Raw genomic sequence first — 106,253 nt, forward strand, 5'->3', positions numbered from 1 at the left:
CGGTCGCGAGGAACTTCGGCACGATCAGCGGCAGCGGGGTGTTGATCCAGTCCAGCTGGGAGAAGATCACGTACTGGGGCACGAGGACCACGTGGACCGGCAGCATGATCGTGCCCAGCATGACCGTGAAGTACAGCGTGCGGCCCGGGAACCGCAGCCGGGCGAACGCGTAGGCGGCCAGCGAGCACGAGATCAGGTTGCCCAGCACCGCGCCCAGCACCAGCACGCCCGAGTTGAGCAGGTACCGCGTGAACGGGTAGCGCTGGGCGTCCCACCCCTGGACGTAGTTCTCGGGCGTGAGGTTCGTGAACGCGAGCCCCAGGTTGTCGAAGATCATCTCGTTGGGCCGCAGCGACGCGACGACGAGCCAGATCAGCGGGTAGATCATCAGGCAGGACAGGGCCACCAGACCGATGTGCTTGAGCACGCTCACGGTGGTGCGGCGCCAGGCGTGCGGGCGGCGGGCCGGCGCGAGGCCCGCCGGGAGCGTCGCGGGGGCAGGGGAGACCGTCGTGGAAGTCATCATCAGTCCTCGTAGAAGACCCAGTACTTGGACAGCCAGAAGTTGACGGCCGTGACGAGGCCGATCACCACCAGCAGGAACCAGGCCATCGCGGAGGCGTAGCCCATCTGGAACTTGGTGAAGCCGGTCTGGTAGAGGTACAGCGAGTAGAAGAGGGTCGAGTCCACCGGCCCGCCCGTGCCGCCGGACACGATGAACGCCTGCGTGAACGACTGGAACGCGAAGATGGTCTGCAGCACGAGGTTGAAGAACAGGATCGGCGTCAGCAGGGGCACCGTGATGGAGCGGAACCGCCGTACGGGCGACGCGCCGTCCATCTGGGCGGCCTCGTAGAGGTCGCCGGGGATCTGGCGCAGTCCGGCCAGGAAGATCACCATCGGCGAGCCGAACGTCCACACGTGCAGGATCACGATGGTGCTCAGCGCGGTGTCCGGGTGGGAGATCCAGCCCGGGCCCTCGATCCCGAACAGCGCGAGGAGCTGGTTGACGAGGCCGGTCTGGCCGAAGACCTGCCGCCACAGGATCGCGACGGCGACGGAGCCGCCGAACAGCGACGGCAGGTAGAACACCGACCGGTACAGGGGCAGGCCGCGCATCCCCTTGTCGAGCAGCAGCGCGACCGCGAGCGCCAGCGCGAGCTGGAGCGGCACCGAGGTGACGACGTAGACGACCGTGACCTCGAGGGACTTGAGGAGGCGCGGGTCCTCGAACATCCGCGTGTAGTTCTCGAGGCCGATGAAAGCGGGGGCCGTGCGGGCGTTGCGCAGCAGGTGATAGTCGGTCAGCGAGAGGTAGAACGACACGATCATGGGCCCGACGGTGAAGGCCACGAGGCCGACCAGCCAGGGCGCCAGGAAGAGGTATCCCTGCACCGCGTCGGGAAAGCGCTTGCGGAAGGGAAGTCCCTTCTCGCGGCGGGCGGAGCCGCTCTGACGTGCGACGGCACGGAGCTCGCCGATGCTGCTCACACAGGTCCTCCTCGTCGAGGGTCGCCGCGACAGTGCGGCGGTGCGGTGCGGGCCGGCGTCGTGTTAAACGATACCGGTCCGTTATTGACACGATTCAACCACCCTGCCTACCTTACGAACAAGCGGCAATTTCCGGACCTGAGAACGAAAGTTTCGTTCGACGGTCCTGGATTTCCCCATGTCGCACACATGGTTTGTGAAGAGAGGCGCAACGATGCGTATCCACCGATCCATTCCCCTGCGCGCGGCGGCGGTCGTCACCGTCGCCGCCCTCCTGGCCGCCTGTGGCGGCGCCGCCGAGGAGCCCGCCGACGAGGGCTCGCCGGAGGCCGTGACCCTCAAGCTCACCTGGTGGGGCTCCGACGCCCGGACCGCGATCATGAACGACGTGATCGCGAGCTTCCAGGAGGAGTACCCGCACATCACCGTCCAGGGCGAGCCGAGCGACTTCGACTCGTACTTCGACAAGGTCGCCACCGCCACCGCGGCCGGCGACGCTCCCGACGTCCTGTGCCTCGGCGGCGCCTACCCCCAGGAGTACGGCGCGGCAGGCGCCCTGCTGGACCTGAACTCCGTGCCCGAGGTCCTCGACACCTCGGCCTTCGCCGAGTCCACGCTCGTCTCGTCCACCGTGGACGGCACCGTCTACGGCCTCCCCACCGGGGGCAACGCGATCGGCGTCATCGCCAACACGCGCATCTTCTCCGAGGCGGGCGTCGAGCTGCCCGACGACGAGTCCTGGACCTGGGAGGACTTCACCGACCTGGCCACCGAGATCTCCGAGAAGCACCCCGACGCCGAGACGTACGGCGTGGAGATGCGTATCCAGGACATCCTCGGCGTGTACGCGGGCCAGCGCGGCGACGGCCTCTACGACTGGGACGGCAACCTCGCCGTCGAGAAGGACACGCTCGTGGACTTCTGGACCATGGAGACCGGGCTCATCGCCTCCGGCGCGCAGCCGTCCGCCGAGAAGACCGTCGAGCTGCAGAACGTGGGCCCCGAGCTGACGCTCATCGGCACCGGCAAGGCCGGCATGAGCTTCGCCTACTCGAACCTGCTCGGCACCTACGCCACCAGCTCCGGCGACGAGCTCGTCATCCTCAAGGTCCCCGGCGAGAACCAGTACGACCACCCGGGCGCCACGGTTCTCCCCTCACAGTACTGGGGGATCTCCTCGCAGTCCGAGCACCCCGAGGAGTCGGCTCTCCTCGTCGACTACCTCGTCAACGACGTCGAGGCCGGCAAGCTGATCCTCGCCGACCGCGGCCTGCCCTTCAACGCCGAGGTCTACGAGGGCATCAAGGACCTCCTCGACCCGGCCTCCGCCGCGGCGGGCGAGTACGTAACCGAGGTCACCGAGACCACCGAGCCCGCCCCGCCGCAGCCCGCGGGCGGGTCCGGACTCAACGACACCACGCAGCGGTTCGAGCAGCAGGTGATCTTCGGGCAGCTGTCGCCCGAGGAGGCGGCCGACCAGTGGATCGCCGAGATGGAGGCGGCCCTGGCGGCAGGCTGACCAGCCTCGCTCTCCCCTCCGCCGAGACGCCCCCCGGTCTCGGCGGAGGGGTTCACCGACCGACCAGACCGACAGGATCCCGTGCTCGCCTCCCCCCGCCTGTCCCCCGCCGTCGACCTCCACGTCACCGGCGGGGACACCGCCGCCGCACTCGAGTCGGCCTGGCACCTGGCCTGGTCCGACGTCGGCGCGTGCGTCCGGCCGCTCGGCGACAGCCTCCCCGTGCTCACCGAGGGCGGCCCCTACCCCGGCGCGTGGCTGGAGAGCACGGCCTCGGTGAGCACCGAGGTCCTGGCGATGTTCGCGCCCGAGGTCGCCCGTGACACGCACCTCCTGCTCGCGCACGGTGCGCGCGACGACGGCCTCCTGCCCTACAAGGTCACCGCCGACGGCCCGGCGTTCTTCCAGGTGCAGCGCGTGACGCCCCTGGCCCGGGCGGTCCACGAGACGTACCAGCGGCTGGCGCGGGCGGAGGGCGCGGCCCGGGTGGAGGGCGCGGCGGGTACCGCCGGCGCAGCGCCGGGCGCGCCGGCGGTGGGTCCGCCGTCGGCCCGGGACTATCTCCGCACGATGTACGACGCGCTCGCCCGCGACGACGCCTGGATAGCCGCCCACCGCGACACCCGGGGCACGGGCGGCACCGAGGCCTTCTGCACCTACGACACGGGTCACGACGCCTCCCCGCGGTTCTGGCACGTGCCGGACACGACACCGGGCGGCGACCCCGCCCGCTGGGACACCGGCAACCCGCGCCTGCCGTTCGTCGCCCCGGACCTGACCGCCCACACCGCCGGGCAGCGTACGTACCTCGCCCTGCTCGCGGCCGAGCTCGGCGAGGACCCCGGGCCGTGGCGGGCCGCCGCGCACAGGAGCCTCGCGGCCCTGGCCACCCTCCGCTCCGACGACGGCGCCTGGTACGACCTCGACGCCACCGGCAGTCCCGTCCGGATCGTCTCGGACGTGCTCCTCCGCGTCCTGGCCTGCGAGGCGGCCACGCACGAGGAGGCCCACGAGGTGCTCGCCCGCTACCTGCTCAGCACCCGGAAGCTGCACCCGGCGGTCCCGTTCGCGTCGCTCGCCCTCGACGACCCCCGCTTCGACCACGACGCCGGCCAGAACTCCTGGGGCGGCCCGACCAATCTCCTGTCCCTGATCCGCGCGCCGCGGGCGTTCGAGGAGTACGGGCACGTCGCCGAGCTGGCCGGCGCGCTGCGGCCCGCCGTCGTCGCCCTCGCACGCGCCCAGCGGTTCCCGCAGACGCTCGACCCCTGGACCGGCGCGCCCGGCTACACCGAGCAGTACTCCCCCGCCGCGCTCTTCTACCTCGACGCCGTCGAGCGCCTGTGCGGCATCCACGAGGACCCGGACGGCACCCTCTGGTTCTCCGGCGTCTCGCCCGTGGCACCCGGCCGGGAACCCGGCGTGTCGAGCGTGACGTACGCGAGGGAGACCGCGCCGTCGGGCAGCCGGGTGCGGTACGAGCAGGTCCTGACCCTCGCGCCCGACGGCACAGGCGGCGTCCGTGTGCGCCGCGACGGCGAGCCGTGGCTTGCCTTCCCCGCGGGGTGGCGGGTGGCGGTCGCGCCGTCGGGCGCGGTCACGGTGACAGGGCTGCACCCCGCCCCGGTGACGGGAGAGCTCACGCTGCCCGACGACGGCGGTGCGCGCCTCTCCCTGACCGTCGCCGGCAACGAGGTGGTGACCCTGGGTCCCGGGCCCGTGATCGCCCACCGGGGCGGGCCGGCCGTGATCCCGCTGACGACGTAGCCCCCGACCACCGAGCCGACCCGCCGCCGACCCGACAAGGACCGCCATGCCCCAGCCCGCTCCGCTCCCCTGGCTCACCGTCCAGGGCCGTCACCTCGTCGACCCTGCGGGGTCCGCAGTACGCCTCCAGGGCGTCGGCCTCGGCGGGTGGATGAACCTGGAGAACTTCATCACCGGCTACCCGGGCAACGAGTCGAACCTCCGCCGGGTGCTGCTGGACCGGATGGGTCGCGAGGCGTACGACGCCTTCTTCGACGAGTTCTACACGGCGTTCTTCGACGAGGACGACGCCGCGTACCTGACCTCCCTGGGGATCAACTCCGTACGGATCCCGTTCGGCTACAAGCACTTCGAGGACGACGCACGCCCCTTCGAGCTGCTCGAGGAGGGCTTCGAGCGGCTCGACCGGGTGGTCACGCTGCTCGCCCGGCACGGGATCTGGTCGGTGCTGGACCTGCACGCCGTCCCGGGCCGCCAGAACCAGCACTGGCACAGCGACAACCCGACGCACGTCGCCGACTTCTGGCAGCACCCACACTTCCAGGACCGCGTGGTGCACCTGTGGGAGGCCCTCGCCGACCGCTACAAGGACCGTCCGGAGGTCGCGGGCTACAACCCGGTCAACGAGCCGTCGGACCCGACCGGCGAGGTGCTCCCCGCCTTCTACGACCGGCTCGAGAAGGCGATCCGGGCCGTGGACCCCCGGCACGTGCTGTTCCTGGACGGCAACAAGTACTCCACCGACTTCTCCGCGTTCGCCGAGCGCAGCGAGCCGCTGCCGAACACCGTGTACACCGCGCACGACTACGCCCTGCCCGGGATCACCCGGGCCACCGCCTACCCGGGAGTGGTCCGCGGGGAGTACGTGGACCGCGACGTCCTCGAGGCGACGTTCCTGCGGCGGACGGAGTTCATGCGGTCCACCGGGACGCCGGTCTGGATCGGCGAGTTCGGACCCGTCTACCCGGACCCCGCGCAGGACGGGTGGCGCCTGCAGATCCTGCAGGACCAGCTCGACATCTACGCCGAGCACGACGCGAGCTGGGCCCTGTGGACCTACAAGGACGTGGGGCTCCAGGGGCTCGTGCACGCCAGGCCGTCGAGCCCGTACCTGTCGCTGATCAGCGACGTGCTGGCGACGAAGCAGCGGCTGGGGATCGACTCGTGGGGCGGAACGGACGCCGGGGTGCGGGACGTCCTCGACCCGGTCGACGCCCTCTTCGACCGCGAGTTCCCCGAGTACGAGCCGTGGCCGTGGGGTCGCGGTCCGCACGTCGCCGTGCTGGTGCGGCACATCCTGCTCGCGGAACCGCTCGCGGAGCGGTTCGGCGACCTGTTCCGCGGCGTGTCGCCCGAGCAGGCGCGGGAGCTGGCGCGCTCGTTCCGGTTCGCGGGGTGCGACCGGCGGCAGGGTCTCGCGGAGGTGCTGCGGGCGCACCTGGGGCGGCCCGACGCGCTGACCGGGGAATGACGCCGAGGTGGTGCCCCCGACCGCGCGCGCTCGGAGCGCTCGGGGCGTGGGCACCACCTCGGCGGCGGTGCTACAGGACGAACCGCAGCGTCACGGGACGATGAGGCCCGCGGTCTGCGTCTTCGCGCGCTGGAGGCGTGCCTCAGCGTCCGACCAGTTGACGACGCTCCACCAGGCCGTGACGTAGTCGGCACGGACGTTCTGGTAGTCGAGGTAGTACGCGTGCTCCCAGCAGTCGAGCAGCACGATCGGCACCAGGCCGAGCGGGATGTTGCCCTGCTGGTCGTAGAGCTGCACGATGATCAGCTTCTGACCGATCGAGTCCCAGGCGAGGATGGCCCAGCCCGACCCCTGGACGCCCGCCGCGACGGCCGCGAAGTGCGCCTTGAACTTGTCGAACGAGCCGAAGTGCTCGTCGATGGCCGAGCCGATCTCACCGGTGGGCTCGCCGCCGCCCTCGGGCGACAGGTTGGTCCAGAACGCGGAGTGGTTGATGTGGCCGCCGAGGTTGAACGCAAGGTTCTTCTCGTGCAGGTTCACGGCCGCGAGGTCACCCTTGTCGCGGGCCTCCTCGAGCTTGTCCAGCGCCGTGTTGGCGCCGGCGACGTAAGCAGCGTGGTGCTTGGAGTGGTGCAGCTCCATGATCCTGCCCGAGATGTGCGGCTCGAGCGATCCGTAGTCGTAGGACAGGTCAGGGAGCGAGTAGACAGCCATGCTGAGTTACCTCCTGGATCGGGCCGCTCACCGTACGGCGGGCGGCAGGTCGCCCCGGACTCCTCCCGGGGACGAGAACGACCCGCCCCTCCGCCCGCCGCGCAGGCGAGGGGTAGAGGGACGGGTCGTCACGTGGTGGCGCAGGATGCTCAGTGCTCCTGCGCAGTCCCGGCTCCGACGCCGGCCTCGAGGGCCGGGTGCTCGGCAGCACCGAGCGCGTCGTGCTCGCCGTGGGAGTGCGCCGCGGCCAGCTCCGCCGGGGTCACCGGCTCGACACGGTCCTCGAAGAAGAACCGCGAGACCCGGTGCCAGCGGCGGTCGGCCGCGTAGCCCTTGCGCTTGACGCCACGGGCGTCCGTCTTGGGCTCGAGCCGCAGCGGGACCGGTGCGTCGTAGTTGACGCGCAGCCAGCGCTCCTGCTCGTCCAGCGGACGGTGGACCTCGATGTACTCGCCGTTGGCGAAGCGCACGATGCGTCCGGTCTCGTGACCGTGCAGCACCAGCTCGCGGTCCTTGCGCTGGAGCCCGAGGCAGACACGCTTGGTCACCCAGAACGCGAAGACCGGTCCCACGAACAGCAGGATGCGGAACACCCAGGTGATCGTGTTGATGGACAGGTCGAAGTGCGTGGCGATGAGGTCGTTCGAGCCGGCCAGGGCCAGGATGATGAACGCCGTCAGGAACGTCACGCCCAGCGCGGTACGGGTCGGCACGTTGCGCGGCCGGTCGAGCACGTGGTGCTCGCGCTGGTCGCCCGACACCTTGGCCTCGACGAACGGGTACACGAACAGGAACGTGAACAGGATGCCGGGGATCACCACGGCGGGGATCAGCACGTTCAGCGAGAGCGTGTAGCCGAGGATCACCCACTCGGTCCCTTGGCCCGGCATGAGGCGGAGCGCGCCCTCGAGGAACAGCATGTACCAGTCGGGCTGGGCACCCGCGGACACCGGCGACGGGTCGAACGGGCCGTAGTTCCAGACGTTGTTGATCGCCATCGTGGCACCCATGAGCGCGAGCACGCCGAAGACGATGAAGAAGTTGCCCGTCATCTTCGTGATGTACACCGGGAACAGCGGGTAGCCCACCACGTTCTGGTTGGTGCGGCCGCCACCCGGGTACTGCGTGTGCTTGTGCAGCACCATGAGGAACAGGTGCAGCGCGATCAGCGCGAGAAGCAGGCCCGGCACCACGAGGATGTGGATGGTGAAGAGGCGCGGCACGATGTGCTCGCCCGGGAACTCGCCGCCGAACACCATGTAGGACATGAACGAGCCGATCACCGGGATCGACTTGATGACACCGTCGGTGATCCGGAGACCGTTGCCCGAGAGCACGTCGTCCGGGAGGGAGTAGCCGGAGAAGCCGGCGGCCAGGCCCAGGATCATGAGCGTGCAGCCCACGAGCCAGTTCAGCTCGCGCGGCTTGCGGAACGCGCCGGTGAAGAACACGCGCATCATGTGGACCACGATCGCGGCCATGAAGATCAGGGCCGACCAGTGGTGGATCTGCCGCATCAGCAGGCCGCCGCGCACCTCGAACGACATCTCGAGCGTGGAGGCGAACGCCACCGACATGAGCTGCCCGTGCATGTTCGCCGGGTGCTCGCCGTGGTACTCCACCAGCGCCATCGAGGGCTGGAAGAACATCGTCAGGAAGATGCCGGAGATGAGCAGCACGACGAACGAGAAGAGCGCGATCTCGCCGAGCATGAACGACCAGTGGTCGGGGAAGACCTTGCGGGCGAACTCCTTGACCGCGACACCGATGCTGGTGCGCTGGTCGAGGTAGTCGGCAGCCTTTCCGGCACCCGTGGTGGGCTGTGCCGGGGCCTCTGTGTGCTTGGTGGAGGCGGTGGTGCTCACTTCAGACGCTCCCAGTAGCTCGGGCCGACGGGCTCGGCGAAGCCGTCCTGCGCGACCAGGTAGCCCTCGTCGTCGACCGTGATGGGCAGCTGCGGCAGCGGCCGGTTGGCCGGGCCGAAGACGACCTTCGCGCTGTCGGCCACGTCGAACGTCGACTGGTGGCACGGGCACAGCAGGTGGTGCGTCTGCTGCTCGTACAGGGCTACGGGACAACCCACGTGCGTGCAGATCTTCGAGAAGGCCACGATACCGTCGTAGGACCATCCTTCGCCCTGCTCGGACTTGATGTCCTGCGGGTCGAGGCGGACCAGGAGGACCACGGCCTTGGACTTCTCCGTGATCCACTCGTGCGACTCGCGGTACTCCTCGGTCACGTCGGGGATGACGTGGAAGACGGAGCCGACCGTGACGTCGGCCGCCCTGATGGGCCGGCCCGACGGGTCGATCGCCAGGCGCATGCCCTTCTCCCAGAGGGTGTGCTTGAACTTCGAGACCTTCCAGTCGCCACCGACGCTGCCGATGAGCGGCACCGCGATCGTCAGCGGGAAGAGCGCGAGAGCCGAGAGCACGGCGCCCTTGAGCACGCCACGGCGGCCGATGCCCGAGTCTGCGGCACCCTCCTTCAGGTCGGCGACGGCGCCTGTGCGAGCCTCGTCCGAGCTGCGCGTGACGTGGCGCTCCTGGATCATCTCGTGGTCGCCCATGAGGGTCTTGGCCCAGTGGATTCCGGCGATGCCGATACCGAGCAGCGAGACCGTGAGCCCGAGGCCCAGCAGGAGCGTGGACAGGCGGACGCCCGACGTGCCGCCCTCCGGCGGCACCATGACGTACGCGACCAGCGTGCCGACGGTGCCCAGGATCGACAGGACGAACAGCAGGGTCACCGTGCGCTCCGCGCGCTTGTTGGCCTGGGGGTCCGTGTCGGTCAGCCGGTGGCGGTGCTCCGGGACGCCCGGGTCGGTGAACCGCTCCGGGTGGACCAGCTCGCCGTGGTCCGTGCCGTGCGCCGTCACCTCGGTCGAGGCGTCGGCGGGGGTGTTCTGGTTCTCGCTCACGAGGACTTCGCTCCGATCCACACTGCCGCGCCGATCAGCAGGCCCAGGCCGACGACCCAGCCCCACAGACCCTCGCTGACGGGACCGAGGCCTCCGAGGGCGTTGCCGCCCGCCGAGCCCTCGCGCTGGTCCACGAGGAACGCGATGATGTCCTGCTTCTCTTCCGGCGTGATGTTGGCGTCGTTGAACACCGGCATCGACTGCGGGCCGGTGGACATCGCCTGATAGATGTTGCGCGGCGTGGTCTCCCACAGCGCCGGGGCGAACTTGCCCTCGGACAGGGCACCGCCCGCGCCCACGGCGTTGTGGCACATGGCGCAGTTGGTGCGGAAGAGCGCCATGCCGTTGGCGATGTCGCCCTCGGCCGGGTCGACCTGCGCGTCCGTGGGGATCGAGGGACCGGCGCCGAGCGACGAGATGTAGGCGGCCAGGGCGGCGGTCTGCTCCTCGTCCATCTGCGGCGGCTTGGCCTCGGCCTGCGGGCCGTTCATCTGCATGGGCATGCGACCGGTGGAGACCTGGAAGTCCACGGCGGCGGCGCCGACACCGATGAGGGACGGCACGCCGTCCCTGCCCTCCGCGCTGGGGCCGTGGCAGGTGGCGCAGTTGGCCTGGAAGAGCTTCTTCCCGGTCTCGATGTCCGCGGTGCTGGCGGTCTCGGCCGAAGCCGTGCTCGGAGCCAGGGCGGCATACACGCCACCCGTGACCAGCAGCGCCAGCAGCAGGAGCACGACCGGCGCCAGCCGGTGGTGCCTGCGGGCGGCGAGTGCCTTCACGAAATGATCCTCGTCTCGCTGTGGGGGGTTCTGAGTTCTATCAAACCGGTCTGCGCGCGGGTGCACACGCCGGGGCGGTCGCGTACGTCAGCGCAGCAGGTAGATGACTGCGAACAGCGCGATCCAGACGACGTCGACGAAGTGCCAGTAGTACGACACGACGATGCCGGTGGTCGCCTCGTGGTGGCCGAACTTCCGCGCGGCGAACGAGCGTCCGAGCAGGAAGAGGAAGGCGATGAGGCCGCCGACCACGTGCAGGCCGTGGAAGCCGGTCGTCAGGTAGAAGACCGAGCCGTACGGGCTCGAGGAGATCGAGAGGCCCTCGTGCACCAGCTCCGCGTACTCGAAGACCTGGCCGCCGATGAAGAAGGCGCCCATCACGAACGTCATCGTCATCCACTCGTTCATGCCCCAGCGCCAGAACTGGGCGATGCTGCCCGTCCGCGCGGCCTGGAAGCGCTCGGCGGCGAACACGCCCGCCTGGCAGGTGAACGAGGACAGCACCAGGACGATGGTGTTCAGGAGGGAGAAGCTGATGTTGAGCTTGTCCGACTGGGCCGCCCACTCCTCGGCCGGCATGACCTGCCGCACGGTGAAGTACATCGCGAAGAGCGCGGCGAAGAACATGAGCTCGCTCGCGAGCCAGACGATCGTCCCCACCTGGACCGGGTTGGGACGATTGACGCTCACGTGCTGGTGGGTGTGGGTGGCAGCAGCCGTTGCGGTCGACACGACAGCCATTATGGCCGACGTTCGACCTGTTCGGGCCACTCGGGCGCCGGCCGCGGGCGTCGAATCTCACAAAGCCTCCAGAACTCCCCACCACGGCCGTCACTTGATGACGGAGCGTGGAAGAGTGCCATGAAAAGGACGTGAGACATACCTGCCGCTGGCAGCGGCCGTGTGCCACGATTCGAGTCGGACGTATCGCCACGAGGAGACGAGCCATGACCACCGAAGTGACGGGCAAGGACACGACAGTGACGTCGGAAGCAGCGCAGACCGCGCCGCACATCCTGCTCTACAGCGACGACCACGCGGTGCGCGAACAGGTGCGCCTCGCCGTCGGACCGAGGATCGGCGCCGGGACGCCGGAGATCGTGTGGCACGAGGTCGCCACGCCGGCCGCTGTCATCGCCCAGGCGGACCGCGGTGGCTGGGACCTGCTGGTCCTCGACGGCGAGGCCGACAAGGCGGGCGGCATGGGGCTGTGCCGCCAGCTCAAGAACGAGGTCTACAACTGCCCGCCCGTGCTGGTGCTGACCGGGCGCCCGCAGGACGCGTGGCTCGCCTCCTGGTCCCTGGCCGACGGCGTCGTCGCGCGCCCGCTCGACCCGTTCGAGCTCCAGGGGACGGTCGCGCGCCTGCTCGCCCGCTGACGACGCACCCACCCGACCGACCGAGAGAACCGAGGGACACCGCGTGACCACCGCAACCGCCCCGACCTGGCCCGGCCTGCTCAGCGACCTGATCGCCGGCACCGACCTGACCACCGAGCAGGCGGCGTGGGCCATGGACGAGGTGATGTCCGGCGACGTCTCGCCCGTGCGCCTCGCGGGGTTCCTCACCGCCCTGCGCGCCAAGGGCGAGACCGTGGGCGAGCTCACCGGCCTCGTGGAGGCGATGCTCACGCACGCCACCCGGATCGAGGTGCCCGGCCGCATCGTCGACATCGTGGGCACCGGCGGCGACCGGGCGCACACCGTGAACATCTCGACCATGGGGGCGATCGTGATCGCCGGCACGGGCCTCCGGGTGGTCAAGCACGGCAACCGGGCCGCGTCGTCGTCGTCCGGCTCGGCCGACGTGCTCGAGCACCTCGGCATCCGGCTCGACCACTCCCCCGAGCGGGTGGCGGAGATCGCGCACGAGGCGGGCATCACCTTCTGCTTCGCCGCCGTGTTCCACCCCTCGATGCGGCACGCCGGCGTGGCCCGCAAGGAGCTGGGGGTCTCCACGGTGTTCAACTTCCTCGGCCCGCTGACCAACCCGGCCCAGCCTGGCGCCACGGCCGTGGGCTGCTCCGACGCGCGGATGGCCCCGCTCATGGCGGGCGTGCTCGCCGCCCGCGGCACCAGCGCGCTCCTGTTCCGCGGGGACGAAGGCCTCGACGAGCTCGCGGCCACGGCGGGCGCGACCGTGTGGGAGGTGCGCGACGGCGTCGTCACCGAGCACCGCCTGGACCCCGTCGCCGACCTCGGCCTGCCGCGGATCACCGTGGAGGACCTCCGCGGGGCCGACGCCGCGTACAACGCGGGCGTGGCCCGCGACGTGCTCGCCGGCAAGGAGGGTCCCGTGCGCGACACGGTGCTGCTCAACGCCGCGGCCGCCCTCGTGGCCGACGCGAGCCTGCCCGGCACCGCCGAGGGCTCCCTGGCCGACCGGCTCCGTGCGGGGATGGGACATGCCGCCCGCAGCATCGACGAGGGCGACGCGCAGGCCGCCCTGGAGCGCTGGGCGCAGGCCTCGGCCCGCTGATCCCCCTGTGCGTCCTGTGGGGCCCTGCGAGGGGCCCCACAGGCGCTCAGCCTCGGGTCAGGACGCCTGGCTCACCGTGGACATGTTGAAGTCGGGCACCCGCAGCGACGGCATGGCCGCGCGCGGGAACCACTCGCCCCACTCCCGGCTGTACGCAGGCACCGTCGCGCCCGCGGCGGTGAACCGGTCGAGGATGGTCAGCGGGCTCTCGTTGAACCGGTAGTTGTTCACGGCGCCCACCACCTCGCCGTCCTCGACCAGGTACACGCCGTCGCGGGTCAGACCCGTGAGCAGCAGCGTCATCGGGTCGACCGTGCGGATGTACCAGAGCGAGGTCAGCAGCAGCCCGCGCTCCACCCCGGCCAGGAGCTCCTCCGTGCCACCCGTCGCGCCGGCCACCGTCAGCCCGAGGTTGTCGACCGCGGGCGTCACGGGCAGGCCCGTGAGCCCCGCCGTGTACCGCGTCTGGGCGAGGGCCTCGAGACGGCCGTCACGCAGCCACTCCGTGCGGCCCGACGGCAGGCCGTTGTCGAACACGCTCCGGCCGTACTGCGAAGCCTGGGCCACGACGAACGGCGCGCACTCCATGCCGGGAACGGCCGGGTCGGACCAGAGGGACACCGGCCGGGACGACAGGTTGTCGCCCACCCGCGTGCCCCCGCCCGCCCGGGAGAAGGGCGAGCGGCCGTCGTGCGCGTCGCGCGCGTCCATCATGAGGTACGCGTAGACAAGCAGGTCGGCAACGCACGTGGGCGGCAGGACGGTGTCGTACCGGCCCGCCGGCAGGTCCACGCGGCGCTCGGCCCAGCCCAGGCGCTGCGCGAGCTGGGCGTCGAGGGCCGCCACGTCGACGTCGGACAGGTCGCGGGCCGAGTGGCCCACCCAGGCCGAGCCGGCGCCCGCCTTGCCCGTCATGCCGAAGGTGCCCGTGGGCTGCTCGTGCCGCAGCCGGACGCCCGTCGAGCTGCCGAGGTACGTGGTGACGACCCCGTGCTCGACGTAGCCGAACAGCGTGCGGCCCTCCGCCTCGGCGCGCCCGAACGCCTCGCCCAGCGCCGGCGCCACCGTGGCGAACGCCTCGGGCGAGGTCTCGCCGGGTGCGTCCGCGAAGTCCGGCGCGGCGTCGCCCGCGACGAGCGGCTGGGCGTCCTCGGCGGGCCCGTTGTCGCGCGCGGCGCGCTCGGCCGCCCGGACGAGCGCCTCCAGCTCGTCCGGCCCGACGGCGCTGCGGCCCACGACTCCCGCCGCCGTGCCCTCAGCCCCGGCCACCGTCGCGATGACGGTGACGGCGCGGTCGCGCATCAGCCCGTTCGTGGTGAGGCCGTTGTTGGCCCAGCGGAGGTTGGCGGTGGAGGTCTCGGTGACGAGCACGATCGTCCCGTCGGCGCGCGAGAGCTCCAGCACGCGCTCGACGATCTCCTGGGCGCTGAGCACGCGGGTCATCGGCCGGCCTCCTCGGTGGTGTTGAGCACGCGCACCCCGCGGAACAGGGCGCTGGGCGCCCCGTGCGAGACGGGGGCCGCCTGGCCGGGCTCGGCCTTGCCGCACTGGAAGGTGCCGCCCAGCATGTACGTCTGCGGTCCGCCGACGGCGGCCATGGATCCCCAGAAGTCCGTCGTGGTGGCCTGGTAGGCGAAGTCCTTGACCTGCCCGGCGAGCTCACCTCCGCGGATCCGGTACGCGCGCTGCCCGGTGAACTGGAAGTTGTAGCGCTGCATGTCGATAGACCAGGACTTGTCGCCCACGATGTACAGCCCGTCCTCGACCTGGGAGATCAGGCCCGCCGTGTCCGGCCCGTCCTCCGCCGGCCGGAGGGAGACGTTCGCCATGCGCTGCACGGGCACGTGACCGGGCGAGTCGGCGAACGCGCAACCGTTGGAGCGCGAGACCCCGAGCGCCTCGGCGTTGGCCCGTGCCATGGCGCGGTCGAGCTGGTAGCCCACCAGGACGCCGTCGTGCACCACGTCCCAGGTCTGGGCCGCGACGCCCTCGTGGTCGAAGCCCGTGGTGGCGAGGCCGTGCGGAGTGGTGCGGTCGCCCGTGACGTGCATCAGGCCGGACCCGTAGCGCAGCTCACCCAGCCGGTCGAGCGTGGCGAACGACGTGCCCGCGTAGTTGGCCTCGTACCCCAGCGCGCGGTCGAGCTCCGTCGCGTGGCCGATCGACTCGTGGATCGTGAGCCACAGGTTGGACGGGTGGAGGACCAGGTCGTACGTGCCGGCCTCCATCGAGGGGGCGGCGAGGCGCTCCGCCAGGAGCGGGCCGAGCGCGTCGAGCTCGGCGTCCCAGTCGACCACGCCGTCCTCACCCGTCACGTACTCCCACCCGCGGCCCGCCGGCGCGGCGAGCGTGCGCATGGTCTCGAACTCACCGGACCCGGCGACCGCGACGGCCTCCAGGCCGGGGTTCACGCGCACCCGCTGCTGCGTGGTGCTCGTCCCCGCCGTGTCGGCGTAGTACGTGCACTCGAGCACCTGGCCGAGCCAGGCGTCCACGTGGCTCACGCCCTCCTGCGCCAGGACGCGCTCGCTGTAGCCGGCCAGGAGCGCGACCTTGTCGGCGTCGGGCACCGCGAACGGATCCTGCGCGTACGCCGAGACCCAGGTGGCGTCCGCGTACGCGGGCTCGTCGGCCAGCTCCACCCGCACCCGCGCCAGGGGACGCGCGGTACGGGCCAGCGCGACCGCCTGCTCGGCGAGCCGGGCGGCGGCGTCCAGGGTGAGCTCGACGCCCGCGGCAAAGCCCCAGGTGCCCTCGTGGAGCACGCGCACGGACAGGCCGAGGACCTCGCCGTCCCGGCTGCCCTCCAGGCGTGCGTCACGCAGGGACACATGCTGCTCACGGATGCGTTCGAGGCGGAAGGCCGCGTACTCGGCGCCCAGGTCCCGCGCGCGCTGCAGCGCGGCATCGGCGAGGGCGTGGCGTGGGAGGGCCAGGAACCCGGCGTCGACGCCGGGGGCAGGTCTGCCCGGGTAGGGCTCGAGGGTGTCGTGGGTCACGTCCGGGACACTACCGGCGGCCACCGACAGCGGCCGAGGGATTTCCCTCAGTCGTCCAGACCCAGGGCGAACGCCTGCTCGAGGTCCTTGCGCGAGAACGCCCGGAACGCGATGAGGGTCTCCGTCTCCCGCACGCCGGACACCTTGTTCACGGAGTCGGACACCACCGAGGCGAGCTCCTCGTGCTCCTGCACCCGCACGATCGCCACGAGGTCCACCTTTCCGGTCACGGAGAACACCTCGCTCACTCCGGCGATGTTCGCGACCTCCTGCGCAACCTCGGGGATGCGGGACGTCTCGGCCTCGATGAGCACGATCGCGGTCAGCATGCCGCCATCGTAGCCACGGCCGTGGCCTCCGCCAGCCGGTCCCGTACGTCCGCCGACGCCCATGCCAGGTCCGCGTGGGCCGCGGCGCCTCGCACGGGGCACGCCCACTCGCCGGAGACGTGGACCAGCCGGACCCCGGGCGACTCCAGCCAGGCCAGCACCAGGTGGGCCTCCTCCGGGTGGCTCGCCGGTGCCGGCGCCACGGGAGGCTCGACCACCTCGGCGGTGCTCCGGAGCGCCTCGACGAGGGGCCACGGGTCCTCGCCCGGGCGGGAGACGCCGGTCGCGGCCAGACGGCCGTGGCGCACCACCACGACCTCCCACCCGTAGCGGGCCCACCCGCCTGGCGGAACCTCCCCGGCCGGGCCCGCGAGGCCGTCGGGCCGCGCCGCCACGAGCTCGGCGCAGCGGGCGAGCGGGTCCAGGCGCTGCGCGCGGTGGGCGCCGGTGACGAAGGCGCGGAGCCGGCGGGTCACCTCGCCCGCCTCCTCGAACCGTTCCTCCCCGGCGAGGCGGGCGATCCGGTCGGACAGGGCGCGGACCACCGCCGACGGGTCGCCCACGAGGGCCTGCCGGGCGGCCAGGGAGACTGCCGCATAGCCCGTGTCCGGCTCTCCTACCGCCGTGCACGGCGCCGAGCACCGTCCCATCCCGGCGAGCGCGCACGGGCTGCCGGCGACCCGGGCCACGAGCGGGAGCCTCGGGGTGCACTGCCGGATCGGCAGCGCGTCGTGCAGCGCGTCCACGGCCTCCAGCGCCGCCCGCCGGGACGAGAAGGGGCCGATGTGCGGCGCGTCGTCCCGCACGTCGCGCACCACGGACAGGCGCGGGTACGCCTCGTCGGTGAGCCGCACCCAGGTCGCGCGCTCGGGGAACTTCGACCGCCGGTTGTAGCGGGGGGCGTGCTCGGAGATGAGCCGCAGCTCCCGCACCTGGGCCTCCAGGGGCGTGGCGCAGACCACGGGGGTCACGGCGTGCGCGATCCGCACCATCTCGGTGATGCGCCGGCGCTTCTCGGCGGCGGTGAAGTACGAGCGCACCCGCTTGCGGATGTTCGTCGACGTGCCCACGTACAGCACCTCCTCGCCCGGACCGCGGAACAGGTACACGCCCGGCGCCTGCGGCAGGTCGTCCGCCAGGTGCCGCTTGCGGCGCACGTCCGCGGGCACGGGGTCGGTCGCCGTCGCGAGGTCCTCCAGGTGCGTCACCCCCAGCGGTGCGAACCGCTCGAACAGCGCGTGGAGCACGTCCACCGTGGCCCGCGCGTCGGCCAGGGCGCGGTGCTCGGGCGTCACGGTGGCCCGGAACAGCATGGCCAGCGTGGAGAGCTTGTGGTTGGGCGCCTCGTCGCGCGTCACCACCCGGCGGGCGAGCGTCACCGTGTCCACGACGCCGAACCCCGGCCAGGGATAGCCGAGCCTGTCGCAGGCCGTGCGCAGGAACCCGACGTCGAACGGGGCGTTGTGCGCCACGAGCACCGAGCCGTGCGCGAACTCCAGGAAGCTGGGCAGCACCAGCTCGATCCCGGGAGCCGTGGAGACCATCGCCGTGGTGATGCCCGTGAGGCGTGCGACGAAGGCGGGGACCGGCTGCCCCGGGTTGACGAGGGACTGGAACTCGCCGAGCACCTCACCGCCACGCACCTTGACCGCACCGATCTCGGTGATGCCGCCCTCTTTCGCGTTCGTGCCCGTGGTCTCGAGGTCGACCACCACGAAGGTCACGTCCCGGAGCGGCGTCCCGAGCTCGTCGAAGCTCGCCTGGTACGGGGCGTCCGCCGCGGTGGTGCTCATAGCCGGGAACGGTAGCCGCCACCACTGACAGAGCCGGACCACCACCTCGCCCCGGCCCCGCCCGGACCCGGCTCGCTGTGGGTACGCGTATGGCCGCCTACGAGGCTCCGTAGGCGGCCATACGCGTACCCACACCGGGGTGGGGCGGGGGGCTCAGTGCGAGTGCTGGCCCCGCGAGAACTCGAAGACCCAGCCCACGAGGGCGATGACGCCCAGCGCGGCGCCGATGTACAGCACCCACCAGCCCACGGCCAGGCCGAGGAACCCGATGGCCGCGGCGCCCGCGATGGCCAGCGGCCACCAGCTCCACGGCGCGTACACGCCCTGGTCGCCGGCACCCTCGGAGATGTCCGCGTCGGGGTTGTCCTCCGGGCGGGCGTCGATGCGGCGGGCGGTCATGCCGAGGTACGCGCCGACCATCGCGACGAGCGCGGCGACGAGCATGATCCCGAGCGTGCCGACGGGCTCGAAGACCCCGTCCTGCTGCCAGGTCATCCAGCCGTAGACGACGGACGCCAGGACGAAGAACGGTGCGCCCCAGAGGAACAGCCTGGTCTCTACCTTCACTTGCTGATCCCCTCGTCCGGCTCGTCCACGATGATCGTGGAGCTCTGGTCGGCGGCGTCGCGGCCGGTCATGGTGCGCTCTACCGCGATGTCCTTCTGACCTCGGCGGTCGGCCTCGCCGTAGACCTTGTCCAGACCCTTCTTGTGCAGGTCCGGGTGCTCCATGGCGACGACCTCGGGGTGGTGCAGGTCGAAGGCCGGCGACTCGGACCGGATCCGCGGGAGCGACGTGAAGTTGTGCCGCGGCGGCGGGCAGGACGTGGCCCACTCGAGCGAGCGGCCGTAGCCCCACGGGTCGTCGACGGTGACCTTCGGCGCGTTGCGCGCCGTCGTGTACACGTTCCAGAGGAACGGCAGCGTCGAGGCGCCCAGGATGAAGGCGCCCACGGTGGACACCTGGTTCTCCCAGGTGAAGCCCTCCTGGGGCATGTAGTCCGCGTAGCGGCGCGGCATGCCCTCGACCCCCAGCCAGTGCTGGATCAGGAAGGTGGTGTGGAAGCCGACGAACAGCATCCAGAAGTGCAGCTTGCCGAGGCGCTCCGACAGCATCTTGCCCGTGAACTTGGGCCACCAGAAGTAGAAGCCCGCGAACATCGCGAACACCACGGTGCCGAAGACGACGTAGTGGAAGTGCGCCACGACGAAGTACGAGTCGGACAGGTGGAAGTCCAAGGCGGGGCTCGACAGGATGATGCCGGTCAGGCCACCGAAGAGGAACGTGACCAGGAAGCCGATCGACCAGAGCATGGGCGTCTCGAAGGTGAGCTTCCCTCGCCACATCGTGCCGATCCAGTTGAAGAACTTCACACCGGTCGGCACCGCGATGAGCATCGTCATGAACGCGAAGAACGGCAGGAGAACCGCGCCCGTCACGTACATGTGGTGCGCCCACACCGTCACGGACAGCGCCGCGATGGCGATGGTCGCGTAGACCAGGCCCGTGTAGCCGAAGATCGGCTTGCGGGAGAAGACCGGCAGGATCTCGGACACGATGCCGAAGAACGGCAGCGCGATGATGTACACCTCGGGGTGGCCGAAGAACCAGAACAGGTGCTGCCAGAGGATGGCGCCACCGTTCTCGGGGTTGAAGACCTGCGCGCCGAGGCGACGGTCGGCACCGAGCGCGAACAGCGCGGCGGCCAGCGGCGGGAAGGCCATCAGCACCAGGAGGCTCGTGACGAGCGTGTTCCAGGTGAAGATCGGCATGCGGAACATCGTCATGCCCGGCGCACGCATCGTGATGATCGTGGTGATGAAGTTGACCGAGCCGAGGATCGTGCCGAAACCGGCCAGCGCGAGGCCGAAGACCCAGAGGTCACCACCGAGCCCTGGACTGAACGTGCTGCTCGACAGCGGCGCATACGCGAACCAGCCGAACGACGCGGCGCCCTGGGGCGTGAAGAAGCCGGCGCTGGCGATGAGGCCGCCGAACAGGTACAGCCAGTAGGCGAACATGTTCAGGCGCGGGAACGCCACGTCGGGCGCGCCGATCTGCAGCGGCATGATGACGTTCGCGAACCCGGCGAAGAGGGGGGTGGCGAACAGCAGCAGCATGATCGTGCCGTGCATGGTGAAGAGCTGGTTGTACTGCTCCTTGCTCTGCACCAGCTGGATGCCGGGCTCGAACAGCTCCGCCCGGATCACGAGCGCCATCAGCCCGCCGATGGCGAAGAAGATGAACGACGAGATCAGGTACAGGTAGCCGATCGTCTTGTGGTCGGTCGAGGTGACCCACTTGATGATGGTGCGGCCGAGGGACTGGCGCTCGGGCCGCAGGCCAGGGATCAGCTCTACGGTTGTCGCTGCGGCCATCAGTGCCCAGCCTCCTCGTCGTCGGTTCCGTCGTTGACGTCGCGGCTGCCGCCCTCGTCGCCGGAGCTGCTCTGGCGACGGTCGAGGCCGGAGTTCTCCTCGCCCTCGCCCGACTCCAGCGCGCCGGTCTGGCCCAGCGCCCGGAGCTCCTCCATGTGGGCGTCGTACTCCTCCTGGGAGACGACCTTCACGTTGAAGAGCATGCCCGAGTGGAACTCGCCGCAGAGCTCGGCGCACTTGCCGGCGTACGTGCCCTCACGGGTGGGCGTGACCACGAACTGGTTGGTGCGGTCCGGGATCATGTCCTGCTTGTAGAGGAACGCCGGGATCCAGAACGAGTGGATGACGTCGCGCGAGTCCAGGGTGAAGTGGATCGACTGGTCGACCGGCAGGTACAGCGTGGGGAACGACGTGGACGTGCCCGCGGCGCCGTCGAGCTGGTCCTCGGCGGTGATGCTGCCCGGGTCCCCCTCGTGCGTGCCGAAGTCGTAGACGTCGTCGCTCAGGTAGTTGAAGTCCCAGCTCCACTGCTTGCCGACCACCTGGATCTGCAGGTCCGCCTCGTCGGCGTTCTCCGCGTCCTGGACGGAGCTCATGACGGTGTCCGTGTGGATGAACAGCACGAACACCATGACGAGCGGCACGAACGTGTACATCAGCTCGAGCGGCAGGTGGTAGCGGGTCTGCACCGGAAGTCGGTGGTCGTCACGGCGCTTCCGGTAGGCGGCGACACACCAGAGGATGAGGCCCCACGTGAGGACGCCGACGGCGAGCGCGGCGACCCATGAGCCCACCCAGAGGTTGGTCATGCTCGCCGTATGGTTCGTCACCTCCCCGTCGGTGTAACCGGGGAGGTACCCGCGCTGGACGGTGTCGCTGGCGCAGCCGGAGACCGTCACGGCGAGCGCGACGGCAACAGCCGACGCACGCAGGAGGGCCCGCGGGGTGCGGGTCGGTGGCTTCGAACGCAAGGGAGGCCTTTCACGTCTCGTCCTGTCGCGCTCCCGCCCGCCGTGTCTCTCGAGACACACACGGGAACCACGCAGAACCTTCGTCCTCGATACACCGCAGCCTAGCGCGCCCGTCGCGCCCGTGATGCCGTTCCGGCCCGTCCGCGACGTGACGATCCTGGCACCGGGCTCCGGGCATCCATGCTGTTCAGGACACGCACGGCGGAGGTGTCAGAACGATACCGTCCGACGGGTGCGACGATCGTAGGCAGGACACCGGTCGGGCGGTCGCGCCGCCCGGCCGGGACGGGCTCAGGGCCCGCCCCGGTTCCACCTGGAAGGACTCGTGTGACACATCCCACGCCCGCCCCCGCGCGGGTCCACCTCGACAACGGCGGCCGCGCGCCCTGGCACCCCCTGGCCCGCCAGGCCTTCCTCCAGGCGCTCGACGACGGCTGGGCCGACCCGCGCCGCCTGCACGCCGAGGGCCGCCGCGCGGCCCGGCTGCTCGACGGCGCGCGCGAGGCGATGGCCGCGGTCCTCGGCGCCCGGACCGACGAGGTCCACCTCACCCCGAGCCACACGGCGTCGCTCCACGCGGGCGTCGCGGCGGTGGCAGCGGGACGCCGCAGGGCGGGATCCGGCGTGGTCGTGACCGCTGTCGAGCGGGCCGCGGTGCTCCACGCGGCAGGCGTCGCCGCCGGGGAGGCAGGGGCCGTCGTCGTCCCCGTGGACCGCCTCGGGCGGGCCGACGGCGCGGCGATGGCCGAGGCGGTGGCGGCCCCGGGCGTCGCCCTCGCCGCCCTGCAGCACGCGAACGGGGAGGTCGGGACGCTGCAGCCCGTCGAGGAGGTGCACGCGGCGGCGCGCGCGGCGGGCGTGCCGCTCCTCGTGGACGCGGGCGCGAGCCTGGGCCACGTGGCCGTCCCCGCGACCTGGGACGTCCTGGCCGCCGACCCCGCGGACTGGGGCGGCCCGGCGGGCGTCGGCGTGCTCGCCGTGCGGCAGCGCGTCCGCGCGGTCCCCACCGGCCCCGAGGACCCCGACCCGTGGGCGCCCGGCGGCGTGAGCGTCCCGCTCGCGTTCGCGGCGGCGGTGGCGCTCGAGGCGGCCGAGGCGGACCGCGTGGCCGAGGACGCCCGGCGCCGAGCGCTCGTGGACCGCGTCCGCACGGCGGTGGCGGCGGTCCCCGACGTCGAGGTGGTCGGGGACGCCGAGGGCCGGCTCCCCCACGTCGTGACGTTCTCGTTCCTCTACGTCGACGGCGAGGCGCTCGTCACGGAGCTGGACCGGGCGGGCTTCGCCGTCGGCTCGGGATCGGCCTGCACCGCGAGCACCCTCGAGCCCTCGCACGTGCTGGCCGCCATGGGCGTCCTCACGCACGGCAACGTGCGTGTCGCGCTCGACCGCACCACCACGGCGGACGACGTCGAGCGCTTCCTGGCGGTGGTCCCCGGCGCGGTCGCTCGCGTGCGCGAGCTCCTGGGGGTGCAGGGCCTGTGACCGACGACGTCGCCGGCCACCTCGTCGACGCCCGCGGGCTGCGCTGCCCGCTGCCGGTGATCCGGCTCGCGGCGCGCGCCAAGGAGCTGCCGGCCGGGACGCTCGTCTCGGTGGTGTCGACGGACCCCGCGGCCAAGCACGACGTACCCGCCTGGGCCCGGATGCGGGGTCACGAGCTGGTCGCCACCGAGGACCTGGGCGAGGAGCCCGCGGCCTGGCGGCTCACGGTCCGCCTGCACTGAGCCGTATCGCTGCGGGTATGGCTGTGGCGTGAGTCCGGAGCCGGATTCACGCCACAGTCATACCCACGACCAGGTCAGGAGAACGAGCCGCCGCAGGCGCAGGCGCTGCCCGCGTTCGGGTTGTCGATCGTGAAGCCCTGCTTCTCGATCGTGTCCGCGAAGTCGATGGTGGCGCCCTCGAGGTAGGGGACGCTCATCTTGTCGACGACGACCTCGACACCGTCGTAGTCGCGCACAGCGTCACCCTCGAGCATGCGCTCGTCGAAGTAGAGCTGGTAGATCAGGCCGGAGCAGCCACCGGGCTGCACCGCCACGCGCAGGCGAAGGTCGTCGCGACCCTCCTGCTCGAGGAGGTTGCGGATCTTGTCGGCCGCGACGTCCGTGAGGTTCACGGCGTGGGTCGTGACGTCGGAGGTGGTGTCTGTCATGGGTCGTCTCTCCTGATCTGGCGCGGTGCTGGGCACCGCCCCTGGACGGTCGTCTCGCAGACCGTGACAACACGACGGTCCCGCGGTCTGTTCCCGATCCTACGCTCGCCCGCGGCGGGCGTCCGTGACCGCTGTCACGTCCACGCCGGGGCCCAGGTACGTGCCACGCGGACGAGCCGGGCGCCGGGGTCGTCGCCGACCTCGTGCACGCCGCTCAGACCCGCCGTGGACCACTCCCGCCGGCTCGCCTCGCTCCGCCCCGCCAGGACCACCACGGGGACCGCGCTCGTCGACGCCGCGAGGGCCGCCTCGACGACCGGCCCGCGGTGCAAGGACGGCCCGTCCAGCACGGGGACGTAGACCATGACCAGGTCGGCATGGGCGGCGCGCTCCGCGAGGGCGGCGGCCTCCGCCCGCCCGAGCGAGGAGGGGGTGAGGCTGGGCGCGGAGCTGCGCTCCGCCGTCGGCCGGCCCACCGGGAGGGCTGCTCCCGCGACGAGCACACCCCGGCCGCCCGACGGCGCCGCGCCCGGCCCGGGCGCGGCGGGCACCGCCGGGAGGCTCACCTCGTGCACCTCGACCGTCGTGTGCGGGGCGGCGCGGGTCCAGGCGTCGGCGAGGGAGAGGGCGTCGGACCGGTGGCCGGCCAGGAGGAGGACGTGCACGTGCCGACCCTAGCGACCTGTGGAGGACCCCGGCAGCCGCTCGCGGCGGTGTGTCACCATGGTGATCGTGAGCACGCTCCTGGCAAACTTCTCCGAGCCGTCCGCCTCGCCGCTGCTGCTGCTCGGGCAGGGCCGTGACCTGGACTCCGAGCGCGGCGTCGAGTGTACGGGGGCCCTCCCCGCAGCGAGCGACCCGGACCTGGTCGATCGGGCCCGCGCGGCACGCGCCGCGCTGGGCGACCGCGCCTTCGTGCTGGGCCACCACTACCAGCGCGACGAGGTCATCGACTTCGCCGACGTCACGGGCGACTCCTTCAAGCTCGCGCGCGAGGCCGCGGCGCGGCCGGAGGCGGAGTACATCATCTTCTGCGGCGTGCACTTCATGGCCGAGAGCGCGGACATCCTCACGTCCGACGACCAGCAGGTCGTGCTGCCCGACCTCGCCGCCGGATGCTCGATGGCCGACATGGCGGCGATCCACCAGGTGGACGAGGCCTGGGCCGTGCTGGAGGACCACGGGATCGCGGGCGACACGATCCCCGTCACCTACATGAACTCCACGGCGGCGATCAAGGCGTTCACGGGCCGCCACGGCGGGACCGTGTGCACGTCGTCGAACGCCGAGGTGGCGCTGCGCTGGGCATTCGACCAGGTCGGCGGCGTGGACGGTACCGGGAAGGTCCTGTTCATGCCCGACCAGCACCTCGGCCGCAACACGGCGGTGCTCAAGCTGGGCCTGTCGCTCGACGACTGCGTGGTGTTCGACCCGCGCAAGCCGAACGGCGGCCTCACGGACGCGCAGCTGCGCGACGCGCGCATGATCCTGTGGCGCGGCCACTGCTCGGTGCACGGTCGCTTCTCGGCGAAGAACGTCACGGACGTCCGCGCCGCGGTGCCGGGCGTCAACGTGCTGGTGCACCCCGAGTGCAAGAACGAGGTGGTCACAGCCGCCGACTTCGTGGGCTCGACGGAGTACATCATCAAGATGCTCGACGCCGCCGAGCCGGGCTCGTCCTGGGCCATCGGCACCGAGCTCAACCTGGTGCGGCGCGTGGCCGCCGCCCACCCGGACAAGAACGTGCACTATCTCGACTCGACGGTGTGCTTCTGCTCCACCATGAACCGCATCGACCTGCCGCACCTGGTGTGGACGATGGAGTCGCTGGTGGCGGGACGGGTGGTCAATCGGATCGTCGTGGACGCCGACGACGCGCACTGGGCGCGCGTGGCCCTCGACCAGATGCTCGCCCTGCCGGGTATCTGACCGGAGCACAAGGGGGCGGCATGAGCATCCACGACGGGCTGCGCATCGGGATCTTCGTCTTCGACGAGGCGGAGGAGCTCGACGTGGTGGGCCCGTTCGAGGTGTTCGCGACGTGGGCCGAGCACTCGGCCCTCAAGCCCCAGGTCAGCACCTTCTCCTGGGACGGGTCCGGGGTGCGGCTCGCCAAGGGCCTGCGGCTCGTGCCCGCGCACTCCGCCGACGACGTGGGCCCGCTGCACCTGCTCGTGTACCCGGGCGGCCCCGGGACCCGCCCGCTGATCGCCGAGCCCGGGCACCTGGCCTGGCTGCGCGCGGTGCAGCGCCAGACCCCGGTGATCGCCAGCGTGTGCACGGGGGCGCTCGTCCTCGCCGCCGCCGGGCTGCTCTCCGGCCGCCCCGCCACCACCCACCGCGACCACTTCGACGAGCTGGCCGAGATCGACGCGAGCGTGCTGGTGGACACGGAGGCCCGCTTCGTGGACGACGGCGACGTGGTGACCTCGGCCGGCGTGTCCGCCGGCCTCGACATGGCGCTCCACCTGGTGGGTCGCCTCGAGTCGCCCGAGTGCGCCCAGGCCGTCCGGCACGCGCTCCACTACGAAAGTACCTGATACCGGACGTGCGCGGTATATCCTGCGGCCTATGACCCGCATGCTGCACCTGACCTGGGCCTCGCTCGTGCCGCGCCGCAAGGTCCCCGGCCGAGGAATCCTCGACGCGTCCGTCACCCGGATGCGTGTGCTGCCGGCTGACCTCGACTACTACCTGCACGTGAACAACGGCGCCTACCTCCAGATGATGGACGTGGCCCGCAGCAACATGCTCGCCGACCTCGGGGCGTTCCCCCTCGCCCGCGAGAAGGGCTGGCTGCCCGTGGTGGCCGCCTCCACCGTGAAGTACCGGCGTTCGCTGCAGCTCTGGGAGCGGTTCGAGATCACCACCCGGGTCATCGGCTGGGACGCACGCGTCTTCTACATGGAGCAGGTCTTCACCCGCCGTGGCGACCTGTGCGCCCGCGGGATCGTCGCCGGGAGGTTCCTCGACCGCACGGGCAACCGGATCGCCCCGCAGGACGTGATCGAGCTGTTCGCCGGGGAGCCCGTCGAGAGCCCCGCGCTGCCCGACGACGTCGTGGCCTGGGCCCGCGCCTTCGACGTGGCGCCGCGCGAGCCCTCCACGCGGTAGGGCGCGGAGGGCTCGCGAGGGTCAGAGCCCCTCGGCCACCTTCGTCAGCAGCAGCGCCTCGGCGAGCACGACCTTCTGCAGCTCGCCCAGGTGCACCGACTCGTTGGCGCCGTGGGCTCGCGAGTCGGGGTCCTCGACGCCTGTCACGAGGATCGCCGCGCCGGGGAACACCTCGAGCAGGTCCGCGATGAAGGGGATGGAACCGCCCACGCCGACGTCCACGGGGTCCGTGCCCCAGGCCGTCGCGAAGGCCCAGCGCGCCGCCTGCATGGCGGGGGTGTCGCCGGGCGCGAGGAACGGCTTGCCGGTCTCCTTCGTGGTCCACGTGACGCGCGCGCCGAACGGCGCGTGCTTCGCCACGTGCGCCCCGAGCGCCTCCGCCGCAGCGGCCGGGTCCTGACCCGGCGCGAGGCGGAGCGAGAGCTTGGCCCGGGCGCTCGGCGTGATCGTGTTCGACGCGCGCGCGGTCGGCGTCGCGTCGATGCCGATGACCGACAGCGCCGGCTTCGACCACAGGCGGCCCGCGATCGAGCCGGTGCCCGCGAGCTCGACGCCGTCGAGCAGCGAGGAGTCGGCGCGGAACGACGCCTCGTCGTAGTCCACCTCCGGCTCGGCGGCCGTCACAAGACCCTCGACGGCGACGTCGCCCGCGTCGTCGTGGAAGGTGGCGACGAGCCGCGACAGCACCGTCAGCGCGTCCAGGACCGGGCCGCCGAACATGCCCGAGTGCACGGCGTGGCCCAGCACCTCGACGTCGAGGTAGCCGTCCACGAGGCCACGCAGCGACGTGGTCAGGGCGGGCACGCCCACCTTCCAGTTGCTGGAGTCGGCCACGACGATCACGTCCGCCGCGAGCAGGTCGCGGTACTGCTCGAGGAACGCGCGGAACGACGGCGAACCGTCCTCCTCCTCGCCCTCCACGAACACGGTCACGCCCACCGCAAGGTCCTCGCCGAGCGCGCGCAGCGCCCCGAGGTGCGCGGCGATGCCCGCCTTGTCGTCGGCGGCGCCGCGGCCGTAGAGACGCTCGCCCACGAGCGTGGGCTCGAAGGGCGGGGTCTCCCACGCGGCGTCGTCGCCCGGCGGCTGCACGTCGTGGTGCGCGTAGAGCAGGACGGTCGGCGCCCCCGCAGGAGCGGGACGGCGGGCCACCACGGCCGGGGCGCCGAGGACGCCGTCGGGCCGGGGCGCCTGGAGGATCTGCACGTCGGGGAGGCCCGCGGTGCGGAGGAGGTCGGCCACCGCCTGGGCGCTCGCCGCCACGTGCACCTGGTCGAAGGCCGCGGCGGAGACGCTGGGGATGCGCACGAGCGCCTCGAGGTCGGACTGGAGCGCGGGGAAGAGCTGGGTGACGCGCTCCCGGAGCGCGTCCACCTGGGTTTCGTTGGTCACCGGCCAACGCTACCTCTCGTCCTCCCGTGGGCCGTCCGAGGGGCGCGGCGGGCCGACGTCGCGGCTCGGACTAGAATCGTCGGGTGTTCTCCCGCAGCAAGTCGGACTCCCCCGCCAGCACCACACCCCCTGGCGAGCCCCTCGGCCAGGTGACGGCGCCCTCCGGGGCGACCGAGACGTCGTCGGGCAAGGGACGGCCCACGCCCAAGCGCAAGCAGTCGCAGGCGGCGAACAAGCGGCCGCTCGTGCCGGCCGACCGCAAGGCCGCGGCCAAGGCCCAGCGCGCGCAGCGCCGCGCCGACCGCGAGCGCTCGTACCAGGCCATGCAGACCGGCGACGAGCGCTACCTGCCGCTCAAGGACAAGGGGCCCCAGCGCCGTTATGTGCGCGACTTCGTGGACGCCCGCTGGAACCTCGGCGAGTTCTTCCTACCGATCGCGTTCGTGTTCCTGTTCGCCACGTTCTTCACGCAGTCGCGCCCGGAGATCGGGCTCCTCGTGCTCGTCGGCCTCTACGGCTTCCTCTTCCTCACGCTGATCGACGCCGCGCTGCTGTGGCGCTCGCTGAAGAAGCGGCTGATCGCGAAGTTCGGCCCGGAGGTCCCGCGCGGCACGATGATGTACGCCATCACGCGGGCCTACCAGATGCGCCGGTCGCGCCTGCCGCGCGCCATGAGCAAGAAGCACGGCGAGTACCCGGTCTGACCACGAAAGATGCCGAGGTGGTGCGTCCGTCCGGGTCCCGCGCAGGTTGACCTGCGCAAGACCGGACGGACGCACCACCTCGGCATCGTCGTCGGGTCAGGCCACGCGGGCCTTCGGCGCGCCTTCGGCCGTCTTGGCGGGGTCCCGCTCGACGACGCCGCCGAGCACCTCGTCGATCTTCGCCATGAGCTCCGCCGGGATGACCACGCCGGAGGCCTTGACGTTCTCCGCGACCTGCTCCGGGCGGGACGCGCCCACGAGCGCCGCGGCGACGTTCTCGTTCTGCAGCACCCAGGCGATCGACAGCTGGGCCATCGAGAGGTCCAGCTCGGCCGCGATCGGCTTGAGCGCCTGCACGGCGGTCAGCACGTCGTCGGCCATGAAGCGCTGGATGAACCGGGCGCCACCGTTCTCGTCCGTGGCGCGCGACCCCGCCGGCGCCGGCTGACCCGGCAGGTACTTTCCGGAGAGCACGCCCTGGGCCATGGGCGACCAGACGATCTGCGAGATGCCGAGCTCCTTCGAGGCCGGGACGACCTCGTCCTCGATGACGCGCCACAGCATCGAGTACTGCGGCTGCGAGGAGATGAGCTGGAAGCCCAGGTCCTTCGCCAGCGCGTGGCCGGCGCGGAGCTGGTCGGCGGTCCACTCGCTGACGCCGACGTAGAGGACCTTGCCCTGGCGCACGAGGTCGGCGAACGCCTGCATCGTCTCCTCGAGCGGGGTCTCGGTGTCGTAGCGGTGGGCCTGGTACAGGTCCACATAGTCGGTGCCGAGGCGGGTCAGGGACCCGTTGATCGACTCCATGATGTGCTTGCGCGACAGGCCGGTGTCGTTGGGACCGCCGGGGCCGGTCGGCCAGTACACCTTCGTGAAGATCTCGAGCGACTCGCGCCGCTCTCCCTTCAGTGCGTCGCCGAGGACCTGCTCCGCCTTCGTGTTCGCGTACACGTCGGCCGTGTCGAACGACGTGATGCCGGCGTCGAGCGCGGCGCGGACGCACTGCGTCGCGACGTCGTTCTCCACCTGCGAGCCATGGGTGATCCAGTTGCCGTAGGTGATCTCCGAGATCTTGAGACCACTGTTGCCGAGGTAGCGGTAATTGGGCATGGACACACCCTACGACGACCGATCGAAACGAATCGAACCGTCTTCGAGGCCGGGCGGCGGGTCCGCCGTGGGTGACGGTGGGCGCGCCGGTAGGCGCCGGCGGACCCGCCCGCGACCTACCGGCGGACCGTCGCCAGCCCTTGCGGCGCGACGAACCGCACCGCCGCCTGCACCACCACGCCGACGCCCAGCGCGTACACCACGGTGGCCCAGCCGAACGTCCCGCCGAGCACCAGGCCCGCGAGCACCACGGTCACCTCGATGGCGGTCTTCACGGCCCGGACCGGCCACCCCGTCCGCGCGATGATCCCCGTCATCAGCCCGTCGCGCGGACCCGGCCCGAGGCGCACGCCGATGTAGGCGGCCGTCGCCACGCCGTTGAGCACCACACCCCCGAGGGCCAGCGCCACCGCGGCGACCAGGCTGGGATCCGGGACCACCGCCCGGACGACCGCGAGCGCCGGGTCGACGGCGACGCTGATCACCACCACGTTCGCCACCGTGCCGATGCCGGGCCGCTGCCGCAGCGGGATCCAGGCCAGCAGCACCAGGACGCTAGCCCCGGCGACGACGACGCCGAACGGCAGGCCGGTGCTCCGGACCACCCCCTGGTGCAGCACGTCCCAGGGCATCCCGCCCTGGCCGGCGTGGATCATCATCGCCATGGAGAGGGTGTAGCCGAGCAGGCCGACGATCAGCTGGACTCCGCGGCGGACGGTCGACATGGGCGGGGCGGGCGCCGCGGCCGGGACGGCCGTTGGGGGCGGCGGCGGCGCGGCGGCCGCGGGCGGCGCGGGCGGCGCGGGCGGCGCGGGCTGGTCGTCGTCGGCGAGGGCCGAGGTGCTGGCGAGGTCGGTCATGGCCTCACCCTCCCCCGCCATTGGCCTTGCTATCCATAGCCAATCCGCGCAGAGTGGCCCCATGGCCACCCGCTCCCCCACCGACACGGCCCTGCGCCACCTCTCCCCCGCAGGCGCCACCCGCCTCCTCGCGGGCTGGCACGCGGGCGGCCCGGCGTACCTCGCCCTCGCCGACGCGCTCCGCGCCGCGGTCCTCGCCGGCACCCTCGCGCCGCTGACCCGCCTGCCCAGCGAGCGCGAGCTCGCGTCGGCGCTCGGCGTCTCGCGCACCACGACCGCCGCCGCGTACGCGCGCCTGCGGGAGCTCGGCTTCGCCGTGAGCCGCGTCGGCTCCGGGACGGTGGCGGTCCTCCCGCGTGGCGGGTTCCGGACGCTCGCCCCGCGCCCCGTCGCCGGTGACGCGCCCGCCCAGGACCCGCGCGGCACGCTGCCCGACGGCGTCCGCCCGGGTCGGGAGGGCGCCGCACCCGCTGCGGCGGCCGGGCGGGCGGCGTCGGCCGGGCGGGCGGCGTCGGCCGGGCAGGCCGCTGCCCTGCGCACCGGCTCCCTGGGCACGGGTCCCGACGACCTCCTCGACCTGGCGCAGGCCACCCCCGCCGCCCCGCCCGCCCTGCACGACGCGTTCGCCCGCGCCCTGGAGGCGCTGCCCGCCTACCTCGGGACCGGCGGGTACGCGCACTTCGGGATCGAGCCGCTGCGGGAGGCGATCGCCTCCCGGTACCGCGAGCGGGGAGTCCCCACGACCGCGGACCAGATCCTCGTCACGACCGGCGCGCAGCAGGCGATCACCCTGCTCGCGCAGACGTTCGTGGGGCAGCGCGACCCGGTCGTCGTCGAGTCGCCCACCTACTACCACGCGATGGAGGCGCTGCGACGGGCGGGCGGCCGTCTCGTCGGCGTCCCGGTCGGGGACGTGGAGCAGCTGGAGTCGGCGGTGCGACAGACCCGGCCACGGCTCGTCTACCTCGTCCCCGACTTCCACAACCCGACCGGCGCGTCCCTCGACCCCGACCGGCGAGCAGCCGTGCGCGCCCTCGCCGACCGGTACGGCGTCACCGTCGTGGGCGACGAGACCCTCACCGAGCTCGCCATCGACCCGGCCGCGGCGATCACCGACCCGTTCGCCGGCGACGGCACGTCGCCGCACCTCGTGACCGTCGGGTCGGCGTCGAAGACGTTCTGGGGAGGGCTCCGCGTCGGCTGGGTACGCGCCGACGTACAGGTCGTGGCCCGGCTCGCCCGGACCCGGCAGTCCATGGACATCGCCACGGCGGTACTCGAACAGCTCGCCGTCATCGAGCTGCTCGGCCGCCGCGAGGAGCTGCTGCCGGGACGTCTGGCGGGGCTGCGGGAGCGCCGCGACACCACCGTGGCCCTGCTCCGCGACGCGCTCCCCGGGTGGCACGTCCCTACGCCGCCCGGCGGCCTCTGCCTGTGGGTGGACCTCGGGCTGCCCGTGGCTCAGGCCTTCACCGCCGCGGCCGGCGCGGAAGGCGTCCTCGTGAACGCCGGCCCGGTCTTCACGCCCGACGGGTCGGCCCGCGACCGGGTCCGCCTCACCTACACGCGCACCACGGAGGAGCTGGCGCTCGCGGTCCCGGCCCTGGCCCGCGCGTGGGACCGGGTGGCCGGACGCGGCCCGGCCGTTCGGTAGCTCGTCGGATCACAGCGGGCCGCGCTCCACCCAGTAGCGGCGCACGCGCCCCGTCGCCGTCCGGCGCACGTCCTCCAGCACGCCGCCGTTCCGCTCGATCGCCCGCGCAGAGCCGGTGTTCCGCGCGGCGCACGTCACGAGCACACGCCGCATCCCCCGGGACTCCGCCTCGTCGAGGGCGGCGCCGAGCGCCCAGGTGGCCACGCCGCGCCGTCGGGCGGAGGGACGCACGCTGTAGCCGACGTGACCGCCCGCATCCAGGAGGAAGGCGTCGAGGTGGTGCCGGAGCTCGACGGCGCCGAGATAGGTGTCGCCGTCGGCCACCCACCAGTAGGTGGTGGGGGTCTCGCGGTCGGGCGCGGCCGGGCCCGCCGCCTGCAGGCGGTCCACCCAGGTGGCGAACCCGGACTCGGTGCGCACGTCGTCGCCGGAGCGGAGTCCGGCGCCGTCCATGTGCGCGCCGGGCTCCCACTCGGCCTGTGCCTCGAGCCAGGACCCGCGCAGGCTGACGGTCGGGGCGACGAGCTGGGGCATGCCTCGACGGTACCCGACCCCCGCCCCGTAGGGTTGCGGGATGACCGTGGACGACGTCGCCGCCTCCGCCCGGATGGTCCCGATGCTCCCGTGCGGGGACGTCGACGAGCTCGCCGCCTTCTGGCAGCAGCTCGGACTCAGCCTCGCCTACCGCCAGACCCGGCCCAACCCGTTCATCGCTCTGGAACGGGGCGCGATCGCCCTGCAGTACTACGGCCTCCCCGGCTGGGACCCGGAGCAGAGCCACTCCACGTGCGCGATCGCCGTCACCGACACCGAGCCGCTCTACGAGCTCTTCGCCGCGGGCCTCCGGGCTCAGCACGGGAAGGTACCCGTCTCGGGACTCCCGCGCATGACCCGGCCGCGCCGCCGGGCGAACAACGGCGGGCTCTCGGGCTTCAGCCTCGTGGACCCCGCGGGCAACTGGGTGCGCGTGAGCCGCGCCCCCGGCCCCGCCGACGGCGCCGCGGTCACCTCGAACGAGAACGCCACCGCTCCCTGGACCCGGTCCGACGGCGGTCCGGTCGCCCGGGCGCTGGACAGCGCCGTCGTGCTGGCGGACTCCCACGGCGACGAGGCGCAGGCCAGCAAGGTGCTCGACGGGGCGCTCCGGCGGACGCCTGACGCGCCGCTCGCCGAGCGCGTGCCCGCGCTCGCCTTCCTGGTCGAGCTGGCGGTGCGCCTCGAGGACGCGGCTACCGAGGCCGCTGCCCGGAACGAGCTGGAGGGGCTGGCGGCCTCGGACCTGAGCGACTCGGACCGTGCGACCGTCGCCGCGGCGCTGGCCGACCTCGAGTGATCGGGACCGCTACGGCGTCCGGAGCTCCACCGGGGGCGTCGCCTGGTTCCCGTCGTGCAGCAGGCGTGCCACGACAGCACCGGCCTCCGCGAGGGGACGCCAGTGCTCGCCGAGCCACTGCTCGGCGTCGTACTGGGCGGTGAAGACGGGCGTGAGGGGCTCGGTCAGGGTGCGCCCCTCGGCGTCGTCCAGGGCCCACTCCCACTGAGGGCGGATCACTCGTGCCTCCCGCTCGCGGCGGACCCGGCGGACCGGGTCAGGGCGCGGTTGATACGAGCCGCCCAGAACGGGCCCTCGTAGATGAACGACGTGTACCCCTGCGTGAGGTCGGCTCCCGCGCGGAGGTAGGCGCGGACGTCGTCGGCCGTGGTGATGCCGCCGACGCCGATGATCACGGCCCCCTCGCCGAGGCGGGCGCGCAGCCGTGACACCACCTGGAGGCCGCGGGCCCGCAGGACCGGGCCCGAGAGCCCACCCTCCCCGCGGTCGTGGCCGATCGTGGTGTTCACCGCGACGACGCCGTCGAGCCCGAGCTCGAGGGCCAGGTCGGCGACCTCGTCCACGTCGTCGTCGGCGAGGTCGGGCGCGATCTTGACGAGCAGCGGGGTGCGGCGGCCGCCGACGGCCGTCATCGTGGCGTCGTCGGCCGCGGCCCGGACCGCCTCGAGGATGGGGCGCAGGGACGAGGTGGCCTGCAGGTCCCGCAGGCCGGGGGTGTTGGGGGACGACACGTTGACGACCAGGTAGTCGGCCCAGGGGGCCAGCAGCCGGGCCGACGCCGCGTAGTCGGCGGGCGCGTCCTCCGCCGGCGTCGCCTTGGTCTTGCCGATGTTGGCGCCGACGATGATCGCCCGCCCCGCCGCCGTGGACCGCAGCGTGCGGAGCCGCTGGGCGGCGGCCGCCGCGCCCTCGTTGTTGAAGCCCATCCGGTTGCGGACGCCGCGGACGTCGAGCTCGCGCCACATGCGCGGCTTCTCGTTGCCCGGCTGGGCGTGCGCGGTGACCGTGCCGATCTCAACGAAGCCGAAGCCGAGCACGGTCAGACCGCGCACCGCCCGCGCGTTCTTGTCGAACCCGCCGGCCAGCCCGAAGGGGGCCGGGACGATGCGGCCGAACACCCGGACCGAGCCGTGCCCGCCGATCCCGGCGCCGAGGTAGGGGGCGAGCGCGCCCTGCACCACGTCCCGCACCACGGGGATCCCGCCGAACCGCTCGATCAGGCCGAACGCCAGCTCATGGGCCTGCTCCGGGTCCATCCGCTTGAAGACCGTGTTGAACAGCAGGGAGTACGGCAGGCTCACACTGCCTCCTTCGCATCGGGGAACGCGTCCGCGCTCCGTGGGCGCGTGCGCCACAGCCACCACAGACCCACGAACGGCAGGACGAGAGGGACGAACCCGTAGCCCTGACCGTACCTGGACCACACGGTGGACTCGCCGAACGCAGCCGGGTCCAGCAGGGAGAGCGTGCCCACCGTCACGACGCCGACAGCCTCGACGCTCACGGCAGCCCACGCGACGGCGCGCCACGAGCCACGGCCCCCGAGCGCGAGGGCGACGGTAGCCAGGATGTAGACGAGCGCGGCGAGGGTGGACAACGAGTACGCCACGGGCGCCTCGGAGAACTTGGTGACGAGCACGAACGTGGACCGGCCGGTCGCGGCGAACGCGAGGATCCCGTAGACGGTCACGAGGACGCGGCCCAGGCCGCGACCGGTCCGCCCGGAGTGCTGCTCCACCGTCACGCTCCCGTCCAGATCTGCCACATCCGCCACTCGAGGAAGGCCACCGTCAGGCACGCGACGGCGAGCACGACCGAGCTCCAGCGCGTCCGCTCGGCGAACGCCCAGGCCGCCGCCACCGGCAGGATCACCAGCGTGGTCGCGAGGTAGCCCCAGAACAGGAGCGGGTCGCCCTCACCCTCGCCCCGTGCGCCGGCCACCGCGGCAACCACCGCCTGGACCAGCAGCAGGGCCTCGATCACGGCCCCGCCCCAGAGCTGGTTGAGGATCACCGCGCGGTCGCGGACCACGAACCAGACAGCCCATCCGGCGAGCGCCGCGCACAGCGCGACCACGAGGAGGAGAAGGGGAAGGACCACGCCCGCAGACTACCGCCCGGCCGCCGCCCGGCCGGAATCGAGCGCCCGCCGGCCGGAACCGGCGCGGGCGTCCGGCCTGAACCGGCGCGGGCGTCCGGCCGGGACGTCCGTCGCGGATCCGGCCCGACAGGTGCCGCGGGATAGCATCGCTCTCGTGACCGACGTGACCCTCTCCAGCAAGAATCCCACCACCGTCCGGGCCGACGTGCTCGTGGTCGCGACGGCGCAGACGTCCGACGGCGTCGCGATCGTCGCCGACCAGCTGCCCGCCGACCTCGTGACCGAGCTCGAGTCGCTCGCGCCGCAGCTCGGCATCACCGGCGCACGCGACGAGGTGCGCAAGCTCCCCGCCGGCACGAGCGTCAAGGCAGGCGTCCTCGTGCTGACCGGCCTGGGCGAGCGCGCCGAGGACGGCACGTTCGACCCCGAGACGCTGCGCCGTGCGGCCGGCGCCGCCACGCGCGAGCTCGCGGGGCTGGACCTGGCGGTCCTCGCGCTGCCCGCCGCGGACGAGGACGAGCTCGCCGCCGTCGTGGAGGGCGCCCTGCTCGGCGCCTACGCGTTCACCCGGTACCGCACGTCCGGCAAGGACGACGCGAAGAACGCCCCCAAGGCGCCGGTCGGCGCGCTCGAGGTCGTGACGCCGCTGACGCGGTCGGCGCGGGCCAAGGCCGCCGTGGATCGCGCGACCGTTCTCGCCGACGCCGTGCACGGCGTGCGCGACCTCGTGAACACCGCCCCGAACGACCTGTTCCCGGCCGCGTTCGCCGACGCCGCGAAGGCGGCCGTCAAGGACCTCGGCGCCCGCGGCATCAAGCTGACGGTCCTCGACGACAAGCAGCTCGCGGCAGGTGGCTACGGCGGCCTGACCGGGGTGGGCCAGGGCTCGGCCCGCGGTCCTCGCCTCGTCAAGGTCGCCTACACGCCCGCGAAGCCGACGGCGAAGGTCGCGCTCGTGGGCAAGGGCATCACGTTCGACACCGGCGGCATCTCCATCAAGCCGGCCGCGGGCATGGACGCCATGAAGTCGGACATGGCCGGGGCCGCCGCGGTGCTGCACACCGTGCTCGCCGCGGCCCGCCTCGGTCTGCCCGTCGCGGTGACCGGCTACCTCTGCCTGGCCGAGAACATGCCCAGCGGCAACGCGACACGCCCGGGCGACGTCATCACGATCTTCGGCGGCAAGACCGTCGAGGTCCTGAACACCGACGCCGAGGGCCGCCTGGTCATGGCGGACGGCCTCGTCTCCGCCGTCGAGGACGGCCACGACGTGGTTCTCGACATCGCCACCCTCACCGGCGCGCAGATGGTGGCGCTCGGCAACCGCACCTCCGCGGTCATGGGCACCGAGGACGTGCGCGACGCCGTCAAGGCCGCCGCCGACGCGACGGGCGAGCTGTTCTGGCCCATGCCGCTCCCCGAGGAGCTCGCGGGCGGGCTCAAGTCCAAGGTCGCCGACATCGCCAACGTGGGCGAGCGCTGGGGCGGCATGCTCGCGGCGGGCGTCTTCCTCCGCACCTTCGTGGGCTCCACGCCGTGGGCGCACCTCGACATCGCGGGCCCGGCCTACAACGAGAAGGGCGGGCACGGCTACACGCCGACGGGCGGGACGGGCGTGGGCGTGCGGACGATGCTCGGCTTCCTGGAGGCCAAGGCCGGCCTGTAGCACCACTACCCCGGCCGGCCGGTTCCGCCGGGGTAGTGCCTCCGTCCGACGGGGGCACTACCCCGGCGGTTCCTGTCTCAGTCCTTCTTGCGCTGCGCGCTGGTCCAGTCGCGCATGCGCTGCGGGTAGCCCGTGAAGCGCACGTTGTACACGGGGACGCCGAGGGCGTGACCCAGGTCGAACGCGGCGCGCTCGTCCGGGACGCGGCGACGAGTCCACTCCCCGGAGGTCGCGATCAGGAGCAGGGTCGCCGGCATCTGTGAGTGAGCCGGCTCCACGTACGCCTCGACCCCCGTGCGCGTCGCCACGAAATCACGCAGGTGCGCCTCGGTCTCGCGCCGCGAGTCCGGCGTCGACGCCGGTCGCGGCGAGTCGGGCGAGCGTCGCTGGAAGAAGCGCGCGAGCGAGTATCTGGCCTGGCGGGGCATGTCGGAAGACTACCCGCGACGTCTGACAGAACGCCGAGCGTCGTGACATTCGTCACCCGCGGGAGCAGTTGTCCCCTTCGTCACAGCGCTCGAAGGGCCGCTGCGATTGGGGACAGGCCTCCTGAGGTGTCAAGATGGCATGCGGTGCTCGGCGCGTGTACCCACGCCGCCCGGGCACCTCGGACGAGGACGAGGAGCTGCTAGGTGCCGACGACGGTACAGGCCGAGACGGCCGACGCCACCACCTTCGACGTCGTCGTGCTCGGCGGTGGTAGCGGCGGGTACTCGACGGCGCTGCGGGCCGCCCAGCTGGGCCTCACGGTGGCCCTGATCGAGGAGAGCCGCCTCGGCGGCACGTGCCTGCACCAGGGCTGCATCCCCACCAAGGCGCTGCTGCACGCCGCGGAGGTGGCCGACGCCGCCCGCGAGAGCGAGCGGTTCGGGGTGAACGCCACGCTCGACGGCATCGACATGCCGGCGGTCAACGCCTACAAGGACTCTGTCGTGGACGGGCTGTACAAGGGCCTCCAGGGCCTCGTCGCCTCACGCAAGGTCACGCTCGTCGAGGGCCACGGCGTGCTGGTCGCGCCCGACGCCGTCGAGGTGTCCGGCACGCGGTACACCGGGCGGCACGTGGTCCTGGCGACCGGCTCGTACCCGCGCACGCTCCCCGGTCTCGAGATCGGCGGCCACGTCGTCACGTCCGACCAGGCGCTCCGCCTCGGCCACGTGCCGTCGTCGGTCGTGGTGCTCGGCGGCGGCGTCATCGGCGTCGAGTTCGCGAGCGTCTGGCGCTCCTTCGGCGCCGACGTGCACGTCATCGAAGCGCTCCCCCACCTCGTCCCGAACGAGGACGTGGCGCTCTCCAAGGCGCTCGAGCGCGCCTTCCGCAAGCGCGGCATCACGTTCACCCTCGGCGACCGCTTCGCCCAGGCGAAGCAGGACGACTCCGGCGTGCACGTGTCCCTGGAGTCCGGCGCGACGTTCGACGCGGAGCTGCTGCTCGTCGCCGTCGGACGCGGCCCCCGCACGGTGGGGATCGGCCTCGAGGAGCAGGGCGTCCGGCTCGACCGCGGTTTCGTGGTCACCGACGAGCGGCTGCACACGGGCGTGGGCAACGTCTGGGCGGTGGGCGACATCGTCCCCGGCCTCCAGCTGGCGCACCGTGGCTTCGCCCAGGGCATCCAGGTCGCCGAGCGCATCGCCGGGCAGGACCCTGCACCCCTCGACGAGGCCACCGTCCCGCGCGTCACCTACTGCGAGCCCGAGGTCGCCTCCGTGGGCATCACGGAGGCCCGCGCGCAGGAGCTGTACGGTGCGGACAGTGTGGAGACCCTCGAGTACAACCTCGCCGGCAACGGGAAGAGCAAGATCCTGGGCACCCAGGGTTTTGCCAAGCTCGTGCGCCGCAAGGACGGCCCGGTGGTCGGCATGCACCTGATCGGCTCGCGCGTGGGCGAGCTGATCGGCGAGGCCCAGCTGATCGTGGGCTGGGAGGCGTTCCCCGAGGACGTCGCCTCGCTCGTCCACGCACACCCCACCCAGAACGAGGCACTCGGAGAGGCGCACATGGCTCTGGCCGGCAGCCCTCTGCACGCCCACAACTGACCCTAACGACAAAGGAGACCCCGCAGGTCATGTCTGAGAACGTGCAGCTGCCGGCCCTCGGCGAGTCCGTCACCGAGGGCACTGTCACCCGTTGGCTCAAGCAGGTCGGCGACACCGTCGCCGTGGACGAGCCCCTGCTCGAGGTGTCGACCGACAAGGTCGACACCGAGATCCCGTCGCCCATCGCGGGCGTCCTCGAGCAGATCCTCGTCGAGGAGGACGAGACCGTCGAGGTCGGCGCCACCCTTGCCGTCATCGGTAGCGGCGCCGGCGCGTCGGCCCCTGCCCCCGCCGAGCCCGAGCCCGCCGCCGAGGCACCCGCCCCGGCCGCCGAGCCGGAGCCGGAGCCCGCCCCGGCCGCACCCGCCGAGCAGCCCGCACCGGCCGCCGAGCCCGCCCCCGCGGCGGAGTCCGGTTCCGGCGAGGGCACCGAGGTGAAGCTCCCCGCCCTGGGCGAGTCCGTCACCGAGGGCACCGTCACCCGCTGGCTCAAGGCCGTCGGCGACGACGTCGCCGTGGACGAGCCCCTGCTCGAGGTCTCCACCGACAAGGTCGACACCGAGATCCCGTCGCCCGTCGCGGGCACCCTGCAGGAGATCCGCGTCCAGGAGGACGAGACGGTCGCCGTCGGCGCCGTCCTCGCCGTCGTCGGCTCCGGTGCGGCGGCTCCCGCCGCCCCGGCCGCCCCGGCCCCCGCTCCGGCCGAGAAGGCCCCCGCCGAGAAGGCCCCTGAGCCCGTCGCCGAGGAGAAGCCGGAGCCGGTCGCGGCTCCCGCGCCGGCCCCGGTCGGTCCGCCGGAGCCGGCTCCGGCTCCTGCCGCTCCTGCCCCGGCTCCCGCGGCCCCGGCCGCTCCCGCAGCGTCGGACGCCGGCCGTTCCGGCGGCACCTATCTGACGCCGCTGGTCCGCAAGCTCGCCGCCGAGAAGGGCGTCGACCTGGCCACGGTCACCGGCACCGGCGTGGGCGGACGCATCCGCAAGGAGGACGTCCTCGCGGCCGCCGAGGCCAAGGCCGCACCGGCCGCAGCCGCCCAGGCTCCGGCGTCGGCTCCCGCGACCAAGCTCGAGGTGTCCCCGCTGCGCGGGACCACCGAGAAGATGTCGCGTCTGCGCAAGATCGTCGCCGAGCGGATGGTCGAGGCCCTGCACACCCAGGCCCAGCTCACCACGGTGGTCGAGGTGGACGTCACCAAGGTCGCCAGGCTCCGTGCGAAGGCCAAGGAGTCGTTCAAGGCGCGCGAGGGCGCGAACCTCACGTTCCTGCCCTTCTACACGCTGGCCGCCATCGAGGCGCTCAAGGCGTTCCCGAAGATCAACGCGAGCATCGACCCCGAGAAGGGCGAGATCACCTACCACGGCTCCGAGAACGTGGGCATCGCCGTCGACACCGAGCGTGGCCTGGTGGTCCCGGTCATCAAGAACGCGGGCGACCTGAACCTGGCGGGCATCGCTCGTCAGATCCAGGACCTGGCCGGTCGTACGCGCGACAACAAGGTGGGCCCGGACGAGCTGTCCGGCGGCACCTTCACGATCACGAACACCGGCTCGGGCGGCGCGCTCATCGACACGCCGATCGTCCCGGGCGGACAGGTCGCGATCCTCGGCACCGGCACCATCACGAAGAAGCCGGTCGTCGTCACCACGGCGGACGGCGAAGAGACCATCGCGATCCACTCGATGGCGTACCTGTTCCTCTCGTACGACCACCGTCTGGTCGACGGCGCCGACGCCGCCCGCTTCCTCACGGCCATCAAGGCCCGCATCGAGGAGGGCGCGTTCGAGTCCGAGGTCGGTCTCTGACCCTCGGGTAGCACCTCGCACGAGTTGTCAGAAGCTCTCCGGCGTACGCCGGAGAGCTTCTGACAACTTTGGGGTGGGGCTCGGGTAGGTTCGCGGCATGGACGTGGTCGTCGCGGGGTCGCACGGTTTCATCGGGTCCGCCCTCGTGGCGGACCTCCTCGCACGCGGCCACGACGTGCGCCGCCTGGTCCGTCCGGGCAGCGCCGCCCGACGGCGGAGCCCGGCTCCCGCTGCCGGGTCGCCAACTGCCGGGTCGCCCGCTGCGGGGTCGACGGCCGCGTCGCCCGCTGCGGGGTCGACGGCCGGGTCGCCCGCTGCGGGGTCGACCGCCGCCGGCTCGACTCGTGGCCCTGGCGTCGTCGCCCGCGGGACCGTCGTGGACCTGCCCTGGGACCCGTACGCCGGCGACCTCTCCCCCGCGGCACTCGAAGGCGCCGACGCCGTCGTCAACCTCGCGGGCGCCGGGATCGGCGACCGCCGGTGGACGCCCGCGTACCGGCGCGAGATCCTGCGGTCCCGGGTCGCCACCACCGGTCTGCTCGCCCGCACGCTGGCGTCGCTCGACGAGCCCGGCGTGCTGGTCCAGTCCACGGGCATCGGCGCTTACGGCAACCGTGGCGACGAGACGCTCACCGAGACCTCCTCGCGTGGCGACGACTTCCTCGCGGACGTCGTGAAGGCCTGGGAGTCCGCGGCGGAGCCCGCCGCCGAGGCTGGGGTCCGCGTGGCCCACCTGCGCAGCGGCATCGTGCTCGCTCCCCGGGGTGGCGCGCTCGGCCGGCTCCTGCCGCTGATCCGGCTCGGGCTGGGCGGCCCGCTGGGTTCCGGCCGTCAGTGGTGGCCGTGGATCACGCTGCCCGACGAGCTCGCCGTCTTCCGGTACGCCATCGAGCACCCGCTCGCTGGGCCCGTGAACACCGTGGCTCCCGACCTTGCGACCAACGCCCAGGTGGTGCGGGCGGTCGCACGCGCCCTCCACCGGCCGGCGGTGCTCCCCGTCCCCCGCATCGCCCTCCGTGTCGCAGTAGGCCAGTTCGCGGACGACCTGCTCCGGTCCCAGCGTGCGGTCCCCGCCGTGCTGGAGGCGGCCGGCTTCCGCTGGGAGCACCCGACGCTCGAGTCGGCCGCGCGCTGGGTCGCCGAGGGCTGACCGGGCACCGGCCCGCCCCGCTCACGCGACCGCCGCCACCCGCCAGCCGGACGCGGTCCAGGCGAGGGTGAGCGTGGCGGTCCGCACGCCCGAACCGGGCACGGCGGTCTCGACACCGTCCGCCGCGACCTGGATGTGCGCGCCGACGACGTACCTGACGCGGACCGTCGCCCTGTCCGTCGCCCTGTCCGTCGCTCCGGCCGCCGCCGCCTGCGCCGCTCCCGCCTCCGGGTCCGGCGCCAGCTCCCCCGGTTCGGCGGCCGCCTCTGCGGAGACCACCTCGACCGTCGCGCCCACGACCCGGGTCCCTGTGGTGCTGAGCTCGGCCAGCAGGGCCATGTCTGCCGCGTGCGCGGCCGTACCGGGCACGTGCACGCGTGCCGCGTCGCTCCCGTCGCCGGCGAGGAGGGCCATCCGCCGCCGGGTCAGCTCGGTCGCCGCGGCCTGCGGGTCGGCCGGGTCGAGCGCCGGGTCGAGCGTCGGGTCGAGCGTCGGGTCGTCCGCGGGCGCTGTGGGCACCGAGGCGCGACCGGCTACGGACCGCGGCCCCGGGGCGCCGCCCGCCGGGGCCACCGGGGCGCCGCCCGCCGGGTCCTGCGGGTGCGGCGAGGCGGCCGCCTGAGGCGCCCCAGGACCGCCGTCGGGCACCGTGCCGGCCCCGGGCACCGCGGCCGAGGTGAGGGCCCCGGCACCCAGGCCCGAGGCGAGGCCCACCACCACGGCGACCGCCGCGAGGACGGTGCCGCGCGAGGCGCGACGGGAGCGTGCGGCCGGGCTCGGCCCGGTCGTACCCGGCCCCGCCGTCCCCGCCTGCCGCAGCCCTGCCGTCCTCGGCACCGCCAGACCCGGCGCCGCACGCCCCCACACCGCCCGCCCCGGAGCGCGGGCGCCGCGGGCCGTCCGTCGCCCTCCACCGTCCGGCGAGACGGGGAGCGTCGCCCGCCGACGACGCCAGAGCCCGCTGGCCTCCGCACGAGGCGCCACGACCGGATGCTGCCCGGTCAGCGCGACGCACACAAGAGCCGACGCCTCGGGAACTCGGACCGGCTCAGGAGCGACCGCCTGGTGCACCCGTGCCGCGAGCGTCCCCGCCTCGGGCCGGTCGCGAGGATCCGGTGCGGCGGCACGCGCGAGCTCCGCCTCCAGCCCTGGCGCGGCGCCCGTCGCCACGACGCCGCCCACGACGCCGCCCACGAGACCGCCCACGAGACCGGCGAGGGACCGCACGTCGTCCGCGGGGGTCGTCAGAGGGCCGTCGGGCGGGGCGAGCCGCGGGCGGAGGAGGGCCGAGCCGTCGGGCCGCAGAAGCACGTCCTCGGCCCGGACCGGGCCTTGCGTCAGCCCGGCGGAGTGCAGGGCCGCGAGCGCCTGTGCGACCGCGACCACCACGCCGGACGCCTCGGCCGGGGTCAGCGGACTGCGCGCGGCCAAGGCTGTGGGCAGGTCTGTCGCGTCGGGGCGGGCGATGCGCACCTCGAGCGCCTCGGGTCCGTGCGGAACCACGCCGACCACCGGTGCGAGGCTCGGGTGCTCCAGCGCGCGGAGCGTCTCGAGCCGGTGGACGAGGGCATCCCGATCGACGGCCTCGGCCGGGATGACGACGCGGACCAGCTCGGACGGGATCGCGGGGACGTGCTGCGGGAGCGGGGCGTCGGGATCGGTCGGGTGCACGAGTCCATCCCACCCCGTGCGGACGGATCCCGCTCGTGGTCGTCCACAGGTCCCCGGTCAGACCGGGACGGTCCGCCCCTCCTTGGCCGAGACGCGGGCGGCGTCGAGCACCTCGGCGGTGCGGACGGCGTCGGCCGGCTCGACGGGGATCTGGCCGTCGCCCGTCAGCCATTCCTCGACGGCCCGGTAGAAGTCGGCGTGGCTGCCGGGGGCGGCGGGGACGGGGGTGCGCTCGCGCCCCCGGGTGAGCCAGCCGTGGGTGCCTTCGGGCGCGGTCTCGTCGAGCACCTCGAAGGGCGAGGCGTCTGCCTCGAACGAGGTGACCAGGTACGCCCCGCCGGATCCGAGCACGCGGGTGCGCGGGCCGGGTGCTCCGACGAGCGAGCCGGCCCACAGCCGGGAGACGACGGCCTGCGGCGACGCGGCAACGCCTCCGCCGGGCGCGTGGTGCAGCACGAGGAACACGTCGTCCTCGGTGGGCGTGCTCAGGGCGCGGAGCTCGGCGGACACGGACTGCACCCTGCCGAACAGGCGGGTGGCGGAGTCCACGAGGTGGGGGCCGAGGTCGAGGAGGAGGCCGCCGCCGGAGAGGTCGTTCTCCTTCCAGCGCTGCTGGGGCCGGGGCCGCCAGCGCTCCCAGTGCCGTTCGAACGTGTGCACGTCGCCGAGCTCTCCCCGGCGCAGCAGCCCGACGAGGGTCAGCTGCTCGGGGTCCCAGCGGCGGTTCTGGAACACCGTGAAGGGAGTGCCGGTGGAGGCGGCCGCGGAGACGACACGGCGTGCCTCTGCCGCGGTGGTCGCGATGGGCTTGTCGAGGACGAACGGCACGCCGGACGCCGCGACCTGTGCCGCGTGCTCCGCGTGGGAGCCGCTGGGGCTGGCGATCACGACGAGGTCGTACGCGCTCGGGTCGGCGAGGAGGCTCGTGAGGTCGGGATGGAGCCGGGCTCCCGGCCAGTCCCCCGCGGCCTGCACCCGGCGCCCGGGGTCCCGGGTCACCACGGCTGTGACGCTCATGCCCGCCTCACGCGCCAGCCGGGCATGGATCTGCCTGCCCGCTCCCCCGTACCCGACGATCGCCATCCGCAGTGTCATCTGCCCATCGTGCCCGAGTCCCGGCCAGTTCACCCCGCGAGACCGCCCGGGATGCCCGTTGCTTGACGCTTCTCCCGGTACTGGCACAATGGGCCGCGCATATCGCACATCACTCGGTTTGTCGTGTTAAGACGGGATGAAGATCTTCGTGAGCTCCACACGGACGGGCAAGAAGGACAGCACGGCGAGCACAGGTCGTGAGCCCGCCCGGGTCCACCCCGACCGGCTCCGCACCACTCCGAAGGTCGGCAAGCGCAAGCTGCTCCAGCTCGTCCTCGTCCTCGTGGCCGCAGCGATCCTCCTCGGCAACATGGCCTTCCAGTCCCGTCAGGACGACACCCCGGCGGCAGATCCGGCCGCCGGTGGCGCCCTGGACACGCTGTTGGAGCTCCCCGTCCAGGAGCCCGCCCCGGAGGACGGCTACGACCGGGAGCGCGACTTCGGGAGCTCGTGGCAGGACGTCGACGACAACGGGTGCGACACCCGCAACGACATCCTGCAGCGCGACCTCGAGGACATCGCGTACTCGTCCGGCTCGTCGTGCGAGGTGGCGTCCGGCAGGCTGGACGACCCGTACACCGGCACCGCGATCGACTTCCGGCGCGGCAAGGAGTCGGGCGCGGTCCAGATCGACCACATCGTGGCGCTGAAGAACGCGTGGACCACCGGCGCGCAGGACTGGGACCGCGACAAGCGCGTCGAGTTCGCGAACGACCCGCTCAACCTCGTGGCGTCCGACGGGCCGGCGAACATGGGCAAGGGTGCCAAGGACGCGTCGCAGTGGCTGCCCGACAACCAGGCCTACCAGTGCCCCTACGTGGCCCGGCAGATCGCCGTCAAGGCGACCTACGACCTGTGGGTCACCCCGGCGGAGCGCGACGCCATGGAAGACGTGCTCCTCAGCTGCCCGGCAGAGCCCCTGCCGTCCCGCACGTCGTCCTGACGCGGTTCACGCCCGGTCGCGCCACCAGGCGACGGTGGCCGCGAGCGCGTCGTCGTGCGGCGTGGGCGTGAGGCCGAGCGCCTCCTGGGAGCGGGCCGAGTCCACGACGAACGGCCGGTCGAACTGGTACCGCACGTGCCGCAGCTCGCGCATCATGGGCGAGGCGACGCCGACGAGCCCGACGAGCCATCCCGGGACAGAGCCGACGCGCGATGCGGGCGCTCCCGCGATCTCGCACAGCCGCTCGGCCATCGCCCGGTAGGTCGTCGCCGGTCCGGTCGGGACGTGCCAGGCCCGGCCCCAGGCCCGGTCGCCGGTGCCTGCGGCGACCAGGGCGGCCGCGACGTCGGGCACGTACGACCACGAGTGCGGCTGGTCGGGGTCACCGACGAGGCGGGCCGGCCGGCCGGCGAGCAGCGGGGGCACGAACCGGTCCCCCAGGTGCGACTGGTCCAGGCAGCCGGGCCCGAAGTAGTCGGACGCACGCAGCTCGGTCGCTCGGACGCGGCCGGCCTCGTGCGCCGCGAGCGCGTCGTCCCACAGGCGGGCCCGTACCGCGGCCTTGGCGCTCGACGGCGCGATCGCGTGGTCCTCCGCCATGGGGCCCGACGGCGGCCCGTACACGTACAGGTTGCCGAGGATCACGTAGCCGGCACCCGTCGCCTCCACGGCCCTGAGGAGCCCGGCCGCCACCGGCGGCCAGTCGGTGAGCCAGCGGTGGTAGGCCGGGTTGACGCAGTTGTAGAGGGTGTCCGCGCCTCGGGCGAGGGCCGCGACCGCCGCGCCGTCGGCCGCGTCGGCGCTCTTCCGCCGGACTCCCGGGTGGTCCGGCCCTGAGCCGGAGCGGCTGACGAGCACCACCTCGTGCCCCTGCTCCGCGAGCCGCACGGCGACGTGCGCCCCGACCTGCCCGGCTCCGACGACGACGTGCTTGCCCATATCGACTCCTCAGTTGTGACTGGCGCTCTCGTTCGAGAGCAATGCTCTCGCCTGGCTCCGGTCCGTGTCAAGAGCACCGCTCTCGCTTCTGCGCACCGCTCTTGTACGCTGCTCGCATGAGCTCGAGCAGCACCGCCCGTGCCCGCGCCCGCGCGGAGCTGACGCAGGAGATCGTCGACATCGCCCGCGGTCAGCTCGCGACGTCCGGGGCCGCCGGGCTGTCGCTCCGCGCGGTCGCCCGGGAGATGGGCATGGTCTCGTCGGCGCTGTACCGCTACTTCCCCAGCCGGGACGACCTGCTGACCCGGCTGATCATCGACGGGTACGACGCCGTGGGCGAGGCGGTCGAGCGGTCCGACGCCGCCGTCGACCCCGAGGACGTCGCGGGCCGCCTCGTCGCCGTGTGCCACGCCGTCCGGACCTGGGCCCTGGCCCACCCTCACGAGTACGCGCTGCTGCACGGCTCCCCCGTGCCGGGGTACAGCGCGCCCCAGGACACGGTGGGACCTGCGGTCCGGGACACCGTCGTGCTCGGACGCATCATCGGGGACGCGTGGGCCTCGGGAAGGCTCGTCCTGCCCGACGGCGACCTCCCGGCCGGCTCTCCCCTCGCGGACGACCTCGACGTGGTCCGCGAGATGATGCCGGGAGTGCCCGCGGCCGTCGTCGTACGGGCCGTCGCTCTCTGGGCGACGCTCTACGGGATGGTGAGCTTCGAGGTCTTCGGGACGCTCGACAACGTGGTCCGCGAGCGGGACGCGTTGTTCGACCACACCGTGCGGGGCCTCGTCGCGTGGATCGGCCTGCGCGCTGACGGCCGTGGCGATGGTGTCGGCGGGGCGGCGTAGGGTGGCATCCGTGGACATCCAGCACCTCACCGGCCACGTGGACTACCACGAGGGCTGGGACCTCCAGCGGCGAACCCACGAGGCGGTCCGGACCGGCGAGCAGGACGGCACGGTGTTCCTCCTGGAGCATGCGTCCGTCTACACGGCGGGCCGGCGCACACGCAAGGACGAGTACCCCGTGGACGGCACCGTGGTGGTCGACGTCGACCGCGGCGGCAAGATCACGTGGCACGGGCCGGGGCAGGTTGTGGCGTACCCCATCGTCGCTCTGGAGAGCCCCATCGACGTGGTCGCGTACATCCGCACCCTCGAGGACGCGGTGATCGACGTCTGCGCACAGCTCGGCGTCGAGACCCTGCGCGTCGAGGGCCGCTCGGGCGTGTGGCTGGCCGCGGAGGACGCCGCCGTCGTCGGCTCCGGTGCCCGGCGGGAGCGGAAGATCTGCGCGATCGGCGCGCGCGTCGCCAAGGGCGTGACGATGCACGGGCTGGCCCTCAACTGCGACGCGGACCTCACGGCGTTCGACCTGATCGTGCCGTGCGGGATCGACGACGCCGACGTCACGTCGCTCACCGCGGAGCTCGGCCGCCAGGTCACCGTGGACGAGGTGCGGCCGCTGCTGGCGAACGCCCTCGAACGGCACCTTGTTCCCCTGCTCGCGGTGACGAAGCCCACGCCGGACGCCGTCGGAGCGCCTTCGGCGGCCACCCCTGCTGCCGTAGTCTGAACCGCATGACGCTCGCACCCGAAGGCCGTCGAATGCTGCGTATCGAGGCGCGCAACTCGACTACCCCGATCGAGAAGAAGCCCGAGTGGATCAAGACCCGGGCGACGATGGGCCCGGAGTACCGGGACATGAAGGGACTCGTCAAGAGCGAGGGCCTGCACACGGTCTGCGAGGAAGCGGGCTGTCCCAACATCTTCGAGTGCTGGGAGGACCGCGAGGCCACCTTCCTCATCGGCGGTGACCAGTGCACGCGCCGCTGCGACTTCTGCCAGATCGACACCGGCAAGCCGGCCGACTTCGACGCGGACGAGCCGCGTCGTGTCGCCGAGTCGGTCAAGACGATGGGCCTGCGGTACTCGACGATCACGGGCGTCGCCCGTGACGACCTGGCCGACGGCGGCGCGTGGCTCTACGCGGAGACCGTCCGCCAGATCCACGCGATGAACCCTGGCACCGGCGTCGAGCTCCTGATCCCCGACTTCAACGCGATCCCCGAGCTGCTGGACGAGGTCAACGACTCGCGTCCCGAGGTGCTCGCGCACAACGTCGAGACGGTCCCCCGGATCTTCAAGCAGATCCGTCCGGCGTTCCGCTACGACCGCTCCCTCTCCGTGATCACCCGCGCCCGCGAGGCCGGCCTCGTCACCAAGTCGAACCTCATCCTCGGCATGGGCGAGACCACCGAAGAGGTCGTGGTCGCCCTGCAGGACCTGCACGACGCCGGGACCGACCTCATCACCATCACCCAGTACCTCCGCCCCTCGCTGCGCCACCACCCGGTGGACCGCTGGGTGCGCCCCGAGGAGTTCGTCGAGCTGTCGCAGGCCGCCGAGGAGATGGGCTTCCTCGGGGTCATGGCGGGGCCGCTCGTGCGCTCGTCGTACCGGGCCGGCCGCCTCTGGGGGCAGGCCATGACCCGTCGCGGGCTCGAGATGCCCGCGGCGCTCGCACACCTCGCCGAGCCCACCACCTCCCGCCAGGAGGCGGCGAGCCTCCTGGCACGCTGACACGACTAGAATTTAGGACCATGGCCCGAACCCCGTCCGGAGCAGGCTCGCGCGCGGACGCGCCCGCCGGCACCCAGAAGCAGAAGAAGCCCAAGAAGCAGCGCTGGTATCACCAGGTGTGGGCCGTCTACAAGATGACCCGCAAGCAGGACCCCAACGTCACCTGGCTGATGCTCACGGTGTTCGTCGGTGTGATCGTGGTGGCGCTGACCATCGGTCTGCTCGCCTCTCAGCCGATCTACGCGCTCGTCGTGGGCCTGCCCTTCGCGCTCCTCGGGGCCATGTTCGTGCTCTCCCGCAAGGCGGAGCGCGCCGCATACACGCAGATCGAGGGCCAGCCGGGTGCCGCCCGTGCCGCCCTCGGCACCGTCCGTGGCGGGTGGAACTTCGAGGAGGAGCCCGTCGCGGTGGACCCGCGCAGCCGTGACCTCGTGTTCCGTGGCGTCGGCCGCGCCGGCGTCGTGCTCGTGTCCGAGGGTCCCGCACACCGTGCCGGCAAGCTCCTCGAGGGCGAGCGTCGTCGCGTGTCCCGCATCCTGCCCAACGTGCCCGTCACGGTCATCCAGTGCGGCAACGACGAGGGCCAGGTGCCGCTGACCAAGGTCGCCGGCACGGTGCGCAAGCTCAAGTCCACGCTGACCAAGATGGAGGTCGCGGAGGTCGCCAAGCGCCTCAAGGCGATCGGCGGGGCCAAGCTCCCGATCCCGAAGGGGATCGACCCCACGCGGGCCCGTCCGGACCGCAAGGGCATGCGCGGTCGCTGACCCTGGTGCACCTCGTGCCGAGGGCGTCCTCCTCCGGGAGGGCGCCCTCGCTCTTTGGCTGTGATCTACCTCGCTCTTTGCCTGCCGAGCGGGGCGCCGTCCACGCGTCCGGCAGGCGGACGTCGTCGGGCCGCACGTCCTCTGGTCTGGCACTCTGGGGGCGGCTGGCAGACGTCGTACCGCGCCATCTCCTATCCGTTACACGTGGGAGAGACGTGCGTAACCCGACAGAAACATTCGGTAACGCCAGAGAAATCACGGGCCCCTAGGTTCGGTACGACCCGAACCCGGGCATCGAGCGAGCAAGGAGCGCATTGATGTTCAAGAACGCCGAGGAGGCGATCGCCTTCACCCGCGACGAGGGGGTGGAGTTCGTCGATGTCCGGTTCATTGACCTGCCGGGCATCATGCAGCACTTCAACATCCCGACCGAGCAGTTCTCTGCGTCGTCCTTCACGGACGGCCTGATGTTCGACGGCTCGTCGATCCGTGGTTTCCAGGCGATCCACGAGTCCGACATGAAGCTCGTGCCGGACGTCACCACGGCCTTCGTGGACCCGTTCCGCAAGCGCAAGACGCTCGTCATGAACTTCTCGATCGTGGACCCGTTCACGGACGAGCCGTACTCCCGCGACCCGCGCAACATCGCCGCCAAGGCTGAGGCCTACCTCGCCTCCACCGGCATCGCGGACACCGCGTTCTTCGCCCCCGAGGCCGAGTTCTACATCTTCGACGACGTGCGCTACTCCACGTCGGCGAACGAGAGCTTCTACAGCATCGACTCCGTCGAGGCCGTGTGGAACACCGGGCGCGACGAGGAGGGTGGCAACCTCGGGTACAAGACCCGTTACAAGGGCGGCTACTTCCCCGTCTCCCCGTCCGACCGGTTCGCCGACCTGCGTGACGACATGGTCGCCTCGCTGACCCAGGTGGGTCTGGACGTCGAGCGCGCGCACCACGAGGTGGGCACCGCCGGCCAGCAGGAGATCAACTACCGCTTCAGCACGCTGCTCGCGGCGGCCGACGACCTGATGAAGTTCAAGTACGTCATCAAGAACGTCGCCTTCGAGGCCGGCAAGTCGGTCACGTTCATGCCGAAGCCGATCTTCGGCGACAACGGCTCGGGCATGCACTCGCACCAGTCGCTCTGGGCGAACGGCGAGCCGCTGTTCTACGACGAGAAGGGCTACGGCGGCCTGTCCGACATGGCCCGCTGGTACATCGGTGGCCTGCTCAAGCACGCCCCGTCGCTGCTGGCCTTCACCAACCCGTCGGTGAACTCGTACCACCGCCTGGTCCCCGGCTTCGAGGCCCCGGTCAACCTGGTCTACTCGGCCCGTAACCGCTCCGCCTGCATCCGTATCCCGGTCACGGGTACGTCGCCCAAGGCGAAGCGCATCGAGTTCCGCGTGCCCGACCCGTCGTCGAACCCGTACCTCGCGTTCTCCGCGATGCTGATGGCCGGCCTGGACGGCATCAAGAACCGCATCGAGCCGGCCGCGCCGGTCGACAAGGACCTCTACGAGCTGCCCCCCGAGGAGCACGCGAACATCGCGCAGGTCCCCGGCTCGCTCGGCGAGGTGCTCGACCGCCTCGAGGAGGACCACGAGTACCTCACGCAGGGTGACGTGTTCACCGAGGACCTCATCGAGACGTGGATCGACTACAAGCGGACCAACGAGATCGACCCGATCCGTCTGCGGCCGCACCCGCACGAGTTCGAGCTGTACTACGACATCTGAGTCGTAGCGCTCGGCCTCGCGGCTCGGAAGGCCCCGGAATCCTGTGGATTCCGGGGCCTTCCCGTGTGTCGGTGGTCGCGGGTCCCGGAGGGGCCGCTGGCGTTGCGGGCCGCGGCGACCAGGTAGCTGTTCCCCCTCTGAGCGTCAGACGGGGAACAGCTACCTGGTCGTCAGCCTTGAGATCCACCCTCGGATGCCGAGCCCCGGCTCAGCTCAGTCTTGTAATCGTCGATCCAGCGTTGCTCGCACCATGCGTTCTCGCCGTCGCGTCGGATCGCCGCCAGAACCTTCTGCGGGGTGAGGCAGCTCGACAGACTCGGCAGGTGTTCGACAAGTGCGGCGCCGATCTGCCGGAGCTGCGCGTCGGCGGTGTCATCGCCCAAGACATCGCTCGGCGGGCGTCCGAGGTTGTGCGGCACGTATCGGTAACCAGTCGTCAGCCGCTCGGTCTGTGACGGCTTGATCTTGACCGGATACTCGCTCGGTGACCCCGACCTGGGGGCGGGTTGGCGGCCCTTGAAATCCCGCAAGCAACTGTGTCCGACGACGAGTGTCAGCTCGAACGGCCAGACGTTACGCAGTTCGGTGCGAAGGAGCGCGGCTCTGAGTCCGTCACGTTCGAACCACAACCGCTTGCCCCATCGTTCGAAGCCGACTGCTCGCGCGGGCTCCGCCACATGCTGGGAGAAGAGCGACTCAAAGGCATCGGCCATCACGGTCCGATCTTCGCATCCGCACCGTCCCGGCCGGGACTCGACCGCGCTCCCTCATGCCCACCCTTTCCACCGTCCCCGCAGCTTTTCCCGGGCCGCGTTGCGGACCTTCTTCGCCGTGCCGTGCTCGGAGAGGTCTCTCAGGACGAGGTCCGACGACGCCCGCTCCACCAGGCGACGCTGGCACCACAGCGTCGCACCGGGCAGGTCCTCCACGATCCGACGAGGGCTCTCCACGACCTCGCGGATCAGTCTCCACTCCCGCAAGCGACGCTCAGCAAAGTCACGATCGTCGCCCGGCAGCAGAAGATCGACCCACCCTTGGCCGACATTCCGAACGGTCCCGTCGCTCAGGAGCTCGCCGTGACCGACAGCGACGGCACGTTCTACGGCTCGATCATCATGCTCGCTTTCGATGGCGTGCTCGCCTACCTCGACTACCACACCTGGGACGACCGGCCGCTGACTGGGCTCCCGCCGGTCGAGCATCTCTCGATCGTCTCGCGATAAGCCGTCTGCCTCCGCGAGCGCCGGCTCTCCCAGCCGACCGGAACCATGGCTATCCTGTCGGAAATGCTCCGTCAGGGCTGGAGCGCCCGCAGTCCGACTTTCTACCGACCCCCTCGCCCTGCGTGGTCGGTGAGGAGTCTGCCGTGCGTTCGCCCACCTTCAGTTCTGAGCCGGCCATCCTGGCGCAGGGCCTCAGCAAGCAATATGACTTCTACCGGCAACCGCAAGGGCTCCGCGGCGCCCTCCGCAGTCTGATCAGCCGAGAGCTCACCAGCGTCCGGGCCGTCGTCGGCCTCGACCTCACCGTTGAGCGCGGTGAGATCATCGGCCTGCTTGGGCCGAACGGCGCCGGCAAGACCACCATCGTCAAGATGATGAGCGGCCTGCTGGAGCCCAGCACCGGTCAGCTCCGCGTGTGCGGGTATCGACCGGCGGCTCGCTCTTACCCGTTCCTGTCGCAGATCTCGGTGATCTTCGGCCAGAAAGCGATGCTCTGGTGGGACGTGTCGACCCGTGAGTCGCTGAAGATCCACCGCAGCATGTACGAGATTCCGCGGGACGAGTTCGCTGCGACCGTCGGCGAGCTCGGTGAGCTGCTGGGTATCACCGAGATCCTGGACACGCCGGTACGCAACCTGTCCCTCGGCCAGCGGATGCGATGCGAGCTGGCGCTGGCATTGCTGCACCGGCCGACGCTGCTGTTCGCCGACGAGCCGACCATCGGGCTGGACGTCCAGGCGAAGCTCGTGGTGCGCACCCTCTTCCGTGAGATCAACCGAGCCTTCGGCACCACGATCGTGCTGACCAGCCACGACATGAGCGACGTCGAGGCGCTGGCCGAACGAGTCGTCATCGTCACCGGAGGACGGGCAACATTTGACGGCGACCTCGCCGGTCTGCGGGCGCGAGCCAATCTGCAGAAGGCGGCGGTGTTCACCTACCACGACGGCCGCGTGGAACGGGTGCCGCTCGGTCACGAGGCGATCGGTGCGCTGGTCCAGGCCGCGGCGCAGTCCGGTGAGCTGGTCGACTTCCGCGTCGTCGAGCCGGGGCTCGACGAGGTCATGTCCAAGGTGTTCAGCGAGAGACCGGTGCGGTCGTGAGCACGCACGCCGCACGGCGTACCGGCTCGGTGTTCTGTGGCCTGCTGCGCCAGGAGCTCCAGACGATCGCGCAGTACCGCTGGTGGCTGGTGGCCATGCAGGCGAGCGTCGTCGTCGTGCCCCTGATCTCGCTGCTGGTGTGGCGCGGGGCGATGGCGAACGGTGCCGAGCCACCGGTCACCCGCGACTACCTGACCACCTATCTCGTCCTGGTCAGCGTGGTCACCATGCTGACGTCGAGCTGGACGGCGAGATTCCTGGCCGAGAGCATCCGTCTCGGGCACCTGAACGCCTGGCTGGTCCGCCCTTGCTCCACGCACCTGGTCGCGGTGACCAACAACGTGTCCGAGAAGCTCGCCAAGCTCGCCACGCTGCTGCCACTGATCGTCGTCCTGGCGGTCCCCTACCACCGCGACCTCGAGCTGCCCGCACATCCCGGACGCTGGCTGCTGTTCCTCTGGGCGCTGGCCCTGGGCGCCACGATGATGTTCTGCTTCGACGTCATCGTCGGCTCGCTGGCCTTCTGGTGGGACGACGTCGCGGCAGTGGACCGCTTCCGCCAGCTGGCCGCCGCCTTCCTGTCGGGGGCGCTGATCCCGCTCTCGGTCATGCCGACGGCGTGGGGACCGTTCCTGCAGGTCCAGCCCTTCGGATACGCGGTGGCGTTCCCCATCCAGACGCTGCTCGCGCCGGACGCCGCCACGCTGTGGACCGGGCTGGCGATGCAGGCCGCCTGGGTCCTTCTCGCGCTGGTCGCCGCCCGATTCGTCTGGGTCCGTGGCCTGCGCCGGTACAGCGGGGCCGGCGCATGAACCAGCGGACCGTACGCGTCACCGTCCTGGTCTGGCTGAAGCTGTTCCGGCAGGCCGTCATGCGGGATCTCCAGTTCCGCTCGCAGGCGTGGCTCCACCTGTTCGCCGGCATCGGCGAGCTGGCCGTCGGGATCCTCCCGGTGCTCATCCTGACCAGCTACGCCGGGTCGGACTCGGCTCTCCAACAGGCTGCTGTCCTCACGGTCGGCGTCTTCGCTCTCACCACCGGGCTGATGGACTGCTTCGTGACGCCCGGCCTTCGCCGGTTCGACACGGCGGTCCGCAAGGGTGAGCTGGACCTCGCGCTCGTCCGGCCCGTGCCGACGTTCTTCTACGCAGTGCTGCGCTGGATCCAGCCCACCGAGCTCGCGCGGTGCGTGAGCGGGACCGCCATCCTGATCGTCGCCGCTTCCACCTTCGACCTCGGACTGGGGCCCGAGGCCGTACTGGCCATGATCGTCTGGGCCGTCGCCGGGACCGTCGCCTACTGCGCCTTCTGGACCGACCTGACCCTGCTCGCCTTCTGGGTGCGCTCGATCGAGCCGGTCAACGACCTGGCCGCCGCCTGGCGCGTGGCCGGCCAGTACCCGCGCCAGTTCTTCCCCCGAACAGTGCAGATCATTCTGGTCTCGTTCGCGCCCGCCGCGTTGATCGGCTCGTTCCCCGCCGAGCAGCTCCTGGATCCGACGGCGGCGCTCCTGCTGGCCCCGGTCGTCGTCCTGGTCTCGTGTTCGTTCACCGCGCTCATCTGGCGGTATGGGCTGGCCCGGTACAACAGCGCAAGCAGTTGAGGCTCTTGGCGGATTCTCGCGATCCCCGGAGCGGTCACCGTGCCGATGTGGCGGGCGGCAGATTCGACAGCGCCACCGACGTCAACCGGCCGCGTGTAGCAGTTCCCTCATCGAGAGCACGACGGCGTCTGCTCCGGCGTCGCGCAGGGCTGTGGCGCGTTCGGGGTGCTTGGCGTACCGACCGCGCGTCTGCCGACTGCTCGGGCGACCTGCATGTCCGTCACGGTGTCTCCGATGAGCACCGTGTCGGTGGCGTCGAGGTTGAGGACGTCGAGGCGGCCTCGACCACGAGGGGGTGGGGCTTCATCAGGTTAGGTCGATAGCACGAGCGGCCCAGGATCGCGACCACCAGCTTGTCCAGATCCCACCGGTCCAGGTAGGCCTGGATAGCTTCCGAGGCGTTGCGCTGGTTACCCGTTCGAGCACTCATCGCCCTCTTCTCGTCGGCTCGTACCAAGCCCATGCGGGCCCCGCTACCGCCGGAAGACTGGTGTACTCAGCGTCGATCGCACGAACCTGCGCAGACCATGTCGACGGCGGCTGCTGCAGCGTGGCCACAACCTCGTCGACCAGGTCTGTAAGACGCCGTCCTTCGATCGTGAAGTGCAAAAACACCTGGTAGGCATGGTCGGCGGTCACGAGCCCCACCCGATACACCGACGGATCGTCGTAGGTAGGTGCCGCCCACTGCGCCACGAGGCCGGAATCGGCGAGCGCCTCGACGCCCACCCGCTCGAGAACGAGCCTTTCGGCCGTCTCCTTGTCCGTCTCCCAGGACAGGTCGGCAGCCGCCCGGGCGACCTCGGCGTCGTAGTGCGCAGCGTCGAAAGTCACGCCGAGGCTTACCGGTGCCTCCTTGAACCAGTCCCAGTGCACCACGTCACCGTCCCGCCGGATCCGGACATCTGTGGCCCCACAGCCGTAGAAGCCGCACTCACACCGAGCGATCGGAACCATCGCGGCCTCGGACGTCGCAACGAGGCGGTTCACAGGGATCAGGAGGTCCTTCGGCCCCAGGCCCAGCCCCGCACCGAGGGATGTCATCTCAATGCCGTCGATGTACACCTCAACCGCAAAGTCGCCGTCCGTGTCGGCGGGCACCACCTGGAGTCGGATCGAATCCGCCCTCCGGCGTGGCACCTCCGAGCCGTCGTCGTATACAGCGACTGGCGGTGCGATCGTGCCGAGCGACGGCAGTGCGAACTCGGCGACGACCACGTCGACCAGGTCTCGAAGCTCGTCTCTGTCGTCAGGGGGCGCCATCGCCAGCTTGCGTAGCGAAGCGGAGTCCAAACCATCCGCGAGGGCCTGGGCTGCGGCATTCACCAGGACCTGGTTCTCTGTGGCCGGCTCTGTCGACCACCGCGTCGCGGTGTCATAGAACTGCACACGGGATGACTGAGGTCCGCTCTTCACATAGCCATTGTCGGGGTCTCGCCGTCAGCCGGGACCGCCGGGATGCGACAGATCATAGGCTCGGGAGACCTTCTGGGGAACGACCATGCGCCACGCGTCGACGACCAGCTCGCGAGCCTCGGTCCGGTCGAGTGACCGCAGGTCGGCGTGGACCCAGTTGAAGCGCAGGTCCGACTCCGACGGCAACTGAAACTTGTGCGGCTCGCTCGCCACCAGCGCCGCCCGCTCCTCCTTGGGGAACGCGAAGCCCATCACGCGCTCGTCGAGTGAGAATGCCACGTAGACGATCTGCTTGACGCGGAACTTCAACCTGCCGCGTACGTACACCTCGTACGAACGCTCCAGCTCGGCACCCAGGGGCCGAACGTCCTCGATCAAGGCCATGGTCAGAATCCGATGTCCGCTCCCTGTACAACACGTACACAGGGTCGACCGCGACGACGGCCCGGACTCATCGGCCGATGAGTCCTGCCATGTCACACGGTCTCCCAGATATGGAGACACTACTTCCGGTCGGCGACATCGAGCTGTGCGTCGACACCGTCGGCTCGCCAACTGACATACCACTGCTGCTGATCGGCACCACCGTCGCCTCCTGGGACGACACGTTCGTGGAGCGGCTCACCGGCCGGTTCGTCATCCGCTACGACCTGCGGGACGCCGGCCGATCGACCACAGTCGACCCCGACTCGCCCGGTTATTCGCTGCGCGACCTCGTCACCGACGCCGCCGGTGTGCTCGACGGGCTCGGCGTCGCCCGCGCACACGTCGTGGGCATGGCGACCGGTGGATTCATCGCACAGCTCCTGGCACTGGACCACCCGTCCCGGGTCGCCTCTCTCGTGCTGATCGGCGCCCGTCCGGTCGCGCCCGGCCCGGTCGACGACGACCTGCCCGAGCATGCCCCGGAAATCCTTCACTACTTCGGCAGCGCTCCCCCGGTCGACTGGACCGATCGCACGTCGATCCTTGACGGCGCAGTGGCCGGGGCCCGCGCGTTCTCGGGCTCGCCCCAGTTCGACGCGACGGAAGCCCGCGCCCACGCGGCCGGTGTCCTCGATCGCTCGGGTCCGCACCCGGCGTCGGCGCGCAACGGCCTCCTGAGCACGGTGTTCTCGGCGCTGGACTGCACGCCACGCTGGCGCGAGCGGCTCCCCGAGGTCATCGCACCGACGCTGGTGGTCCACGGCGCAGCCGACCCGTTCTTCCCGGTGGGCAACGCGCAGGCGCTGGCAGACGAGATCCCCGGCGCAACCCTGCTGGTCCTCGACGAGGTCGGCGCGGAGCTCCCCAGCCGGGTCCACGCGGAGGTGGCCGCGGCAGTGCTCGCGCACACGGCGCGGTAGGTACCCCGGCGACCAGGACGGTGTTCCCCCATTGAGCGTCAGACGGGGAACAACTTCCTGGTCGCCGGTGGCGCTTACTCGCGGACCTACGCGTCGCGCGCCGTGACGTGGCCCGCCAGGATCCGCCCGAGGAACCACATCGCTTCCTTCACGTAATCGAGCGAGTGGTTGACGTGAACGGCTTCCGGGCGGGCGGCGTCGAGCGCAGCGTGCGCCAGCGCCCACCCGACCTCGCGCACCATGTTCATGTACTTGAAGTCGTGCAGCGCCGCCGCGTGCTGGTCGTCGTACTCCCCGAAGTACGCCTCGATGAGCAGGCGGTCCTCGTCAGGGGTGTAGCCCTCGTGGAAGGCCGGCGTCGCCAGGTCGAAGTACACGTTCCCGACGCCGGAGAGCTCCCAGTCCAGGACCGTCAGCCTGCCGTCGTCGGCGATGACGTTGAAGCGGTAGAAGTCGTTGTGGCAGTACGCCTCGCCGTCACCACGGGCGGCTGCGCGCGCCTCGATAGCGTCGACCTCGCGCAGCACTCCGTCCAGGCCGTCAGGCATCGGAAAGCCCAGGCTGCGTGCGCCATCCAGATAGGTGCGCACGAGCCAGAACGGGTCGGACCGCCGGGCCACACCCTCGATCGCATGCACCTCTTTGAGGACGCGGGCCATCTCACGGATGTACCGCGGCTCGTGAGTCTGCTCCGGCGTGAGCAGCTCGCCCGGGACGAGCGCCGTCAGGAGGTAGTCGTCCGCCGCGGCCAGCACCTCTGGCGCAACGCCGCGCACAGCCGCCGCCTGGATCGCGGCCGCCTCAGCCGTTCTACTCAGACCTAGGACATCGTTCTGGTGCCCGTTCAGGCGCAAGACGGCGTCGACCGGACCGCCGGTCACCCGGTAGGTCTCGTTCGAATAGCCGCCGTTCAGAGGCTCCGCCACCGCGGCAGGCAGGCCAGCTTCGGAAAGGATTTCGACGACGTCTCGCATGTGGCGCTCCTGATGGACGCGGTGTGGGTCATTGAGTATCCCGAGCATCGGGGTGCGGAGCCAAACCGCACCGCCATCCGGAGACAGGACCACCTCCCTGACCGAGACGGTGCCGCCATGATCTATGCCGAGGAGGCCTTTCCGGTGGCAGAACTCGCATGGGCGCTGGAGCAGTGGTCTGTCACGGACGAGGAGCCCCGTGACGACTTCGAGTTCGACTCGATGTCGTTCGACGTGCCGGGCGCCGTGAGGCTGACACGCACGAACGACGGTTGGATCGCTCACTCGTGCTTCGAAGACGTCGTGACGGCGCCCCGACCGTGGACTGAGGTACACGACGAACTCAACGCTTTCGTCGAGGCCGTCAAAATCGACACAGCGGTCACAGTTCGTGATGCCACAGGCTCGATGGCCGCTGCGATCCTTGCGATGGTGCGAGCGTTCGACATGTCCCTCGTGGAAGCGAAAGAGTCCGTCATCGATGCGGTCGGCGGCCTCAATCCGGTCGACCAGCGCCTCCACGAAGCGCTCCATCGATACCTCTCGGGAGATGCGGGAATGCGCGCAACTGTTCTGGCGGTCGCCGACGACACGTCCTCGGCCGTTGAGATCGAAGGCCCAGCCGGCCGACTACGTGGGACCTGGGTCGGCCCGTTACCGGGTCCCGGAGATGTGGTGGACGTCGAAGTGGACGTTGAGCCCTGCTCGTGGACCGACGTCCTTATCGCTGCTGAGAGCACGGACGTGCCAGAGCCAACCGTAGGCGCCTGGCTCCATGGCGTCGTCGAACGAATCGATCCTGATGGCGTTCTGGTGCTCCGCTCCGGTCGAGCGATCACCCTCGTAGAAATGACCGGTCCCCAACGCGTGGACGCGCTCGGAGCAACCGTCGCCCTTCCTGCCATCGGGACGCGTCTCTTTCCCGTCCAGTTCTGACTGCTCGACCGCGAGACTCCTTGGGGCGGCAGTTCGGCGCCTGTAGTCTCGCCGCCTGCGCCGGCGCAGGACAGCCCAGGAGAAGAAGCAGCTCAGCCTCACGAGGGACCGCCGGAACGTCTACAGCGAGAACGACAAGGCGTCGCGCAAGAACATCGCCCGTAGCAAAGCCTTCGTCAACCGCGCCAACCGGCACGCCGACAGTCAGGCGCTGATCAGCGGAACGGGCCCAGCCGACGCAGAGACCGCAGACAGCGTCGAGCAGACCGTTCGTGGACGCCGTCGCAAGGTCTGGCGCACGTGGCCCGACCTCCCGCTCGGTGCACTTCTCGAGCTCAGGCGACTCCCCCAGCAGCCCTGACGCGCATCCCGCACCCTCACCCCAGACGGACGACACGCGCCCAGTCCGGCGGGGGCTCCGGTTGGTAGTCGCGGGTCTCCTTCCACCGGCTGGGCCGGGGAAACAGGCCCACGACCGTCCGGCACGGTGGCCGAGCACTTGGCCAGCCTGTCTGACCGTCGGTGAGCACGACGATCGCGTCCGGACGCGGCGTGCGGCTCAGCGCTCCGGCAACTCCCGCGCGCAGATCGGTGCCGCCACCGCCGACCAGCGGTACGCCCTCGACCTGGCACAGTGGCCCGACGGTCTGGACCGCCGCATCGCACGACAGCACGGTCACGAGGTCCCGTCGTCCGCCGACGGCCCTGAGGATCGCCATGACCTCGAGCAGCGCGCTGCCGAGCTCGTCGTCGCTGACCGACCCCGACGTATCGATCACCACGCTCACGCGGGGCGGCCTGCGACGCAGGCTGGGCAGCACCACACCGGGAACCGACGCCGCTCTCCGGGCGGGCCGACCATAGGTGTAGTCGTCACCCACCCCGCCGCTGGTGACAGCCGAACGGATCGCAGCGCCGAGCAGGTCGCGCCACGGCTGAGGCGGGTGGACGACGTCGTTGGCCCAGCGCCGCCAACCCGACGGCGCACTGCCCGGGGCACCGATCAAGCCCTGCGCCACCCGAAACCGGACGGTCTCTCGCTCGGACTCGGTCAGGCCGTGGGCCCCATCCGGCCCGAGCTCCCAGGGACGGGCCATCCCGTCGGCGCCGCTCCCGCAGTCGTGCCAGGCATAGGGCCCGGTCAGCGGGCCGAGGCTGATGTCGCCGACATACTCCTCCAGGAGGAGTCCCGACGTCAGATGCAAGGCCTGCGCGGTGACAGCCCCGGAGGGCATGGGGAGGGCGTCGTCGTAGATGTCGTCGTTGATCTCGCAGTCCGCCGCGAGGTTGATCCGGAATCGACCTCCGGGACCGTCCAGCCCGTGTCGCGCGACGAGCTGGTCACCGCGCGTGTGGTGGTTGCGCAGCAGGTGGGAGACCTCGTGCACCCAGACACCCGCCAGGTCCTCGACAGTCGTACGCTCCACAAAACCTGGCGAGACGTAGCAGCGCCAGTGTCGGTCGACCGCCATGGTCGGCACCGTCTGCGACGGCTGAACGCTGAGTGCGAACAGCGCCGCCGCGAGGAACGGGAGGGCCTGGCAGGCCAGGAGCCTGGCGGCGTAGAGCTTCTCGGTGTCCAGCTCCATCAGGCGCCCACGGGCAGCAGGCCGGCGCGCTTGCCCAGCGGCACCGCGATCGCCAGTCTCTCGATCGAGGCGGGCACGTCCCAGCCCGGCTGTCGTAACGCGGACAGCGTCATCACCGGTGTCACGAGGAGGTCCGGAGCACCGGTCTCGAGCGCACGGACGAGCACCACCCACGCCGCGTGCCAACGTGCCTCGTCGGGCCGCTTCTTGACGGCGAGCACCACCGCGTCGAGAACCGCCAGGCGCAGGTCGCCCCGGTCGGGCAGCCTCGCCGACGCCGGATCGGCGAGGAGCGTCTCAGGATCGGGCAGGTCGAGCCGGTCGATCGATGCCAGCAGCTCGAACCCGGGCCCGTCGCCGACCGTCCCCTTCACCAAGAGCGAGAGCACATCGCGCTCGGCACCCGCGGCCGTCGCGAAGGCCACGAGACGCAGCGCCATCTCCCAGCTGCGCGGCGAGGGCCACGCACCTCCACGACGAGTTTCCGTGGTCGGCATCTGGTGCATCAAGGCCGGCCTGGCGTCCAGGAACGTGCAGACGGCGCGACGGGCGAACGCGACGGCCTCGTCGAGACGCTCAGGCTCGAGCTGGGGCAGAACGGCTCGGGGCCAGGTACCCCCGAGACCACGTACGACGACGTCGTGGTCGTGCCGCCAGGGCAGGTGCACGAACCTGTTCGCCAGAGGCGGGCTCAGTTCCCAACCGTCAGCCGCCGACGAACGGGGGTTCGCTGCGGCGACGATACGGACGCCGTCGGGCAGCCGGAGCGCGCCGACCTGGCGCTCGAGCACCACCCGCAGGAGCGCGGCCTGCACCGCGGGCGGCGCGGTCGACAGCTCGTCGAGGAACAGCAGCCCTCGCCCCGCCTCCACGAGGCGCACAGCCCAGTCCGGAGGTGCCATCGGCACCCCGAGGCGCGCCGGGTCGTCCCCGACCACCGGCAGGCCGTTGAAGTCGGAGGGTTCGTGCACGCTCGCGATCACTGTGGTGAGCGGGAGGTCGAGCGACGTCGCGAGCTGGGTGATCGCAGAGGTCTTGCCGATTCCCGGCTCACCCCACAGCAGCACGGGGATGTCAGCGGCGACGGCCAGCGTCAGCGCGGTGAGCTGGGGATCCTGGCGCGGCTCGGTGGTGGTGGCGCTCAGCATCGTGAGCAGGTCGGCGGCAACGGAAAGCTGAGAAGTCATAGATCACCTTGGGAAGTCGTGGGTGGAGGACCGGCGGGCGGGCGTGCGACAGCCCGCGCAGTCAGTGGGTCGAGGTGAGGAGGCGCCGGCTGTAGCGGTCGCGCTGCTTGTACGGGGTGGCTTGTGCGACGCGTTGGGCGCGGGAGCTTCGCCCAGACCCGGGAAGGTCGTCGCCCTGGCCAGGTCCACGAGGCACTGGGGAGAGCCCCGCTCGGAACAGGCCGTACGCGATCCGACCCTCGACGGCAGCGACCAGCTCGTCCTGGAGGGCACCCGAGCGAAGCACTGCCTCGTGCCCGAGGACTGCCTCGACAGCGGAAAGGGCGGCCTCAGAGTCGCCGTGGTCCAGCCGAGCACGGATGTCCGACAGCTCGGTCGGGCTGCGATACAGCTGGTCGATGACCTGCAGGCAGGGAAGCGGCGTGCCCGTGAGGGTCGCCAACAGCTCCTCGCGCCGGATCTCGTCCGGCGCGTGGTCGAGCGCTGTGAGCACTCCGTCGACCAGCTCCAGGCGATGGAGCGCGCCGCGGCACTCCACGATCCGCGTCCTCTGCCCGGCGACCTCATGGCGGCCACGCGGTCCACCGACGCCGAGCGCCTCCGCGACCAGCGGATGCAGCGCACCCGGCGAGATCAGCCCTGCTCGTAGCAACTGGATGTCCGGCGGTATCCAGGTGGCCGCATCAGGAAGCACCGGCAGGTTCGCCGTCGCCGGCCTGTCTGGGATTGTGCCGGTCAACTCGAGCGGACCGGTGCCGCTCGCTCGCACGATCGCCTGCCGCCGCCAGCCCAGGCGGACCACGACCGCGTCGTCGGCGACACTGTCGGCCTGCAGCAGGATTGCCGCCTCGGCGGCCCACCTCTCGACAGCCCAGTCCTGGGGCACGTCGGTGGACTTGTCGCGGTGGGCGATGGCGAACCCTGAGCGCTCGGCCAGCTCCGCCGTGCGCCGGGCGTCCCAGAGGTGCCGGTGCAGATCGAGCCGGTACCTCGGGTCGGGATGCGGGTGCGGGTGCCGGTCGGTGCCACCGTCCCACCACGCGAGGATCATCCGCTGCCCCGCCGCGGCCCATGCTGGCGGCGTGCGCAGGACGAGGTGGGTCGGTGGCCCGTCGGCTCGCGGATAGCGGGCCAACGAGAGGGTCAGGCCCGGTCGCAGCAGGCCGTCCGGCAGGACGCGCGGCAGGTGCCACCGCAGGAGATCAGGGGCGAGGTGCCGGAGGTCCTGTCGGACCTGTGCGGCGAGCTCGGTCCCATGGGTCCGGCGCATGGCCGGAAGGTCGACGTCGACATCGACGCGGGCAACCGAACAAGCCGCCGCCCAGTCACCGACGAGACGGCGGGCGGTTGCCTTCTCGATCATCGGCGGCGGTACGGCGTACTCGCGTATCCGCTGCCAGTAGAAGAGGCGGGATCCCTCGTTCACGGGTGAGCGCATCAGCACTCACCGGGAGTGAACTGGGCCCCCAATCTGTTGCTCGTGAGGATTCTCATCGCCGGGGAGCCTAGCAGAACAGTTCGCTCACCTGGGGACTCACCGGCGACGCAGGGCTCCCGCCACGCACACCCCCACCAGCACGGCCATCGCCCCGCCCAGCAGCGGATCGAGGCCGCCTCCCAGCACCGACTCCGCCCCCAGCACCACCGCCGGGAGCACCGCGAGCACGAGCGCCGCATCGAGCGGCTTGCACAGCATGATCCCCGCCTGGAGCGGCAGGATCGGCAGGGCGATACAGGTGGTCGCGATCAGCGCGGTAGGCCCGAGCCGGTCGAGCGTCACGCCCCCGGCCAGGGCCGGGATGGCCAGGAAGCCCGACACGACCCAGGCCAGGTGGAACCTGCTCGCCGCGAGCTCGAGCGCGGTGAACCCCTGCCTCGCGAACCGGTGCGAGGTCACGAGCACCCCGGCCACGCCGCCGCCGGCCACCACGCACAGCGCGATGCCCAGCACGGTCTCCCCCGGCGTCTGCCCCACCTGAGCCGAGATCGAGATCCACGCGATCCCGGCACAGACGGCAAGCACGATGCCGGGATAGCCCCGGCCCGCGGGACGCCGCACAGCGGCTGCGGCAACCAGCGCGACGACGATCGGTGCCGTGCCGACCTCCAGCACGGACGCCGCGGTCGGCGGCACGAGTGTGACGGCCACATAGAAGGCCCCGAACGCGGCCGCCGTGAAGGCGTTGGCCACGACGACGTCCCGCCATCGAGCCCGAGGGCGCAGTCGCCCCGCTCCGACGCTCCGCCGTCGGACCACGAGAAGTGCGGCCACCGAGGCCAAGGCCACGACGAGGAAGGCGACGAAGGTCGCGAAGGTCGCCAGGTCCTGGGGAACAGCCTGGCCGACGACGGCGGTGCCTGTGCCCTGCCAGAGCACCGCGAGGGCAACGAGCCCGAGACCGAGCCGCTCCCGTGAGGTGCGAGCCGCACCCCTCGTGGCAGGAGCCGGGCTGTCGTCCTTGAGGGCGGGGCGCTCGATGGCCACGCTCCAGTGTCCCGGCGACGCACCGGGCGGTCTTGCACATTCGTGATCGAGAGCCTCAGCCCCCCGCCCCCGGCGCGCTCGCCGCCGCCGTCGGCTCCGACGGGCAGTCGTACCTGGGGGTGGTCAGCGACCTGGCCTCCCGGCTCGGCAGGTCTGCCGCGCCACCGGGGCTGCCGAAGTTGCCGAACACGGCGAGCAGGACGTCCTCGACCTTCTTCTCGTCGGTCGACGCGCGGTAGAACCGCGCGTCCGTACGCTCGGCGATCTCGCCCAGCAGGCACTCGTCGGTCTCTCTCCCGTACGGGACGGTGTAGATGCGGACCTCGCGCTCGGGCTCGTCGATCGTCGTGATCAGGGCGTCGACCTGCTCCTGCGTGGCGGGCGGCTTGTTCACCCCGTCGGTGAGCAGCACCACGGCCTGGACCTTCTCGTCGTCGCGGCTCGTGGGGAACTTGGCCTCCAGCGCCTCGTGGGCGGCGATGGTGGCGTTGACGAGCGCCGTTCCCGACCCAGACGGCTCCAGAGTGTCGATGACGGCGTGCAACGACGCACCGTCGCCCACCGGCTGGAAGTCCGTCACCGGGACGGGCCCGTCGGCGAACGTCCAGACGGCCACCTCGTCGCTCGGGTCGAGGAGGTCGAGCGCACGGTGGGAGGCCGCCTTGACGTCGTCGAGCGGCCCTCCGGACATCGACAGCGACGTGTCGAGCAGGAGCAGCACCTGCGCGTTCTTCCGCACCCCGTCCCACTGCGTGCGCATCGCGTCCAGCACCGTCGCGTCGGGAACGGCGATGCTCGTGGATCGCTCGGCCGCCGTCGTCCCGCGGAGCTGGTCCGTCCGCGTGAGCGGGTCACCCGGCCGCCGGAAGCCGGCGTCGAGGAACTGCTCCTGCTGCGCGTCGTCGGTCAGGTAGGCGAAGAACGCGTCGGCGACGGCGCGCTGGGCAGGGCCGATCCCGGGCATCAGCAAGTACGGGTGGTCGAGCACCACGGTGCCTTCGAGCGGCTGCAGGGCGTCGAGGCTCGTCAGGGCCTCGTGCTCGCGCTCCCCCGATCCGCAGTCCGCGTCAGCACCGTCGGGCTTGTCCAGGTTGTACGAGTGGATCATCTGTTCCTGGAGGACGAGCGCGTCCACGGGCGCCGTCTTGCCGCAGTAGATGTCCTCGAGGTACTGGGTCGCCTCCTGGCCGTAGCTGGCCACCGAGGACTCGACGTCACGCACCCAGCCCACGACCTCGGGGTCGTGCACCAGGTCGACCGTCACCCCGTCGTGCTCCCCCGGGAGGGCCTTCACCGCCGCGTCGTAGACGGCGACGGTCGTCGCGAGCCCCGAGGTCGAGTACAGCGGGACGTCGCGCCCCAGCACGAAGTCCTCGCTCTCGGCGTCCCGCTTCAGCTCGGCCCAGGACATGGTCGGCGGGTTGCCCGGGGCGCTGGGTACGGCGATCGCCATGACGCTCGCCGTGACCGAGCCGAGGTTCTCACTCTCGATCCCCCTCGAGGAGCCCAGCAGCTCCGACCACATCGACGACGTCGGCATCCACACCGCCGGGGCCGGCGGCTGCGGCGGTTCATCGCTCTCGATCGTCTTGGCGACGATGTCCTGGTCCCAGCGCTCGGCGCTCGCGAGCGCCTCCATGGCTCCGCCGGACGTCAGGCCCGCGGCCTGCACGTCCACGCACCGGCCGTCGACGGTCTCCGTCGCGTTGAACTCCTGGGCGAGGTCCTTGACCAGGTCGTCCTTCTCGGTCGAGATGCTCACCGGCAGGACGATGCACGGGCCGGTCGCCACGGGTGGCCGGAGGATGCCGAGGGCGCCCAGCACGAGAAGGGTCGCCACGACGGACGCCGCGACGGTGCCGCCCACCACGACGGTCGGGCGGTGCTGCCTGCCCCAGCCCACGACCTGCGCGGGGGCCGTGCGCAGCTGGTCCCGCACCTTGCCGGCCCAGCGCAGGACGGCCTCGACGACGACTCGCGCGATCCGCTGCGGACGCCGTGCGGGGACGTTCAGGCCCTCGAACACGCTGGCGGCGAGGGCGCGTGCCTCGAAGCGGCCCTCGCGGGACGCCGCCTCGACCATCATGCCGACGACGCGCCCCGAGGTGACCTCGACGACCGGGGCGCCGCAGAACCCTGGCCGGGGGCCGGTGACGCCGCCGTGGTCGCCCTCGATCTGGAGCCACCGGCCGTCGACGGTCCCCCGCACGTGCCCGGAGACCCACGTCTCTCCAGCCTGCCCGGCGCCGGTGTCGGCGTACCCGAAGAGCGAGACGGCCGTCCCGGCCGCGGGCCGCCCGAACCGGAACGGCAGCACGCTGCGGGGCACCCGGTCGGCCTCGTGGACCTCGAGCGCGACGACGTCGCTGTCCGGGTCCTGGGTGCCGCACCGCACCTGCCGCTGGACGACGCCGTCCCCCTCGCCGAGGTGCGGGAACGTGACGGTGAACCACAGGGACAGCGGGTTCCTGTCCTTCGCGACGCGCTCCAGCACGTCCCAGGACGTCAGGACCCGGCGAGGCGAGACGACGAAGCCGAGGCCCACCGGGACGCCGTCGTCCACGATGGTGACGACCGCCTTGCTCCAGCGCTCCTGGCGCGCCCGGGCCCGGGCGCCCGGGGTGGAGAACTCCTGGAGCTGAGCGGCGAGCTCGCCCGCGAGCGTGCACGCGAGGGCGAGCCAGAGCAAGGGGGAGGTGAACGCCTCGCCGAGGTTGCCGTCGACCCGTTCGATGGCCACACCACCGAGCACCGCGGTCAGCGCGAGTCCGACGGATCTCGCGATCTGCTTCCCCATGCGTCCGCCTTCGTCCGGAACGTCCCTGACCGGAGACTAGCGGCTGGGGTCTGGGCCTGCCCGGATGAAGTCGGCGTGCTCGGGAGCCGGTCAGTCCCTCTCGAGGTCGGTCACGTAGGCGCTCAGCATGCGCTTCACCTCGGCGATCATCACAGGCTGGTCGGCGGGACGCGCCGTGGTGACCGACGGCAGCGCCGCCTGGAACACCTGGATCATCAGGTGCGCGGCCAGGTTCAGCTCGACCGGCGACCGGTCCGGCAGCCGCAGGGTCAGGAGCTGGACCACCCGCCCGAGGAGCGCCTCGTGGACGGGCCTCACCGCCGCCGACAGGCCGGGCGGCATGTCCGGCCGCGCCAGCAGCGCCTTGAAGCCCGGGTTCGCCAGGTTGACGGCCAGGATGGGGTCGACGACGCGGTCGATCAGCTCGCGCGCGGGCATGCCGGCGGCCTCCGCCGGGTCGAACGCGGCCTCGTGCGCCGCCCGCAGCCCGTCCGCGTACCCGCCGGCCAGGGCGGCGGCGATCTCGTCCTTGTTGCGGAAGTACTGGTAGAGCGAACCGGGCGAGATTCCGGCCTCCGCCGCGATCGCGTTGGTGGTGGTCTTCTCGTACCCCTCGGACGCCAGCACGCGCGCCGCGGCAGCCAGGATCTCGGCGATGCGGCGCTCGCCGCGCGCCTGACGCCGACGCGGCGTGGCGCCCTCCGGCTCGCCCTGCTCGTCCACAGCTTCCTCCCGACCCGTTGACAAACACGAGCACCTGCTCGCATTCTAGATACGAGTCATTGCTCGCCTTCATCCTAGACCCGGGGAGCCCCCGTGCTCGGTCGCCTCGCGACGCAACGCCCTGTCCACGTCCTCGTCGTGTCCGTGCTGGTCCTCCTGGCATCGCTGGCCGTCGCGGCCACCACCATCGACTCCCTCTCCCTCAACCGCTACGAGGCCCCGGGGTCGGAGTCCGCATCGGCCCGGTCGGCCCTCGCCGCACGCTTCGGCACCGGCAGCCCCAACGTCGCGATCCTGGTCTCCCCCCGGTCAGGAACGGTGGACGACGCCGGACTGGTCGCCCTGGGCGGCAACCTCACCCAGGCGGTCGCCTCCTTCCCCGGCGTGGGCGACGCCTGGTCCGCGTGGAGCCCCGCGGCGCCCGAGACGCTCGTCGGCGCGGGGCGCCGCACCGCCCTGGTCCTCGCCTGGGTCCCGGGCGACGCCGACCACGTGCGGGGCGAGGTGCTGCCCGCGCTCGAGGCCGACGTCGTCGAGCGTTTCCGCACCGACGACGTCGAGGTGACCCTCGGCGGCGCCGACGAGGTCTTCCGGATCGTCGCCGGCCAGGCGCGCACCGACTTCCTGCGCGCCGAGCTGATCGTCATCCCCCTGGTGCTGCTGCTCCTGTGGCTCGTGTACCGCCGGCTCGCGCCCGCCCTCGCCACGCTGGGCGTCGGCCTGTTCGCCGTCGCGGGGAGCCTCGCCCTTCTCCGCCTCGTCGTGACCTTCACGGACGTCTCGACGTTCGCGGCCAACGTCTCGCTCGTCATGGGTATCGGCCTGGGCGTCGACTACGGCCTCTTCATGATCTACCGCTACCGGGAGGAGATCGCTGCCGGGCGAGATCCTGCGGAGGCCGTCCGGCTGACGGTCGCCGGGGCGGGCCGCACCGTGCTGTTCAGCGGGCTGACCGTCGCCGCCGCCCTGGCCGTGCTGTTCGTCTTCCCGTTCCCGTTCCTGTCGTCGTTCGCCTACGCGGGGATCGCGGTGGTCCTCTGCGCGGTGCTCGGCGCGACCGTGGTGCTCCCCGCTCTCCTCCGGGTGGCTGGGCACCGGATGCTCCGCCGGAGCCGGGGCGCACCTCAGGCAGGTGCCCGTACGGCAACCACGGAAGGGTTCTGGTTCCGGGTGGCGTCCGGGGTCGTGCGGCGTCCGGTCCTGACGGGCGGCGCCGGGCTCGTCGTGCTGCTCCTGCTCGGCGCGCCCACGCTCGGGCTGACCTTCGGCTCCCCCGACGACCGTGTGCTCAACGACAGCGGCCAGCCGGTACGCGCCATGTACGACACCGTCCGTGCCGACTTCGCCGCCGAGGACGCCGACTCGCTCTCGGTGGTCGTCCTGGACACGGGCGGCTCCCCGGACGGCGATGATGTCGCCGCCTACGCCGCGAGCCTGTCGGCGATCCAGGGCGTCGCCCGCGTCGACTCCGCCGCCGGGGCCTTCGTCGACGGCGTGCGCACCGGGCCAGCGGGACCGTACGGCGCCGACCGTTTCACGGACGACGCCGCGACCTGGCTGTCCGTCCTGCCGACCAGCGAACGTCTCGCTCAGGACCCGGTCGGCCTGGTGCACGCGGTCCGCGGCGCGGAGGCGCCGTTCGACGTCCTCGTGGGCGGGTACCCGGCCGAGCTCGCCGACTACCGCGACGGGGTCGTCGACCGGCTGCCGCTCGTCGGCACGCTCATCCTGGTGGTGACGTTCCTCGTGCTCTTCCTCATGACCGGCAGCGTCGTGGCGCCGTTGACCGCCACCGTGCTGAACCTGCTGTCGCTCTCGGTCATGTTCGGCGTCGTGGTGTGGGGCTTCCAGGAAGGCGGCCTCGCTCCCCTCCTCGGGTTCACCCCCACCGGGTCCGTGGAACCGAGCATCCTGCTGCTCATGTTCTGCATCGCCTACGGGCTGAGCATGGACTACGAGGTCTTCCTGCTGTCCCGCGTCCAGGAGGAGTACGCCCGCACCGGCGACGTGGTCGGGTCCGTGCCCGCCGGGATCGGTCGATCGGCGCCGCTCGTCACGGCCGCCGCCCTGATCCTGGCCACGTCGTTCGCCGTCTACGCCACCAGCGAGGTCTCGTTCCTGCAGCAGCTCGGCATCGGCATGGCGCTCGCGGTCGCGGTGGACGCGACCCTCATCCGGGGGCTGCTCGTCCCGGCGACGCTCCGCCTGACCGGACGGGCGAGCTGGTGGGCTCCGCCGCCGCTCCGCGCCCTGCACGCACGGCTCGGCCTCGGCGAACGCCCTGTGGAACCAGCAACCGAGACCGCGCCACCTCGACCCGTACGCGTGGCACAGCCCACCGGGAGGACCTCCTGATGGACGCCCTCCGCACGGCCCGCGTGGTTGCCGCGATCCAGGCCACCGTGATGGCCGTCTTCCTCGCCGCCTCCGGCGCCCTCAGGGCCGACAACCCGTTCGCGGTCCCGGACGCGCTCCTGACCCTCCTGCTGGCGGTCGCGGCCTGCCTCCCCGCCCGCTGGGCCGCGCCGTCGCTCATCTTCTCCTTCGCTCTGGCCGTCGGCGTGTGGACGGTCTCGTTGTCCCACTACGCCGTGCGGGGCGACCTCGTCGACGGGCTCAACCATCTCCCCCTCGTCGCGTCGGCCGTTGTCCAGAGCGTCGTCCTCGCGCGACACCTCAGCCGGTCGCGAACCGGGCGTCCCGAGGAAATCCGGCCGCACAACGTGCCGGCCACGACCTGAGCAAGCCCCCCACGAGAAAGGACTGATGTGCGCACACGAACCCGCCTGCTGATCGCGATCGCAGTGCTCGCCGTCGCCGGGACAACGGCCGTCACCTGGGCAGCGGCCCCACCCTCGAACCCGCCCGGCTACGCCGGACCGCGACCGGAGCCGGCCACGGCGCCGGACGGATACGTGACGCTCACCGAGGAGGTCGAGGTCTCCGTCCGACCCGACGAGTTCCTGACGTGGGTCAAGGCTCCGAGCCAGGACCTCGGCGACCTCGTGGAGGCCGGGGACGACGCGACCCGGGTGGTGCGCACCGAGCACCTGATCGGCACCTGGGACCCGGCGAGCGACCGATCGGGCGACCGACGCCGCGTCGAGTTCGCCACCGGTCATTTCCTCGCCGAGGAGGTCCTCGCCGACACCCCGTCGAGGTTCCGGTACGTCACCTGGGGATTCACGGACCTGCGCCAGCGAGTGGCGGTGCACTACGCCGTCGCCGAGTTCGCCTATGCGCCGACACCCGCAGGCACCCGCATCACCTGGACCTACTCGTTCATGCCGACGGCCGACGTGCTGCGCCCACTGGTCGCGCAGACCGTGCGGGGCACTGTCGACACCATGATGCGCGGCACGCTCGATGCCTGGAAGGCGGGAGCCGAGGCAGCCTATCCCGCCCCGTAGAACAGCCGCTCCACCACGGTCCGCGCGCGCCGCGACGTGCGCAGGTACGTCTCCTCCAGCTCAGCACCGGACCCCAGGTCGCCGAGGAGCCTCGCGATCGCCGTGAGCGCCGCCCGGTCGTGCGGCAGCAGGTCGACGGACGCACCGGTGGTACGACCGGACCACAGCACGATCGCGGACCGGAGCCGCGACGCGAGGTGCCAGGCGTCACGGAGCGCGGCGGCGTCCACGGGGTCCACCAGCCCGGCGGACTCCGCGGCCGCGAGCGCCGCCATCGACCCGGTGGTCCGGAGCTCGGGTACGGCGGCGGCGTGCTGGAGCTGGAGGAGCTGGACGGTCCATTCGACGTCGGCGAGGCCGCCGCGCCCGAGCTTGAGGTGCCGAGCCGGTTCGGCGCCGCGCGGGAGCCGCTCGGACTCGACGCGGGCCTTGATGCGTCGTACCTCCCGCACGACCGCGGGGTCGAGCCCTCCGGCCGGGTAGCGGAGCGGGTCCACGAGGGCCGTGAAGCGCTCGCCGAGCGAGAGCCCGCCCGCGGCGCCGGGTCCGAAGCGGCCGGTCTCGTCGTCGGGCGCCGCCGGGACCGCGTCGGCGGGGGCCAAGGCCCCGGCGTCCCCCGCCTCGGCCACCCGGTGCAGCGTCCCGGACAGGGGCCGGGCCCGCAGCAGCGCCTGGGCCTCCCACGGCGACGACCAGCGCTCGTAGTACTCGGCGTAGGACGCGAAGGACCGCACGAGCGGCCCGCTGCGTCCTTCGGGCCGCAGGTCTGCGTCGACGGGCAGCGCGGGCTCGGGTCCCATCGCGGACAGCAGCTTGCGCAGGTGCGTCGCCACGGCGAGGGCGTAGTCGCCGGCGGCGCGGTCGGTCGCGCCGGACGCCGGCTCGTACACGAACATGACGTCGGCGTCGGACCCGTAGCCCATCTCCTGCCCGCCGAGCCGCCCCATGGCGACGACGAGGAGCCGTGCCGGCTCGTCGCCGCGGGCCAGCCCGCGCTCGGCCCGCGCCTGGAACTCGGCGATGCGCAGCCCGCCCGCCAGCACCACGTCGGCGGCGTCGGAGATCGCTCGGGCCGCCCGGACGGCGTCGAGCAGCCCGAGCACCTCCCCGACACCGGTCCGGGCCAGCTCGCGGCGCCGGAGCGCCCGCAGCGACACGGTCGCCTGCCCGGTCTCGGTCGCGCGCCGCAGGATCGCGTCCGCCTCGTTGGCGAGCCGGTCGACGCCGCGCGGCTCGAGCCCGGCCGTCTCCGCGAGCCACTGCACGGACTCGGGCGAGCGGGCGAGAGCGTCGGACAGGTAGCGGGACGAGGCGAGCACCTGGGCAAGCCGGGCGGCGGCGGCCTCGGAGTCCCGGAGGAGGCGCAGGTACCAGGGCGTGGAGCCGAGCTCCTCGGAGAGGCGGCGGAAGGCGAGCAGCCCTGCGTCAGGGTCCGCACCCTCGGCGAACCAGCCGAGGAGCACCGGCAGGAGCTGCCGCTGGATCGCAGCGCGTCGCGACACGCCCTCGGTCAGCGCGGTGACGTGCCGCAGCGCCCCTGCGGGGTCCCGGTAGCCGATGGCCGCGAACCGGGCCACGGCCGCCTCGGGAGCGAGCGACAGCTCGTCGTCGGACAGCTGGGCCGTGGCCGGCAGCAGCGGCCGGTAGAAGAGCGCCTCGTGCAGGGTGCGCACCTCGCGCCGCACGGCACGCCACCGCTTGTCGAGCTCGGCGGCCCCCGTGTGGCCGAGGGCGCGCGCCAGCCGGCGCAGGTCGGCGTCCCCCGTGGGAAGAAGGTGCGTGCGACGCAGCCGGAACAGCTGGATCCGGTGCTCGAGGACCCGCAGGAACCGGTAGCACTCGGCCATCTTCACCGCGTGCTCACGCCCCACGTACCCGCCGGCGGCGAGCGCGCTGAGGGCGTCCAGGGTGGTGCGACTGCGGATCGACTCGTCCGTGCGCCCGTGCACGAGCTGCAGCAGCTGCACGGTGAACTCGACGTCCCGCAGGCCGCCCGCCCCGAGCTTGATCTGCCGCTCCGCCTCCGCGGCCGGTACGTTGTCCTCCACGCGGCGCCGCATCGCCTGCGCGTCCACGACGAAGTTCTCCCGCGTCACGGCGCGCCACACGAACGGCTCGATCGCCTCCCGGTACTCCTGCCCGAGCGCCAGGTCCCCAGCCACCGGACGCGACTTGAGCAGCGCCTGGAACTCCCACGTGCTGGCCCAGCGCTCGTAGTACGCCAGGTGGCTGGCGAGCGTCCGCGTCAGGGGCCCCTGCTTGCCTTCCGGCCGCAGCGCGGCGTCCACCTGCCAGAGCGGCGGTTCCGCCGACGTCGCCGAGCAGACCCGCGCGAGCCCCGTCGCGAGCCGCGCACCGACCCGCAGCGCCTCGCCTTCCTCCACGCCCTCCTCGGGCTCGGCGACGTAGACCACGTCCACGTCCGACACGTAGTTCAGCTCACGCCCGCCCGTCTTGCCCATGCCGATCACGGCGAGGCGGACGCCGGCCCCGTGGTCGGGAAGCTCGGAGCGCGCGATCGCGAGCGCCGCCTCGAGCGCCGCGGCGGCGAGGTCCGCGAGCGCCGCCGCGACAGCCGTCAGCACGGCGGCCGGGTCGGGCGCGGTCACGTCGGTCGCCGCGATGCGCAGGAGCCGTGCCCGGTAGGCCCGGCGCAACGAGTCGGTGTACGACGACGGCCGCGCACCCGGGTGCACCACCCCGGCCGGGGTGCCGGGCCGGCCGGGCGCCTGGGTCCCGGCGACGGGGGCTTTCTCGTGCGGGTCCGCGTCGACCGCCCGGAGCAGCTCGGCCCGTACCTCGGCCGGGTCCACGCCTGTCCCCGGTGCCAGGTCCTCGACCACGTCGAGCAGCTCGGGATGGCGCACCAGCTCGTCGCCGAGGGCGGTCGACGCGCCGAGGACCCCGAGCAGACGGGCCCGGGCGTCCGGTTCGCCGTCGGGCACAGAGCCCGCCTCTGGCAGGAGCAGGGGGCGCAACCGCCGGCCGGCGCTCGCCGCGAGGCGGACGAGCTGGAGGAGGGCGAGGTCGGGGTCGGCCGTGTGGCCGATGGCGCGCAGCAGCGCGGCGGGCTCCGGACCCAGCTCGACCGAGGCGCCGTCGGGCCCACGGCCGTCCGGGCCGCTGTCCGCGGCGGCCTCGGGCCGCCCGTCGCGGACCGCCACCAGCTCCGGGTCCTGCCAGAGCGCGGCGGAGCGCGACAGGTCGGCGAAGCCCGCCCTGATCAGGTGGGTCGTCAGCGTCTCGGGTCGGCGGCTCTGCACGGTCCGACCCTACCGACCCGCCCCGCCCGCCCGCCGAGGCGGTGCCTCCGTCGGACGAACGCACTACCTCGCGAACTGAACCCCGCCGAGGTAGTGCCTCCGTCGGACGGAGGCACTACCTGGGCGGGGTGTGGGGGCACGGGCCTACAGGAACTGGAGGAAGCGCTCCAGCTCGTACGGCGTGACCTGGGCCGAGTAGGCGTCCCACTCCTGGCGCTTGTTGCGCAGGAAGTACTGGAACACGTGCTCGCCCAGCGTCTCGGCGAGGAGCTCGGACTTCTCCATGACCTCGATCGCCTCGTTGAGGTTGCGCGGCAGGGGCGTGATGCCCAGCGCGCGACGCTCGGACCCGGTCAGCTCCCAGACGTCGTCCTCGGTGGCCTCGGGGAGCTCGTAGCCCTCCTCGATGCCCTTGAGGCCCGCGGCGAGCATCACCGCGAACGCGAGGTACGGGTTGGCCGCGGAGTCGAGCGCGCGGTACTCCACGCGGGACGAGTTGCCCTTGCCCGGCTTGTACATGGGCACGCGCACGAGCGCCGACCGGTTGTTGTGGCCCCAGGAGACGTACGACGGCGCCTCCTGGCCGCCCCAGAGGCGCTTGTACGAGTTGACGTACTGGTTCGTGATCGCCGTGATCTCGCCGGCGTGGACGAGCAGGCCCGCGATGAACTGGCGCGCCGTCTTGGACAGCTCGTACTGGGCGCCCGGCTCGTGGAAGGCGTTGCGGTCGTCCTCGAAGAGCGACATGTGCGTGTGCATGCCCGAACCCGGCTCGTTCGCGAGCGGCTTCGGCATGAACGACGCGAACACGCCCTGCTCGAGCGCGACCTCCTTGACGACCGTGCGGAACGTCATGAGGTTGTCGGCCGTGGTGAGGGCGTCGGCGTAGCGCAGGTCGATCTCGTTCTGGCCCGGGCCGGCCTCGTGGTGGGAGAACTCCACCGAGATGCCCATGGACTCCAGCATCGTGATGGCGGCGCGGCGGAAGTCGTGGGTCGATCCGCGGGCCAGGTGGTCGAAGTAGCCGCCGCGGTCCACCGGGACGAGCTTCTCCTCCGTGGAGGAGATCTGGTTGAAGAGGTAGAACTCGACCTCGGGGTGCGTGTAGAAGGTGAACCCCTTGTCGCTCGCCCGGGCCAGCGCACGCTTCAGCACGTTGCGCGAGTCCGCGAGGGACGGCTCGCCGTCGGGCGTCAGGATGTCGCAGAACATGCGGCCCGTGCCGTGCCGGTCGCCGCGCCACGGCAGCACCTGGAACGTGGTGGGGTCCGGCTTGGCGATCATGTCGGCCTCGAACACTCGAGTGAGGCCCTCGATGGCGCTCCCGTCGAACCCGATGCCCTCGGAGAACGCCGACTCGAGCTCTGCGGGCGCGACCGCGACCGACTTCAGCACGCCGAGCACGTCGGTGAACCAGAGCCGGATGAAGCGGATGTCGCGCTCCTCGACCGTGCGGAGCACGAACTCCTGCTGCCTGTCCATGGGGCCTATCCTGCACCAGATCCTGTTACGGGCGCGTATACCGGAGGCCACGAGATGATCGTGCGCCGCGTCACACCGGTGACCCCGCCAGACGCACGGGGCCGGGCGCGAGCCCGGGCATAGGCTGTGAGTGGCATCCACGGGCACCGACGCCCGCCCCTCGACCGCAGGAGGACCATGTCCGCGCACAACCCGCCCGCCGCCGGCTCGCCCAAGAAGGTGCGCGTGCACCACCTCGCCGAGGCCAAGGCGCGCGGCGAGCGGATCACCATGCTCACCGCGTACGACGCGGTCACCGCGGCGATCTTCGACGCCGCCGGGCTGGACCTCCTGCTGGTCGGCGACTCGATCGGCAACGTGATGCACGGGCACTCGTCGACGATCCCCGTCACCGTGGACGACATGATCCCGCCGGCCCGCGCCGTCGCCCGGGCGGCGAAGCGGGCGCTCGTCGTGGTCGACCTGCCGTTCGGCTCGTACGAGGCGGGCGCGCAGCAGGCGCTCGAGACGGGGGTGCGGATCTTCAAGGAGACCGGCGCCGCAGCGGTCAAGCTCGAGGGCGGACGGCGGAGCGTGGCGCAGATCCGCGCGCTGACCGACGCGGGTATCCCCGTCGTCGGCCACCTCGGCTACACGCCGCAGTCCGAGAACCTGCTCGGCGGCCCGCGCGTCCAGGGCCGGGGCGACGAGGCCGTCGAGGCCCTGTCCGCCGACGCCAAGGCTGTCGAGGAGGCCGGCGCGATCGCCGTCGTGCTCGAGATGGTGCCCGTCGACGCCGCCGCCCGGATCACCGAGATCCTGCGGATCCCCACCATCGGCATCGGCGCGGGGCCCGCCTGCGACGGCCAGGTGCTCGTCTGGACCGACATGGCCGGGATGACGGACTGGTCGCCCCGCTTCGCCAAGCGCTACGCCGAGCTGGGCGCCGTGCTCCAGCGCGCGGCGGCCGACTACGTCGAGGAGGTCAAGGAAGGCTCCTTCCCGGACGAGGCGCACTCCTTCCAGAAGTAGCGCGCCGCCCGGTCTGCCCGCCGCGCTCAGTCCTTGCGCCAGGTACCTTCCTCGTCCTCCCAGACGTCGTTGCGCACCCGCGCGCGCTCGAGCGCCTGCTCGGCCTCCTCGCGGGTGGCGTACGGGCCCATGAGGTGGTTCCAGGTCGATCGACGACCCGTCTCGACCTCGCCCGTCTCGGTGTTGTACCAGTACTGCGTGTCGTCGCTCATGAGACGATCCTTGCACCAGGCCGTGTGCGGCGCGCCGCCGGACACGCCCCCACTCGAAGCGGAGAAGCCTTGTCGGGACATCGTGACCAGACCACCCAGCTGGCGTTCGGCATCGACATCGGCGGATCGGGCATCAAGGGCGCGCCCGTCGACCTCGCGACAGGGACGTTCGCGCAGGACCGCACCCGGATCCCCACCCCTGCCCCCTCGACGCCGCAGGCGGTAGCGGCCGTCCTCGCCGACCTCATCGGCGGGTATCACCTGCCGGACGACGTACCGGTCGGCGTCGCCTTCCCGGCGCCCATGCAGCACGGGGTGGTCCGGTCGATCGCCAACCTCGACGCCTCCTGGACCGGCGTCGACCTACCTGCGCTGGTCGAGCGCGCCACGGGCCGGCACGCCGTCGCGGTGAACGACGCCGACGCCGCCGGGGTCGGCGAGCTGCGCTACGGCGCCGCCCGCCAGTCCGACGGGGTGGTCCTCTTGACCACCCTCGGCACCGGGATCGGTTCCGCGCTCTTCGTCGACGGCAGGCTCGTGCCCAACACGGAGCTCGGCCACCTCGAGATCGACGGGCACGACGCCGAGTCCCGCGCCGCAGACTCCGCCCGCGAGCGCGAGAACCTCTCGTGGGACGCCTGGGCCCAGCGGCTTCAGCGCTACTTCGGCGTGGTCGAGGACCTGCTCTCCCCCGACCTGATCGTGATCGGCGGCGGGGTCAGCAAGCACCACGAGAAGTACCTGCCGCTGCTCCACCTGCGGGCGCCCGTGGTGCCCGCCCAGCTGCGCAACGCCGCGGGGATCGTCGGGGCGGCGTCTCTGGCGGCCGACGCCTGACGGCATGGAGCGGGCCCCCACGTCCTCGACGTGGGGGCCCGCTCCATGCTGTCGTCTTCGTCGAATACAGCAGCGGCTCAGCCGGCGACTGCTCCGTAGTGTGGCCCTGAGGTCTGAGCGAAGACAGAGTCGACGCCCAGCATCTCCAGGACGTCCGCCACCACCGTCGGCGGTTCGAGGAGCCTGACCTGCAGCCCCTCGCGCGTGCCGAACGTGTAGAGCTGGACCAGGAACGCAATCCCCGTGGAGTCGATGAACGTCACGCGTGACGTGTCGATGACGACGGGTACCTCGCGTTCCAACGCATTGGCGAGGGCGGCACCTGCCTCGCCCCTCAGGGCGACATCGATCTCGCCCCACATGTTGACCAGGCTCGCATCAGGAGTCTCCTCCAGTGCGATACCCCCGGTGTGCCCCCCGGCGTGATTCATGGTGTAGCTCACTCACATCGCCCCTGTTCCTTGCTCCCGACTGGTGCTGCCGGTACTACAGGCCCCCCGACCCCCGGCAGCTTGAGGGAGATGCGACGCCCTCGTCGCGATCACGGGAAGCGTACAACGGTTGCGAGCGGTAGCGGAACACTGTGTCGGGGGTTTCTTTGAGGAAATTTCCCTGGTATAGGGCAGGAAATGCCCACCCTGAATCAGCGTCACGCACCATTACCCCCTTTACGGGCGAAGGGGAATAGAGTTTCGGACCGGGCATCCTGGATGTCGGGAGGCCCGGTCCGGGTCAGTCGTTGCCGCGCTCCGTACGTTCGCCGGCGCCGTTCTCCCGGCGCCGGGACCCGGTAGCGCTCTCCTTCTCCCAGGCGTCGAGCTGCATCGTGAGCGCCTTCGCGAGCTCGAAGACCTGCTGCGGAGGGATCCGGACCCGGGACACCACCCGTCCGGGCACCACCACGTTCGTCACCTCGCCCGTGTCCGGGTCAGTCGTGGGGCTCGGCGGCTGCTTCACAGCAATGAAGTCGAGCACGAACGACGTCGGCGTGTGCCACACCGAAGCGAAGTCGGCAGGTACGCCAGTCTCCATCTCGTCGGGCACATCGATCTGGAACTCCTGCGGAATCTCGTCCGGCACTGTGCCTCCTGTGGTGCGACGGGATCGTCCGACGCTAGCGCGCCCACCCCCGCTCGCACGAGGGCTCGCCGCGGACTCGTGACGATCCGAGGCAGATCGGTATGAACTGCGTCGGTACCAGTATCGACCCCGGGCACGCCGGCCGCGAAGGCCACCGGCCTACCGCCCGCTGCCCACCTGGCCCTCCACCGACGTCCCGGGTCCCTGCACCACGTACGGCATCGGCACGCCGACACGGGCGGCATAGTCCGCCCGGTCGAGCAGGTCGGCGATCGGCGCGGCGTCGCCGTCGGTCAGGACCGTGAGGACGACGGTCGGCGCCTCGGCCGACGGCGCCACCCGCTGGGCGCCGACCGACCGCACCCCCTCCACGGCGGACAGCTCGACCAGCACGTCCATCACGTCGGCGTGCGGCATGCGGTCCTCCGGCCAGCCCCCGACCAGCCCGCCGCCCGCGATCTCCAGCGTCCGGACCGGACGGTCCCGCTCCCGGGCCAGGGCGACGACGGACCGGGCCGTGCTCGCGGACTGCACCATGACGTGTGTGCCGTCGAAGTCGGTGCGCACCCTGGTGACCGCTCCGCCGTCGACGCCGAGCAGGGTGACCGCGGCGCCGAGCGTGCCGCCGTCGAGCTGCTTGGCCTGCGGGAACTGGGTGTCCGGGTAGAGGAGCGACACGTCGAGCGTCGCGGTGTCCTTGGTGGCCGACGTGCCGGTGAGGAGACGGAGGTTGACGAACTCCGTCAACGGCGTGCCGGGGAGGTCGGGCGGCGATGCGGCGGCGACGACGCCGAGGACCAGGTTCGCGAGCGCCGTCGCCTCCCGGGGCGCGGGGAGGGGCTCGGCGAGGTAGACGTCGATGCGCGGGTAGGCCCAGTCGCCGCTGGACCCGGCGTCGGCCACCCCCGGCACGGTCTTGAGCTGTTCGACCACCTCGGGGTACGGCCCCACCGGCTCGGGCGACGGCGACGGCGAGGGGGTAGGGCTCGGTGTGGGCGACGGCGTGGGGCTCGGCGTCGGGGACGGCGGGGGCGAGGCGGACGGCGGCGACGGCGCGGCCTCCCCGGGGCTCAGGCTGCTCAGGAGCGGCAGCACCACAGCGACGAAGGCGGCCAGCACGACGGCTGCGGCGCCGCCGACGATCAGGACCGACCGTGGCACGGGCTTCCGGCCCTCACGCGGCGACGTCATGCGCCGGAAAGTATCAGCAGGTCAGGGCCCGTTCTACATCAGCCCACGAACAGTGCGGCCGGTCAGTCCCTTCCCCGGGCGAGCCGGTGCGCTGGTGCGGCCGGCGCACCGACTCGGCGGCGGGTCAGCCCCTCGGCCGCACGAGCCCGTGCTCGATCAGGCTGCGGGCGGTGTCGACGACGGACTCGCGGACCGGTCGCATCGTGAGCCCGAGCGCCGCGCCCGCCTTGCTGGCGTCGAGGCGCTCGGGACGGTCCACGTAGTCGAGGCCGAACCGCACCTCGCCGTCCACGCGGGCGATCAGCCACATCGCCCAGTACGGCAGGCGCGCGGTGGGCACCCGGTAGCCGAGCGGCCCGAACTCCTCGTGGAGCATCTGCGCCATCTCCAGCATCGGCAGGTCCGGCCCGGCACAGACGTACCGGTTCCCGGCGGCGTGCGGCACCTCGAGCGCCCGGCGCTGCGCGTGCGCGAGATCACGGACGTCGATCGTGGCGAGGCTCATCGCCGGGACCGCCGGGACCTCGCGGCCGAGGAACCGGCGCACGGTGGCCACCGACGTCCCGGCCGCGGCGTTCTGGAGGGGACCGAGCACCATGCCCGGGTTGAGCGCCACCACCTCGAGCGACGGGTGGTCGTCGGCGAACCTCCAGGCCGCCTGCTCCGCGAGCGTCTTGCTCAGCGCGTAGGGCGCGGCCTGGTCCTCGTCGGTCCAGTCGGACTCGTCGCGCACGCGGTCGTCGCCCTTCGGCCGCCCGCCCGTGATCGCGGCGACCGACGACGTCACCACGACCCGCCGCACCCCGGCGACCTCGCTCGCACGCAGGACGCGCAGCGTGCCCTCGACGGCGGGGCGGACCAGCTCCGAGGCGTCCTTCGGCGGTGCGGGCGGGAACGGTGAGGCCACGTGGAGCACGTTGTCGCAACCGTCGACCGCGGCGGCCCAGCCGTCGTCGTGGAGCAGGTCGGCCTCGACCAGCTCGACGTCGCCACCGGTGCGGTCGGCCAGGTCGCGCAGGTGCGCCGTGCGGGACGGGTCGCGGAGCGAGCGCACGGTGGACCGGACGCGGTAGCCGTGGGTCAGCAGCTCCTCGATCACGTGACCGGCAATAAAACCCGTGGCTCCGGTGACCAGAGTCGTGGTCATGACCATGCCCTCTCTTCGATGGACAGCCCGGTGGGACGGGTGGCGGTGACGGTCTCAGGCACGGCGCAGCCCCGACGGGAGGTCCAGCGTGCCGATCGGCGCCGCGGCCGCCTCAGCGCGGCCCTGGTCCGCGATCTCGGCGAGCGCCGCGTCGAGAACCGTCGGGTCGCAGTGGATGTGCATCGCTGTGATCTTTCCCCACCGTAGCCGGATGACGTGCACGCCCCGGTTGGACCAGGTGTCGCCGGCGGGGGTGGTGAAGTGGTCGACCCACTCAGCCATCGCCACCGTCCGGTGCGGGAGGCCGGTGACGGTGATGTCGGTGATCCGCACCTGGAGGTCCGGCAGCACGGCCGACAGCCGCTCGTGCCACGCGGTGATCTGGTCGATCCCGGTCCGCCGGCCGGCGAGAGCGTGCGTGCCGGAGAACCAGTGCTCGGCGTCCTGGGCGAACTGTGCGACGACGGCGCTGTGGTTCCCGCGGTTCAGCTGGTCGAACGACTTCCGTAGCACGTTCCGCACTATTGAGTGATACATAGTTTCCCCCTGTGGATGAATGTTCACGATTCTCGAATCAACCCCTCGAATTCACCCTGGCCGTATGGAGTCCAACGACTTCACAGTCAGGCTTCATGCAACTGCATGTATCAAAGTATTGCAGCGTCACTCACTATCTGGCGAGGTGGCCCGATTCGCCTCCTGTCGAGGCCTGCAGACTGTTGAATCTGCGCACAATCAATACCCTGACCTGCGACGCCATGTCAATGGGACGTGAAGACAACCGGCACCTGCCCACCGTCCAGAAGCACGAAATTCATACAAGATCGTCCGTCCAGCGGATTGCCCGTCCCAGGAGCGTCCGACCACCTTCGTGGCAAATCGGGCGGTCGTCGCGAGCCGTGTCGACACCCCACCACTCGAAGGGATGAACCACCGTGGAACCAGCCATCAAGCGCCCCGGAGCCGTCGTACTTTTCCCCGGGCAGGGCGCCTTCTATCCCGGAGCGCTTTCCGGCGTTCAGAGCAACAGTCGGGTGGTCGCCGAGATGCGCGCTACCGTGGACGACGTCGCCCGGGAGATGCTCGGGCACCCGGTGTTCGACGCCCGGATGATGGACCCGGCCAACGACGTGCGGTCGCTCGTCACCGAGGCGCCCGTCGAGCTCCAGCTCGCCATCTACGGCACCTCGGTGGCGACCTACCGGATCCTTGCCGCGAACGGCCTCGAGCCGCGGCTCCTGGTGGGCCACAGCCTCGGTGAGATCGCCGCCCTGGTGTGCGCCGGCGCCTGGACGCTCGAGCAGGGTGCCCAGATCGTCGCCCACCGGAGCCTGGCGCTCGCGGAGCACGCCGGCGACGGGTTCGGCATGGCCGCTCTCGGGATGGGCCCGGAGCAGGCGGACCACCTCGTGGCGCTGACGGGCGGCGATGCTGTCGTCGCGGTCGAGAACCACGCGCGCCAGACCGTCGTGACGGGGACAGCCGCCGCCCTGGAGAAGATCGGTGCGGTGGCACGCGGCCTCGAGGTCAGCTGCGTCACGCTCTCCGCACCCTTCCCGTTCCACTCGCCGTGGGCGGCCCGGGCCGCCGCCGACTTCCGGCGTCGCCTGGGCGCCGAGTTCCCGGCAGCGCCGATGACCCTGCCCGTGCACTCGCCGATCGAAGGACGCGAGTACACGGGCGAGGACGACCTCGCCGACCTGGTCAGCCGCCACCTCGTACGCCGGCTCCGGTTCGCCCCGACGATCAGCGACCTGCACGACGACGGCACCGTCTACGTCGAGAGCGGCGCGCTCGGGAGCCTCTCCGGCATCGTCGGCGCGATCCTCGGCGACCGGCCCCACACGGCGGTGCCGACCCTGCTGTCGGCCGACCGGGAGTCCGCCTCGCTGTCACGAGCACTCACGGGGCTCCGTGAGCTCGGTGTGCTCTCCGGCAACCCGTCAGAGGTCGCCGCTGTCACGACGCTCCACGACGCGCTGCTCCCCGACGTCGGGCAGGAGGCCTTCGCCCAGTTCTGGTCGGACCACGCCGCCGAGCTGTCGACGACCGTGCGGGCCATGTTCGGCTCGTGGTCCCCGGACCACGCGGCGCCGCAGGTGGGCAGGGCCTCGGTCGCGGCGGCGCCCGCACCCGCCGAGCGGGTGGCGGCGGACGCCCCCGTCCCCGCCGCGCCCGCCCCGGCCCAGTCGCGCGAGGAGGTCCTGGCGCGGGTCGTCGAGCTGTATGCCACCGCGCTGGAGTACCCGGCCGAGGTACTGGAGGAGAACGCCGACCTCGAGGCCGAGCTCGGCGTCGACTCGGTCAAGCGGACCGAGCTGCTGGCGCGCGTCTCGGACACGTTCGGGCTGCCCGCACAGCAGGACGGCTTCCGCCCGATGGACCTCACCACCATCGGCCACGTCGTCGACCTGATCCTGCACCAGCGCGGCCCCGAGCAGGCCGTCGCGCCCGCCGTCGGCCCTGAGCAGGCCGTCGCGCCCGCACCTGAGGCCGACCCTCGCGAGGAGGTCCTGGCGCGGGTCGTCGAGCTGTACGCCACCGCACTGGAGTACCCGGCCGAGGTACTGGAGGAGGACGCCGACCTGGAGGCCGAGCTCGGTGTGGACTCGGTCAAGCGGACCGAGCTGCTGGCGCGGGTCTCGGACACGTTCGGGCTGCCCGCCCCGCAGGACGGCTTCCGCCCGATGGACCTCACCACCATCGGCCACGTCGTGGACCTGATCCTGCACCAGCGCGCTGGCGCCGGCGTGCAGGCCGTCGCGCCGGCGCTGGGCGGCGTCCGATGACCGCCGGCCGCGTCGCTCTGGTCACCGGCGGGGCGCGAGGCGTCGGCCGCGCGGTCGCCCTCCGCCTGGCCGAGGACTTCGACGTCGTCGTCGTCAACTATTTCCGGAGCCCCCAGGCCGCCCGTGAGACCGTCGCGGACCTGGAGGCCGCCGGGTGCGTCGCGCACGCGATCCGCGCGTCGGTCGCCCGCGAGGAACAGGTCGCGGCCATGTTCGACGAGGTCCGCGAGCGCTTCGGGCGCCTCGACGTGCTCGTCAACAGCGCGGCCGACGGCGCCCTGGCGCCGGTGCGCGAGGTCCGGGCGGAGCAGCTGCGCCGGGCGTTCGACACCAACGTGACGGGCGCGATCAACTGCACCCTGCGGGCTGCCGACCTGATGGACGACGGCGCAGGGGCGATCGTGAACGTCTCGACGCTCGGCGGCGGCGAGCTGGTCATGGCCAACTACCTGGCGTGCGCCCCCGCGAAGGCGGGGCTGGAGGTGACCACGCGCTATCTCGCGGTCGAGCTGGCCCCGCGCGGGATCCGCGTCAACACGGCCGTGGCGGGCATGCTCGAGAGCACCGTCGCCGACCAGTTCCCCGACGCCGGGTCGATGCAACGGACGATCCGCGAGGCCACCCCGTTCGGGCGGCTGGGGAAGGCCGAGGAGCTGGCGGAGGTCGTCGCGTTCCTGGCCTCGCCCCGGGCGAGCTGGATCACCGGCCAGAGCATCGTCGCCGACGGCGGCCTCTCCACCGGCGCAGCCCTGCTCGGGACGACGGCGAACGTGGGCCGCATCGCTGCCGGGACCACGGTCTCGACCGCCACCGCCGCCGAGGAGCAGCCGTCCGCCGACGCGGCTCTGGCGGAGACTCCGGCGGAGACTCCGACGGAGGCCACGGCGGGGGCCCCGGCGCCCTTCACGGAGGGCCACCCCGACGACATCGTCATCGTGGGCACGGGCCTCGCCGTACCGGGCGCCAGCTCCCCCGAGGAGCTCGCCGAGCTGCTGGAGCGCGGCCCGGACATGATGATCCCGATCCCCGCCGACAGGTGGGACAACGAGCGCTTCTGGACGCCCGACGGCTCCGACGAGGACAAGACGTACAGCGCGCGGTCGGGCTTCATCACCGACCTGCGGCCGCACCCGGCCGTCGCCGCCGAGCTGGGCGTCGAGCCGGGCTCCGGGGTGGGGGCCGGCCCGGTGGGCACGGAGTACACCACCCTCTGGCTGCGGCACAGCCTCCGGCAGGCGCTCGACGGGGTCACGTTGCGTGACGAGGACCGGCTCTCGTTCGTCGTCGGCTACACGGCCGACGGCAGCCAGCACCTGGAGGAGGCGACGATCCGGGCGGCGGTCCGGACCCGGATCGGCGCGGCGATCGAGAAGCTCGGGGTCGACGACGATCGTGCCCGGCGGCTGGACGCGGCAGTCGACCAGGTCGTCGCGGAGCGGTATCCGCGCGGCGGGATCGACCCGCTGTGGCTGCAGCCGCACCAGGTGGCCCACCGCGCCATGCACGGCGTGCTCCCCCAGGACACCGAGACGCTGGTGGTCGACACGGCGTGCTCGTCGTCCCTGTACTCGCTCGACATCGGGATGATGGGGCTGCTCGAGGGCCGGCACGACGTCGCCGTGTGCGGTGGCGCGTTCGCCGTCGGGCCGCGAGGATCCGTCCTGTTCGCCAAGCTGAACGGCCTCTCCCGGAGCGGCCACGTCCGCAGCCTGGACGCCGGTGCCGACGGAGTGCTCTTCTCGGACGGGGCGGGCGTCGTCGTCCTGAAGACCAGGGCACGGGCCGAGGCCGACGGCGACAGCGTCCTCGCGACGGTGAGCAGCGTCGGCACCTCGTCCGACGGCAAGGGCAAGGCGATCTACGCGCCCAGCCCGGCCGGTCAGGTCCGCGCGGTGGAACGGGCGTTCAGCGGTGACCTCGACGCGGTACGTCCCGACTGGATCGTGGCCCACGCCACCGGCACGCCCGCCGGTGACCAGGCCGAGCTGACGACCCTGAGCGAGTTCTTCGGCCCGGGGTCCCCGATCCAGGTCACCTCCAACAAGTCCGTCATCGGGCACACCGGCTGGGCTGCGGGCGCCGCGTCGGTCATCCACGCGGTCCAGAGCATGCACCGCGGGACGATCCCCGCCCAGGCGCAGTTCAGCAGCCGCCGCGAGGCGCCCGCCGGGGACGCGCTCGAGGTGCCGACCGAGCCGGTGCCCTGGCCGGCCTCCGACGGTCCGCGCACCGTGGCCATCTCCGGGTTCGGGTTCGGCGGCACCAACGCGAACCTGATCCTGACCGACCCCTCGGCGACGTCGAACATCCGCGCGACCCGGCCCCCCAGCCCGCGGTCCCGGATCGCCGTCGTCGCCGCGGCCACGCACGTGCCCGGCCAGGACGACGAGGCTCCGGTCGCAGACCCGCTGGCCACGACGTTCGGCGACACCTATCCGCTGCCCCCGTTCTCGAGCGTGCGCATGCCCCCGGGAGCCCTCCGGGCGATCGACCGCTGCCAGCTCATGGTGCTGCAGGCCGGTCGCAAGACGCTCGACCAGATCGCCCCGGTCTGGGAGGAGCTGAGGGACGACATCGGGGTCTTCATCGGGCACGCGGGCTCCACCCGCAACGCGATGCTCTACGCCACGCGGTGCTACCGCGACGACCTCGCCGAGGCGGCGGACGCCGTCGACGCCGGCCTGCGGTCCGACGCGGCCGCGGCGCTGTCCTCCGTCGTCGACGAGGTGCGCGGCCTGTGCCCGCCGTCGTCCGAGGACACCTTCCCCGGCATGATGCCCAACGTCATCGCCGCGCGCGTCGCGAACTACTACGACCTGCACGGGCCCAACATGACCATCGACACGGGCCTCGCCGCCGGTGCCGGCGCGATCGACGTCGCCTCCCGCTACCTGCGGTCGGGCAGGCTCGAGATCGCGCTGGTCGGGGGGATCAACGGCAACACGACCCCCGAGCTCGCCGCCATGGTCCCCGGCATGGTCGGCGACGGCGTCCTCGCCGAGGGCTGCTTCATGATCGCGCTGACCACCGAGGAGCGCGCTGCCGCCGCGGGCCTCTCGGTCCTCGGGTTCGTGGACGACGACGCAGAGGGCGACGCGGCGGGCGACGACGCGGGGACGGACCTCGTCCACTGCGGCACCGAGCGTTCCGGCCGCGCCGAGAGCTATCTCGCCGGAGAGGTGCTGCACGCCGTGATCGACGTGCTGCGCCGGCCGGCCCCGGAGCGGGCCGCCACCATCGTGTGCCACACCGAGCCGGGCCTCCCGGCGCAGCGGCTCCGCCTCTCACCGCCTCCCGGCGAAGGACCCGACGGCACCGAGACCCCCGCACAGGACGCGATCGACTGGGACGCGCAGGACGCGGTCCGCCGCTGGGCGGTCCGCCTGCGACCGGCCACCGTCCCCGTGTCGGAGGGCTCGGAGCTCGTCGCCGACCCCGCGACCACCGTCATCCTGACGGACGACCCGTCGCTCCTGACCGACGCCGGGCTCCCGGCCGGAGCCCTCGTGCTCACCGTCCCGGAGACCGTCGACGAGACGACGATCGACGAGGCCCTGGCCGGCCGGACCGTGCGGCACGTCCGCGTCGTCACGCGCCTGTCCGGCGACTCCGACGCCACGCCACGGACGCTCGCCCTCCACGACGCGTCCTTCCTGATCGCCAAGCACCTCGCGCGGAGGGCAGCGGGCGAGGAGTCGTCGTTCGTCGTCGTCGCGCTCCAGGGAGCGTCCGGCAGCACGCCGCACCCCGCCGTGGGTCTGTTCAACGGCCTGCTCAAGGTGCTGCGCCTCGAGTCGGTCGCGAGCCCGGCGCTGGTCGTGGCGGTCGAGTCCGCCGACCCGGCGGACGGGATCGCAGCGGCGACCGAGGAGCTCGGCGCCCCGCACCCCACGCCGCTGGTGGTGCGCACGGCCGAGGGCAGGTTCTCCCCCGTCGTCGAGCCGGAACCGCTCCCGGCACGCCCGGTCGCCGGGCTGCGGCCCGACGCTCTGGTGGTCGCCGTCGGCGGCGGCCGCGGCATCACCGCCGAGCTGCTCGTCGCGCTCGCGCGGCACCAGCGGCCCCGGATCGTGGTGCTCGGGAGCAACCGCCCCGACGCCCACCCCGCAGACCTGCTCGCCATGTCCGACGACGAGTTCGCCGGCGCCAAGGCCGCCTACATCGCGCGCCGGCGCGCCGAGGACGCGGGGCTCCGCCCGGCCGCCCTCAGCGCCGAGTTCGAAGGCGTCAGGCGAGCCCGCATGGTGCTCGCGAACCTCCGCCGCCTGCGGGAGCACAGCGGCGTCGACCGGGTGCACTACCTCGCCTGCGACGTGGCGGACGCCGACGGCGTACGCGCCGCGATGGAGACGATCCACCGCGACCACGGCCACATCGACCTGCTCGTCCACGCCGCCGGGCTGAACCGGTCAGCCCCGGTCGAGACCAAGAGCCTCCGGGAGTTCCGTCAGGTCCGCGACCTGAAGGTCGCCGGCCACGCCAACCTCACCGCGGCGCTGTCCGACAGCCCGCCGCGGCTCTGGGTCAACTTCGGGTCGCTCCTGGGTCTCACGGGCCAGGCGGGCGAGGCGGACTACGCCTCGGCCAACGACTTCCTCGGCTTCGCCGCCGTCGTGCACGACGCTCCCGACGCCGCGCAGACCACGCTCGGCTGGACCCTCTGGGGCGAGATCGGCCTCGGCGCCAACGAGCTGACCAAGGCCTACTTCGACAAGTCCGGGCTCTACTCGAGCATGGGGACCGCCGAGGGGATCCGGCACTTCCTGCGCGAGATCGCCGAGCCACGGCCCCACACCTACACCGTGCACCTGGGCGACGCCGAGGAACAGGCGGTCCAGCGCCTGCTCCCAGGGTTCCTGGAGCAGACGGCCGCCCCCGCGCCGTCGTCGTCCACGAACGAGCCCTCCCCCGGAGCCGGAGCCGGCACCGACCTGCCGTTCTACGCCGACCGCGTGGTCGAGCGCGACGACCGGCGGATCGTCGTCGAGCGCGCCTTCGGACCCGAGCGGGACGCCTACCTCGCCGGGCACGTCGTCGGCGGGCGGCCCACCCTGCCCGGCGCGTTCGTCTCCGAGATCGCCGTCGAGGCGGCCAGGCTCCTGCGACCCGGCCTGGTGCCGGTGGCGCTCGCCGACCTGACGTTCGAGCGCTTCCTCAAGCTCGGTTCGCGCGACGTGCTCAAGCGCGTCACGGCCGAGCTCGTCGACGGCGAGCGGCCGGACGGCGCCGACGTGCGCGTCACGGTGAGCGAGGACATTCTCGCGCCCGACGGCCGCGTGCTGGTCGCCGACCGCGTCCACTTCACCGCGACCGTCGAGCTGCGCGCCGAGGGCCGGCCGCCGGCGACCTGGGAGCCGTGGGACGAGTCGGGGGCGGTCGCCGTCCCGGACCCGTACCACGCGCCCGGGTCGCCGGTCCTGCTGGCGCACGAGTTCCACGCCACGACCGGCACCCGCGTGCTCGCCGAGGGCGGGCGGTCCCGCTACACCTCGCCGGTCCCGGCCGACCACCCGGTGTACAGCAGGTTCTCGGTCCCCGTCCTGCTCCTGGACGGCCTTCTGCGCACCGGGGTGCTCGAGCTGCACGAGGGCCACCTCGTGCCGGTGTGCGCCCCGCTGCGGATCGGCCGGCTCGAGCTGTTCGGCGACGTCAGCGACGCAGGTCTGGCCGACCGCGCCGTGGAGCTCTACGCGGGTCGCACCGGGTCGCCGTCGCAGGACGGACCCCAGGGCACCCGGTTCGTGGCGGTCGACGGCGACAACCGTGTGCTGCTGCAGGTGCTGGACCTGGACTGGGTCCTGCTCGGCCATCTCGACACGACCACGGGTGAGGTCACCGAGCGTGCCACCGTCACCACCGGAGGAGAACGATGACCACCACAGAGACCACCCGGTCCGCCACCGACCTCGCCCCCGGCCCTCGCGGCGGGCTGCAGGCCTGGCGGAACCTGCGCCGCTTCCAGGAGGACGCACCGTCGTACTTCCTCGAGCTCCAGCGCACCTACGGGGACATGGTGCGGCTCCCGCTCGGGTTCTTCACCGTGCACCTGCCGTTCAGCCCCGACGCGGTGCGCCACGTGCTGCAGGCCGCGAACGGGAACTACCGGCGCGGCAAGGGGTACGACTTCTTCAAGATCTACATGGGTACCGGCCTGCTCACGACCGACGGCGAGGAGTGGAAGGCCCGCCGCATGGTGGTGAACCCGCTGTTCCACCGGCGGGCGATCGAGGGCATGAGCGACGCGATGGTGTCCGCGACCTCCCGCGTGCTGGACACGTGGGCGGCCCGTGCCGCAGGTGGCACCACGACGCTCGACGTGATCCCGGAGTCGATGCACATCACGCTCGACGCCCTCGGCAGCGCCATGTTCGACCGGGACCTGGAGCCCGACCATCCCCGCATCGGCCCGGCGATGGACCAGGCCATCGAGGCAATGGTCTTCCGGGGGGAGCCCCGGCAGCTCATGCCCGCGTGGATGCCGTTCGGGTACCAGCGGCGGGTGGCCCGGACCCGGGCCGACCTGTACGACATCGTCGGGGACATCGTCCGTGCCCACCGCGAGGGGGAGCACGCGGACCGTACCGACCTCGTCGCGCTGCTGCTCGCGGCACAGGGCTCGGACGACGGCCCCGACCTCGGGGACGACGACGTGCGCGACGAGCTCATGACCATCTTCATGGCCGGCCACGAGACCAGCGGCACCGGCATCGCGTGGACGCTCGCCGAGCTCGCCCGGCACCCGGAGGTCCAGGAACGAGCCCACCAGGAGATCGAGACGGTGCTCGCCGGGCGCGCGCCCGGGCTCGACGACCTGGCCGCGCTGCCGTACCTGAAGCAGCTGGTCGACGAGTCGCTGCGCCTGCACCCGCCGATCTGGGTCTTCCCCCGGGACGCGGTGGCGGACGACGTCGTCGGCGGCCACCGCGTCCCGGCCGGGGAGTCCGTGTTCCTCACGCCGTTCGTCACCCACCGGATGCCCGACCTGTGGCCCGACCCGGAGCGGTTCGACCCCGACCGGTTCGCGCCGGGGCAGGAGGAGAAGCTGCCGCGCTTCGCGTACTTCCCGTTCGGAGGGGGCCAGCGCAAGTGCGTCGGCTGGATGATGGCGCTGCAGCAGAGCTACCTCACCGTGGCCATGGTGCTGCAGCGGTTCCGCCTGGGCACCGCGCTCGGCTTCGACGACGGGCTGGCGACCCTCGTGTCCCTGCGCCCGCCGGCCGGGCTGCGGCTGAGCGTCACCCCGAGGAACCGGTGACGGCCGTGACCGGCACGGCCGTCGCCCGCACGGCCGTCGCCCGCACGGCCGTGGCGGGCACGTCCGCGACCGGCGCAGCCTGGCCCGCGGCCGACACGGCGCCTGACACGGCCGCCGACGTGGCCGCCGGGTGGTCCACCGCCGCCCCGCCCCCGGGCGTCGAACGCTTCCGCTGGGCGAGCGTGCCGGTCGCGCCCCTGCCGGAGCCCCGGCCGGACGCCCTCCGCGGTCGCGTGGTCGCCGTCCTCGGCGGCCCGGACGACCTCGCGGCTGCGGTCCTGGCCCGGCTGCGCGAGCTCGGCGCGGAAGCCGGCCCCGTGCGGGCGGCCGGTGACGGCTCGACCGCCTGGCCCGACGTCGGCCCGGAGCTCGGCGACGCCGTCGACACGATCGTCGACCTCGGCGCCGTCAGCCTCCGCGGCGGGGACGCCGACTGGTGGCCACCCCTGGCGCGCACCTTCGCCGCGTTGCGCTCCGTCGCGGAGCGGTGGTCGGGCATCACCCGGATGTCTGCGACGTCGTACCTCGCCGTGACCGCGATGGGCGGTCACGCCGGGACCAGGCCGGGTCCCGTCCCCGGCCCGCTCGGCGGGCTGTGGGCGGGCCTGGCCAAGGGCCTGCCACGCGAGCTCCCGGCCACGGCCGTCCGGGTCCTGGACCTGGACGACGACGCGGTGGACCAGCACGCCGGGCAGGTCGTCCGGGAGCTGCTCTCCCCCGGGCTCTTCGAGGTGGGGTACGCCGCGGGCGTGCGCCACGTGCTGCGGGCCGTGCGGGCCGACGTCGGGCTGCCCCGACGGGATCTCGGCGCCGCGAGCACCGTCCTGGTCACCGGCGGTGGCCGGGGCATCGGTTTCGCCCTCGCCGAGCACCTCGCCCGGCACCACGGCTGCACCGTGACCGTGACGGGGCGGGCGCCCCTGCTCCCGCCCGACGACCCGTGGCTGACCGCGTCGGCCGAGCGCCTCCGGGAGCTGCGCGACGACACGCTCCGCGAGGCCGTGGCTGCCGGGCGGGTGGGGGCCGCGCGCCGGGAGATCGAGCGGATCCTGCAGCGCCGCGAGGTCTCGCTCAACCTCGCGCGAGCCGCCGCGGACGGGCTGACGATCCGCTACCGCCAGGCGGACCTCACGGACGAGGCCGAGGTCCGCGCGCTGATCGACGAGCTGCCCGCCCCGCCGACCGTCGTCGTCCACAATGCGGGGGTCGACGCGCCGAGCAGGCTCCTGCGCAAGGACCCCGCTCAGGTGCGGGCCACGATCTCCGTGAAGATCGGCGGGTTCGTCGCCCTGCAGCGGGCGCTGCGCGACACGCCCCCGGAGGTGTGGTGCAACACCGGCTCGATGACGGGACGGTGGGGCGGGCTCCTCGGTCAGCTCGAGTACGGCGCCGCCAACGAGGCGCTCGCCAGGCTCGGGCTCTGGGCCGCGCACGACCCGGACGCCGACCCCGCGGGGCGGACGACGGTGACCGTGGCCTGGCCCACCTGGGAACGCCTCGGCGGCATGATCAGCAACTTCGAGGCCACCCTCGAGTACATGGACGCCATGCCCGTGGCGCAGGGTCTGGAGCTCTGGGACGCGGAGCTCCGCTGCGCCGACGACGGCGAGTCCGGGTTCCTCGGCGGGATCGGGCCGGCGCTGACCCCGGCCGTGCTCCGCGGCTACCTCCAGCCGAGCGGGCTGCCCGAGCAGCACCGGCTGAACCGGCTCGCGCTGACCGTGTCGAACCCCATCACCGTGGACGACGACGGGGTCGAGCTCGACCTCCCCGTCGACACCGCCAGGTGGCCCGTCACCCAGGACGTCACCTGGGACGGGCGGCCCACCTTGCCCACGGGATGGGCCCTGGACCTCGCGTGCGCGGCGGCCGTCTGGGCTCGGCCGCCCAGGCACCCCGCCCTCTGCGGGCTGCGCGGGGTCCGGGCCGACCTGTCGCGGCTCGCGCTCTCGGAGGTGGGAGAGGCCGTGTCGGTCCGGGCCCGCCGCGTGTCGAGCCACCCGGACCAGACCGTGGTCCGGGTCGGCCTGGCCGTCGCCGGCGTGGAGGCCCTGACCGTGGACGTGGTGTTCGCGGCGACAGCGGCAGCCGGGCCGCGGGGGGCGTCGTCGTCCGGCACCCTGCACGGCGACTCCCCCGGACCCGGCCTGCCGCTGCGCTGGGCGGGCCGGGTGCTGCCCGCAGGCCGCTGGGCGAGGGACCACGACGGGACGTGGCGCACCGGGGCCGCCGAACCGCACCCGGCGTCGCAGAACCTCCTGCACCCGGCCGTCGAGCCGCTGCTCCCGGTCGCGGCGATCGAGCGCATGGTCCGGGCGCTGGTGGAGCGCGAGGTACCGGCGCCCTCCCCGCAGGGTCCGGTGCTGGAGATCCCGCTCGTGGAGGTCGGCGCCCTCGACGCGGCGCCCTCCGCGCTGGTGGTGGACGGCACACGGTGGGACGTGGTGGACGCCCGTGGCGACCTCCTGCTTTCGGTTTCGAATCCGCACATGACGAAGGAGCGAGAGACATGACCGCGACAGAGCTGCCGTCGACCGAGCCGGCGGAGGACCGCACCGGACGCTACTGCGTGATCGGCGCGGGGGCGGCCGGGCTCGCCGCGGCCAAGAGCCTGCTGGAGGTGGGCCTGGACGTCGACGTGATCGAGCGGGAGCGGGCGATCGGCGGGGTCTGGAACCCCGGCAGCGCGCGCAGCCCCGCGTACCGGTCGCTGCACCTCATCACGTCCAAGCGGTGGATCGAGTTCCCGGACTTCCCGATCCCCGACCGGTTCCCCACGTTCCTCGGCCTCTACGACGCGCACGAGTACCTCACGTCGTACGCGCGGTGGTCCGGGGTCGACGAGCGCATCGAGCTCGGCCGGTCGGTGGAGGGCGTGACGCGGGCCGACGGGACCTGGAGGGTCACCCTCGACGGTGGGGAGACGCGCCGCTACGGGGGGCTCGTCATCGCCAACGGGCACAACGCCGAGCCGTTCCGGCCCGAGTTCCCGGGCGAGTTCCACGGCACGACGATGCACGCGGCCGACTACTTCGAGCCGAGCATCTTCGACGGGCGCCGGGTGCTCGTCATCGGCGGCGGGACCTCGGGCGCGGACATCGCCGTGGAGTCGGCGGGGCGTGCCCAGGCGACCTTCCTGAGCGTGCGACGCGGGTGCTACTACTGGCCGAAGTACGTGCTCGGGATGCCCGTCGACGACTTCTACGAGGGCATCCTCCGGTTCCGGATGCCGCGGTCCTTCGTGCGGATGGGGGCACGGCTGATCCTGCGGGCGAGCTCGGCCGGGAACCCGCAGTCGTACGGCCTGCCCAAGCCGCCGCACCGCATCCTGGACGAGCACTTCGTCATCAACTCGACGCTGCTGTACAACCTCGGCCACGGGAGGATCGGGCCCCGTCCGGGGATCGCGTCCCTGGACGGCGACGGGGTGCGCTTCACGGACGGCACACGGGAAGAGGTCGACCTGATCGTGTGCGCCACGGGATACCAGCAGACGCACATCCCGTTCATCGATCCGGTCCACCTCAACTGGAAGGACCGGATCCCGCAGCTGCACCTGCACATGTTCCACCCCGAGCACGACAACCTCTTCGTGATCGGCCTGTTCCAGACGGGCACCGGGAACTGGCAGATCATGCACTACCAGGCCCAGGCGATGGCTCGGTACGTGCACTGGATGCGGCACGACCCGGAGCGGGTCGCCGCCGTGCGACGGGAGAAGGAGAGCCCACGGTTCGGCCGTGCCCTCAGCGGCGGGCTCCGGTTCTACGACTCCAACCGGCACCTGCTGCAGGTGGACCACGTGACCCTGCGGGGCGAGCTGCGGCGCCTGCTGCGCCGGCTTCCCGCGCCCTCTTCCCGCAGGACGTCCCGCAAACCGGTCGCGGTCTGAACCGCGGTACACCAAGGAAGACTCGATGAACGCGCTCAGCAGCCTTGTGGTCCGTTTCCGGGTAGCCATCGTCGTGATGGCCACCCTGATCGTCGGCGGTGCGGCGGCGGTCGGTGTTCCCGTGCTCCATCAGCTCGGCGGCGGGAACCCCGACTTCGTCACGCCCGGCTCGCCGTCGCAGGACGCCGTCGCCGTGCTCGAGGACACCACCGGCACGGTGCCGGACGGTGGGCTCATCGCGCTCGTCGACACGGGCGAGCCCGTGGGCTCGCGCGCCACGCAGGAGGTGATCGCCGACGTCGTCGAACGCCTCGGCGAGGAGGACGCGATCGCGACCGTGATTCCTCCGGCGATCGAGGCCGCCGCACCCGGCGCGCCCAGCGCGCCCAGCGCGCCCAGCACGCCCAGCCAGGGCGGTCCCGGGCAGGTGTCCGAGGACGGCGACAGCGCGTACGTCCTCGCCCTGTGGGACGCCGACGCCACCGACGGGGAGATGCAGGAGACCATCGACCGGCTCGACGACGAGCTCGCGGAGCTGGACGGTGTGTCCCTGGGCGGGAGCGAGGTCGTCGGCAACCAGGTGGTGTCGACGGTGCTGCGCGACCTGACCCGGGCGGAGCTCGCGGCGTTCCCCGTCCTGATCCTGCTGTCGCTCCTGATCTTCCGCGGCCTCGTCGCGGGGATGCTGCCGCTGCTCCTCGGCGGCGTGAACATCCTGTTCGCGCTGGCGGGAGTCCGCCTCGTCCACGAGCAGTTCGAGATGTCCATCTTCGCGCTGAACCTCGTCACCGCGCTCGGGCTCGGGCTGGCGATCGACTACGGGCTGCTCATCGTGTCCCGGTACCGGGCCGAGCTGGCGGCCGGCCTCGAGCCCGAGGCCGCCGTGCGGGAGACCATGACCACCGCCGGGCGCACCGTGCTCCTGAGCGCGGTGACCGTGGCCGCCGCGATGGCGTGCCTGTTCGTCTTCGAGCAACGCTTCCTCTACTCGATGGCGGTCGGAGGCATCCTCGTCGCCGTCAGCGGCGCGCTCGCGGCACTGATCGTGCTGCCGGCGCTGCTGGCCGTTCTCGGGCGGCGGATCGACGCGCTCGCCCCCCGCCGCTGGCGGCAGCAGCTCGAGGGCGGCGAGTCGGACGCACGATGGCTCCGGATCGCGCGCTCCGTCGCGGCGCGGCCTGTCATCTTCGCTCTCGCGGGGACGACGGCGCTGGTCCTCCTGGCCGCCCCCCTGGCGAACATCGCCTTCACGGCGGTGAGCGCCAAGGACGTCCCCGGCGACCAGTCCGCGCACCAGGTCGACCAGCGGCTCACCGACGACTTCGCGAGCAACCCGCGCGAGAACGTCGTCGTCGTGCTGCACGGCGCCGCGGACGCGCCGGAGGTGCAGGACGTGGCCGACGAGATCGCCGGCCTCGACGGGGCCGACGTCGTGTCGCCGCCGGTCCCGCTGGACGCGGACACCACCATGCTGACCGTCGACCCCCTCGGCGCGGGCATGGCGCCGGAGAGCCTCGACCTGGTCCAGGACGTGCGCGCGCTGTCGACCCCGGACCTGCGCGTCCAGGTGGCCGGGGAGAGCGCGAACTTCGCGGACCTGCGCGACAGCGTGGTGGCGAACCTGCCGCTGGCGGCGGGCCTGGTGATCATCGGGACCCTGCTCGTGCTCCTGCTGCTGACCCGGTCGGTGCTGCTCCCCCTCATGTCGGTGGTGATGAACCTGCTGACCCTCGGCGCGACCTTCGGCATCCTCGTGCTCACGTTCCAGGACGGGCTGCTCGGCGGGCTCCTGGGATTCACGGCGCAGGGCGCGCTCGACCTCACGATGCCCGTGCTCCTGTTCGCCCTCGTCTTCGGGCTGTCGACCGACTACGGCGTCTTCCTCCTGGACCGCATGCGAGAAGCCCGCGAGGGCGGGGCGTCCGACCGCGACAGCGTGGTGCTCGGCATGGCACGCACCGGCCGGATCGTCACAGCGGCGGCACTCCTCTTCTGCGTCGCCCTCGGCGCCCTCGTGACGAGCGACATCGTCTTCATCAAGATGCTCGGCCTCGGCACGGCCCTGGGGGTCCTCCTCGACGCCACCATCGTCCGCATGATGCTGGTCCCGTCGTTGATGACGCTCTTCGGCAGGGCGAGCTGGTGGGGCCCCTGGTCCAGGACAGCGAAGGGAAGGAGCCGGCTGACCTGAGCTCCCCCGTGCGAGCTACCTGCGAATGTCCACCGTGCGGTGACTACCGCGAGACGCCCGATCCATAGCGTTCGGTATAGCCCGCGGCGCTCCGGCCGCGGCTACTCGCAAAGGAGTCATCGTGCGTCTGGTGTGGCAGCTCGTGGCCGTAGTGGCGGTCTCATTCCTCGGTCACCAGGCGGTGACGGCGGTCCAGGGCAACCCCTGGCTGACCCTCGTGGCCGGGGTGGCGACGGCGGCGCTCGCGGTCCTCGTCTATGGCTGGGTGGTGCGGCGGACCGAGCACCGCGCACCGGTGGAGGTGGCCCTGCGGGGTGCCGCGCCGGCGGTCGGCTGGGGAACGCTGATCGGCGTGGCGCTGTTCGGCCTGGTCATCGCGAGCATCGCGGTCCTCGGCGGCTACACGGTTCACGGGCTGGGCACGCCGATGGGTGCGGTGGGGCTGGTCGGCGGCATGGCAGCGGTCGCCGTGACGGAGGAGCTCCTGTTCCGCGGCGTCCTGTTCCGGGTCGTCGAGGGGTGGACGGGCACCTGGATCGCCCTGACGCTGACCGGCGTGCTGTTCGGCCTCCTCCACCTGGTCAACCCGAACGCCAGCCTGTGGGGCGCGATCGCCATCGCGATCGAGGCCGGCGGGATGCTCACCGCCGCATACGTCGCCACGCGCAGGCTGTGGGTGCCGATCGGCCTGCACCTGGGCTGGAACGTGGCGGGGAGCGCCATCTTCAGCACCGAGGTCTCCGGCAACAACACCCCGCAGGGTCTGCTCGACGCGACGACGTCGGGGCCCACGCTGCTCACCGGCGGCGCCTTCGGCCCGGAGGGCAGCCTGTTCTCCCTGGTGTTCTGCGTGCTGGTGGCCGCGGTGTTCATGCGGCTCGCCTACCGGCGTGGTCACGTGGTGCCCCGCCGGCGCGCCGCCCGGTCCGACGCGGCCGCTACGCTCTCGACGTGATCGATCTCCGGCGGGTCCCGGAGCGGTGGCACCGGCTCGACGTCACGGTCCGGGACCTGCCGCTCGCTCTCGGGCTCGCCGGGGCGGCGTTCGTGCCGGCGCTGCGGGACTACGGGACGCAGGTCGGTGAGCTGCCCGCCCGCCCTCTCGACGGGCCGGCCTTGGTGGTCATCGCTCTCGAGTGCCTCCCGCTCGCCGTACGGCGGCGGTGGCCGGCGGTGTGTGTCGCGCTGGTGTCGCTCGGCTTCGCGATGGGCCAGGTCTCCGGCCATCACTCGTTCGCCGGGAACGCGGTGGGCATCGCGCTGGTGAGCGCGGGGGCGCACCTCGACCGCCGTCGGCGCCTGGTCGCCTCCGCCCTCTCCGCGTCGTACGTGGTGCTGGCCGTCGCGCTCGACCGGCTGAGCGGGGCGGAGCGCGTGGACGAGCTCGTGACGTTCTACCTGGTGATGGCCCTGGCGTGGGGCATCGGCGCCTGGTTGCGCTCCACCCGGGTGGCCGAGGTCGAACGTCGGCTCCGGGTCGCGGAGGAGACCCGCGCCGCCGAGCGGACCCGGATCGCCCGCGAGCTGCACGACGTCGTGACCCACCACGTGACGGCGATGGTCGTGCAGGCCGAGGCGGCGCGGTACCTGACCGCCGCGCCCGATCGGCTCGACGAGTCCCTCACCGCCGTCGCGGACACAGGCAGGCGGGCCATCGGCGACCTGCGGAACCTGCTCGACCTGCTCGACCCCGGCCACGAGGGCGCTGTCAGGACACTGCCGGGTGCCGGGCTCCGACTGCTCGTCGAACAGTCGCGGCAGGCTGGGCAGCCGGTGGAGCTCACCGAGGTGGGCACGCCCGCGGAGCCGGCGGGGAGCGCCGAGCAGGCCGCCCACCGGGTGGTGCAGGAGTCCCTGACGAACGCCCTCAAGCACGCCCACGGCCGCCCGACCGCGGTGAGCGTCCACTACGACGACAGGGAGATCACCGTGGAGGTCAGCACCGACGGGCCGGGGGCGGGCACGCAGGACGGGGCGGGGCCTGGGTCTGGGCCCGGCTCGGCGCCCGGCTCGCGCGGCGCCCCGGCCGGGAGCGGGCGCGGCCTCGCCGGGCTCCGCGAACGGGTCGCCGCCCTGGGCGGCGAGCTCGATACGCGACGGCGGGACGACGGCGGCTTCGTCGTCCTCGCCCGGATCCCGACCGGGAGCCGGTCGTGAACGCGCCGACCCGCGTCCTGGTCTGCGACGACCAGGCGCTGATCCGGACGGGCTTCACGACGATCATCGACGCCCAGCCCGACCTGGAGGTGGTGGGCGCCTGCGGGGACGGACAGGCCGCCGTCGACCTCGCCCGCCGGCTGAACCCGGACCTCGTGGTGATGGACGTCCGGATGCCGGTGCTCGACGGCATCGAGGCGACCCGGCTGCTCGCCGGCGCCGGTGTGGAGCATCCGGTCAAGGTGCTCGTGGTGACCACGTTCAACCTGGACGAGTACGTCTACGAGGCGCTGCGCGCCGGGGCGAGCGGGTTCCTGCTCAAGGACGCCCCGGCCGCGCAGCTGCTGAACGGCATCCGCACGGTCGCGGCCGGGGCCGCACTCCTGGCACCCGAGGTGACGAGGCAGCTCGTCGGCAGGTACGCCGCGCGGATCCGCCCCGCAGAGGGCTCGGGCGGCGATCCCTCGCTGACCCGTCGCGAGCTGGAGGTGCTGCGCCTCATCGCGGACGGGCTGTCGAACGGCGAGATCGCCGCGACGCTGGTGATCAGCCAGGAGACGGTCAAGACGTACGTGTCGCGCCTCCTGGCCAAGCTGGGGCTGCGCGACCGCGTGCAGGCTGTGGTCTACGCCTACCGGAACGGGCTGGTGACGTGACGGTGGCACACCAGTCATATCCTGGTCGGCCTGCGAAGAGCGCTGCAATCGTTCCCACACATCGTCAGCAGCAACGGTTCCTCCCTCTGGTCCCGACCGCCAGGACACCAGCACAGCAGCCGAAATGTTTCGTCGACGATGAATGAATTCGTTTGCAGCGGGATTCGCTGAAAGCATTGCCAGGCTCGATAGCCCGGCGTAGGTTGCCGAGCGGGACGCCAACGGGGGCGTCCACTTGGAGGCAATCACATGACACGCTCACGAGTCCGATCTCCACAGGTTTCTAAAACGATTTCCACCCTCGCCGCCTTCGGCGTGGTCCTTGCCGGTTCGACCGCCGCCTGGGCGAGCGACAGCACCGCCAAGGCGCCGGAGACCCGGCCCACCGCCGTCGTGGACTGGGACGACGAACGGCAGGACGTGGACGGCTTCGGCGGCTCCTTCGCCTTCCACAAGGCCGGGTCGATCCAGCGGCTGGGCGAGCCTCAGTCCTCGGAGATGCTCGACATGATCTTCGACGACGAGGCCGGCATCGGCCTCGACATCGTCCGCGTGATGGTGGGCGACGGCGGTATCGGCACCTGGGGCGACCAGCTCTACGACGGCCCCACGCACACGATCGAGCCCGAGCCGGGCGCGTTCGTCTGGGACCAGCCGAACTGGGAGGAGGTCAAGCCCACCTTCGACCACTACCAGGTCTGGCTCATGCGCGAGGCGCAGGCGCGAGGCGTCGACACCATCCTGGCGAGCGCCTGGAGCCCGCCGGCCTGGATGAAGGAGAACAGCTCCGTCAGGCGCACCGCCGACGGCCTGCCCAACCGCCTGCGCACCGACATGTACGACGAGTTCGCGGACTACCTCGCCGAGTACGTGATCGGCTACGAGCGCGAGTTCGGCATCCGGATCTCGCACGTCTCGCCCACCAACGAGCCCGACCTGAGCACGAGCTACTCGAGCAGCCAGTGGACGCCCGAGGAGCTGCGCGTCTTCGTGCGCGACCACCTTGGTCCTACGTTTGCGGAGCGCGGGGTCGACGCCGAGATCGTCCTCGGCGAGGCCGTCCGGTTCGACGAGTCGTTCGTGCTGCCGGCCGTCACCGATCCCGAAGCGAACCAGTATGTCGACGTGGTCGCGGCGCACGGGTACGCAGGCCTGGTCGACGGTGCCACACGAGCCGCGCCGGGCGCGTTCGCGACGTCGCAGCAGCTCGGCACCCCCATCTGGCAGACCGAGTACATGAACCAAGGGTCACCGCGCGACCGGCTGTTCGTGAACAACACCATGACCGACGGCCTGCGCTACGCCGAGCTCATCGGCAACCTCTTCAACGAGACGCAGATCAGCGCCTACTTCTGGTGGTGGCCCGTGGCCAACAACGGCGCCGACGGCTCGGACCTCATCCGCCTCGTCAACACCGGGACGCCGCAGAGCGGCAACCCGACCGAGACGGGCGAGTACCGGATCTTCAAGCGCTACTACACCGTCGGCCAGTACTCGCGGTTCGTCGACCCGGGCGACGTCCTGCTCGGCGCAACGCCGCAGCCTGCACCCGGCGTGACGCTCACTGCGTTCAAGGACCCGGAGACGGGCGAGTTCGCCGTCGTCCTGGTCAACGAGAACGCGCACGACGTGACGCTCGACCTCGCGCTCGAGGGCGGGTTCCCTCTGCCCGACCGGCGGCCAGCGCTCGCCGCGTACCGGACGTCGGCCAGCGAGAACCTGGTGCGGCTCGACGACGTCCGCGTGCACGACGCGGGGGTCACCACCACGCTCCGTGCCGGCAGCGTGACGACGTTCGTCCCGGCGGAGGGTGCGCTGCCGGGGCTCCCGGACCGCAAGGACGTCTTCTCGACCTATCCGGCCGAGGAGAACGACGGCACCTCGCCCGGCGTCCGCACGACGCCCGTCACGGACCGCGGGCTCGTCGCGACCGGCGTGCGAGACGGCGCGTGGCTCCGCTGGGCGAACGTCAACTTCGCCGACGGCTCGGCCGCCGGGTTCGCCGACCAGAAGGGCGAGCTGCGCCTGCACGCGGACGTCCGCTCGACGTCGTCCACGCCGACGATCCTCGAGGTGCGCATCGACGACCCGGTCCACGGCGCCGTCGTCGGCACGCTCGAGGTACCGCCGGGTACGGGCGAGTGGACCACGGCGACGACGTGGGTCGACACGAGCCCCGACGGCGGAGCGTACGGGTTCCACGACCTGTACCTCGTCGCGCAGGGTGACCCCGCAGGCGCCGCCCACGCGTCGTTGCTCGACCTCGACTACGCCACGTTCAGCGACTGACGCGCGCGCCGTCGGGCACCTGACTGGACGGTGTCCTGGGTCTCGGTCCCAGCTGAACCCGTGACCCGAGCGCCCGTCCCGGCCCCGCGCCGGGACGGGCGCTGGCGCTTGTGGTGGTCCTGGCGTCAGGCACGGTCTCCGGCTAGCCGAGGTTCGAGTAGGCGACGTAGAACGTCACCGCGACGAGTGCCGCCCCGCCGACTCCCAGCGCGACCGGCATCGGGCCTCGGGCGCGGCGGGCGAGCACGCCGATCAGCAGGGCCAGACCGGCGGCACCGATGAGCGTCCAGTAGACGGGGCTGGTCGTCTCACGGACGACCGTGAGCCCGTAGGCGCTCTCCCCCACGCCGATGCCCGCCAGCAGGGCCGCACCCAGGGCGGCCCGGACGGCGGTGGCGCGCAGCCAGGACGCCGCGAGCCCCACGAACGGGCCCGCCAGCACGCCGACGGCGGAGAAGAGGACCGGGTCGTAGGAGAGGCCCCGGACGTGCGACGCCGCCGAGTACCCGAGCACGAGCAGGACGAAGCTGACGGCACCCAGGGCCGCGGCCGTGCCGGTCCGCGCGCGGGACCAGAACACGAGCATCGCCGTGAGCACCGTCCAGCCGCTGGCCGAGTTCGCGAAGGAGCTGAGCTCGGTCGGCAGGGATCCCTGCGCCCAGGACGTGGCGCCGCCCAACAGGAAGCTGAGGAGCACGACGGTCCCGATCCGCATGAGTGGACCGGAGGTCGCAGGGTCGGAGACCGGGGTCCGAGCAGCCGTCGTCATGGCGGCAACCTATCGAGCGGTACCGGCGGGGGCATCGGCCGCAGGGTTGATCGCCCTGTCATCCCCTGGGTGGACCAGGTAACCGGTGTTCGGGTGCGGGCGCCTGGTGCGTGCTGTATATCGGCACACGACCAGCGCGGGCGTGTCCCTGGTGGGTCGGATGACGCTTGGCCGATCCCACAACGCTGTGTAGCGTTACACAGATGAACCGCATCGATGCACGGTCGTGGGCGGGCCTGGTGCTGCTGGCGTGCGCGGCATTCGTGTACAACACGTCAGAGTCGTTCCCCGTTGGTCTACTGCCTCAGATGGCCGTGGACCTGGGAGTTACGGAGTCGCGGATCGGCTCGCTCCTCACCCTGTATGCCGCTGCCGTCGCGGTCACGGTCTTCCCTCTAGTCATCCTCGCGTCGGGGATCGCGCGGCGACGCCTCGTGCTTGTGACCGTCGGGGTCCTCGTGGCTTCCAACATCGCCATGGCTCTCGCCCCGGACTTCGGCTGGGTCCTGGGTTCCCGCCTCGTGTCGGCCACGACCCATGGGATCTTCTGGTCGGTGGTTGCGCCGACGGCGGCAAGTCTCGTCCCGCGCGGCCGTGAAGGCTTCGCGATCTCGGTCGCCTTCATGGGCAGCTCCCTCGCCATGGTGGCGGGCACGCCGTTGATGACTGCTCTGGGCCACGCGTGGAGCTGGCGAACGGCGATCGCCGTCCTCGCCGGTGTGGCGGCGCTAGCTGTACTGACCCGGGACGTTGTTGACATAGCGAGAGACCTCCGGGTCGAGTGGGAGCTGTCTAGGAACCTGCTCGACCAACGGAGGTCTCTCGTGT

The 106,253-nt window shown here is 72.1% G+C and carries 93 protein-coding genes and 1 pseudogene (1 of these 94 cut by a window edge); 45 read left to right on the forward strand and 49 right to left on the reverse strand.

The features are described from left to right. Window positions 1–526 carry the 5' portion of a carbohydrate ABC transporter permease gene (locus D1350_RS17600; RefSeq protein WP_125777344.1) on the reverse strand. It extends 383 nt beyond the left edge of the window, so 526 of the gene's 909 nt are visible here — the first part of the coding sequence; the start codon lies at window positions 524–526; the stop codon falls past the left edge of the window. Next, complete coding sequence (locus D1350_RS17605; RefSeq protein WP_164545213.1) at window positions 526–1,491, reverse strand: carbohydrate ABC transporter permease; 966 nt, start codon at window positions 1,489–1,491, stop codon at window positions 526–528. The genes D1350_RS17600 and D1350_RS17605 overlap by 1 nt, the downstream gene beginning before the upstream one ends. Before the next feature lie 214 nt (window positions 1,492–1,705). Between D1350_RS17605 and D1350_RS17610 the strand changes: the two genes are divergently transcribed. The 3 genes from D1350_RS17610 (at window position 1,706) to D1350_RS17620 (ending at window position 6,248) form a co-directional block, all read left to right on the forward strand. Next, window positions 1,706–3,010 (forward strand): ABC transporter substrate-binding protein, encoded by a 1,305-nt coding sequence (locus D1350_RS17610; RefSeq protein ID WP_164545214.1) that lies wholly within the window; start codon window positions 1,706–1,708, stop codon window positions 3,008–3,010. Between the two features lie 81 nt (window positions 3,011–3,091). Then, window positions 3,092–4,777 carry an MGH1-like glycoside hydrolase domain-containing protein gene (locus tag D1350_RS17615; RefSeq protein WP_125777346.1) on the forward strand — a complete coding sequence of 562 codons (1,686 nt, stop codon included), beginning with the start codon at window positions 3,092–3,094 and terminating at the stop codon, window positions 4,775–4,777. Between the two features lie 46 nt (window positions 4,778–4,823). Then, on the forward strand, window positions 4,824–6,248 hold the full coding sequence (locus tag D1350_RS17620; RefSeq protein WP_125777347.1) for a glycoside hydrolase family 5 protein: 1,425 nt from the start codon (window positions 4,824–4,826) through the stop codon (window positions 6,246–6,248). Between the two features lie 90 nt (window positions 6,249–6,338). Here the strand turns inward: D1350_RS17620 and D1350_RS17625 are convergent, their stop codons facing one another. The 5 genes from D1350_RS17625 to ctaE all read right to left on the reverse strand — a co-directional run bounded on the left by D1350_RS17625 (window position 6,339) and on the right by ctaE (window position 11,399). Further along, a complete protein-coding gene (locus D1350_RS17625) occupies window positions 6,339–6,962 on the reverse strand; it encodes a superoxide dismutase (RefSeq protein WP_125777348.1) in 624 nt (207 codons plus the stop codon). A gap of 149 nt (window positions 6,963–7,111) precedes the next feature. Continuing rightward, window positions 7,112–8,827, reverse strand: a complete 1,716-nt coding sequence (gene qcrB / locus D1350_RS17630) for a cytochrome bc1 complex cytochrome b subunit (RefSeq protein WP_125777349.1) — start codon at window positions 8,825–8,827, stop codon at window positions 7,112–7,114. Then, window positions 8,824–9,882, reverse strand: coding sequence for a cytochrome bc1 complex Rieske iron-sulfur subunit (qcrA, locus tag D1350_RS17635; RefSeq protein WP_125777350.1), 1,059 nt, complete (start codon window positions 9,880–9,882; stop codon window positions 8,824–8,826). The genes qcrB and qcrA overlap by 4 nt, the downstream gene beginning before the upstream one ends. Next, window positions 9,879–10,658, reverse strand: a complete 780-nt coding sequence (qcrC, locus tag D1350_RS17640) for a cytochrome bc1 complex diheme cytochrome c subunit (protein ID WP_125777351.1) — start codon at window positions 10,656–10,658, stop codon at window positions 9,879–9,881. Before qcrC ends, qcrA begins: the two co-directional genes overlap by 4 nt. An 87-nt stretch (window positions 10,659–10,745) precedes the next feature. Beyond that, the gene (ctaE, locus tag D1350_RS17645; protein WP_125777352.1) at window positions 10,746–11,399 is read right to left on the reverse strand and encodes an aa3-type cytochrome oxidase subunit III; all 654 of its coding nucleotides are present in this window, start codon (window positions 11,397–11,399) and stop codon (window positions 10,746–10,748) included. 206 nt (window positions 11,400–11,605) lie between these two features. On the opposite strand from ctaE, the gene D1350_RS17650 reads away from it, so the two are divergent. Next, a complete protein-coding gene (locus D1350_RS17650) occupies window positions 11,606–12,037 on the forward strand; it encodes a response regulator transcription factor (RefSeq protein ID WP_125777353.1) in 432 nt (143 codons plus the stop codon). A gap of 43 nt (window positions 12,038–12,080) precedes the next feature. Next, window positions 12,081–13,136 carry an anthranilate phosphoribosyltransferase gene (trpD, locus tag D1350_RS17655; protein WP_125777354.1) on the forward strand — a complete coding sequence of 352 codons (1,056 nt, stop codon included), beginning with the start codon at window positions 12,081–12,083 and terminating at the stop codon, window positions 13,134–13,136. Between the two features lie 57 nt (window positions 13,137–13,193). Here the strand turns inward: trpD and D1350_RS17660 are convergent, their stop codons facing one another. The 7 genes from D1350_RS17660 to ctaC all read right to left on the reverse strand — a co-directional run bounded on the left by D1350_RS17660 (window position 13,194) and on the right by ctaC (window position 21,606). Then, window positions 13,194–14,579, reverse strand: a complete 1,386-nt coding sequence (locus D1350_RS17660; protein WP_125777355.1) for a metallopeptidase TldD-related protein — start codon at window positions 14,577–14,579, stop codon at window positions 13,194–13,196. After that, window positions 14,576–16,135 (reverse strand): TldD/PmbA family protein, encoded by a 1,560-nt coding sequence (locus tag D1350_RS17665; protein WP_125777356.1) that lies wholly within the window; start codon window positions 16,133–16,135, stop codon window positions 14,576–14,578. Before D1350_RS17665 ends, D1350_RS17660 begins: the two co-directional genes overlap by 4 nt. A gap of 47 nt (window positions 16,136–16,182) precedes the next feature. Then, a complete protein-coding gene (locus tag D1350_RS17670; RefSeq protein WP_125777357.1) occupies window positions 16,183–16,464 on the reverse strand; it encodes an Lrp/AsnC family transcriptional regulator in 282 nt (93 codons plus the stop codon). After that, on the reverse strand, window positions 16,458–18,257 hold the full coding sequence (locus tag D1350_RS17675) for a DEDD exonuclease domain-containing protein (protein ID WP_125777358.1): 1,800 nt from the start codon (window positions 18,255–18,257) through the stop codon (window positions 16,458–16,460). The genes D1350_RS17670 and D1350_RS17675 overlap by 7 nt, the downstream gene beginning before the upstream one ends. A gap of 153 nt (window positions 18,258–18,410) precedes the next feature. After that, entirely contained in the window at window positions 18,411–18,824 is a 414-nt protein-coding gene (locus tag D1350_RS17680) for a cytochrome c oxidase subunit 4 (protein WP_125777359.1), read from the reverse strand. Next, entirely contained in the window at window positions 18,821–20,635 is a 1,815-nt protein-coding gene (gene ctaD, locus D1350_RS17685; RefSeq protein WP_125777360.1) for an aa3-type cytochrome oxidase subunit I, read from the reverse strand. Before ctaD ends, D1350_RS17680 begins: the two co-directional genes overlap by 4 nt. After that, window positions 20,635–21,606: an aa3-type cytochrome oxidase subunit II gene (ctaC, locus tag D1350_RS17690; RefSeq protein ID WP_125777361.1), complete on the reverse strand. Its 972-nt coding sequence runs from the start codon at window positions 21,604–21,606 to the stop codon at window positions 20,635–20,637. Before ctaC ends, ctaD begins: the two co-directional genes overlap by 1 nt. 327 nt (window positions 21,607–21,933) lie before the next feature. On the opposite strand from ctaC, the gene D1350_RS17695 reads away from it, so the two are divergent. Both D1350_RS17695 and D1350_RS17700 read left to right on the forward strand, forming a co-directional pair. Next, window positions 21,934–23,088 carry a cysteine desulfurase family protein gene (locus tag D1350_RS17695; protein ID WP_240644179.1) on the forward strand — a complete coding sequence of 385 codons (1,155 nt, stop codon included), beginning with the start codon at window positions 21,934–21,936 and terminating at the stop codon, window positions 23,086–23,088. Continuing rightward, window positions 23,085–23,330 (forward strand): sulfurtransferase TusA family protein, encoded by a 246-nt coding sequence (locus tag D1350_RS17700; RefSeq protein ID WP_125777363.1) that lies wholly within the window; start codon window positions 23,085–23,087, stop codon window positions 23,328–23,330. Before D1350_RS17695 ends, D1350_RS17700 begins: the two co-directional genes overlap by 4 nt. 74 nt (window positions 23,331–23,404) lie before the next feature. Here the strand turns inward: D1350_RS17700 and erpA are convergent, their stop codons facing one another. Together erpA and D1350_RS17710 are read right to left on the reverse strand one after the other, a co-directional pair. Continuing rightward, entirely contained in the window at window positions 23,405–23,758 is a 354-nt protein-coding gene (gene erpA / locus D1350_RS17705; protein ID WP_125777364.1) for an iron-sulfur cluster insertion protein ErpA, read from the reverse strand. Window positions 23,759–23,892: 134 nt separating this feature from the next. Next, entirely contained in the window at window positions 23,893–24,423 is a 531-nt protein-coding gene (locus D1350_RS17710) for a hypothetical protein (protein WP_125777365.1), read from the reverse strand. Window positions 24,424–24,481: 58 nt separating this feature from the next. Here D1350_RS17710 and nadA point away from each other — a divergent pair, with 58 nt between their 5' ends. From nadA to D1350_RS17725, 3 genes are read left to right on the forward strand one after another with little or no spacing between them, the layout of a single operon-like run. After that, on the forward strand, window positions 24,482–25,687 hold the full coding sequence (gene nadA / locus D1350_RS17715) for a quinolinate synthase NadA (RefSeq protein WP_125777366.1): 1,206 nt from the start codon (window positions 24,482–24,484) through the stop codon (window positions 25,685–25,687). Window positions 25,688–25,707: 20 nt separating this feature from the next. After that, window positions 25,708–26,298, forward strand: a complete 591-nt coding sequence (locus tag D1350_RS17720) for a DJ-1/PfpI family protein (protein ID WP_125777367.1) — start codon at window positions 25,708–25,710, stop codon at window positions 26,296–26,298. A 31-nt stretch (window positions 26,299–26,329) separates the two neighbouring features. Then, a complete protein-coding gene (locus D1350_RS17725; protein ID WP_125777368.1) occupies window positions 26,330–26,872 on the forward strand; it encodes an acyl-CoA thioesterase in 543 nt (180 codons plus the stop codon). A gap of 21 nt (window positions 26,873–26,893) precedes the next feature. Here the strand turns inward: D1350_RS17725 and D1350_RS17730 are convergent, their stop codons facing one another. Further along, window positions 26,894–28,264 carry a dipeptidase gene (locus D1350_RS17730; protein WP_125777369.1) on the reverse strand — a complete coding sequence of 457 codons (1,371 nt, stop codon included), beginning with the start codon at window positions 28,262–28,264 and terminating at the stop codon, window positions 26,894–26,896. Between the two features lie 83 nt (window positions 28,265–28,347). On the opposite strand from D1350_RS17730, the gene D1350_RS17735 reads away from it, so the two are divergent. After that, window positions 28,348–28,968, forward strand: coding sequence for a DUF3043 domain-containing protein (locus D1350_RS17735; protein ID WP_125777370.1), 621 nt, complete (start codon window positions 28,348–28,350; stop codon window positions 28,966–28,968). Between the two features lie 96 nt (window positions 28,969–29,064). On the opposite strand, the gene D1350_RS17740 is transcribed toward D1350_RS17735, so the two are convergent. Further along, a complete protein-coding gene (locus D1350_RS17740; RefSeq protein WP_125777371.1) occupies window positions 29,065–30,078 on the reverse strand; it encodes an aldo/keto reductase family protein in 1,014 nt (337 codons plus the stop codon). A gap of 116 nt (window positions 30,079–30,194) precedes the next feature. Then, a complete protein-coding gene (gene yczE / locus D1350_RS17745) occupies window positions 30,195–30,938 on the reverse strand; it encodes a membrane protein YczE (protein ID WP_338068185.1) in 744 nt (247 codons plus the stop codon). A 61-nt stretch (window positions 30,939–30,999) separates the two neighbouring features. Between yczE and yczR the strand changes: the two genes are divergently transcribed. Further along, complete coding sequence (gene yczR, locus D1350_RS17750) at window positions 31,000–32,592, forward strand: MocR-like transcription factor YczR (protein ID WP_125777372.1); 1,593 nt, start codon at window positions 31,000–31,002, stop codon at window positions 32,590–32,592. A 9-nt stretch (window positions 32,593–32,601) separates the two neighbouring features. Here the strand turns inward: yczR and D1350_RS17755 are convergent, their stop codons facing one another. Further along, window positions 32,602–33,126: a GNAT family N-acetyltransferase gene (locus D1350_RS17755; RefSeq protein ID WP_125777373.1), complete on the reverse strand. Its 525-nt coding sequence runs from the start codon at window positions 33,124–33,126 to the stop codon at window positions 32,602–32,604. A 40-nt stretch (window positions 33,127–33,166) separates the two neighbouring features. Here D1350_RS17755 and D1350_RS17760 point away from each other — a divergent pair, with 40 nt between their 5' ends. Next, window positions 33,167–33,925: a VOC family protein gene (locus D1350_RS17760; RefSeq protein ID WP_206074588.1), complete on the forward strand. Its 759-nt coding sequence runs from the start codon at window positions 33,167–33,169 to the stop codon at window positions 33,923–33,925. Window positions 33,926–33,934: 9 nt separating this feature from the next. Here the strand turns inward: D1350_RS17760 and D1350_RS17765 are convergent, their stop codons facing one another. Genes D1350_RS17765 through D1350_RS17780 form a run of 4 tightly spaced genes read right to left on the reverse strand, consistent with a single transcriptional unit; the run spans window position 33,935 to window position 36,025 of the window. Next, a complete protein-coding gene (locus tag D1350_RS17765; RefSeq protein WP_125777374.1) occupies window positions 33,935–34,144 on the reverse strand; it encodes a hypothetical protein in 210 nt (69 codons plus the stop codon). Continuing rightward, window positions 34,141–35,226 carry a quinone-dependent dihydroorotate dehydrogenase gene (locus D1350_RS17770; protein ID WP_125777375.1) on the reverse strand — a complete coding sequence of 362 codons (1,086 nt, stop codon included), beginning with the start codon at window positions 35,224–35,226 and terminating at the stop codon, window positions 34,141–34,143. Before D1350_RS17770 ends, D1350_RS17765 begins: the two co-directional genes overlap by 4 nt. Then, entirely contained in the window at window positions 35,223–35,681 is a 459-nt protein-coding gene (locus D1350_RS17775) for a hypothetical protein (protein WP_125777441.1), read from the reverse strand. Before D1350_RS17775 ends, D1350_RS17770 begins: the two co-directional genes overlap by 4 nt. Beyond that, window positions 35,666–36,025 carry a hypothetical protein gene (locus tag D1350_RS17780; RefSeq protein WP_125777376.1) on the reverse strand — a complete coding sequence of 120 codons (360 nt, stop codon included), beginning with the start codon at window positions 36,023–36,025 and terminating at the stop codon, window positions 35,666–35,668. Before D1350_RS17780 ends, D1350_RS17775 begins: the two co-directional genes overlap by 16 nt. A gap of 154 nt (window positions 36,026–36,179) precedes the next feature. Between D1350_RS17780 and D1350_RS17785 the strand changes: the two genes are divergently transcribed. Next, window positions 36,180–37,691: a leucyl aminopeptidase gene (locus D1350_RS17785; RefSeq protein WP_125777377.1), complete on the forward strand. Its 1,512-nt coding sequence runs from the start codon at window positions 36,180–36,182 to the stop codon at window positions 37,689–37,691. Window positions 37,692–37,768: 77 nt separating this feature from the next. On the opposite strand, the gene D1350_RS17790 is transcribed toward D1350_RS17785, so the two are convergent. Then, window positions 37,769–38,119 carry an oxidoreductase gene (locus D1350_RS17790; protein ID WP_125777378.1) on the reverse strand — a complete coding sequence of 117 codons (351 nt, stop codon included), beginning with the start codon at window positions 38,117–38,119 and terminating at the stop codon, window positions 37,769–37,771. 204 nt (window positions 38,120–38,323) lie between these two features. Between D1350_RS17790 and lpdA the strand changes: the two genes are divergently transcribed. From lpdA to D1350_RS17805, 3 genes are all read left to right on the forward strand, one after another. After that, window positions 38,324–39,727 carry a dihydrolipoyl dehydrogenase gene (lpdA, locus tag D1350_RS17795; protein ID WP_125777379.1) on the forward strand — a complete coding sequence of 468 codons (1,404 nt, stop codon included), beginning with the start codon at window positions 38,324–38,326 and terminating at the stop codon, window positions 39,725–39,727. 29 nt (window positions 39,728–39,756) lie between these two features. Then, the gene (gene sucB, locus D1350_RS17800; protein WP_125777380.1) at window positions 39,757–41,526 is read left to right on the forward strand and encodes a 2-oxoglutarate dehydrogenase, E2 component, dihydrolipoamide succinyltransferase; all 1,770 of its coding nucleotides are present in this window, start codon (window positions 39,757–39,759) and stop codon (window positions 41,524–41,526) included. Window positions 41,527–41,623: 97 nt separating this feature from the next. Further along, window positions 41,624–42,676: a TIGR01777 family oxidoreductase gene (locus tag D1350_RS17805; RefSeq protein ID WP_125777381.1), complete on the forward strand. Its 1,053-nt coding sequence runs from the start codon at window positions 41,624–41,626 to the stop codon at window positions 42,674–42,676. Window positions 42,677–42,697: 21 nt separating this feature from the next. On the opposite strand, the gene D1350_RS17810 is transcribed toward D1350_RS17805, so the two are convergent. Continuing rightward, entirely contained in the window at window positions 42,698–44,347 is a 1,650-nt protein-coding gene (locus D1350_RS17810) for a hypothetical protein (RefSeq protein ID WP_125777382.1), read from the reverse strand. A gap of 57 nt (window positions 44,348–44,404) precedes the next feature. Further along, a complete protein-coding gene (locus D1350_RS17815; RefSeq protein WP_125777383.1) occupies window positions 44,405–45,442 on the reverse strand; it encodes a Gfo/Idh/MocA family oxidoreductase in 1,038 nt (345 codons plus the stop codon). 148 nt (window positions 45,443–45,590) lie between these two features. Between D1350_RS17815 and D1350_RS17820 the strand changes: the two genes are divergently transcribed. Further along, on the forward strand, window positions 45,591–46,385 hold the full coding sequence (locus tag D1350_RS17820; RefSeq protein ID WP_240644180.1) for an HNH endonuclease family protein: 795 nt from the start codon (window positions 45,591–45,593) through the stop codon (window positions 46,383–46,385). A gap of 6 nt (window positions 46,386–46,391) precedes the next feature. On the opposite strand, the gene D1350_RS17825 is transcribed toward D1350_RS17820, so the two are convergent. Continuing rightward, the gene (locus D1350_RS17825) at window positions 46,392–47,324 is read right to left on the reverse strand and encodes an NAD-dependent epimerase/dehydratase family protein (RefSeq protein ID WP_125777385.1); all 933 of its coding nucleotides are present in this window, start codon (window positions 47,322–47,324) and stop codon (window positions 46,392–46,394) included. A 116-nt stretch (window positions 47,325–47,440) separates the two neighbouring features. On the opposite strand from D1350_RS17825, the gene D1350_RS17830 reads away from it, so the two are divergent. The 5 genes from D1350_RS17830 to glnA (D1350_RS17850) all read left to right on the forward strand — a co-directional run bounded on the left by D1350_RS17830 (window position 47,441) and on the right by glnA (D1350_RS17850) (window position 52,412). Then, window positions 47,441–48,172, forward strand: coding sequence for a TetR/AcrR family transcriptional regulator (locus D1350_RS17830; RefSeq protein WP_125777386.1), 732 nt, complete (start codon window positions 47,441–47,443; stop codon window positions 48,170–48,172). Beyond that, window positions 48,150–48,899 (forward strand): lipoyl(octanoyl) transferase LipB, encoded by a 750-nt coding sequence (gene lipB / locus D1350_RS17835; protein WP_125777442.1) that lies wholly within the window; start codon window positions 48,150–48,152, stop codon window positions 48,897–48,899. The genes D1350_RS17830 and lipB overlap by 23 nt, the downstream gene beginning before the upstream one ends. 5 nt (window positions 48,900–48,904) lie before the next feature. After that, window positions 48,905–49,906: a lipoyl synthase gene (gene lipA, locus D1350_RS17840; protein WP_125777387.1), complete on the forward strand. Its 1,002-nt coding sequence runs from the start codon at window positions 48,905–48,907 to the stop codon at window positions 49,904–49,906. Between the two features lie 20 nt (window positions 49,907–49,926). Next, the gene (locus D1350_RS17845; protein ID WP_125777388.1) at window positions 49,927–50,670 is read left to right on the forward strand and encodes a DUF4191 domain-containing protein; all 744 of its coding nucleotides are present in this window, start codon (window positions 49,927–49,929) and stop codon (window positions 50,668–50,670) included. 317 nt (window positions 50,671–50,987) lie between these two features. Continuing rightward, complete coding sequence (gene glnA / locus D1350_RS17850) at window positions 50,988–52,412, forward strand: type I glutamate--ammonia ligase (RefSeq protein ID WP_125777389.1); 1,425 nt, start codon at window positions 50,988–50,990, stop codon at window positions 52,410–52,412. Between the two features lie 170 nt (window positions 52,413–52,582). On the opposite strand, the gene D1350_RS17855 is transcribed toward glnA (D1350_RS17850), so the two are convergent. Next, window positions 52,583–53,128, reverse strand: a complete 546-nt coding sequence (locus tag D1350_RS17855; protein ID WP_125777390.1) for a hypothetical protein — start codon at window positions 53,126–53,128, stop codon at window positions 52,583–52,585. A gap of 51 nt (window positions 53,129–53,179) precedes the next feature. Then, the gene (locus tag D1350_RS24170; RefSeq protein ID WP_206074589.1) at window positions 53,180–53,362 is read right to left on the reverse strand and encodes a hypothetical protein; all 183 of its coding nucleotides are present in this window, start codon (window positions 53,360–53,362) and stop codon (window positions 53,180–53,182) included. 126 nt (window positions 53,363–53,488) lie between these two features. Between D1350_RS24170 and D1350_RS24175 the strand changes: the two genes are divergently transcribed. The 4 genes from D1350_RS24175 to D1350_RS17870 all read left to right on the forward strand — a co-directional run bounded on the left by D1350_RS24175 (window position 53,489) and on the right by D1350_RS17870 (window position 56,341). Then, window positions 53,489–53,635 (forward strand): hypothetical protein, encoded by a 147-nt coding sequence (locus D1350_RS24175; RefSeq protein ID WP_206074590.1) that lies wholly within the window; start codon window positions 53,489–53,491, stop codon window positions 53,633–53,635. Between the two features lie 143 nt (window positions 53,636–53,778). Next, window positions 53,779–54,738: an ABC transporter ATP-binding protein gene (locus tag D1350_RS24180; protein WP_206074591.1), complete on the forward strand. Its 960-nt coding sequence runs from the start codon at window positions 53,779–53,781 to the stop codon at window positions 54,736–54,738. Beyond that, on the forward strand, window positions 54,735–55,550 hold the full coding sequence (locus tag D1350_RS17865) for an ABC transporter permease (protein ID WP_206074592.1): 816 nt from the start codon (window positions 54,735–54,737) through the stop codon (window positions 55,548–55,550). The genes D1350_RS24180 and D1350_RS17865 overlap by 4 nt, the downstream gene beginning before the upstream one ends. Then, window positions 55,547–56,341 carry an ABC transporter permease gene (locus D1350_RS17870; protein WP_125777392.1) on the forward strand — a complete coding sequence of 265 codons (795 nt, stop codon included), beginning with the start codon at window positions 55,547–55,549 and terminating at the stop codon, window positions 56,339–56,341. The genes D1350_RS17865 and D1350_RS17870 overlap by 4 nt, the downstream gene beginning before the upstream one ends. 107 nt (window positions 56,342–56,448) lie before the next feature. Here the strand turns inward: D1350_RS17870 and D1350_RS24950 are convergent. From D1350_RS24950 to D1350_RS17880, 3 genes and pseudogenes are all read right to left on the reverse strand, one after another. After that, a pseudogene (locus tag D1350_RS24950) lies at window positions 56,449–56,601 on the reverse strand (hypothetical protein); the annotation flags it as partial. Between the two features lie 166 nt (window positions 56,602–56,767). Continuing rightward, on the reverse strand, window positions 56,768–57,757 hold the full coding sequence (locus D1350_RS17875; RefSeq protein ID WP_125777393.1) for a hypothetical protein: 990 nt from the start codon (window positions 57,755–57,757) through the stop codon (window positions 56,768–56,770). A gap of 24 nt (window positions 57,758–57,781) precedes the next feature. After that, window positions 57,782–58,141 carry an MmcQ/YjbR family DNA-binding protein gene (locus D1350_RS17880; RefSeq protein ID WP_125777394.1) on the reverse strand — a complete coding sequence of 120 codons (360 nt, stop codon included), beginning with the start codon at window positions 58,139–58,141 and terminating at the stop codon, window positions 57,782–57,784. A gap of 110 nt (window positions 58,142–58,251) precedes the next feature. On the opposite strand from D1350_RS17880, the gene D1350_RS17885 reads away from it, so the two are divergent. Then, the gene (locus D1350_RS17885; protein WP_125777395.1) at window positions 58,252–59,103 is read left to right on the forward strand and encodes an alpha/beta fold hydrolase; all 852 of its coding nucleotides are present in this window, start codon (window positions 58,252–58,254) and stop codon (window positions 59,101–59,103) included. Window positions 59,104–59,189: 86 nt separating this feature from the next. Here the strand turns inward: D1350_RS17885 and D1350_RS23835 are convergent, their stop codons facing one another. Next, window positions 59,190–60,077: a phosphotransferase gene (locus D1350_RS23835; RefSeq protein ID WP_164545216.1), complete on the reverse strand. Its 888-nt coding sequence runs from the start codon at window positions 60,075–60,077 to the stop codon at window positions 59,190–59,192. A 117-nt stretch (window positions 60,078–60,194) separates the two neighbouring features. Between D1350_RS23835 and D1350_RS23840 the strand changes: the two genes are divergently transcribed. After that, entirely contained in the window at window positions 60,195–61,013 is an 819-nt protein-coding gene (locus tag D1350_RS23840; RefSeq protein WP_164545217.1) for a DUF7878 domain-containing protein, read from the forward strand. A gap of 377 nt (window positions 61,014–61,390) precedes the next feature. Here the strand turns inward: D1350_RS23840 and D1350_RS17895 are convergent, their stop codons facing one another. From D1350_RS17895 to D1350_RS17920, 6 genes are all read right to left on the reverse strand, one after another. After that, window positions 61,391–62,602: a vWA domain-containing protein gene (locus tag D1350_RS17895; RefSeq protein ID WP_125777397.1), complete on the reverse strand. Its 1,212-nt coding sequence runs from the start codon at window positions 62,600–62,602 to the stop codon at window positions 61,391–61,393. Continuing rightward, on the reverse strand, window positions 62,602–63,789 hold the full coding sequence (locus D1350_RS17900) for an AAA family ATPase (RefSeq protein ID WP_125777398.1): 1,188 nt from the start codon (window positions 63,787–63,789) through the stop codon (window positions 62,602–62,604). The genes D1350_RS17895 and D1350_RS17900 overlap by 1 nt, the downstream gene beginning before the upstream one ends. Before the next feature lie 61 nt (window positions 63,790–63,850). Continuing rightward, window positions 63,851–65,215 (reverse strand): hypothetical protein, encoded by a 1,365-nt coding sequence (locus D1350_RS17905; protein ID WP_206074593.1) that lies wholly within the window; start codon window positions 65,213–65,215, stop codon window positions 63,851–63,853. Between the two features lie 108 nt (window positions 65,216–65,323). Further along, the gene (locus D1350_RS17910; protein WP_125777400.1) at window positions 65,324–66,274 is read right to left on the reverse strand and encodes a hypothetical protein; all 951 of its coding nucleotides are present in this window, start codon (window positions 66,272–66,274) and stop codon (window positions 65,324–65,326) included. 55 nt (window positions 66,275–66,329) lie between these two features. Then, window positions 66,330–69,071 carry a VWA domain-containing protein gene (locus tag D1350_RS17915; RefSeq protein WP_125777401.1) on the reverse strand — a complete coding sequence of 914 codons (2,742 nt, stop codon included), beginning with the start codon at window positions 69,069–69,071 and terminating at the stop codon, window positions 66,330–66,332. Window positions 69,072–69,161: 90 nt separating this feature from the next. Further along, window positions 69,162–69,794 carry a TetR/AcrR family transcriptional regulator gene (locus D1350_RS17920; RefSeq protein WP_125777402.1) on the reverse strand — a complete coding sequence of 211 codons (633 nt, stop codon included), beginning with the start codon at window positions 69,792–69,794 and terminating at the stop codon, window positions 69,162–69,164. A gap of 93 nt (window positions 69,795–69,887) precedes the next feature. Between D1350_RS17920 and D1350_RS17925 the strand changes: the two genes are divergently transcribed. The 3 genes from D1350_RS17925 to D1350_RS17935 are packed head-to-tail and all read left to right on the forward strand — an operon-like array spanning window position 69,888 to window position 73,204. After that, window positions 69,888–72,149 carry an MMPL family transporter gene (locus D1350_RS17925; RefSeq protein WP_125777403.1) on the forward strand — a complete coding sequence of 754 codons (2,262 nt, stop codon included), beginning with the start codon at window positions 69,888–69,890 and terminating at the stop codon, window positions 72,147–72,149. Continuing rightward, a complete protein-coding gene (locus D1350_RS17930; RefSeq protein WP_125777404.1) occupies window positions 72,149–72,535 on the forward strand; it encodes a hypothetical protein in 387 nt (128 codons plus the stop codon). Before D1350_RS17925 ends, D1350_RS17930 begins: the two co-directional genes overlap by 1 nt. A gap of 27 nt (window positions 72,536–72,562) precedes the next feature. Then, window positions 72,563–73,204 carry an SRPBCC family protein gene (locus tag D1350_RS17935; protein ID WP_125777405.1) on the forward strand — a complete coding sequence of 214 codons (642 nt, stop codon included), beginning with the start codon at window positions 72,563–72,565 and terminating at the stop codon, window positions 73,202–73,204. On the opposite strand, the gene D1350_RS17940 is transcribed toward D1350_RS17935, so the two are convergent. Together D1350_RS17940 and glnA (D1350_RS17945) are read right to left on the reverse strand one after the other, a co-directional pair. Further along, window positions 73,189–76,467: a bifunctional [glutamine synthetase] adenylyltransferase/[glutamine synthetase]-adenylyl-L-tyrosine phosphorylase gene (locus D1350_RS17940; protein ID WP_125777406.1), complete on the reverse strand. Its 3,279-nt coding sequence runs from the start codon at window positions 76,465–76,467 to the stop codon at window positions 73,189–73,191. The genes D1350_RS17935 and D1350_RS17940 overlap by 16 nt on opposite strands. A gap of 144 nt (window positions 76,468–76,611) precedes the next feature. Continuing rightward, the gene (glnA, locus tag D1350_RS17945) at window positions 76,612–77,949 is read right to left on the reverse strand and encodes a type I glutamate--ammonia ligase (RefSeq protein ID WP_125777407.1); all 1,338 of its coding nucleotides are present in this window, start codon (window positions 77,947–77,949) and stop codon (window positions 76,612–76,614) included. Window positions 77,950–78,126: 177 nt separating this feature from the next. Here glnA (D1350_RS17945) and panB point away from each other — a divergent pair, with 177 nt between their 5' ends. After that, on the forward strand, window positions 78,127–78,960 hold the full coding sequence (gene panB, locus D1350_RS17950) for a 3-methyl-2-oxobutanoate hydroxymethyltransferase (protein ID WP_125777408.1): 834 nt from the start codon (window positions 78,127–78,129) through the stop codon (window positions 78,958–78,960). Window positions 78,961–78,986: 26 nt separating this feature from the next. On the opposite strand, the gene D1350_RS17955 is transcribed toward panB, so the two are convergent. Continuing rightward, complete coding sequence (locus D1350_RS17955; protein WP_125777409.1) at window positions 78,987–79,172, reverse strand: SPOR domain-containing protein; 186 nt, start codon at window positions 79,170–79,172, stop codon at window positions 78,987–78,989. Between the two features lie 69 nt (window positions 79,173–79,241). Here D1350_RS17955 and ppgK point away from each other — a divergent pair, with 69 nt between their 5' ends. Further along, a complete protein-coding gene (gene ppgK, locus D1350_RS17960; RefSeq protein ID WP_125777410.1) occupies window positions 79,242–80,009 on the forward strand; it encodes a polyphosphate--glucose phosphotransferase in 768 nt (255 codons plus the stop codon). Between the two features lie 77 nt (window positions 80,010–80,086). Here ppgK and D1350_RS17965 read toward each other — a convergent pair whose 3' ends face one another. From D1350_RS17965 to D1350_RS17985, 5 genes are all read right to left on the reverse strand, one after another. After that, complete coding sequence (locus D1350_RS17965; RefSeq protein ID WP_125777411.1) at window positions 80,087–80,440, reverse strand: STAS domain-containing protein; 354 nt, start codon at window positions 80,438–80,440, stop codon at window positions 80,087–80,089. Window positions 80,441–80,741: 301 nt separating this feature from the next. Then, window positions 80,742–81,089, reverse strand: a complete 348-nt coding sequence (locus D1350_RS17970) for a DUF3467 domain-containing protein (RefSeq protein ID WP_125777412.1) — start codon at window positions 81,087–81,089, stop codon at window positions 80,742–80,744. A gap of 159 nt (window positions 81,090–81,248) precedes the next feature. Beyond that, window positions 81,249–82,280, reverse strand: coding sequence for a hypothetical protein (locus D1350_RS17975; protein WP_125777413.1), 1,032 nt, complete (start codon window positions 82,278–82,280; stop codon window positions 81,249–81,251). Between the two features lie 124 nt (window positions 82,281–82,404). Next, a complete protein-coding gene (locus D1350_RS17980; RefSeq protein ID WP_206074594.1) occupies window positions 82,405–83,427 on the reverse strand; it encodes an NAD-dependent epimerase/dehydratase family protein in 1,023 nt (340 codons plus the stop codon). A 54-nt stretch (window positions 83,428–83,481) separates the two neighbouring features. After that, entirely contained in the window at window positions 83,482–83,964 is a 483-nt protein-coding gene (locus D1350_RS17985; protein ID WP_125777415.1) for a nuclear transport factor 2 family protein, read from the reverse strand. Window positions 83,965–84,362: 398 nt separating this feature from the next. On the opposite strand from D1350_RS17985, the gene D1350_RS17990 reads away from it, so the two are divergent. The 10 genes from D1350_RS17990 to D1350_RS18035 all read left to right on the forward strand — a co-directional run bounded on the left by D1350_RS17990 (window position 84,363) and on the right by D1350_RS18035 (window position 104,656). Next, window positions 84,363–86,216, forward strand: a complete 1,854-nt coding sequence (locus D1350_RS17990) for an acyltransferase domain-containing protein (RefSeq protein ID WP_125777416.1) — start codon at window positions 84,363–84,365, stop codon at window positions 86,214–86,216. After that, on the forward strand, window positions 86,213–92,089 hold the full coding sequence (locus tag D1350_RS17995) for an SDR family oxidoreductase (protein WP_125777417.1): 5,877 nt from the start codon (window positions 86,213–86,215) through the stop codon (window positions 92,087–92,089). The genes D1350_RS17990 and D1350_RS17995 overlap by 4 nt, the downstream gene beginning before the upstream one ends. Continuing rightward, on the forward strand, window positions 92,086–93,471 hold the full coding sequence (locus tag D1350_RS18000; protein ID WP_125777418.1) for a cytochrome P450: 1,386 nt from the start codon (window positions 92,086–92,088) through the stop codon (window positions 93,469–93,471). The genes D1350_RS17995 and D1350_RS18000 overlap by 4 nt, the downstream gene beginning before the upstream one ends. Continuing rightward, complete coding sequence (locus D1350_RS18005) at window positions 93,468–95,984, forward strand: KR domain-containing protein (RefSeq protein ID WP_125777419.1); 2,517 nt, start codon at window positions 93,468–93,470, stop codon at window positions 95,982–95,984. Before D1350_RS18000 ends, D1350_RS18005 begins: the two co-directional genes overlap by 4 nt. Further along, window positions 95,981–97,363: a flavin-containing monooxygenase gene (locus D1350_RS18010; protein ID WP_125777420.1), complete on the forward strand. Its 1,383-nt coding sequence runs from the start codon at window positions 95,981–95,983 to the stop codon at window positions 97,361–97,363. The genes D1350_RS18005 and D1350_RS18010 overlap by 4 nt, the downstream gene beginning before the upstream one ends. Before the next feature lie 25 nt (window positions 97,364–97,388). Beyond that, complete coding sequence (locus D1350_RS18015) at window positions 97,389–99,554, forward strand: MMPL family transporter (RefSeq protein ID WP_125777421.1); 2,166 nt, start codon at window positions 97,389–97,391, stop codon at window positions 99,552–99,554. 121 nt (window positions 99,555–99,675) lie between these two features. After that, window positions 99,676–100,509 (forward strand): CPBP family intramembrane glutamic endopeptidase, encoded by an 834-nt coding sequence (locus tag D1350_RS18020; protein WP_125777422.1) that lies wholly within the window; start codon window positions 99,676–99,678, stop codon window positions 100,507–100,509. Further along, window positions 100,506–101,711 carry a sensor histidine kinase gene (locus tag D1350_RS18025; protein ID WP_125777423.1) on the forward strand — a complete coding sequence of 402 codons (1,206 nt, stop codon included), beginning with the start codon at window positions 100,506–100,508 and terminating at the stop codon, window positions 101,709–101,711. The genes D1350_RS18020 and D1350_RS18025 overlap by 4 nt, the downstream gene beginning before the upstream one ends. Continuing rightward, window positions 101,708–102,367 carry a response regulator gene (locus D1350_RS18030; protein WP_125777424.1) on the forward strand — a complete coding sequence of 220 codons (660 nt, stop codon included), beginning with the start codon at window positions 101,708–101,710 and terminating at the stop codon, window positions 102,365–102,367. The genes D1350_RS18025 and D1350_RS18030 overlap by 4 nt, the downstream gene beginning before the upstream one ends. A 249-nt stretch (window positions 102,368–102,616) precedes the next feature. Continuing rightward, the gene (locus D1350_RS18035; protein WP_125777425.1) at window positions 102,617–104,656 is read left to right on the forward strand and encodes a glycoside hydrolase; all 2,040 of its coding nucleotides are present in this window, start codon (window positions 102,617–102,619) and stop codon (window positions 104,654–104,656) included. A gap of 142 nt (window positions 104,657–104,798) precedes the next feature. On the opposite strand, the gene D1350_RS18040 is transcribed toward D1350_RS18035, so the two are convergent. Continuing rightward, the gene (locus D1350_RS18040; RefSeq protein ID WP_125777426.1) at window positions 104,799–105,425 is read right to left on the reverse strand and encodes a DUF6518 family protein; all 627 of its coding nucleotides are present in this window, start codon (window positions 105,423–105,425) and stop codon (window positions 104,799–104,801) included. 167 nt (window positions 105,426–105,592) lie between these two features. Between D1350_RS18040 and D1350_RS18045 the strand changes: the two genes are divergently transcribed. After that, a partial coding sequence (locus D1350_RS18045) for an MFS transporter (protein WP_164545218.1) occupies window positions 105,593–106,253 on the forward strand: 661 nt, incomplete at its 3' end.

This window comes from Antribacter gilvus (genome assembly GCF_003946865.1).
Lineage (GTDB): Bacteria > Actinomycetota > Actinomycetes > Actinomycetales > Cellulomonadaceae > Antribacter > Antribacter gilvus.

What these genes read in the sequence shown, in the direction of transcription:
- D1350_RS18035 (WP_125777425.1), top strand. Translation starts at nt 102,617, where the DNA reads ATGACACGCTCACGAGTCCGATCTCCACAGGTTTCTAAAACGATTTCC.
- D1350_RS17980 (WP_206074594.1), bottom strand. Translation starts at nt 83,427, where the DNA reads ATGACCACGACTCTGGTCACCGGAGCCACGGGTTTTATTGCCGGTCAC.
- lipB (WP_125777442.1), top strand. Translation starts at nt 48,150, where the DNA reads ATGGTGTCGGCGGGGCGGCGTAGGGTGGCATCCGTGGACATCCAGCAC.
- D1350_RS17885 (WP_125777395.1), top strand. Translation starts at nt 58,252, where the DNA reads ATGGAGACACTACTTCCGGTCGGCGACATCGAGCTGTGCGTCGACACC.
- D1350_RS23835 (WP_164545216.1), bottom strand. Translation starts at nt 60,077, where the DNA reads ATGCGAGACGTCGTCGAAATCCTTTCCGAAGCTGGCCTGCCTGCCGCG.
- D1350_RS17610 (WP_164545214.1), top strand. Translation starts at nt 1,706, where the DNA reads ATGCGTATCCACCGATCCATTCCCCTGCGCGCGGCGGCGGTCGTCACC.
- D1350_RS17815 (WP_125777383.1), bottom strand. Translation starts at nt 45,442, where the DNA reads ATGACACTGCGGATGGCGATCGTCGGGTACGGGGGAGCGGGCAGGCAG.
- ctaE (WP_125777352.1), bottom strand. Translation starts at nt 11,399, where the DNA reads ATGGCTGTCGTGTCGACCGCAACGGCTGCTGCCACCCACACCCACCAG.
- D1350_RS17720 (WP_125777367.1), top strand. Translation starts at nt 25,708, where the DNA reads ATGAGCATCCACGACGGGCTGCGCATCGGGATCTTCGTCTTCGACGAG.
- D1350_RS17915 (WP_125777401.1), bottom strand. Translation starts at nt 69,071, where the DNA reads ATGGGGAAGCAGATCGCGAGATCCGTCGGACTCGCGCTGACCGCGGTG.
- erpA (WP_125777364.1), bottom strand. Translation starts at nt 23,758, where the DNA reads ATGACAGACACCACCTCCGACGTCACGACCCACGCCGTGAACCTCACG.
- D1350_RS18010 (WP_125777420.1), top strand. Translation starts at nt 95,981, where the DNA reads ATGACCGCGACAGAGCTGCCGTCGACCGAGCCGGCGGAGGACCGCACC.
- D1350_RS17825 (WP_125777385.1), bottom strand. Translation starts at nt 47,324, where the DNA reads ATGGGCAAGCACGTCGTCGTCGGAGCCGGGCAGGTCGGGGCGCACGTC.
- D1350_RS17955 (WP_125777409.1), bottom strand. Translation starts at nt 79,172, where the DNA reads ATGAGCGACGACACGCAGTACTGGTACAACACCGAGACGGGCGAGGTC.
- D1350_RS17895 (WP_125777397.1), bottom strand. Translation starts at nt 62,602, where the DNA reads ATGGAGCTGGACACCGAGAAGCTCTACGCCGCCAGGCTCCTGGCCTGC.
- D1350_RS17755 (WP_125777373.1), bottom strand. Translation starts at nt 33,126, where the DNA reads ATGCCCCAGCTCGTCGCCCCGACCGTCAGCCTGCGCGGGTCCTGGCTC.
- lipA (WP_125777387.1), top strand. Translation starts at nt 48,905, where the DNA reads ATGACGCTCGCACCCGAAGGCCGTCGAATGCTGCGTATCGAGGCGCGC.
- D1350_RS17880 (WP_125777394.1), bottom strand. Translation starts at nt 58,141, where the DNA reads ATGGCCTTGATCGAGGACGTTCGGCCCCTGGGTGCCGAGCTGGAGCGT.
- D1350_RS17625 (WP_125777348.1), bottom strand. Translation starts at nt 6,962, where the DNA reads ATGGCTGTCTACTCGCTCCCTGACCTGTCCTACGACTACGGATCGCTC.
- D1350_RS18000 (WP_125777418.1), top strand. Translation starts at nt 92,086, where the DNA reads ATGACCACCACAGAGACCACCCGGTCCGCCACCGACCTCGCCCCCGGC.
- D1350_RS17975 (WP_125777413.1), bottom strand. Translation starts at nt 82,280, where the DNA reads ATGACGTCGCCGCGTGAGGGCCGGAAGCCCGTGCCACGGTCGGTCCTG.
- D1350_RS17650 (WP_125777353.1), top strand. Translation starts at nt 11,606, where the DNA reads ATGACCACCGAAGTGACGGGCAAGGACACGACAGTGACGTCGGAAGCA.
- ctaD (WP_125777360.1), bottom strand. Translation starts at nt 20,635, where the DNA reads ATGGCCGCAGCGACAACCGTAGAGCTGATCCCTGGCCTGCGGCCCGAG.
- nadA (WP_125777366.1), top strand. Translation starts at nt 24,482, where the DNA reads ATGGTGATCGTGAGCACGCTCCTGGCAAACTTCTCCGAGCCGTCCGCC.
- D1350_RS18040 (WP_125777426.1), bottom strand. Translation starts at nt 105,425, where the DNA reads ATGACGACGGCTGCTCGGACCCCGGTCTCCGACCCTGCGACCTCCGGT.
- D1350_RS17900 (WP_125777398.1), bottom strand. Translation starts at nt 63,789, where the DNA reads ATGACTTCTCAGCTTTCCGTTGCCGCCGACCTGCTCACGATGCTGAGC.
- D1350_RS17870 (WP_125777392.1), top strand. Translation starts at nt 55,547, where the DNA reads ATGAACCAGCGGACCGTACGCGTCACCGTCCTGGTCTGGCTGAAGCTG.
- yczR (WP_125777372.1), top strand. Translation starts at nt 31,000, where the DNA reads ATGGCCACCCGCTCCCCCACCGACACGGCCCTGCGCCACCTCTCCCCC.
- D1350_RS17830 (WP_125777386.1), top strand. Translation starts at nt 47,441, where the DNA reads ATGAGCTCGAGCAGCACCGCCCGTGCCCGCGCCCGCGCGGAGCTGACG.
- sucB (WP_125777380.1), top strand. Translation starts at nt 39,757, where the DNA reads ATGTCTGAGAACGTGCAGCTGCCGGCCCTCGGCGAGTCCGTCACCGAG.
- yczE (WP_338068185.1), bottom strand. Translation starts at nt 30,938, where the DNA reads ATGACCGACCTCGCCAGCACCTCGGCCCTCGCCGACGACGACCAGCCC.
- D1350_RS17805 (WP_125777381.1), top strand. Translation starts at nt 41,624, where the DNA reads ATGGACGTGGTCGTCGCGGGGTCGCACGGTTTCATCGGGTCCGCCCTC.
- glnA (WP_125777389.1), top strand. Translation starts at nt 50,988, where the DNA reads ATGTTCAAGAACGCCGAGGAGGCGATCGCCTTCACCCGCGACGAGGGG.
- D1350_RS17985 (WP_125777415.1), bottom strand. Translation starts at nt 83,964, where the DNA reads ATGTATCACTCAATAGTGCGGAACGTGCTACGGAAGTCGTTCGACCAG.
- D1350_RS17845 (WP_125777388.1), top strand. Translation starts at nt 49,927, where the DNA reads ATGGCCCGAACCCCGTCCGGAGCAGGCTCGCGCGCGGACGCGCCCGCC.
- D1350_RS17790 (WP_125777378.1), bottom strand. Translation starts at nt 38,119, where the DNA reads ATGCCCCGCCAGGCCAGATACTCGCTCGCGCGCTTCTTCCAGCGACGC.
- D1350_RS17760 (WP_206074588.1), top strand. Translation starts at nt 33,167, where the DNA reads ATGACCGTGGACGACGTCGCCGCCTCCGCCCGGATGGTCCCGATGCTC.
- D1350_RS17670 (WP_125777357.1), bottom strand. Translation starts at nt 16,464, where the DNA reads ATGCTGACCGCGATCGTGCTCATCGAGGCCGAGACGTCCCGCATCCCC.
- D1350_RS23840 (WP_164545217.1), top strand. Translation starts at nt 60,195, where the DNA reads ATGATCTATGCCGAGGAGGCCTTTCCGGTGGCAGAACTCGCATGGGCG.
- D1350_RS17930 (WP_125777404.1), top strand. Translation starts at nt 72,149, where the DNA reads ATGGACGCCCTCCGCACGGCCCGCGTGGTTGCCGCGATCCAGGCCACC.
- D1350_RS18015 (WP_125777421.1), top strand. Translation starts at nt 97,389, where the DNA reads ATGAACGCGCTCAGCAGCCTTGTGGTCCGTTTCCGGGTAGCCATCGTC.
- D1350_RS17965 (WP_125777411.1), bottom strand. Translation starts at nt 80,440, where the DNA reads ATGAATCACGCCGGGGGGCACACCGGGGGTATCGCACTGGAGGAGACT.
- D1350_RS17660 (WP_125777355.1), bottom strand. Translation starts at nt 14,579, where the DNA reads ATGACCCGCGTGCTCAGCGCCCAGGAGATCGTCGAGCGCGTGCTGGAG.
- glnA (WP_125777407.1), bottom strand. Translation starts at nt 77,949, where the DNA reads ATGGACAGGCAGCAGGAGTTCGTGCTCCGCACGGTCGAGGAGCGCGAC.
- panB (WP_125777408.1), top strand. Translation starts at nt 78,127, where the DNA reads ATGTCCGCGCACAACCCGCCCGCCGCCGGCTCGCCCAAGAAGGTGCGC.
- D1350_RS17740 (WP_125777371.1), bottom strand. Translation starts at nt 30,078, where the DNA reads ATGCCCAATTACCGCTACCTCGGCAACAGTGGTCTCAAGATCTCGGAG.
- D1350_RS17725 (WP_125777368.1), top strand. Translation starts at nt 26,330, where the DNA reads ATGACCCGCATGCTGCACCTGACCTGGGCCTCGCTCGTGCCGCGCCGC.
- D1350_RS17995 (WP_125777417.1), top strand. Translation starts at nt 86,213, where the DNA reads ATGACCGCCGGCCGCGTCGCTCTGGTCACCGGCGGGGCGCGAGGCGTC.
- D1350_RS17675 (WP_125777358.1), bottom strand. Translation starts at nt 18,257, where the DNA reads ATGAGCACCACCGCGGCGGACGCCCCGTACCAGGCGAGCTTCGACGAG.
- D1350_RS17620 (WP_125777347.1), top strand. Translation starts at nt 4,824, where the DNA reads ATGCCCCAGCCCGCTCCGCTCCCCTGGCTCACCGTCCAGGGCCGTCAC.